At 52.7% G+C, this 115,343-nt stretch carries 100 protein-coding genes, 1 pseudogene and 1 riboswitch (2 of these 102 only partly in view); of the genes and pseudogenes, 49 read left to right on the top strand and 52 right to left on the bottom strand.

Annotated features, from left to right (window positions below):
• Together OH663_RS07040 and OH663_RS07035 are read left to right on the top strand one after the other, a co-directional pair.
• Positions 1–889 carry the 3' portion of a cytochrome-c peroxidase gene (locus tag OH663_RS07040; RefSeq protein ID WP_045448622.1) on the top strand. 506 nt of this gene lie to the left of the window's left edge, so 889 of the gene's 1,395 nt are visible here — the last part of the coding sequence; the start codon falls outside the window, past its left edge; its stop codon occupies positions 887–889.
• Positions 890–1,399: 510 nt separating this feature from the next.
• Complete coding sequence (locus OH663_RS07035) at positions 1,400–1,957, top strand: hypothetical protein (RefSeq protein ID WP_200011335.1); 558 nt, start codon at positions 1,400–1,402, stop codon at positions 1,955–1,957.
• Positions 1,958–2,096: 139 nt separating this feature from the next.
• On the opposite strand, the gene gorA is transcribed toward OH663_RS07035, so the two are convergent.
• Complete coding sequence (gene gorA / locus OH663_RS07030) at positions 2,097–3,449, bottom strand: glutathione-disulfide reductase (protein WP_200011338.1); 1,353 nt, start codon at positions 3,447–3,449, stop codon at positions 2,097–2,099.
• Positions 3,450–3,553: 104 nt separating this feature from the next.
• Positions 3,554–4,396, bottom strand: a complete 843-nt coding sequence (locus OH663_RS07025) for a 23S rRNA (adenine(2030)-N(6))-methyltransferase RlmJ (RefSeq protein ID WP_045448618.1) — start codon at positions 4,394–4,396, stop codon at positions 3,554–3,556.
• A gap of 295 nt (positions 4,397–4,691) precedes the next feature.
• Here OH663_RS07025 and prlC point away from each other — a divergent pair, with 295 nt between their 5' ends.
• Both prlC and rsmJ read left to right on the top strand, forming a co-directional pair.
• Positions 4,692–6,734, top strand: coding sequence for an oligopeptidase A (gene prlC / locus OH663_RS07020; protein WP_200011339.1), 2,043 nt, complete (start codon positions 4,692–4,694; stop codon positions 6,732–6,734).
• On the top strand, positions 6,735–7,496 hold the full coding sequence (rsmJ, locus tag OH663_RS07015) for a 16S rRNA (guanine(1516)-N(2))-methyltransferase RsmJ (protein ID WP_045448613.1): 762 nt from the start codon (positions 6,735–6,737) through the stop codon (positions 7,494–7,496). It abuts the gene before it with no gap.
• Between the two features lie 50 nt (positions 7,497–7,546).
• Here the strand turns inward: rsmJ and OH663_RS07010 are convergent, their stop codons facing one another.
• A complete protein-coding gene (locus tag OH663_RS07010) occupies positions 7,547–8,746 on the bottom strand; it encodes an NAD(P)/FAD-dependent oxidoreductase (RefSeq protein WP_045448611.1) in 1,200 nt (399 codons plus the stop codon).
• A gap of 230 nt (positions 8,747–8,976) precedes the next feature.
• Between OH663_RS07010 and OH663_RS07005 the strand changes: the two genes are divergently transcribed.
• On the top strand, positions 8,977–9,480 hold the full coding sequence (locus tag OH663_RS07005; protein ID WP_048222991.1) for an RrF2 family transcriptional regulator: 504 nt from the start codon (positions 8,977–8,979) through the stop codon (positions 9,478–9,480).
• Between the two features lie 87 nt (positions 9,481–9,567).
• On the opposite strand, the gene dtpB is transcribed toward OH663_RS07005, so the two are convergent.
• Together dtpB and uspA are read right to left on the bottom strand one after the other, a co-directional pair.
• Positions 9,568–11,040, bottom strand: coding sequence for a dipeptide/tripeptide permease DtpB (gene dtpB / locus OH663_RS07000; protein ID WP_136345542.1), 1,473 nt, complete (start codon positions 11,038–11,040; stop codon positions 9,568–9,570).
• A 282-nt stretch (positions 11,041–11,322) separates the two neighbouring features.
• On the bottom strand, positions 11,323–11,760 hold the full coding sequence (uspA, locus tag OH663_RS06995; RefSeq protein ID WP_003023368.1) for a universal stress protein UspA: 438 nt from the start codon (positions 11,758–11,760) through the stop codon (positions 11,323–11,325).
• A 393-nt stretch (positions 11,761–12,153) separates the two neighbouring features.
• Between uspA and uspB the strand changes: the two genes are divergently transcribed.
• On the top strand, positions 12,154–12,489 hold the full coding sequence (gene uspB / locus OH663_RS06990) for a universal stress protein UspB (RefSeq protein WP_003023371.1): 336 nt from the start codon (positions 12,154–12,156) through the stop codon (positions 12,487–12,489).
• A gap of 72 nt (positions 12,490–12,561) precedes the next feature.
• Here the strand turns inward: uspB and pitA are convergent, their stop codons facing one another.
• Positions 12,562–14,061 (bottom strand): inorganic phosphate transporter PitA, encoded by a 1,500-nt coding sequence (gene pitA, locus OH663_RS06985; protein ID WP_045448605.1) that lies wholly within the window; start codon positions 14,059–14,061, stop codon positions 12,562–12,564.
• A gap of 229 nt (positions 14,062–14,290) precedes the next feature.
• Between pitA and OH663_RS06980 the strand changes: the two genes are divergently transcribed.
• Positions 14,291–15,484, top strand: a complete 1,194-nt coding sequence (locus OH663_RS06980) for a BaiN/RdsA family NAD(P)/FAD-dependent oxidoreductase (protein WP_045448603.1) — start codon at positions 14,291–14,293, stop codon at positions 15,482–15,484.
• 37 nt (positions 15,485–15,521) lie between these two features.
• Here OH663_RS06980 and OH663_RS06975 read toward each other — a convergent pair whose 3' ends face one another.
• The gene (locus OH663_RS06975; RefSeq protein WP_263525708.1) at positions 15,522–16,535 is read right to left on the bottom strand and encodes a magnesium transporter; all 1,014 of its coding nucleotides are present in this window, start codon (positions 16,533–16,535) and stop codon (positions 15,522–15,524) included.
• A gap of 55 nt (positions 16,536–16,590) precedes the next feature.
• Positions 16,591–16,774, bottom strand: a riboswitch (M-box (ykoK) riboswitch).
• 411 nt (positions 16,775–17,185) lie between these two features.
• Here OH663_RS06975 and OH663_RS06970 point away from each other — a divergent pair.
• From OH663_RS06970 to OH663_RS06960, 3 genes are read left to right on the top strand one after another with little or no spacing between them, the layout of a single operon-like run.
• Positions 17,186–18,253: an HlyD family secretion protein gene (locus OH663_RS06970; RefSeq protein ID WP_048222983.1), complete on the top strand. Its 1,068-nt coding sequence runs from the start codon at positions 17,186–17,188 to the stop codon at positions 18,251–18,253.
• A complete protein-coding gene (gene rbbA / locus OH663_RS06965; protein ID WP_200013221.1) occupies positions 18,250–20,997 on the top strand; it encodes a ribosome-associated ATPase/putative transporter RbbA in 2,748 nt (915 codons plus the stop codon). Before OH663_RS06970 ends, rbbA begins: the two co-directional genes overlap by 4 nt.
• Positions 20,997–22,121 carry an ABC transporter permease gene (locus OH663_RS06960; RefSeq protein ID WP_200013222.1) on the top strand — a complete coding sequence of 375 codons (1,125 nt, stop codon included), beginning with the start codon at positions 20,997–20,999 and terminating at the stop codon, positions 22,119–22,121. Before rbbA ends, OH663_RS06960 begins: the two co-directional genes overlap by 1 nt.
• A 63-nt stretch (positions 22,122–22,184) precedes the next feature.
• On the opposite strand, the gene nikR is transcribed toward OH663_RS06960, so the two are convergent.
• The 21 genes and pseudogenes from nikR to OH663_RS06855 all read right to left on the bottom strand — a co-directional run bounded on the left by nikR (position 22,185) and on the right by OH663_RS06855 (position 39,748).
• A complete protein-coding gene (gene nikR / locus OH663_RS06955) occupies positions 22,185–22,586 on the bottom strand; it encodes a nickel-responsive transcriptional regulator NikR (RefSeq protein ID WP_005121550.1) in 402 nt (133 codons plus the stop codon).
• A 49-nt stretch (positions 22,587–22,635) separates the two neighbouring features.
• On the bottom strand, positions 22,636–23,214 hold the full coding sequence (gene acpT / locus OH663_RS06950; protein ID WP_048222979.1) for a 4'-phosphopantetheinyl transferase AcpT: 579 nt from the start codon (positions 23,212–23,214) through the stop codon (positions 22,636–22,638).
• A gap of 1 nt (position 23,215) precedes the next feature.
• Positions 23,216–24,445 carry a beta-ketoacyl-ACP synthase gene (locus OH663_RS06945; protein ID WP_045448590.1) on the bottom strand — a complete coding sequence of 410 codons (1,230 nt, stop codon included), beginning with the start codon at positions 24,443–24,445 and terminating at the stop codon, positions 23,216–23,218.
• On the bottom strand, positions 24,442–25,173 hold the full coding sequence (locus tag OH663_RS06940; protein WP_200013223.1) for a 3-ketoacyl-ACP reductase FabG2: 732 nt from the start codon (positions 25,171–25,173) through the stop codon (positions 24,442–24,444). Before OH663_RS06940 ends, OH663_RS06945 begins: the two co-directional genes overlap by 4 nt.
• Complete coding sequence (locus tag OH663_RS06935; protein WP_045448585.1) at positions 25,170–25,646, bottom strand: hotdog family protein; 477 nt, start codon at positions 25,644–25,646, stop codon at positions 25,170–25,172. The genes OH663_RS06940 and OH663_RS06935 overlap by 4 nt, the downstream gene beginning before the upstream one ends.
• Entirely contained in the window at positions 25,643–26,812 is a 1,170-nt protein-coding gene (locus tag OH663_RS06930) for a beta-ketoacyl-[acyl-carrier-protein] synthase family protein (protein WP_263525707.1), read from the bottom strand. Before OH663_RS06930 ends, OH663_RS06935 begins: the two co-directional genes overlap by 4 nt.
• Before the next feature lies 1 nt (position 26,813).
• Positions 26,814–27,398: a DUF3261 domain-containing protein gene (locus OH663_RS06925; protein WP_045448578.1), complete on the bottom strand. Its 585-nt coding sequence runs from the start codon at positions 27,396–27,398 to the stop codon at positions 26,814–26,816.
• Positions 27,395–29,700 (bottom strand): annotated as a pseudogene (locus OH663_RS06920) (MMPL family transporter). Before OH663_RS06920 ends, OH663_RS06925 begins: the two are co-directional and overlap by 4 nt.
• Positions 29,669–30,274: a LolA family protein gene (locus tag OH663_RS06915; protein ID WP_045448572.1), complete on the bottom strand. Its 606-nt coding sequence runs from the start codon at positions 30,272–30,274 to the stop codon at positions 29,669–29,671. Before OH663_RS06915 ends, OH663_RS06920 begins: the two are co-directional and overlap by 32 nt.
• Positions 30,271–30,693: an acyl-CoA thioesterase gene (locus OH663_RS06910; RefSeq protein WP_045448568.1), complete on the bottom strand. Its 423-nt coding sequence runs from the start codon at positions 30,691–30,693 to the stop codon at positions 30,271–30,273. The genes OH663_RS06915 and OH663_RS06910 overlap by 4 nt, the downstream gene beginning before the upstream one ends.
• Positions 30,694–30,696: 3 nt before the next feature.
• Positions 30,697–32,388 carry a glycosyltransferase family 2 protein gene (locus OH663_RS06905; RefSeq protein WP_048222967.1) on the bottom strand — a complete coding sequence of 564 codons (1,692 nt, stop codon included), beginning with the start codon at positions 32,386–32,388 and terminating at the stop codon, positions 30,697–30,699.
• The gene (locus tag OH663_RS06900) at positions 32,379–32,732 is read right to left on the bottom strand and encodes an ApeI family dehydratase (RefSeq protein ID WP_045448564.1); all 354 of its coding nucleotides are present in this window, start codon (positions 32,730–32,732) and stop codon (positions 32,379–32,381) included. Before OH663_RS06900 ends, OH663_RS06905 begins: the two co-directional genes overlap by 10 nt.
• The gene (locus OH663_RS06895; protein ID WP_045448562.1) at positions 32,719–34,080 is read right to left on the bottom strand and encodes an AMP-binding protein; all 1,362 of its coding nucleotides are present in this window, start codon (positions 34,078–34,080) and stop codon (positions 32,719–32,721) included. The genes OH663_RS06900 and OH663_RS06895 overlap by 14 nt, the downstream gene beginning before the upstream one ends.
• Complete coding sequence (locus OH663_RS06890; protein ID WP_045448560.1) at positions 34,077–34,658, bottom strand: COG4648 family protein; 582 nt, start codon at positions 34,656–34,658, stop codon at positions 34,077–34,079. Before OH663_RS06890 ends, OH663_RS06895 begins: the two co-directional genes overlap by 4 nt.
• A gap of 6 nt (positions 34,659–34,664) precedes the next feature.
• Positions 34,665–34,916 carry an acyl carrier protein gene (locus OH663_RS06885; RefSeq protein WP_005121566.1) on the bottom strand — a complete coding sequence of 84 codons (252 nt, stop codon included), beginning with the start codon at positions 34,914–34,916 and terminating at the stop codon, positions 34,665–34,667.
• Between the two features lie 12 nt (positions 34,917–34,928).
• On the bottom strand, positions 34,929–35,186 hold the full coding sequence (locus tag OH663_RS06880; protein WP_016154854.1) for a phosphopantetheine-binding protein: 258 nt from the start codon (positions 35,184–35,186) through the stop codon (positions 34,929–34,931).
• Positions 35,167–35,982: a lysophospholipid acyltransferase family protein gene (locus OH663_RS06875; protein WP_045448556.1), complete on the bottom strand. Its 816-nt coding sequence runs from the start codon at positions 35,980–35,982 to the stop codon at positions 35,167–35,169. The genes OH663_RS06880 and OH663_RS06875 overlap by 20 nt, the downstream gene beginning before the upstream one ends.
• Positions 35,979–36,701, bottom strand: coding sequence for a beta-ketoacyl synthase chain length factor (locus tag OH663_RS06870; RefSeq protein WP_200013225.1), 723 nt, complete (start codon positions 36,699–36,701; stop codon positions 35,979–35,981). The genes OH663_RS06875 and OH663_RS06870 overlap by 4 nt, the downstream gene beginning before the upstream one ends.
• A 40-nt stretch (positions 36,702–36,741) precedes the next feature.
• Positions 36,742–37,803 (bottom strand): class I SAM-dependent methyltransferase, encoded by a 1,062-nt coding sequence (locus tag OH663_RS06865; RefSeq protein ID WP_045448552.1) that lies wholly within the window; start codon positions 37,801–37,803, stop codon positions 36,742–36,744.
• Positions 37,804–37,871: 68 nt separating this feature from the next.
• Positions 37,872–38,249, bottom strand: coding sequence for a hypothetical protein (locus OH663_RS06860; RefSeq protein WP_144243109.1), 378 nt, complete (start codon positions 38,247–38,249; stop codon positions 37,872–37,874).
• A gap of 452 nt (positions 38,250–38,701) precedes the next feature.
• Complete coding sequence (locus OH663_RS06855) at positions 38,702–39,748, bottom strand: AI-2E family transporter (RefSeq protein ID WP_048222960.1); 1,047 nt, start codon at positions 39,746–39,748, stop codon at positions 38,702–38,704.
• A gap of 132 nt (positions 39,749–39,880) precedes the next feature.
• Here OH663_RS06855 and OH663_RS06850 point away from each other — a divergent pair, with 132 nt between their 5' ends.
• Positions 39,881–41,098, top strand: a complete 1,218-nt coding sequence (locus OH663_RS06850) for an MFS transporter (RefSeq protein WP_200013226.1) — start codon at positions 39,881–39,883, stop codon at positions 41,096–41,098.
• A 3-nt stretch (positions 41,099–41,101) separates the two neighbouring features.
• Here the strand turns inward: OH663_RS06850 and OH663_RS06845 are convergent, their stop codons facing one another.
• Both OH663_RS06845 and OH663_RS06840 read right to left on the bottom strand, forming a co-directional pair.
• Complete coding sequence (locus OH663_RS06845) at positions 41,102–41,659, bottom strand: DcrB family lipoprotein (RefSeq protein WP_045448544.1); 558 nt, start codon at positions 41,657–41,659, stop codon at positions 41,102–41,104.
• A gap of 72 nt (positions 41,660–41,731) precedes the next feature.
• Entirely contained in the window at positions 41,732–42,397 is a 666-nt protein-coding gene (locus OH663_RS06840) for a 7-cyano-7-deazaguanine/7-aminomethyl-7-deazaguanine transporter (protein WP_045448542.1), read from the bottom strand.
• A 168-nt stretch (positions 42,398–42,565) separates the two neighbouring features.
• Between OH663_RS06840 and tusA the strand changes: the two genes are divergently transcribed.
• Positions 42,566–42,811, top strand: a complete 246-nt coding sequence (tusA, locus tag OH663_RS06835; RefSeq protein WP_003827551.1) for a sulfurtransferase TusA — start codon at positions 42,566–42,568, stop codon at positions 42,809–42,811.
• Between the two features lie 50 nt (positions 42,812–42,861).
• On the opposite strand, the gene zntA is transcribed toward tusA, so the two are convergent.
• Both zntA and OH663_RS06825 read right to left on the bottom strand, forming a co-directional pair.
• Positions 42,862–45,060, bottom strand: coding sequence for a Zn(II)/Cd(II)/Pb(II) translocating P-type ATPase ZntA (gene zntA, locus OH663_RS06830; protein ID WP_200013227.1), 2,199 nt, complete (start codon positions 45,058–45,060; stop codon positions 42,862–42,864).
• Positions 45,061–45,135: 75 nt separating this feature from the next.
• On the bottom strand, positions 45,136–45,762 hold the full coding sequence (locus OH663_RS06825) for a lysoplasmalogenase (protein ID WP_045448538.1): 627 nt from the start codon (positions 45,760–45,762) through the stop codon (positions 45,136–45,138).
• 141 nt (positions 45,763–45,903) lie between these two features.
• Here OH663_RS06825 and OH663_RS06820 point away from each other — a divergent pair, with 141 nt between their 5' ends.
• Positions 45,904–46,263 (top strand): DUF2500 domain-containing protein, encoded by a 360-nt coding sequence (locus tag OH663_RS06820; RefSeq protein ID WP_048222956.1) that lies wholly within the window; start codon positions 45,904–45,906, stop codon positions 46,261–46,263.
• A gap of 44 nt (positions 46,264–46,307) precedes the next feature.
• Here the strand turns inward: OH663_RS06820 and OH663_RS06815 are convergent, their stop codons facing one another.
• Both OH663_RS06815 and rsmD read right to left on the bottom strand, forming a co-directional pair.
• A complete protein-coding gene (locus OH663_RS06815) occupies positions 46,308–46,583 on the bottom strand; it encodes a DUF1145 family protein (RefSeq protein WP_200013228.1) in 276 nt (91 codons plus the stop codon).
• A complete protein-coding gene (rsmD, locus tag OH663_RS06810) occupies positions 46,573–47,169 on the bottom strand; it encodes a 16S rRNA (guanine(966)-N(2))-methyltransferase (RefSeq protein WP_045448532.1) in 597 nt (198 codons plus the stop codon). Before rsmD ends, OH663_RS06815 begins: the two co-directional genes overlap by 11 nt.
• 151 nt (positions 47,170–47,320) lie before the next feature.
• On the opposite strand from rsmD, the gene ftsY reads away from it, so the two are divergent.
• The 5 genes from ftsY to livJ all read left to right on the top strand — a co-directional run bounded on the left by ftsY (position 47,321) and on the right by livJ (position 53,046).
• Positions 47,321–48,841 carry a signal recognition particle-docking protein FtsY gene (gene ftsY, locus OH663_RS06805; protein WP_200013229.1) on the top strand — a complete coding sequence of 507 codons (1,521 nt, stop codon included), beginning with the start codon at positions 47,321–47,323 and terminating at the stop codon, positions 48,839–48,841.
• A 2-nt stretch (positions 48,842–48,843) separates the two neighbouring features.
• The gene (gene ftsE / locus OH663_RS06800; protein WP_006687468.1) at positions 48,844–49,512 is read left to right on the top strand and encodes a cell division ATP-binding protein FtsE; all 669 of its coding nucleotides are present in this window, start codon (positions 48,844–48,846) and stop codon (positions 49,510–49,512) included.
• Positions 49,505–50,563, top strand: a complete 1,059-nt coding sequence (gene ftsX, locus OH663_RS06795; RefSeq protein ID WP_045448527.1) for a permease-like cell division protein FtsX — start codon at positions 49,505–49,507, stop codon at positions 50,561–50,563. Before ftsE ends, ftsX begins: the two co-directional genes overlap by 8 nt.
• A 254-nt stretch (positions 50,564–50,817) precedes the next feature.
• The gene (gene rpoH / locus OH663_RS06790) at positions 50,818–51,672 is read left to right on the top strand and encodes an RNA polymerase sigma factor RpoH (RefSeq protein WP_045448525.1); all 855 of its coding nucleotides are present in this window, start codon (positions 50,818–50,820) and stop codon (positions 51,670–51,672) included.
• Positions 51,673–51,942: 270 nt separating this feature from the next.
• Entirely contained in the window at positions 51,943–53,046 is a 1,104-nt protein-coding gene (gene livJ, locus OH663_RS06785; protein WP_200013230.1) for a branched chain amino acid ABC transporter substrate-binding protein LivJ, read from the top strand.
• A gap of 211 nt (positions 53,047–53,257) precedes the next feature.
• Here the strand turns inward: livJ and panM are convergent, their stop codons facing one another.
• On the bottom strand, positions 53,258–53,641 hold the full coding sequence (panM, locus tag OH663_RS06780; RefSeq protein WP_045449824.1) for an aspartate 1-decarboxylase autocleavage activator PanM: 384 nt from the start codon (positions 53,639–53,641) through the stop codon (positions 53,258–53,260).
• A 616-nt stretch (positions 53,642–54,257) separates the two neighbouring features.
• Here panM and livK point away from each other — a divergent pair.
• The 10 genes from livK (at position 54,258) to ugpQ (ending at position 64,415) form a co-directional block, all read left to right on the top strand.
• Entirely contained in the window at positions 54,258–55,367 is a 1,110-nt protein-coding gene (livK, locus tag OH663_RS06775; protein WP_200013231.1) for a high-affinity branched-chain amino acid ABC transporter substrate-binding protein LivK, read from the top strand.
• A 104-nt stretch (positions 55,368–55,471) separates the two neighbouring features.
• Positions 55,472–56,398 (top strand): high-affinity branched-chain amino acid ABC transporter permease LivH, encoded by a 927-nt coding sequence (gene livH / locus OH663_RS06770; protein WP_045448521.1) that lies wholly within the window; start codon positions 55,472–55,474, stop codon positions 56,396–56,398.
• Complete coding sequence (gene livM / locus OH663_RS06765) at positions 56,395–57,672, top strand: branched chain amino acid ABC transporter permease LivM (protein WP_200013232.1); 1,278 nt, start codon at positions 56,395–56,397, stop codon at positions 57,670–57,672. Before livH ends, livM begins: the two co-directional genes overlap by 4 nt.
• Positions 57,669–58,436: a high-affinity branched-chain amino acid ABC transporter ATP-binding protein LivG gene (gene livG, locus OH663_RS06760; RefSeq protein ID WP_003023438.1), complete on the top strand. Its 768-nt coding sequence runs from the start codon at positions 57,669–57,671 to the stop codon at positions 58,434–58,436. Before livM ends, livG begins: the two co-directional genes overlap by 4 nt.
• Position 58,437: 1 nt before the next feature.
• Complete coding sequence (livF, locus tag OH663_RS06755; RefSeq protein WP_136345540.1) at positions 58,438–59,151, top strand: high-affinity branched-chain amino acid ABC transporter ATP-binding protein LivF; 714 nt, start codon at positions 58,438–58,440, stop codon at positions 59,149–59,151.
• Between the two features lie 304 nt (positions 59,152–59,455).
• Complete coding sequence (gene ugpB, locus OH663_RS06750) at positions 59,456–60,772, top strand: sn-glycerol-3-phosphate ABC transporter substrate-binding protein UgpB (RefSeq protein ID WP_045448519.1); 1,317 nt, start codon at positions 59,456–59,458, stop codon at positions 60,770–60,772.
• Between the two features lie 100 nt (positions 60,773–60,872).
• The gene (gene ugpA, locus OH663_RS06745; RefSeq protein WP_200013233.1) at positions 60,873–61,760 is read left to right on the top strand and encodes a sn-glycerol-3-phosphate ABC transporter permease UgpA; all 888 of its coding nucleotides are present in this window, start codon (positions 60,873–60,875) and stop codon (positions 61,758–61,760) included.
• Positions 61,757–62,602, top strand: a complete 846-nt coding sequence (gene ugpE, locus OH663_RS06740) for a sn-glycerol-3-phosphate ABC transporter permease UgpE (RefSeq protein ID WP_045448517.1) — start codon at positions 61,757–61,759, stop codon at positions 62,600–62,602. The genes ugpA and ugpE overlap by 4 nt, the downstream gene beginning before the upstream one ends.
• A 2-nt stretch (positions 62,603–62,604) precedes the next feature.
• Complete coding sequence (locus OH663_RS06735) at positions 62,605–63,675, top strand: sn-glycerol-3-phosphate import ATP-binding protein UgpC (RefSeq protein ID WP_200013234.1); 1,071 nt, start codon at positions 62,605–62,607, stop codon at positions 63,673–63,675.
• A complete protein-coding gene (gene ugpQ / locus OH663_RS06730; protein WP_048222942.1) occupies positions 63,672–64,415 on the top strand; it encodes a glycerophosphodiester phosphodiesterase in 744 nt (247 codons plus the stop codon). Before OH663_RS06735 ends, ugpQ begins: the two co-directional genes overlap by 4 nt.
• Here the strand turns inward: ugpQ and OH663_RS06725 are convergent.
• Positions 64,412–64,855: a DUF2756 family protein gene (locus OH663_RS06725; protein WP_200013235.1), complete on the bottom strand. Its 444-nt coding sequence runs from the start codon at positions 64,853–64,855 to the stop codon at positions 64,412–64,414. The two genes, ugpQ and OH663_RS06725, sit on opposite strands and share 4 nt — an antisense overlap.
• A gap of 117 nt (positions 64,856–64,972) precedes the next feature.
• On the opposite strand from OH663_RS06725, the gene ggt reads away from it, so the two are divergent.
• Positions 64,973–66,718: a gamma-glutamyltransferase gene (gene ggt, locus OH663_RS06720; protein ID WP_200013236.1), complete on the top strand. Its 1,746-nt coding sequence runs from the start codon at positions 64,973–64,975 to the stop codon at positions 66,716–66,718.
• A 47-nt stretch (positions 66,719–66,765) separates the two neighbouring features.
• Here ggt and OH663_RS06715 read toward each other — a convergent pair whose 3' ends face one another.
• Both OH663_RS06715 and yhhY read right to left on the bottom strand, forming a co-directional pair.
• Positions 66,766–67,650, bottom strand: coding sequence for a hypothetical protein (locus OH663_RS06715; protein WP_200013237.1), 885 nt, complete (start codon positions 67,648–67,650; stop codon positions 66,766–66,768).
• 45 nt (positions 67,651–67,695) lie between these two features.
• On the bottom strand, positions 67,696–68,184 hold the full coding sequence (gene yhhY / locus OH663_RS06710; protein WP_045448505.1) for an N-acetyltransferase: 489 nt from the start codon (positions 68,182–68,184) through the stop codon (positions 67,696–67,698).
• 459 nt (positions 68,185–68,643) lie between these two features.
• Between yhhY and OH663_RS06705 the strand changes: the two genes are divergently transcribed.
• From OH663_RS06705 to gntU, 5 genes are all read left to right on the top strand, one after another.
• Positions 68,644–69,681 carry an oxidoreductase gene (locus tag OH663_RS06705; RefSeq protein ID WP_200013238.1) on the top strand — a complete coding sequence of 346 codons (1,038 nt, stop codon included), beginning with the start codon at positions 68,644–68,646 and terminating at the stop codon, positions 69,679–69,681.
• Positions 69,682–69,804: 123 nt separating this feature from the next.
• Positions 69,805–70,500: a quercetin 2,3-dioxygenase gene (yhhW, locus tag OH663_RS06700; protein WP_045448501.1), complete on the top strand. Its 696-nt coding sequence runs from the start codon at positions 69,805–69,807 to the stop codon at positions 70,498–70,500.
• A gap of 130 nt (positions 70,501–70,630) precedes the next feature.
• Positions 70,631–71,626 carry a gluconate operon transcriptional repressor GntR gene (gene gntR / locus OH663_RS06695; protein ID WP_045448499.1) on the top strand — a complete coding sequence of 332 codons (996 nt, stop codon included), beginning with the start codon at positions 70,631–70,633 and terminating at the stop codon, positions 71,624–71,626.
• 141 nt (positions 71,627–71,767) lie between these two features.
• A complete protein-coding gene (gene gntK, locus OH663_RS06690; RefSeq protein ID WP_045448497.1) occupies positions 71,768–72,298 on the top strand; it encodes a gluconokinase in 531 nt (176 codons plus the stop codon).
• Positions 72,298–73,638 (top strand): gluconate transporter, encoded by a 1,341-nt coding sequence (gene gntU / locus OH663_RS06685; protein WP_045448495.1) that lies wholly within the window; start codon positions 72,298–72,300, stop codon positions 73,636–73,638. Before gntK ends, gntU begins: the two co-directional genes overlap by 1 nt.
• A gap of 106 nt (positions 73,639–73,744) precedes the next feature.
• Here the strand turns inward: gntU and yhgN are convergent, their stop codons facing one another.
• Positions 73,745–74,338, bottom strand: coding sequence for an NAAT family transporter YhgN (yhgN, locus tag OH663_RS06680; RefSeq protein ID WP_045448493.1), 594 nt, complete (start codon positions 74,336–74,338; stop codon positions 73,745–73,747).
• 190 nt (positions 74,339–74,528) lie between these two features.
• Here yhgN and asd point away from each other — a divergent pair, with 190 nt between their 5' ends.
• From asd to glgP, 6 genes are all read left to right on the top strand, one after another.
• Positions 74,529–75,635, top strand: coding sequence for an aspartate-semialdehyde dehydrogenase (gene asd, locus OH663_RS06675; protein WP_045448491.1), 1,107 nt, complete (start codon positions 74,529–74,531; stop codon positions 75,633–75,635).
• Between the two features lie 361 nt (positions 75,636–75,996).
• Positions 75,997–78,180, top strand: coding sequence for a 1,4-alpha-glucan branching enzyme (gene glgB, locus OH663_RS06670; protein ID WP_048222925.1), 2,184 nt, complete (start codon positions 75,997–75,999; stop codon positions 78,178–78,180).
• Positions 78,180–80,156, top strand: coding sequence for a glycogen debranching protein GlgX (glgX, locus tag OH663_RS06665; protein ID WP_200013239.1), 1,977 nt, complete (start codon positions 78,180–78,182; stop codon positions 80,154–80,156). The genes glgB and glgX overlap by 1 nt, the downstream gene beginning before the upstream one ends.
• 14 nt (positions 80,157–80,170) lie before the next feature.
• Positions 80,171–81,466: a glucose-1-phosphate adenylyltransferase gene (glgC, locus tag OH663_RS06660; RefSeq protein ID WP_263525706.1), complete on the top strand. Its 1,296-nt coding sequence runs from the start codon at positions 80,171–80,173 to the stop codon at positions 81,464–81,466.
• Complete coding sequence (glgA, locus tag OH663_RS06655) at positions 81,466–82,899, top strand: glycogen synthase GlgA (RefSeq protein ID WP_045448482.1); 1,434 nt, start codon at positions 81,466–81,468, stop codon at positions 82,897–82,899. Before glgC ends, glgA begins: the two co-directional genes overlap by 1 nt.
• Before the next feature lie 19 nt (positions 82,900–82,918).
• A complete protein-coding gene (gene glgP, locus OH663_RS06650; protein WP_045448480.1) occupies positions 82,919–85,366 on the top strand; it encodes a glycogen phosphorylase in 2,448 nt (815 codons plus the stop codon).
• Positions 85,367–85,471: 105 nt separating this feature from the next.
• Here the strand turns inward: glgP and glpD are convergent, their stop codons facing one another.
• Positions 85,472–86,980 carry a glycerol-3-phosphate dehydrogenase gene (gene glpD, locus OH663_RS06645; RefSeq protein WP_200013240.1) on the bottom strand — a complete coding sequence of 503 codons (1,509 nt, stop codon included), beginning with the start codon at positions 86,978–86,980 and terminating at the stop codon, positions 85,472–85,474.
• 191 nt (positions 86,981–87,171) lie between these two features.
• Between glpD and glpE the strand changes: the two genes are divergently transcribed.
• The 3 genes from glpE to OH663_RS06630 all read left to right on the top strand — a co-directional run bounded on the left by glpE (position 87,172) and on the right by OH663_RS06630 (position 89,257).
• A complete protein-coding gene (glpE, locus tag OH663_RS06640; protein WP_045448476.1) occupies positions 87,172–87,498 on the top strand; it encodes a thiosulfate sulfurtransferase GlpE in 327 nt (108 codons plus the stop codon).
• A gap of 75 nt (positions 87,499–87,573) precedes the next feature.
• Positions 87,574–88,404 carry a rhomboid family intramembrane serine protease GlpG gene (glpG, locus tag OH663_RS06635; RefSeq protein ID WP_045448474.1) on the top strand — a complete coding sequence of 277 codons (831 nt, stop codon included), beginning with the start codon at positions 87,574–87,576 and terminating at the stop codon, positions 88,402–88,404.
• Between the two features lie 94 nt (positions 88,405–88,498).
• On the top strand, positions 88,499–89,257 hold the full coding sequence (locus tag OH663_RS06630) for a DeoR/GlpR family transcriptional regulator (protein ID WP_045448472.1): 759 nt from the start codon (positions 88,499–88,501) through the stop codon (positions 89,255–89,257).
• A 42-nt stretch (positions 89,258–89,299) separates the two neighbouring features.
• Here the strand turns inward: OH663_RS06630 and malT are convergent, their stop codons facing one another.
• Positions 89,300–92,005 carry an HTH-type transcriptional regulator MalT gene (gene malT, locus OH663_RS06625; RefSeq protein ID WP_045448470.1) on the bottom strand — a complete coding sequence of 902 codons (2,706 nt, stop codon included), beginning with the start codon at positions 92,003–92,005 and terminating at the stop codon, positions 89,300–89,302.
• Positions 92,006–92,640: 635 nt separating this feature from the next.
• On the opposite strand from malT, the gene malP reads away from it, so the two are divergent.
• Together malP and malQ are read left to right on the top strand one after the other, a co-directional pair.
• Positions 92,641–95,034, top strand: coding sequence for a maltodextrin phosphorylase (malP, locus tag OH663_RS06620; RefSeq protein ID WP_200013165.1), 2,394 nt, complete (start codon positions 92,641–92,643; stop codon positions 95,032–95,034).
• 9 nt (positions 95,035–95,043) lie between these two features.
• On the top strand, positions 95,044–97,131 hold the full coding sequence (gene malQ / locus OH663_RS06615; protein ID WP_045448466.1) for a 4-alpha-glucanotransferase: 2,088 nt from the start codon (positions 95,044–95,046) through the stop codon (positions 97,129–97,131).
• Between the two features lie 76 nt (positions 97,132–97,207).
• Here the strand turns inward: malQ and gntT are convergent, their stop codons facing one another.
• From gntT to gntX, 3 genes are all read right to left on the bottom strand, one after another.
• Entirely contained in the window at positions 97,208–98,524 is a 1,317-nt protein-coding gene (gntT, locus tag OH663_RS06610) for a gluconate transporter (protein WP_045448464.1), read from the bottom strand.
• 316 nt (positions 98,525–98,840) lie between these two features.
• Complete coding sequence (gene nfuA, locus OH663_RS06605) at positions 98,841–99,416, bottom strand: Fe-S biogenesis protein NfuA (RefSeq protein ID WP_045448462.1); 576 nt, start codon at positions 99,414–99,416, stop codon at positions 98,841–98,843.
• 58 nt (positions 99,417–99,474) lie between these two features.
• The gene (gene gntX, locus OH663_RS06600; RefSeq protein ID WP_200013166.1) at positions 99,475–100,158 is read right to left on the bottom strand and encodes a DNA utilization protein GntX; all 684 of its coding nucleotides are present in this window, start codon (positions 100,156–100,158) and stop codon (positions 99,475–99,477) included.
• A gap of 61 nt (positions 100,159–100,219) precedes the next feature.
• Between gntX and bioH the strand changes: the two genes are divergently transcribed.
• Positions 100,220–100,990, top strand: coding sequence for a pimeloyl-ACP methyl ester esterase BioH (bioH, locus tag OH663_RS06595; RefSeq protein WP_048222907.1), 771 nt, complete (start codon positions 100,220–100,222; stop codon positions 100,988–100,990).
• A 43-nt stretch (positions 100,991–101,033) separates the two neighbouring features.
• Here the strand turns inward: bioH and OH663_RS06590 are convergent, their stop codons facing one another.
• The 6 genes from OH663_RS06590 to greB all read right to left on the bottom strand — a co-directional run bounded on the left by OH663_RS06590 (position 101,034) and on the right by greB (position 108,328).
• Positions 101,034–101,972, bottom strand: a complete 939-nt coding sequence (locus OH663_RS06590; protein WP_200013167.1) for an Rpn family recombination-promoting nuclease/putative transposase — start codon at positions 101,970–101,972, stop codon at positions 101,034–101,036.
• Between the two features lie 225 nt (positions 101,973–102,197).
• Positions 102,198–102,434: a [Fe-S]-dependent transcriptional repressor FeoC gene (feoC, locus tag OH663_RS06585; protein ID WP_045448454.1), complete on the bottom strand. Its 237-nt coding sequence runs from the start codon at positions 102,432–102,434 to the stop codon at positions 102,198–102,200.
• Between the two features lie 11 nt (positions 102,435–102,445).
• Positions 102,446–104,764, bottom strand: a complete 2,319-nt coding sequence (gene feoB, locus OH663_RS06580; protein ID WP_045448452.1) for a Fe(2+) transporter permease subunit FeoB — start codon at positions 104,762–104,764, stop codon at positions 102,446–102,448.
• Positions 104,765–104,782: 18 nt separating this feature from the next.
• Positions 104,783–105,010: a ferrous iron transporter A gene (gene feoA, locus OH663_RS06575; RefSeq protein ID WP_045448450.1), complete on the bottom strand. Its 228-nt coding sequence runs from the start codon at positions 105,008–105,010 to the stop codon at positions 104,783–104,785.
• A 403-nt stretch (positions 105,011–105,413) separates the two neighbouring features.
• A complete protein-coding gene (locus tag OH663_RS06570; RefSeq protein WP_200013168.1) occupies positions 105,414–107,753 on the bottom strand; it encodes a Tex family protein in 2,340 nt (779 codons plus the stop codon).
• A gap of 101 nt (positions 107,754–107,854) precedes the next feature.
• Positions 107,855–108,328 carry a transcription elongation factor GreB gene (gene greB / locus OH663_RS06565; RefSeq protein WP_045448445.1) on the bottom strand — a complete coding sequence of 158 codons (474 nt, stop codon included), beginning with the start codon at positions 108,326–108,328 and terminating at the stop codon, positions 107,855–107,857.
• 228 nt (positions 108,329–108,556) lie between these two features.
• Between greB and ompR the strand changes: the two genes are divergently transcribed.
• Positions 108,557–109,276 carry an osmolarity response regulator transcription factor OmpR gene (gene ompR, locus OH663_RS06560; RefSeq protein WP_001157751.1) on the top strand — a complete coding sequence of 240 codons (720 nt, stop codon included), beginning with the start codon at positions 108,557–108,559 and terminating at the stop codon, positions 109,274–109,276.
• Positions 109,273–110,625, top strand: coding sequence for a two-component system sensor histidine kinase EnvZ (envZ, locus tag OH663_RS06555; protein WP_045448442.1), 1,353 nt, complete (start codon positions 109,273–109,275; stop codon positions 110,623–110,625). The genes ompR and envZ overlap by 4 nt, the downstream gene beginning before the upstream one ends.
• 91 nt (positions 110,626–110,716) lie before the next feature.
• Here envZ and pckA read toward each other — a convergent pair whose 3' ends face one another.
• Entirely contained in the window at positions 110,717–112,339 is a 1,623-nt protein-coding gene (gene pckA, locus OH663_RS06550; protein WP_045448440.1) for a phosphoenolpyruvate carboxykinase (ATP), read from the bottom strand.
• A 379-nt stretch (positions 112,340–112,718) separates the two neighbouring features.
• On the opposite strand from pckA, the gene OH663_RS06545 reads away from it, so the two are divergent.
• Positions 112,719–114,437, top strand: coding sequence for a DUF4153 domain-containing protein (locus tag OH663_RS06545; protein ID WP_200013169.1), 1,719 nt, complete (start codon positions 112,719–112,721; stop codon positions 114,435–114,437).
• A 45-nt stretch (positions 114,438–114,482) separates the two neighbouring features.
• Here the strand turns inward: OH663_RS06545 and hslO are convergent, their stop codons facing one another.
• On the bottom strand, positions 114,483–115,343 hold the 3' portion of the coding sequence (gene hslO, locus OH663_RS06540; RefSeq protein WP_045449817.1) for an Hsp33 family molecular chaperone HslO. Its footprint extends 18 nt past the window's final position; only the last 861 of its 879 coding nucleotides appear in the window; its start codon lies off the right edge, out of view; the stop codon is at positions 114,483–114,485.

The raw sequence follows: 115,343 nt of genomic DNA, 5'->3' as shown, positions 1-115,343 counted from the left end.
TAATGAACCTGTTCAGCCGATACCGGAAAGCATCCCGACTGACGCCCAAAAAGTGGCCCTTGGATTTACGCTTTATCATGATCCGCGTATATCCGGAGACAGTACGATCTCTTGTGCCCACTGCCATGCCCTGAATGCGGGCGGCGTGGATGGCAGAAAAACGTCAATTGGTGTGGGTGGTGCAGTCGGTCCTATTAATGCGCCGACGGTATTTAACTCGGTCTTTAACGTTGAACAATTCTGGGATGGTCGTGCGCCGACATTGCAGGCTCAGGCGGGCGGTCCACCGTTGAACCCGATTGAAATGGCATCGAAATCCTGGGATGAAATTATCCAGAAACTGGATAAAGATCCGCTACTGAAACAAGAGTTTACCGCGGTCTACCCCCAGGGATTCAGCGGCGATAATATTACCGATGCCATTGCTGAGTTTGAGAAAACGCTGATTACGCCAAATTCGCCATTCGATAAGTGGTTACGCGGTGATGAAGCGGCGTTAACTGCCCAGCAAAAGCATGGTTATCAGTTGTTTAAGGATAACAAGTGCGCGACCTGTCATGGCGGTATTATTCTGGGTGGACGTTCATTTGAACCATTGGGTTTGAAAAAGGACTTTAATTTCGGTGAAGTGACAGCCGCTGATATTGGCCGTATGAATGTTACCAATGAATTACGTGACAAACTGCGCCAGAAAGTACCGGGATTGCGTAACGTTGCACTGACGGCACCTTATTTCCACCGGGGTGATGTTCCAACGCTCGATGGTGCTGTCAAACTGATGCTGCGCTATCAGGTTGGCAAAGAACTCCCGCAGGAAGATATCGACGATATCGTTGCGTTCCTTGAAAGCCTTAACGGGGTTTATACGCCGTATATGCAGAGTAAGTAATCAATACAATGCCGGATGGCGGCTGATGCCCTATCCGGCCTACTGATTGCCGTGACTTTTAGGCCTGGTAAGCGTAACGCCGACGCATGTCACTGTTACTATTCGACGGTCAGTAGGGGAACGAATTCATTTCTGGCGACTGCCAACTCGACGACACTTCAACAAGCCTACCATCTCATACATCAATAAAACTGTATATTTTTCGGTTCATCTTCAATACTCTCGGCCCCGAATTATTTGTAACACTTATTTTAAACGATGAAGACGTACAGAAATAAGAAAAAATACCGCTACGTCGGATTATATGTATTTGTTTATAAATTGTTATTTGTTGTCTTTTTATACCATGACCTGATTATTATATAGCTTATATTTGGGGTGGAAGATATCCTGTAATATATAAAAGCGTTTCATTTTTATTACTTATAATTTTTTATCGTTACCAGATTACGGTAGTTGCGAAATAGTTCTCAAGTCTGTAGTTGACGGCTTTTTTATAGGATGTTCAAAATGAAGGCTGTATATATTATTTCAGATAATCAGTATTTCGCGCTTGGTGCTGCTGCGTTAATAAAGCATCAGCAAGCAATCATTGTTTCTCCTGAGGAACTGCTAAATCAGAACCCAGGGATCAGTAGTGGCGATTGCTATATTTTCGTCCGGAACAGGGTGTTGCATCGCCGTCTGTGCTGTTATTTGAAGCAGACGAACTGCAACCTTATTTTTTTTCTGCCCGGTTTGCGTTACCGCAGTGGAACGAAATTGTTGCCCTGTTTCTGGCCCGCCAGAATATCAGCGAAAAGTTTTCGTGAGCGATCGGCGCAGGTTGCCAGATATTTCAGCAGGAGTTGCCCGGAAAATACTACGCTGTCAGGTCGTGCGCGTATGAGCATGGCTGCGGCGGGGCTGGAGCGTTATATGCGCTGGGTAAGAGCACGCAGTATTTCACACCAGGCCGCTCACAGTCATCACCGGGCTCTTATTAAAACTGTAGGCATCGAGAACGTAAGCATTCACACTTTATTTCTTTCAGAATACATTGCGGCCAGTCATATCGCCTTGTCATGACTGATAGAGAATGGATCTTTCAAATGTGAATGGCCCAATGATTCTGGGGGCTTACATATACACACTATTCAGTAAGGAAAACTGGCCTTTTACAACCAGTTTTCCAGAGCTGAGAACATGTATAGCTGCGTTTTCAATATTAACGCATCGTGACAAACTCTTCCGCTGCGGTCGGGTGTATTGCAACGGTATTGTCGAAGTCTTTCTTGGTTGCGCCCATTTTCAGTGCGACCGCGAAGCCCTGCAACATTTCATCCATACCAAAGCCGATGCCGTGGATACCGACAATCTTCTCTTCCGGCCCTACACAAACCAGCTTCATACGGCACGGCTGACGATGAGTTGTCACCGCGGTGTACATCGCGGTAAACGATGATTTATACACTTTTACCTGGTCATCGCCATGCTGTTCGCGAGCCTGCTGTTCGGTCAAGCCTACAGTACCAATCGGCGGGTGGCTGAAGACCACGGTCGGGATGTTGCTGTAGTCCAGATGTTCGTCCGGTTTGTTGTTAAACAGACGTTCGGACAGACGGCGACCTGCGGCAACGGCAACAGGTGTCAGTTCAACGGCACCCGTGTTATCACCGACAGCGTAAATGCCTTTTACGTTAGTATTCTGGAATTTATCAACGACGATATAACCTTTTTCATTGGTTTTCACGCCTGTTGCCGCCAGGTTTAAATTATCGGTTGCCGGTTCGCGACCGATTGCCCAAATCAGACAATCCACAGTTTCGCTGCGACCATCTTCTAGCTCCAGGGTCAGGCTGCCGTCTGCGTTTTTAACCACTGCTTTCGGGATGGCATGCGTATGCAGAGTCGGGCCTTCGGCGTTCATCACTTCAACCAGGGTTTCAACAATCATCGGGTCAAAACTGCGCAACGGCGCATGTTTACGCACGAACAGGTGTGTTTCTGCACCCAGGCCGTTAATTACGCCAGCCAGCTCAACGGCGATGTAACCCGCACCGACAACCGCAACGCGCTTCGGCAGGGCTGGCAGTTCAAAGAAGCCATCTGAATCAATGCCGTATTCCACACCGGGAATATTCGGGTGGCTCGGGCGACCACCGGTTGCAATCAAAATATGGTCGGCAGTGATGGTTTCACCGTTTACTTCAATGGTTTTAGCATCAACGAAGCGGGCGAAGCCTTTGATCACATCAACGTTATTTTTACCCAGCACGTTGTCGTAAGAGGTGTGAATACGGTCGATATAAGCGGTGCGGCTGGCGATCAGTTTGTCCCAGTCGAATTTGTTGATGGTGGTATCGAAACCGTAGTCCGGGCCATACATATGGATCGCTTCCCGGATTTGAGCAGCATGCCACATCACTTTCTTCGGTACACAGCCAACGTTGACGCAGGTGCCGCCCAGTTCTTTGGCTTCAATCAATGCGCATTTTTGGCCGTACATTGCCGCGCGGTTAATGGAGGCAATTCCGCCGCTGCCGCCGCCGATAGCGATGTAATCATAGTGTTTGGTCATGACCGCTCCTTCATGTTCATTGTAGGGCGGAGAAGCGTTTCGCCATCCGCCAAAATATTCGCGATTGTATACCTGAAATCGAAAGGTTCCACCGATGGCTGCGATTACTCCGGCACGATCCAGCTTACCGAAGTATGCCCGGTTCCTGCCGGAACCAGTTTGCTGTGCAGCCACGGTAGCACGCTGTTCATCTGCTGCTCCAGCTTCCACGGCGGGTTAATCACAATCATGCCGGAAGCCGTCATACCGCGCCGATCGCTGTCCGGGAGAACCGCCAGTTCAATCTGCAGGATGCGGCGGATGCCGGTGGCTTCCAGATCGTGCACCATACGCTTGATTTGCTGGCGCAGGACCACTGGATACCACAGTGCATAGGTGCCGGTTGCGAAACGCTTATAGCCTTCATTGATGCCGGTAACCACGGCCTGATAGTCGGTTTTAATTTCGTACGGTGGATCGATAAGGATCAACCCGCGACGGGAAACCGGCGGTAATTTTGCTTTTAACTGCTGGTAGCCGTCAGCTTTGGCTACGCGGGCACGCTCGTCTTTCTGGAATTCGGAGCGCAGCAGCGGAAAATCACTCGGGTGCAGTTCAGTTAATTGCAGGCTGTCTTGTTCGCGCAGCAACTGGCGGGCAATCAGCGGAGATCCTGGGTAATAGCGCAACTGACCACTACGGTTGAAATGTTGCACGACGGAAATATAGGGTTCGAGTTCAGCCGGGAGGGAGTCCTGTTGCCAGATACGGGCGATGCCTTCCAGATACTCGCCAGTACGCTCGGCATGTTCACCGCTCAGCTGATAACGGCCAGCGCCAGCATGGGTGTCCAGATAGAGAAACGGTTTTTCTTTCTCTTTGAGTGACTCGATGATCAGACTCTGAACCGTGTGTTTAAGGACGTCGGCGTGGTTGCCAGCGTGATAGCTATGGCGATAACTGAGCATGGGTAAACGTATTCCAGGTAATATAATAAACGATTTGCCACAGTTTACAGTAGAACGGTACAGATTACCCGCAGGCCCGATCGCTAAGCGCCAGCGGGCGTTTTTCCGCCACGCCCGGCATTGAAATCCTCTACACTTAACCCCATTCTACTGAGTATTACGCGCCGGAAGGCGGCTGACGCCTTATCCGGTCTACAAATGGTGATACCTGTAGGTCGGATAAGATGCTTTGGCGTCGTCATCCCGCGAAAACGCCTGAGCGTTTCGTTTCCTTTTTTTAACCAGGACTGTGCATATGACAAATCCATTACTGACGCCCTTCGAACTGCCGCCGTTTTCCAAAATTCAGCCTGAGCATGTTGTGCCTGCAGTGACTAAGGCACTGAATGATTGCCGTGAAAACGTTGAGCGAGTGGTTGCGCAGGGTGCACCGTACACCTGGGAAAATCTCTGCCAAAAACTGGCGGAAGTGGACGATGTACTGGGGCGTATCTTCTCTCCGGTAAGCCATCTGAACTCGGTGAAAAACAGCCCGGAACTGCGTGAAGCCTACGAACAGACGCTACCACTGTTGTCCGAATACAGCACCTGGGTTGGGCAACACGAAGGTCTGTACAAAGCGTACCGTGATTTGCGAGATGGTGCTCATTACGCCTCTCTGAATACTGCACAGAAAAAAGCTGTCGACAACGCGCTGCGTGATTTCGAGCTTTCTGGTATCGGTTTACCGAAGGAAAAACAGCAGCGTTATGGCGAAATAGCCACGCGTCTGTCTGAGTTGGGCAACCAGTACAGCAACAACGTTCTCGACGCCACCATGGGCTGGACGAAACTTGTTACCGACGAAACAGCGCTGGCAGGAATGCCTGAAAGTGCGCTGGCTGCCGCGAAAGCGCAGGCAGAAGCCAAAGAGCAGGAAGGATATTTGCTGACGCTGGATATCCCGAGCTACCTGCCGGTGATGACCTACTGTGACAACCAGGGGTTGCGCGAAGAGATGTACCGCGCCTATGTAACCCGCGCTTCTGACCAAGGGCCAAATGCGGGTAAATGGGACAACAGCCCGATCATGGAAGAGATCCTCGCGTTGCGTCACGAGTTGGCTCAACTGTTGGGTTTTGACAGCTACGCCTATAAATCACTCGCCACCAAAATGGCGGAAAACCCGCAGCAGGTGCTCGACTTCCTGACAGATCTCGCGAAACGCGCGCGTCCCCAGGGTGAAAAAGAGCTGGCCCAGTTGCGTGCTTTTGCCAAAGCTGAATTTGGCGTTGATGAGCTGCAACCGTGGGATATCGCGTACTACAGCGAGAAGCAGAAGCAGCACCTTTACAGCATCAGCGATGAGCAACTGCGCCCGTACTTCCCGGAAAACAAAGCCGTTAACGGCCTGTTCGAGGTGGTTAAGCGCATTTACGGCATTACCGCTAAAGAGCGCTCAGACGTCGATGTCTGGCATCCGGAAGTGCGCTTCTTCGAACTGTATGACGAAAACAATGAGCTACGCGGCAGCTTCTATCTTGATCTCTACGCGCGTGAAAACAAACGTGGCGGGGCGTGGATGGACGACTGCGTTGGCCAGATGCGTAAAACCGACGGCACGCTGCAAAAACCGGTCGCTTACCTGACCTGTAACTTCAACCGTCCGGTTAATGGCAAACCGGCGCTGTTTACTCACGATGAAGTGATTACCCTGTTCCACGAGTTCGGTCACGGCTTGCACCATATGCTGACCCGCATCGAAACTGCAGGTGTTTCCGGTATTAACGGTGTGCCGTGGGATGCGGTCGAACTGCCGAGCCAGTTTATGGAAAACTGGTGTTGGGAGCCGGAAGCGCTGGCGTTTATCTCCGGCCATTATGAAACCGGCGAACCGCTGCCGAAAGAGCTGCTGGATAAAATGCTGGCGGCGAAAAACTACCAGGCGGCGTTGTTCATTCTGCGCCAACTGGAGTTCGGTTTGTTCGATTTCCGCCTGCACGCCGAGTTTAATCCGCAGCAAGGGGCGAAAATTCTCGAAACCCTGGCAGAGATCAAAAAGCAGGTTGCCGTTGTTCCGGGGCCTGCCTGGGGTCGTTTCCCGCACGCCTTCAGTCATATTTTCGCGGGTGGTTATGCGGCGGGCTACTACAGCTATCTGTGGGCAGACGTGCTGGCAGCAGATGCTTTCTCTCGTTTTGAAGAGGAGGGGATCTTCAACCGTGAAACCGGTCAGTCGTTCCTCGATAATATTCTGACTCGTGGCGGCTCTGAAGAACCGATGGAGCTGTTCAAACGCTTCCGTGGCCGCGAGCCGGAGCTGGATGCGATGCTTGAACACTATGGTATTAAAGCGTAAGTGAAGATCTGCTTAATTGATGAGACGGGCGCCGGAAACGGCGCCTTATCTGTTCTGGCTACCCGCTGGGGACTGGAGCAGGATGAAGACAATCTGATGGCGCTGGTGATGACGACGTCGCATCTGGAGCTGCGCAAACGTGATGAGCCAAAACTTGGCGGCATCTTCGTGGATTTTGTCGGTGGGGCGATGGCCCATCGGCGCAAATTTGGCGGGGGACGCGGCGAAGCGGTGGCAAAGGCGGTCGGCATTAAAGGTGATTATTTGCCGGATGTGGTGGATGCCACGGCGGGGCTGGGACGTGATGCTTTTGTGCTGGCATCTGTTGGCTGTCGTGTGCGGATGCTGGAGCGCAATCCGGTTGTTGCGGCGCTGCTCGACGATGGTCTAACGCGTGGCTATGCCGATGCCGAGATTGGTCCATGGCTGCAGGAACGGTTGCAGTTGATCCACGCATCCAGTCTGACGGCGCTAACCGATATCACTCCACGTCCGCAGGTGGTGTATCTTGACCCGATGTTCCCGCATAAGCAGAAAAGCGCGCTGGTCAAAAAAGAGATGCGCGTGTTTCAGTCGCTGGTGGGCCCGGATTTAGACGCTGATGGCCTGCTGGAGCCTGCTCGCCAGCTTGCCACCAAACGCGTGGTGGTGAAGCGCCCGGATTACGCCCCACCGCTTGCAGATGTCGCAACTCCCAACGCAGTGGTGACCAAAGGACACCGGTTTGATATTTACGCCGGAACGCCGTCAATTCATGGTTAAGTAGCGTGTAGAGGCCGGATAAGGTTGTTAGCCGCATCCGGCAATTCCGATTACACAAACGGTGCCAGCGGATCGGCAATCTCAAACGCGACCGCTTTATCAGCCTTCGGCGGATAAATCAGCTCGCTGACGATCGACAGTTTTAACTTCTTCGCCTCTGCGCGGGTCAGTTTCACTTGCTGATCCCAACCTTCGGTATACACCGCGCCCCATGCGCCAAGATCCAGGCAGGTGACGTAGTTTTCCTGGCGGTACGGCAGCGGCGGCACGTCGAGCAGGCTTGCTGCGGCATTGTTACCGGCAAATTTGCCCAGCAGAATGGCATGCTGACAGGTCATTAAGGCATGATTGCCTTTGTCATCGGTGGCGGCGTACGCCACATCGCCAGTGGCATAAATATCGTCATGTCCCACCACCTGCAAATTTGCATTTACGTGCAGACGACCCTGGCGATCGCGCGGGGCGTCAATTTGCGCCGTCAAACCGTTTGCCTGCACACCGACCGTCCAGATAACGGTGTGTGAACCGATAGTTTGCCCGTCTTTCAGTGTGACACCAGAAGCATCCACACTTTCGACCTCTGCATTTACCAGCCACTCTACACCCAGCTCAGCGGAGGCTTCAGCAATCACATCGCGCAACGCTTTGCTCCAGCGTGCGCCTGGTTGTGCGCCTCGTTCAACTACGACAACTCTGGTCTTAGCATCGGCACCAAGAATTTCTCGCAGACGGCCAGGTAACTCCAGCGCCATTTCGATGCCGGTAAAACCGCCGCCGCACACTACTACGGTATTGCGTGCCTCACTTTCTGGCTGATGTGCCAGATCATTCAGGTGTTGCTCCAGTACGGCTGCGCTTTCCAGCTGGTCGAGGTCAAAAGCGTGCTGAGCCGCTCCAGCGACCATTGAACGGTTTACCTGGCTGCCACTTGCCAGAATCAATCGGTCGTAGCCGAGCAGTTGCGTGTTGCCAGCCGCATCTGTCCAGCTCACCTCTTTTGATTGCACAAGCAACTGAGATACTGTGCCGCTGAGGAATTTTACGCCAGTTACGTCAAACAGCGGTTGCAGAGGTGCGACCAGCGTCTGGACGTTGTTTTCATAAAAACGGGGGCGAACACGCAGCTCTGGCTGGGGTGCAATAACTGTTATATCAATGGATTGCTGGTGTTTATCTGCCAGGCGCGCGGCACTCAGCGCTGCCCACATACCGGCAAAGCCGGCGCCTACGATCAGAATTTGTTTACGCATTCGGTTTTCTCACTGGTCATCACGATTTATTTACTCGGATTTTATTGGTCGTAGTTATTAAATGCAATGCGATTTGCAAAATATGAAGGGAACAAGGTATTTAAATGCAACTATTTATTTGATATTTATATTATTTATTTTTTAGTTTCAGCGCGTGTGTACGCGGTCTATGGCAAGATTCAGTTGAAAAAGCTACAATAACTCAGATTGATTTTGGCTGAGATAAGATAATGGCATTCTACAGTTCCGGGGTTGAGTACGGCATTCATAGCCTGATGTGTATGGTCGACAGTAGAGGCGACGCGCGGGATATGAGCGTTCGGGAAATTGCTGAATTGCAAAGTGTGCCGTATGACTATCTGGCCAAGATATTTACCCGCCTGTCGAAAGCGGGCCTGGTGCGCAGTATCGAGGGTAAGGGCGGCGGTTTTCAGCTCGCCAAACCAGCTGAACATATTACGGTGCTGGATGTGGTAAACGCGATTGATGGCGATAAGCGCATTTTTGAATGCCGTGAAATACGCCAAAGACTGGCGGTATTTGACGAGCAACCGCCAGAGTGGGCATGTGAAGGGATCTGCGGTGTGCGTTCAGTGATGGATATGGCTCAGCAGCGGATGGAAGAAGCGCTCGGCCAGCACACAATTCTGGATTTGGCCCGCAAGATGTACCGCAAAGCGCCGGACACTTTTGTCATTGAAGTGCAGGAGTGGATTGACGCGCGCAAAGGATAACGGTTGGAAATGCCGGATAGCGAAAGGTGTATCGGGCATGTTGAATACAGGCCGGATCAAGCGATAGCCGCCATCCGGCACTGAGTATTATTGTTCGGTGCTTGGCGTATTAATCATCCGGTTCAACCACGGCACCATAATCGCCATCACCACTGTGACTGCCAGCGTTACCAGACCGATATTACTGAACACGTTGGTGTAGATAGGTAATGTCTGTAACGGGTCGGTGATGTTTTCCGGTACTGCGGTGAACGTCGCAACGTAACCCCCCATCAGGAAGGCTGCTGCCTGCGTCAGGAACCACATCCCAAGAATAAAGCCCATCAGATGCTGCGGCACCAGTGCGGCGACCATTGCCAGTCCCAGGGCGCTAATCAGCAACTCACCCAGGCTCTGGAACAGGTACACCAGTACGATAAACCACGGCGATGTCAGGCCCTGTGCATCAGCAAACCACATGCCGGCGGCGGCGGCGGTCAGGAATCCCAGTGAGCACAAGAACATACCGAGAGTAAACTTCATCGGCATGGTCAGGTCTTTGCCTTTGTTACCCAGACGGGTATAAATCGCTGCCAGTACCGGGCTGGCAAGAACGACCCAGAACGGGTTCAGCGCCTGGAAGCTAACCGGGTTGATGGCGAATCCCAGGATTTCGTGGTGTACGTTATTGATGGCAAAGAAGTTCAGTGACGTCGGCATCTGCGCATACAGAACGTAGAACACCACCGCTTCCAACATCAGAATAAAGGCCACAAACATTTTGTTGCGTCCGGTTTTATCCAGTTTGAATGCCTGGCGGAAGAAGATAATAGTCACAACAATCGACAGAACGATCAGTACCAAGTTAGCGATTTTAACGTTGTGCATCAGCCACGCGCAGATAAACACCATTACCACTGTACCGGCCAGCACACAGAGCAGGTTGCGGAATACCAGCGGCTTATGGTCTGGCTCAGAACCAATGTCTTTCACCATCCCGCGGCAGGCAAAGTAGACCAGCAGCGCGACGATAAGTCCGGCACCACACAGGTTATAGGTAACGGCGTAACCAAACTTATCGGCAATTACCGGTGCCAGCGACAGCGACAGCAACGAACCGATGTTAATCGACATATAAAACAGGGTGAAGGCGCCGTCCAGTCGGGCATCTTTTGGGGGATAGCATTTTGACAGCAAACTTGCCGGGTTAGCTTTAAACAGCCCGTTGCCTACGGCAATAGTACCCAGCGCGATAAAGATCAGATCGGGTTTGAGTAGTGACATCCCGGTCATGAAGTAGCCAATTGCCAGCACAATAGCACCGAGAACCAGCGTGCGTTTTGTCCCTAACAGGTGGTCGCCGACATAGCCGCCAATGGAGATTAGGCCATACACCAATGCGGCAAACGCACCGAAGGTGATAAACGCCTGTTCCTGGGAGAACCCGAGTTGCTTAACAAAAAAAACCGCCAGGATGCCCTGAACGCCGTAATAGCCAAATCGTTCCCATAATTCTACAAAAAAGATCATGAAGAACGGACGAGGTTGCTGCAGCAAGCCCGTAGGTGCACTTGTATTCATATTCCTTCGCCTTTCAAAGCCATCCCGAAAAGTATGAACGCGTATGCTAAAACGCGCCGAAAAAGTCTTATTTTGTTATAGACTGCGGAGATTAGCCGCGAGAGTAGATTATTATAGAGATAGTTTTCGATCCAATTAGTTGATCACACTAATTATGATTTATTTGTTGGGTTGATGTACTGATAAGTGCCGAAGGGATAAAAACAAAAACGCCCGCAGAGGCGGGCGCTTACAGGCGTAAATGTTTGCAGCAGGCCGGGTTACTTCCCGGCGGCAAGCATTTTATGCTTCTTCGTCGTCACGCAGCGGAACAATCAACATGTCGACGTGAACGGTGTTGATCAGTTGACGTGCGGAGGACATCAGCTTGCTCCAGAAATCCTGGTGATGACCACAAACGACCAGGTCCATGTCGTATTTTTTAATGGCATCAACCAGAACCTGACCCAGGTCGCCGCTACCGCTCAGGGTTTCGGTGATAGGGTAGCCAGCATTGGTGGACAGCTCGGTTAACGCGTGATGAGTTTCTTCAGAAATACGTTTCTGCATATCACCCAGATTCACGTCGATTAACCCGGTGTACAGATCGGAATAGTTTACGTCAACGTGGATAAGGGAGACTTTTGCATTGTAAGGCCGCGCCATAGAGACCGCTTTTTCAACCAGAACTTTACTTTCCGGAGAAAGATCAACCGCGATAAGAATGTGTTTATAAGCCATAGTGTTACTCCTTCCATAAGTTGTCGATGACTAGCCTTCTGGCGTTCATTTGCCGCCGCGTCATCCGCGTCCTGCGAACGTTGTGCGCGGGGCTAGCCCAGTCGTAAAGACGTACCATTTAAGGACTATCCTTACATTATAGCGACCGGGATAATCCGTCAATCCGCCTTGATTGCCAATTAGTTAAACAAATTTTTCAGCTAATTGCATTGATAGTGATTAACCTTCTGGCAAAAAAATTAACTAATCTCCTACACTATCTAGAGAGGCGTTCGGATACGAGATACAAACACGAGCGGTTTCGGTAGCACTCTTCACTGAATGGTTTGGCAGGGTATCGGGTAGCGGTAGCCCCGGAGAGGAGTTCCGTGGGCGGGTCGCCGGGGAGGGGATATGATAAGCACCATTGCATTATTCTGGGCTTTATGTGTCGTTTGCATTGTTAATATGGCGCGCTATTTTTCTTCGCTGCGCGCACTGTTAGTCGTACTTCGTGGTTGCGATCCATTGCTCTACCAGTATGTAGATGGAGGCGGCTTTTTTACCTCGCATGGGCAACCCAATAAGCAGATGCGGCTGGTGTGGTATATCTACGCGCAGCGCTACCGTGATCATCATGATGATGAATTTATACGCCGCTGTGAGCGGGTTCGCGGTCAGTTCATTCTCACCAGCGCGTTATGCGGCCTGGTATTAATCAGTATGGTTGCGTTGATAATCTGGCACTAAGCCACGTCACTCTACGGCAGATATAAAAAAAGCGGGTCAGTTTCCTGGCCCGCTTTTTTACTGTGCATTCGCTTAGATAAGCTTCAGGGAGAGCCAGTACAGCACCCCAGAAAGAATAATCGCCGCAGGCAGGGTAAAGACCCAGGCCATCAGAATGCTGGTCACTGTTTTACGCTGTAAGCCGCCACCGTCAACAACCATCGTACCCGCAACAGAAGAGGAGAGAACGTGGGTGGTGGAAACAGGCATACCGGTATAACTGGCGAGACCGATAGAGACAGCAGCGGTCATCTGCGCCGACATCCCCTGAGCATAGGTCATGCCTTTCTTACCAATTTTCTCACCGATAGTGGTCGCCACACGACGCCAGCCAATCATCGTACCGCAGCCCAGAGCCAGAGCAACGGCCATAATGATCCAGATAGGCGCATACTCGATGGTGCTCAGCATGTCGGTTTTCAGTTTCTTCAGCAGACGCTGGTCGTCAGCGCTTACGCCAGGCAGCTTAACCACTTTATCGGTGGTATCGGAGATGCACAGCATAATGCGGCGCAGTTGTCCGCGCTGCTCAACGCTTAACTTGTCGTAAGTTTCCAGATTCGCCAGCATACCTTTTGCACGCTCAAGCGCGTTGATGGTATTTGCCGGGTGGCAATGGAACTCGTTAGCTTGCGTTGGCACGCCAGCTTCCGGCGACGGAATGAGCTGATCTACGCCAGTGGCTTGCTTCAGCAGATCAGGACGCTGCTGGAAGAAGGTTTCGACGTTATTGATAGCATCGCGGGTACGAGTAATTTCGTAACCGGAGGCGTTCATATTCACTACGAAACCTGCAGGCGCTACGCCAATCAGTACCAACATCACCAGACCAATGCCTTTCTGTCCGTCGTTCGCGCCATGAGAGAACGCCACGCCGATAGCAGAGAGGATCAGTGCGATACGCGTCCAGAAAGGTGGTTTTTTCTTACCGTCTTTCTTTTCACGTTCCGCTGGCGTCAGGTGGATACGAGCACGTTTTTTAGTACCGCTCCAGTAACGACGCAGAATGAAAATGAGGCCGCCTGCAACCACCAGACCGACAATCGGCGAGACGATAAGCGAGGCAAAGATACCGATAACTTTCGGGATGTTAAGTGCGTCCACCACCGAAGTGCCGTTCATCAGCGCATTGGTTAAACCAATACCGATGATCGCGCCAATCAGCGTGTGGGAGCTGGATGCTGGCAAACCAAAGTACCAGGTACCGAGGTTCCAGATAATTGCCGCCAGTAGCATAGAGAACACCATGGCGAGGCCATGTGAGGAACCCATGTTGAGCAGCAGATCCGTTGGCAGCATATGCACGATGGCATAAGCTACGCTGAGACCACCCAGCAAAACACCAAAGAAGTTGAATACCGCAGCCATGATAACCGCCAATTGCGAACGCATTGCACGGGTATAGATCACGGTTGCGACAGCATTTGCTGTGTCATGGAAGCCGTTAATTGCTTCGTAGAACAGCACAAAAGCCAGAGCAAGCAATAGTAAAAGCCCGGTATGTAAATCCAGGCCAGCAAACAAATGTAGCATAGGACGTTACGCCATTTTGAGGACATGAACGCGGCGCATTATCAGTGACTTTGGTGGCGCGGGCAAAGTGAAATATAGAGTTTTTTTGATATATCTCCTGCTTTGTTTTACACCACTAAAGAATTATCCTATAGAATTCAGATAAATACCTATTATTGATAGTTTGGTGCTGGTGCGACCACTGAGGAATCTTTACAATTCACGCCCGCTTTTTAGAGAGGATCGCAACGTGGAAAGGTTTGATACCGTTATTATAGGCGCTGGCGCAGCGGGTATGTTCTGTGCCGCGCAGGCAGGACAAGCAGGTAGTCGCGTACTGCTGATTGATAATGGTAAAAAGCCTGGGCGCAAGATCCTCATGTCTGGCGGGGGGCGCTGTAACTTTACCAATCTTTATGTGGAGCCGGCGGCTTATTTGAGTCAAAACCCGCATTTTTGCAAATCAGCGCTGGCTCGCTATACGCAATGGGATTTTATCGATCTGGTCGGCAAACACGGCATTGCCTGGCATGAAAAAACGCTCGGTCAGTTGTTCTGCGACGACTCTGCTCAGCAAATTGTCGATATGCTGGTGACAGAATGCGAAAAAGGTAACGTTACAATGCGGTTACGTAGCGAAGTCCTGAGCGTAGCGCGTGATGATGACGGCTTCCAGATTTTGCTGAACGGCATGACGGTCAGTGCGAAAAAGCTGGTTATTGCGAGCGGAGGGCTATCCATGCCGGGTCTTGGCGCTTCGCCGTTTGGTTATAAAATTGCTGAACAGTTCGGTCTGAACGTGCTGCCGACGCGTGCAGGTTTGGTGCCTTTTACGCTGCACAAGCCGCTATTGGAGCAGCTTCAGGTGCTCTCTGGCGTGTCTGTACCTTCCGTTATCACCGCTGAAGACGGCACTGTGTTTCGTGAAAACCTGCTCTTTACGCACCGTGGCCTTTCAGGTCCGGCGGTTTTACAGATTTCCAGTTTCTGGCAGCCAGGTGAATTTGTCAGCATTAATTTGTTGCCCGATGTAGACCTTGAGGCTTTCCTCGACGAACAGCGTAGCGCACACCCTAATCAGAGCCTGAAGAACACACTGGCGATGCAGTTGCCCAAACGTCTGGTGGAGTGTTTGCAGCAGTTAGGGCAACTTCCGGATGTGACGCTGAAACAGCTTAACGTGCGCGATCAGCAGGCACTGGTGGAAACCCTGACCGAATGGCGCGTGCAGCCAAACGGCACAGAAGGGTATCGCACGGCGGAAGTCACGCTGGGCGGCGTGGATACCAATGAGCTGTCATCACGTACGATGGAAGCGCGTAAAGTACCAGGTCTCTATTTTATCGGTGAAGTGATGGACGTCACTGGTTGGCTGGGCGGGTATAACTTCCAGTGGGCATGGTCGAGCGCCTGGGCGTGTGCGCAGGATTTGGCGTCTGCGTGAATGTGATGCCCGATAACCTGAGTTACCGGGCGCTATATTAGTTCAGGCCAAGAAAATACTGGGCAATTTTAAAGTAGATAATCAACCCGGTACCGTCGATAAGCGTGGCGATAAACGGCGCGGATACGACGGCCGGGTCAATGCCAATACGCTTGAGCAACATTGGGATCACTGATGACACCACGGCGCTCCACAGCGTAATGCAGACCAGTGTCAGGCTGACGATCAGTGTGATTTCCATGCCGATGCCCATCATCCAGGCGCGTATGCAGCCTGCCAGACCTAGTGTCAGGGCGATCAGCAAGGAAGTTGAAACCTCTTTGCGGATCACCCGGCCCATATCCCGTAGCCGCACTTCTCCCAGCGCCATTGAACGTACCAGCGTCGAAGTGATCTGTGTACCGCTGTTTCCGCCGGTACCAATTAGCAACGGAATAAAAAAGGCCAGCGCGATCGCTGATTCCAGCGCCTCTTCGAAGTGCTGAATTACACTACTTGTGTAGGCTTCCGCGATAAACAGCAGCAGGAGCCAGACCGAACGTTTTTTCCACAATGTCCACGGACTAATTTCCAGATAGGGTTTCTCCAGCGGCAGTGTCGCTCCCTGAAGCTGTACGTCTTCGGTAACATCATCCTCCTGTAGATGGGCTATCTCTTTTTCCATCAGACAGCCGACCAGATCGCCTTTCTCAACTACAGCAACCAGATCGAGTTCACGCTCGGCTAGCTCGGCAACGACCATTGCCCGTTCATCATCAGGCTTAACATGGAACAGACAGCTGTCCATAATATGGTTGATGTTCAGCGACGTATCTTTTTCCTGCAGCAGGCGCTTGACGGATAACACCCCGCGTAGCGCTTTCCCTGCAACCACAAAAACCTGACCAGGAATATCATCCGTCGTGAGCTGTGAGACAAAGTATTCGCGGGCACCGTTCACGCTGAGATGATCCGGCAGGGTAATAAAATCGGTACGCATATATTGCGCGATGGCATCGCCATTAAAATCCGGCTCAGGAAGATGGGCGGCGCAGAGTTGCATAGATGACATGGTGTAATTCCCTATAAAAAGCTCTCATAGGGGCGAACAAGACAGGATTAGCACAGGCAGATCCCTACGTCCTGGTTTTAGCACTGAACAACGTATCTGTCCGATGGTGAGATCGTCAGAAGTTACCTTGGCAACACCTTGATTCGATGGATGCCTGTATTTCCCTGAGTGGTCTCTCTCGATACCAGCAGGGCGGTAACTTATATTTGTGCAGGAGCCTCGCCATAACGAGATCGGTAAATGAGCCGCTATTATAGGGATGTCTAATTATTGATTATGTTTATAGTTACGTTTGTTTATCAATCGTTGATATACGGAATAATTTCTGAGTCGGAGCGCGGTAGGGCATAACTGGAAACTACAACCGAATAGACATATCGAATCCAGGTGTTAGTATTCAATATATAGCAGTTATGAGTATGCGTGTTTCATTTCCGGCCAGGAACGCTGATGATGACAACATTACTACCCGATTTCACAGCATCTTCGTCATTCACTTCCTTTGCGGTGAGCGTTGTCGTGACGCCTGTCCACCGTCTGGCCTTTACTTTTCATTCCTTCTCATCCCGGATGGAATCTCCCGCTGAATAGCTGTTCAGTGGTCTTTGTGACACGCATCGTTTGGTAACAGGGATTATAGCGGGTCGAATATGGATAAAATTAAGCGTCATCTGGTGTGGTGGGGGGCAGGCCTCCTGGTGGTGGCCGCCGCGATAGTATGGTGGATGCTACGTCCGGCAGGAGTACCAGAAGGATTTGCTGCCAGTAATGGCAGAATTGAAGCTACCGAAGTAGATATAGCCACCAAGATTGCCGGGCGTATTGACACGATCCTCGTGTCGGAAGGGCAGTTCGTTCGCCAGGGCGAGGTGCTGGCGAAAATGGATACCCGCGTGCTACACGAGCAGCGGCTGGAAGCGGTCGCGCAAATCAAAGAGGCAGAAAGTGCCGTTGCGGCGGCGCGCGCGTTGCTGGAACAGCGGCAAAGTGAAATGCGCGCCGCGCAGTCGGTAGTAAAGCAGCGCGAGGCGGAACTGCAGTCGGTCTCTAAACGTCATATTCGTTCCCGTTCGCTGTCACAACGTGGAGCGGTGTCTGAGCAACAACTGGATGACGATCGTGCCGCTGCCGAAAGCGCGCGGGCTGCGCTGGAATCATCAAAGGCACAGGTCTCTGCGGCGAAAGCGGCTATTGAAGCAGCCCGCACCAGCATTATTCAGGCGCAAACTCGTGTTGAAGCTGCGCAGGCAACCGAACGACGGATTGCGGCAGATATCGATGATAGCGAGCTTAAGGCTCCGCGCGATGGTCGCGTGCAGTACCGCGTAGCTGAACCGGGTGAAGTGCTTTCAGCCGGTGGGCGGGTGCTGAATATGGTCGATCTCAGCGATGTTTACATGACGTTTTTCCTGCCTACTGAACAGGCTGGTCTGCTAAAAATTGGTGGTGAAGCGCGTCTGGTACTGGATGCCGCGCCCGATCTGCGTATTCCGGCAACCATCAGCTTTGTTGCCAGCGTGGCGCAATTTACGCCAAAAACGGTCGAAACCAGCGATGAACGGCTGAAACTCATGTTTCGTGTAAAAGCCCGCATCCCACCGGAGCTGTTACAGCAGCATCTGGAATACGTCAAAACCGGGCTGCCGGGCATGGCCTGGGTACGTCTTGATGAAAGTCGTGCCTGGCCGGATGATCTGGTGGTGAGGTTACCGCAATGACGCAACTGGCGCTGGTTCCCGTTCCTCCCGTGGCGCACCTTGACGGCGTGAGTCAGCATTACGGGGCAACGGTAGCGCTGAACAATATCACGCTGGATATCCCCGCCCGCTGCATGGTGGGGTTGATTGGCCCGGACGGTGTGGGTAAGTCGAGCTTACTGTCCCTCATCTCCGGCGCTCGGGTTATTGAACGCGGCAACGTGATGGTGCTGGGCGGCGACATGCGTGACCCGAAGCACCGCCGCGATGTCTGCCCGCGCATAGCCTGGATGCCTCAGGGGTTGGGGAAAAACTTGTACCACACGCTGTCGGTGTATGAGAACGTCGATTTTTTCGCACGCCTGTTTGGCCATGATAAAGCAGAGCGCGAGGCGCGAATAACAGAGCTGCTGGATAGCACAGGTCTGGCGCCGTTTCGCGATCGTCCTGCCGGGAAACTCTCGGGTGGGATGAAACAAAAGCTGGGGTTGTGCTGTGCGTTGATCCATGACCCGGAATTATTAATCCTTGATGAACCTACCACCGGGGTGGATCCGCTCTCCCGCGCCCAGTTTTGGGAGTTGATTAACAGCATTCGCCAGCGTCAGACCAACATGAGCGTGCTGGTCGCGACTGCCTATATGGAAGAGGCCGAGCGTTTTGACTGGCTGGTAGCGATGAACGCGGGTGAGGTATTAGCCACAGGTAGTGCACAGCACCTGCGTGAAAAAACCAACAGCGACACGCTGGAGCAGGCGTTTATCGCACTGTTACCTGAAGCCCAGCGTCAGGCGCACAAACCGGTCGTGATCCCGCCTTATCACGCAGAACAAGAAGAGATAGCCATCGAAGCGCGGGATCTGACCATGCGCTTCGGTAATTTTGTTGCCGTTGATCACGTTAATTTTCGCATACCACGCGGAGAGATCTTTGGTTTTCTCGGCTCGAACGGCTGCGGTAAATCCACCACTATGAAGATGCTCACCGGGCTGCTACCAGCCAGTGAGGGTGAGGCGTGGTTGTTCGGACAAGCGGTTGATCCGAAGAATATCGACACTCGTCGTCGGGTGGGCTATATGTCGCAGGCTTTTTCGCTCTACAGCGAACTGACCGTGCGGCAAAACCTGGAACTACACGCACGTCTCTTTCACATTCCGGAAGCGGAGATCCCTGAGCGCGTAAAAGAGATGAGTGAGCGCTTTACGCTGGCCGATGTCGAAGATGTACTGCCTGGCGCGTTACCACTGGGGATACGTCAGCGCCTGTCGCTGGCAGTGGCGGTGATTCATCGCCCGGAAATGTTAATTCTTGATGAGCCTACCTCCGGCGTTGACCCGGTGGCTAGGGATATGTTCTGGCAACTGATGGTTGATTTGTCTCGTCAGGATAAAGTAACCATTTTTATTTCCACCCACTTTATGAATGAGGCGGAGCGCTGCGACCGTATGTCGCTGATGCACGCCGGAAAAGTGCTCGCCAGTGGTACGCCTCGGGAACTGGTGAAGCAGCGTGGTGCAGCCAGTCTGGAGGAGGCGTTTATCTCCTGGTTACAGGAAGCAGCAGGGCCGGCCCCTGAAACTCAGTTACCGCCAGCAGATGCTCCGGTTGAGCATGAGAGTAGCTTGCCGCCACGTCAGGGATTTAGCCTGCGGCGTCTGTTCAGTTACAGCCGCCGTGAAGCACTCGAACTACGGCGCGATCCGGTCCGCTCAACACTGGCATTGATGGGTACGGTGATCCTGATGTTGATTATGGGCTACGGCATTAGCATGGATGTGGAAAACCTGCGTTTTGCGGTGCTCGATCGTGACCAAACCGTCAGTAGCCAGGCGTGGTCGCTGAATCTGTCTGGTTCCCGCTATTTTATCGAGCAGCCGCCGCTTACCAGTTATGACGAACTGGACAAACGGATGCGCTCGGGTGAGGTGGCGGTAGCAATAGAAATTCCACCTAATTTTGGTCGTGACATTGCACGCGGCACGCCGGTGCAGCTTGGTGTCTGGGTGGATGGCGCGATGCCCAGCCGTGCCGAAACGGTGAGGGGTTACGTACAGGCGATGCACCAGGCCTGGCTACTAGACGTGATGGCGCGTCAACCAAACGCCAGCGGGCAGAACGGACTGATGACCATTGAAACACGCTATCGCTATAACCCGGATGTGAAGAGCCTGCCTGCGATTGTTCCTGCCGTGATCCCATTACTGTTGATGATGATCCCTTCGATGCTTAGCGCCCTGAGCGTGGTGCGCGAGAAAGAGCTGGGGTCGATTATCAACCTGTATGTCACGCCCACTACCCGCAGTGAGTTTTTACTCGGTAAACAACTGCCTTACATCGTACTGGGGATGCTGAACTTTCTGCTGTTGTGTGCGCTATCGGTATTTGTTTTTGGCGTGCCACATAAGGGGAGTTTTTTGACGCTGACGCTTGCTGCGTTGCTGTATGTCACTATCGCTACCGGTCTGGGATTGCTGATCTCCACGTTTATGAATAGCCAGATTGCGGCCATCTTCGGTACGGCGATTATTACGCTGATCCCGGCAACGCAGTTTTCCGGGATGATCGATCCGGTGGCGTCGCTGGAAGGACCGGGGCGCTGGATCGGTGAAATTTACCCGACCAGCCACTTTCTGACCATTGCGCGCGGCACGTTTTCGAAAGCGCTGGATTTGATGGATCTCTGGCAGTTGTTTATTCCGCTGGTGATCGCTATTCCGGTGGTGATTGGCCTGAGCGTGTTGCTGCTGAAAAAACAGGAGGGGTGATGCGCCGAATACGCAATATTTATAACCTCGGAGTCAAAGAGTTGCGCAGCCTGCTGGGTGATAAGGCGATGCTGGCACTGATTGTCTTCGCCTTCACCATTTCGGTTTACTCTTCTGCAACGGTTCTGCCGGGTTCTCTGCATCTTGCGCCGATTGCTATTGCCGATATGGACCAGTCACAACTGTCGAACCGTATCGTGAACAGTTTTTATCGCCCATGGTTTTTACCGCCGGAAATGATCACCGCGGATGAAATGGATGCTGGCCTTGATGCCGGACGTTATACCTTTGCGGTGAATATTCCCCCCAACTTTCAGCGTGATGTGCTGGCAGGGCGGCAACCAGAGCTACAGGTTAATGTGGATGCCACGCGTATGAGCCAGGCATTTACTGGCAACAGCTATATCCAGAATATTATCAGTGGTGAGGTGAACAGCTTTGTTGCTCGCTATCGTGATAACAGTATGACGCCGGTCGGGCTGGAGATCCGTATGCGCTTCAACCCGAATCTGGAACCCGCGCGTTTCGGGGCGGTAATGGCAATCATCAACAATATCACCATGCTGGCGATTGTACTCACCGGGTCGGCGCTGATCCGCGAGCGCGAACACGGGACCATTGAGCACCTGTTGGTGATGCCGGTGACGCCGTTTGAGATAATGATGGCAAAAATCTGGTCGATGGGGCTGGTGGTGCTGGTGGTTTCTGGCCTGTCGTTGATGCTGATGGTGAAAGGCGTTCTCGGCGTGCCGATTGAAGGCTCCATACCATTGTTTATGCTCGGCGTGGCGCTGAGCCTGTTTGCCACAACGTCCATTGGCATTTTTATGGGCACGCTGGCGCGTTCAATGCCACAACTGGGGTTGCTGATGATTCTGGTGCTGCTGCCATTACAGATGCTCTCTGGAGGTTCTACGCCGCGCGAAAGCATGCCGCAGGCGGTGCAGGATATCATGCTGACCATGCCGACCACCCACTTTGTCAGTCTCGCACAGGCGATACTCTATCGTGGCGCAGGGTTCAGCATCGTCTGGCCGCAATTCCTGACGTTACTGGCGATCGGCTGCGCGTTCTTCCTGATAGCACTGCTGCGTTTCAGAAAGACGATTGGCACAATGGCGTAGTGCCGGAAAACAGAACCGACGTAGGCCGGGCAAGCTAAGCGCCCCCGGCAACGTAACGGGCAATTACTCTTCTTTTGGCAAACACTGCAAATGGCCATGGCGTACGCCGCGCTGGGAAATGACGTCGTCAGCAAAATGCTGGACATCGCCCATGTCGCCTTTCAGAACGGCGATTTCAAGGCAGTCGTCATGGTTGATGTGAACATGTAGCGTGGCGACTGACAAATCATGGTGATGATGTTGGGTTGAAACAATGCGGCTGGCTAAGTCGCGTTTCTCATGTTCGTAAACATAGGACAGCACGGCGAAACCCTGAGTGCCGTGCTCCTGGGTGGTCTCTTGTGCCAGCGCACCGCGCAGAATGTCACGGATCGCTTCGGAGCGGTTGTTGTAGCCACGGCGCTGGCTCAGGCTATCCAGCGTTTCCAGTAAATCGTCATCGAGAGTAATGGTGACTCGTTGCATCTGCAGTTAACCTTTCATATGGTGCGTCGGCGCACAGGGAATGCGGGAGTTACAGCCTCTGAACGGCGTCGGCTGTCAGGGTAAATGGTGTCGGAGTACACACTGCCAGGCTCAGCGTATCGAGCTGACACTGGCTAACAGAGAGCGAGGATGTCAGCGTAGTGCTGTCGACGCTGACAATTTGCCAGGCGCTACCGCCTCGCTGTTTAATGATGGCTTCTTTACGCGTCCAGATACGCCAGAAAGCCGCCAGCTGTTGGTCTGGATGTTCTGCTTCTATTTCGGCATGTTCTCTCAGGCTGAACACCGTATTTGCCAGCGTCTGCCAGTTGTCGCGTGGGCGCACGACTTCAATATCGCAGCCCACTTCCCCTTCGTCGCTGAGCAGCAGAGCGATGTCATCGCCGCTGTGGCTAAGGTTGAACCATAGCGGCGTGTCGGCTGTAAAAGCCGGTTTTCCTTGCTCGCCGTAGATGATGTCAGGCAATGGCGAAAGGGTATGGGAAAGCAGCACGCGGCCCGCCAGCCAGCGTTCACGGCGAGCACCCTGCGGTGCCTGCTCGAAGAGCGCGGGAGGCAATGTGCCAGCGCTTAAAGTAGAAACTTTCCCGAGAACGATCCGGTACATATCAGGGCCAACGTTTGATGATAATGGAAGTGTTGATGCCGCCAAACGCAAAGTTATTGCTCTGCAGGAACTCACAATCAATCTTGCGGGCTTCACCCATAATGTAATCCAGCGCGCCGCAATTGGCATCTGGCTGGCTCAAATTTAGCGTAGGTGCAAACCAGCCTTCACGCATCATTTGCAGACTCATCCAGGCTTCCAGTGCGCCACAGGCGCCAAGGGTATGCCCAAAATAACTTTTAAGCGAGGAGAGCGGTACATTATCACCATAAACTGCGGCGGTTGCCTGGCTTTCTGCAATATCACCACGATCGGTTGCGGTACCATGTGCAGAAATATAACCGATATCCCGGGCACCAATACCGGCCATCTTCAGCGATTTTTCCATGCAAATCTGCATCGTTTCGCGTTGTGGTTGGGTAATATGCGCAGCATCGCAGTTGGTAGCAAAACCGACGATTTCGCCGTAAATAGTGGCCCCGCGCGCTTTAGCGTGTTCCAGTTCTTCCAGCACCAGCGTGCCCGCGCCCTCACCAATCACCAGACCATCGCGTTTTTCATCAAACGGGGAGGGGGTGGTTTTCGGTGCATCGTTGCGCTGGCTGGTGGCGAATAGTGTATCAAACACTGCGGCTTCAGAAGGACACAGTTCTTCTGCGCCACCTGCGACCATCACCGTTTGATAACCGTGTCGAATAGCTTCCCATGCGTAACCAATCGCCTGGCTACCAGAGGTGCAGGCGCTGGAGGTTGGGATTACCCGCCCGCGCAGGCCGAAAAACAGACCGGTGTTAACGGCAGTGGTGTGCGGCATCATCTGCACGTAAGTTGTGCCGGTGATGTTATTGGTGTGCTTCTCGGTCAGCATGGTGGCGAACTCGCTCACCGGGCCGGTACTTCCGGTGGAGGAACCGTACGCGATTCCAGTTTCACCGTTGGTCAGTATCTGATCGCCAATCAGCCCTGCTTGTTCAAGTGCCAGTTCGGATGCGCGCGTGGACATCAGCGACACGCGTCCCATGGCGCGAATACGCTTGCGGGTATAGTGTTCCGGCAGGGTGAAATCGTCGATCGGCGCGCCAAGCAGCGTGTGCAGTCCGTCATAAACCTGCCACTCCGGCATTTTGCGTACCGCATTCTCATACGCCAGTAACCTGGCGGAGACATCCTGCCATTTTTCCCCAAAGGCGGTGACGCCGCCCATGCCTGTAATCACGACACGACGTGTCATAACATCCCTCCATTGATGGAAATCACCTGACGAGTCACATAACCCGCCACATCCGACATTAAATAGCTGGCAAGTCCGGCCACTTCTTCGGCCTGACCTATCCGTTTCATTGGGATCATCGACATGGCCTCTTTCAGCGCGGCTTCCTCCATCTCGATCATTCCGGTATCAATGAGTCCCGGTGCGATGCAATTTACGGTGATTTTGCGTTTTGCCAGCTCAATGGCCAGCGCTTTGGTTGCACCGATAATCCCTGCTTTTGCTGCACTGTAATTGACCTGGCCGCGATTGCCCATTATGCCGGAAACCGAGGACAGCGTGATGATACGTCCGCCCTGGCGTGCGCTAATCATCGGCATAATGCATGGATGAATGACGTTATAGAAACTGTCGAGGTTGGTGTGGATCACCGCATCCCAGTCATTATCGTTGAGCGCAGGGAAAGCGGCATCGCGGGTGACCCCAGCGTTGCTGATGATGCCGTACCATGCGGCATGTGCGTCAATATCCTGCTCCAGTACTTCACGGCACTGTTCGCGATTAGCAACATCAAACGTCAGCAGACGCCCTGCGCCACCAGCGGTGAGGATAGAATCTAGCGTTTCTTGCGCACCTTGCGCATCACGATGATAGTGAACGCCGACCACAAAACCGTCCGCCGCCAACTGTAGGGCGATGGCGCGACCGATACCTTTGCTGGCACCCGTAACTAAAACTGAACGACTCATGTGGACGCTCCTTGTTGAAATAGCGTGTTAATTTCTTCAGATGTCGGCTGGAAGGTGTTGACGCGACCGGTTGCCAGCGTCTCTTCGCCCGCCTGAATGGCGCATTCGAAGCTGCCGAAACGTGCGTCCTGCATCAGCAATTTGACATTGATACTTAGCATCCTGCCTGCAGGCAGAACCCCCGCAGCACAGACTAACTCGCGCGCGCCAAGCACCATGCCTAAAGCAATACTCTCCTGACCTTGTTGCTGACGGTGCCAGCCAGACCAGACGCCGATGGTCTGCGCCATTAATTCCAGGGCGAACCAGCCGGGCAGGTTGCCGTCTGGATCGAGAAAGGGGGCCAGCACGCTGTTTGCTGATATTGTCACGTGGCAGATGGCGGTCTCGTCCGTCACGCTTGCGACCTCTTCGAGTAGCAGCATCGGCGCATCGTGCGGTAAATAGTCGCCAGGCGATAAATAGTGGCTCATGAGATTCTCCCGAGCAGGATACTGGCATTGTTCCCGCCGAAGGCAAACGAATTAGACAAGATTACCGGGCGAGCCAGCGGCTGCGGCTGCTCAATGATGCCGCAGGGCGGCAGCGTTTCATCGCGTGGCGACTGGCTAAAATCCTGCGGCGGCAGCGGCAGGTCGCGTTGTAAAATCAACATACTGATGGCTGCTTCGGTAATCCCGGCCGCGCCCAGCGTGTGCCCGGTCAGGTGTTTAGTCGAACTGCACGGGACATTTTCGCCAAAAATCGCGTTCACGACTTTGGACTCAATCTGATCGTTTAACGGTGTAGCGGTACCGTGCAGATTGATATAGCCCACCTGATCCGGCGTAATCCCCGCGTCGTTAAGCGCCTGGCCTATGGCGCGAATAGCACCTTCCCCCTGTGGATGGGGAGCTGAAATATGGTAAGCGTCGCTGGATTCACCGACGCCCAGTAGCGCAATGGGCTGTGGTTCACGGGTCAATAGCATCAACGCGGCACCTTCGCCGATGGTGATCTCGCTACGGTCGCGGCCAAACGGCTGACACCGCGTCAGGGAGAGAGATTCCAGACTGTGGAAGCCGTTGATTGGCATCCGACTGAGCGTATCAGCACCGCCAACAATCGCGATATCCGCCAGACCGGATTCAATCAGGCGACGTCCGCTCATAATAGCGCGCGCGCTGGATGAACAGGCAGTTGAGAGGGTAAAGGCCGGACCATCCAGCGCCAGCCAGTGGCTGAGAAAGCGCGAGGGATCGCCCAACTCCTGCTGCGGATAGTGCCATTCGGTGCTCTCTTTGCCGTTGAGCGTGAGATCAACGTGAACGTCACCTTCATCCAGTCCGGAGGTACTGGTGCCGAGCACGATAGCAATCCGATCGCGGCCATACCGGGCGATGGCGTCATCCACCTGTGGCTGGAATTGCGCCAGTGCCGCCAGCAGCAGCTGATTATTGCGTGAACGATGGGCGCGAAAATTGTCGGGAATGGTTGGAAGTTCACCGTCAATGCCTGCTAATACGGCGCACGGATGCCCTTGCAGCCAGTCTGTGCGGGCGCGCATTCCGGGTGCTATGCCACGTGTGAGGTTAGCTGCGATTTCATCGGCGTCGTTGCCCAATGCGTTAATCATGCCAACGGCAGAAATGTAGATCATCTCAGTCACCCAGGTATTGAATGGTGATGTGGTATTTAAAAACGTGCTGCTCGATACTGATCGGCTCGCGTTTTCCTTTCCGATTCAGATACGTGATTTCCGTAACCAGTTTGCCGTTGGCGTTGCGCAGTTCGCGTGTGTCACCCATATCAATGAGCGTCCAGCCTTTCGGCAATTGTGGCTGCCAGGCGCTAATTGGCCAATGGCTGAGCATCACGTCAGCCAGCACCTGGCTGGCGGGCGGCAGTTGCGGCACGATGATTGATTGTTCGGTATGTAAGCCTTTTTCATCGTAAGTCACAAGAAACAGACGAATGCCGACCGACGACAGCCCGGCAAGCGTTATTTTCCTGTCGTCGGCGTTAAGCATTACCAACAGTGACTGGGTTTTGCCGTTAAAACTGCCGGTCAGCAACTGTTGTGAATTAACCTGGGGGGTAATCCCCGGGGCAGGCAGCGTCACGCGTGTGCCCGGCTCCAGCCACGCTTGCGGACGGCCTTCCTGTTCCGGCTGTGAGTGGCTGCATCCGGTGAGAATTAACGTAGCGACCAGTGCGGCGGCGCGCCAGAATGTCTGTTTGATCATTTTCTTTTTTTCTCTTTTTTACCAGGCATCGCCAGTGGTGAAAGCAGGAATGCGGTGAAAATACCGCTCACCAGTACAATGCCAAAACTGCTGATGGCTTGAGTGGCGCTGAATACCAGCATGCCGAGCGTCAGGAGCGTGGTCATCATCGCCAGAGTGATAGCCAGCAGCGATGTCAGCGGTGTGCTGCGTGGATTACTGAAAAACAGCGTGTAGTTAATGCCGATTCCCAATACCAGCACCAGGGCCAGCAGTGAGAACAGGTTGAGCGCATGACCACTCAGGGCCAGTACCGCCAGACCACAACCTAAAGACAGCACTGAGGGTACCAGGCTGATAAAACCCTTACGCCAGCCAAGTCGGATGACAGCCCCGCCAGCGCAATGCATAGCAGGCCGGTCAGGATATGGCGATACAGGGCGAAAAGCGTGTCGAAGCTGCTCTTACGGTCCACCCACGCGACGCCGGGATATTTCGCGCTGAGTGTGTTTAATGCCGTACTTTGTTTAACGCCTTCAACGGGAACCAGTACGCTGCTCTCGCCATCAGCCAGTGTCAGCCACAGTAACCGCCAGCCTTCGCTGGCTGAACTGGCAAGCCAGGCTTCGACTGTTACCGGCATGGCGGTAAGGTCGGGATTTACCGTTGCCAGTCCGGCGTGATTCAGGGCTTTCGTTACAGCGGGCGCAGCGTCTTTAAGCAGAGTGAGATCCTGTTGCTGTCGGGCGAGCGAATTTAGCGGAATAGTGCGATATCCGCCGAGTAATCCCTCTTTTTTCGCCTGTTCCAGCGCCGGAATAAAGGTTTCCAGCCGCTCCAGCGTTTGTTGTGCAGATTTGCCGTACACCACAAACCACTTCTGATCGACGCTTTGCCCGGTCAGGGCAGTAATCGCTTTTTCCTGAGCCAGAATATCCTGCGGCAGCGCCTGTAGCTGGGAGATATCATCGTCCACGCGCAGCGTCGCCATGCCTGCCAGCGAGAACAGCGCCAGCGCTACTGGCAGGCCAACGGCAAGTTTTTTATTGCGTCGCCAGGCGGCAAGCCAACGTAACATCAGCACCATCGCCGGAACCGGACGCACCGGCAGACTGCGGCACAGCCATGGGTGCCAGAAAATCACCGTCAGGCAGGAGGCGCTCAGACCCACCGCCGCGAATACCGCCATTTGACGGATTCCGGGGAAGGGGGCCAGCATCATGATCAGGTATGCTGCGACGGTGGTGAGTAAGGCCAGCAGCAGTGCGTTACGCACTTTGGCGAGACTTTGCCATGGCGATGTTTCCGCACCGTGTACCATCCGCTCGGTCAGATAGTAGAGCGTATAGTCAGCGGAAATACCGATGATGCTCATGCTCATGACCAGCGTCATCAGGTGGAGTTCACCGAAAATCAGCAGCGTGACGACAGTACCTGCCAGCGCGCCAACACCAATCGAAATCAGGCATAGCAGCAGCGGGCGCAGCGAGCGAAACACCGCCACAATCAGCAGTATCACCCCGATCACGGTAGCTATACCGAGGGTAGAGATGTCTTGTTTCGCCTGCTGGCTGGCGTAATCGCTATAGAACAGCGTCCCGCGCGACAACAGTTGTGCCTGGGGATATTGTGCTTTGAGTTCATTTTCCAGCGTAGTAAGCGTGGTGACCAGGTGGTGTGTCTGTTGCATATCAAACGATGAACCGGTCAGTTCGCCGTGCAGCAGATACCAGTAGTTGCCTTGTTCATCCTGAGTGACCAGCCAGCCATCCATCAGGCGCAAGCGCTGGCCGTTTTTGGCCATCGCCAGCTGCGAGCCGCGCATCAGCATCAGTGGATCGTTTTGCAGCTCTTTACCACTGACGCCGGAAAAGGCTGAGTAAAGTTGGGAGAGGATCCACTGGGCCTGCGCTTCACCGCCGTTTTGCAGTCTGGCGCGGGTGTCGTTATCTATCAGGCCGTTGCGATTTTGCCAGAAGAATGCACCCCATGCCTGCTGGCTGTCGGCATCCATCGGACCTTTCACCTGTGCCAGCGCGTGTGATTTTTGCAGCAACGTCAGCCAGCCGCGGGCCACCGCTGGGTCTGGCCGTTTACCGGGACTCACCAGCCAGACCAGTTGCCGGTCTAGGCGCTGCATGAAACCTTCGTTCAGGCTCGGTGGTATGGTCCCCAACGTCTGTTTTGGCAACATTGCCAGCACGCTGCTGTTGAGACGCGCCTGAGGTAGCAGCGTCAGCAAAACGCCCAGCAGTATCAGGCAGGCGATTCCCCATAACAGCGCGGGACGTTTACTGGGTTGCAAAGCGTTGGCGTTCGTCATCGGTCAGTTGCGCTGGCGTCAGTTGGTGTTGAGAAAGCGCGATATCGGTGCGATCGCCCTGTTTATCGTTGAGCTGAATACTCTCCAGATAGGTTTTTCCGGCTAAATCAATAGTCGCAAAAATCTTATCCAGCGGTGTGGTAATAGGCGTCAGGCGTAGCGTCCAGCGGCCTTCACCTAAATCTGCAAACTCTACACGGAAGTTCTGCTCCAGCACTTTACGATCCGCCTGGAATAACGCACGCAGCAGATGATTGAACTGGAACATTTGCGGGTTGTTATCGGCGGTGATGGTTTGTGGTGGCTGACCGTTAATCACCTGAACCATCCGTTTGTCATCCAGCAGCAACTGCATCGGGAACGGAGCGGTTTGATCCCACAGTAAGCCCTGGTCGCGTGCGATCAGCATCCGGCCCTGAGATCGCAACGGCTGCGGCAGATCCTTTATCGTCCGGGTTTGATCGAAGTGGGCACGGACTACCGGCTGTTCGGTAAAACGCTGTTGCAGGGAGTCAAGCGTCAGGGCGCTGACGAATGGGCTGATGAGTAGCGCCAGCAGTGGCCATAATTTCATGGTGTGACCCCCATGCGTTCAAACAGAATATCCGGGCTGACGAAGCATAGCTCACGACTTTTTTCGTCCACCGCGACCTGAATGGTGTAGCCCGTGGTGGCGCGTTTCCCTGTTTCAGCATCGAAAATTTCGTAGCCGATACGCAGACGATTTTCGAATTCCTTAATCTGAGCACGTACACGGATACGCTGTTCGAAGGTCAGGGCGTTACGGTATTTCACCCGTGTATCGACCACCGGCCACAGATAGCCAGATTCTTTCATCTGCCGATAGCCGTAATCGAATTGGTTCAGCAGTGCCTCACGGGCAATCTCGAAATAGCGGAAGTAGTTGCCATGCCACGCGACGCCCATCATATCGACGTCATGGAACGGAATAGTCAGCTCGACTTCAGCCGTAAATCGGGGATCGTTAAGCACCCTTTACTCCTTGTCTTTGGTATCCGGCAGTTGCCAGAAATCGAAAAAGTTAAACCAGTCAAGCGGCGACTGAAGCGCATAGTGCTCCAGGCGTTCGGCGTAGCGATCGATAGCATTCTGTAACGCGTGTTGCCGGCTGGCGCGCGGTAAGAGCAACGGGTCGGCAAACGGCTCGCAGTGAATGCGTAGTTTATTCTGCTGGCGTAGGGCAAAAATCAGATCGACCGGGCAGCGTAAAATAGACGCAAGGATAAACGGCCCCTGCGGGAAGGGAGCAGCTTGTCCCATAAAGCGGCTCCAGCAGACGCGCCATTCGCCGCCACGTTGGGTATTTACCGCGATGCGATCGCCGACGATGGCGATCCATTCTCCGCGCTCCAGTTTCTCTTTGAGCAGAATGGCGGTATCCGGGCCGATATCGTTCACCGGAAGCAGGTTTAGTCCGGCCTGTGGGGCCATCTCTTCCATGATTTGCCTGAAGCGCTGGGCGTTCTCGCTGAATACCAGTGCATTGATGGTTTTGCTGCCCTGTAATTGGGCCAGAGCCCTACAGGCTTCGACATCGCCCAGATGTGAAGCCAGCAGTAGTTTTCCCCGCGGATCGCTGACGTTTAACGCCTCTTCTGCGCCTGGCGCGAAAACCACATCGCGACCAAAGTGCAGTTCACCGCGCCAACTGGCAATTTTATCCAGCATTGCGTCGCCAAAACGCAGGAAATGTTGATAGCTGGTCAGGTTTGACGGTACTGCCATCTGACGCGCGGTCAGTTGTGCCCGTACGCGGCTAATCCAGCTCTGAGATGCTTTACGAGCGGCCGAAGCCGTGAGCCAGTACACGCCGACTACCGGATATAGCATCAGGGAAAATACCTTGCGTCCCAGAAAACGCCAGACCAGCACCATCAGACGCATTCCCCACAGCCCTTTGACCTCTTGCTGATGTGCCCAGTGTGTGGATGAGCGGCGAAGAAGCAGGGAAGGGATGCGCGGCAACATGCCAAAGAACAGGCGTGTATGCATCCGTGAAATGCGCAGGTTGTCTTTGAGCGCGTCGAAATGGGACAGTCCATCCAGTGGGTAGGTAACCCTGGTTGGAATAAAATAGCTGGTGTTGCCTTGCCAGTAGAGGCGTACCATCACTTCGGTGTCAAAATCCATTCGCTTGCCAAGCGTCACGCGCTGCGCCAGTTGAAGCGTTGGCGCAACCGGATACACCCGGAAACCGCACATGCTGTCTTTTAACTGCAGCGAAAGCGTTTCTATCCACACCCAGACGTGGGTTACCCAGCGTCCGTACAGGCGCGAGCGGGGAATTGAGCCATCGTAAATCGGTTGTCCGGAAATCAGCGCCGTCGGATGTTCTTTCGCCAGCGCAAGCAGTCTGGGAATATCTTCAATGTCATGCTGTCCGTCGGCATCCACTTGCACCGCATGGCTGAACCCTGCGTCTGCCGCGGCCTGCATTCCCCGGAGCACCGCAGCACCTTTACCCGCGTTTACAGGCAGGCGGATTAATGTCAGATTGCTATTTTCAGCTGCCAGTCGAGCCAGTTCATCCCGTGTGGCGTCATCACTGCCATCGTCGACCACAATGCAGGGGAGGTCAAACGGCTGTAGACGTGCCAGTACGCGCGACATCATCGCGCCATGGTTGTAGCAAGGGATCAGCACGCAAGGGGAAAAGGTTAGTGACATAACCGAATCTTCCCGCTGCTGGCGGTATGACGCGCTTCGCCGTCGTGACGCTGGTAGCTGAAAGAGAGCATCTGACGCTCTTCCTGCCAGCTCAGACTCAGGGTTACGGTTGTTCCCGGCAGGAGCGGTGACTGGAATTTCACGTTCTGAATACTGTGAAAACGCCAGCCGGGGATCAGCAGCGTGGTGGCGTAATGCATCACCCAATCCAGCTGTGCAACGCCAGGCAGCAGCGGCTGCACAGCAAAATGCCCGCTGAACCAGAACAAAGAAGGGTCGAGATGTAAAACGATCTCAGCCTGTTGAGGCTGTGCCTGGTGGCGCTCGATTTCATGGGGTTTCATGAAATAACTCCTGTAATTGCGCATAGACACGCTTGTTCATACTGTTGACCGGGATTTCGTCAATCACGCGCCAGTAGCGAGGAACGGCGACCGGCTCCAGCCACGGCAGCAGCGAGCGCCTCCAGCTCAGCTCTTGCGGTTTACCCCCGCATTCATGCCAGCGTTGACGCGCCTCGTTATCCAGCACTAACAGGACGCCAACTCCCTGACGCCCTCCGCGTGAGACGGGCAATGCCGCGACTTCGCGGATACCGTCCAGAGCCAGTAAGCGTTGCTCCACTTCGCTGAGTGAAATACGCTTCTCTTCAATTTTGACCACGCGACCCCGTCTACCCATCAGACGGAACTGCCCGCTTTCTGTAAAATGCAGAATATCGTCGAGCAACAGGCCATCATCAGCGGCGATAAGTGGAGAAAACACGCGAAATGCCTCGTTTTCTGGCTGGAATCTGACTCCAGGGAAGGGCTGCCATGCCACATCATCCCGCTGGCGATAACGCCAGGCGAGGATACCGGTTTCGGTGCTGCCGTAGATCTCATCGGGCCATACGTTCAGCCAGTCAGCGGCCTGCGTGACATCCTGCCAGGGCAGCATGCCGCCTGCGGAAAGAATCATCTCGACCGGCGGCGGGGTAAGCTGATGGTCGAGGCGTTTCAGAAACGCCGGGCTGCTGATAAACACATAGCGATGTTCATGGCTTAGCGCCGCCAACTGCTCGGCGTACCACAGCATTGCAGCATGTAGCGGTAAACCTAAGGCCATTGGCAAGAAGATACGAAACGTCAGACCATACAGATGCTGTGGCACCACTGACGCGACCACCCGACAACCTGCCAGGCGATCGGCAAAACGCGTCGCGAGCAGCGCGGCTTCGTTATCCAGACGATTGATTGGCTTGATGACCCGTTTCGGCTGGCCGGTGGAGCCGGAGGTGAAGAGTTCCACGAAGGCGTCGCTGGGTATTGCCGGGAAAGTAATATCGTAGGTAGCGGGTTTCATGGCTGAACTGACAACCAGCAGTGCACCTTGCCAGTCCAGCGCTTTATCGCTCAGTACGCCATCAAACAGCGCATGCTGCTCGTTTAATAATGAAACACGGCAATGACCAGGGATCACCGGTATTTTGCCTGCGTGGAGCGTTGCCAGCAGTGCGACGATAAATAAATAACTGTTCTCGAAGCACAATGCCCAGCGTTCACCTTCCTGCTGCTGCAGATGCGTTATCAACCGGGCCACATCATGGCGCAGATGACCAAGTGTCCAGGTGTGCTCTTCCTGCCACGCCACAGGCACTCCGTCCGGACGTGGGGCACTGAGCCATTGAGCAAGAGTGAGGGGCTGCTTCATTGGGTATCTCGTTTTATCATCTGTTGGCGAACTAACCACTCACCCGCCATGAGTGTTCCCATCAGCAGATAGGAGATCATACCGTTCCAGGTCGTCCACAGTGACATATCGCCATACAGTGCGGTAAAAAGCGCAACGCTGCCGTTAAGGATGAAAAAGGCGCACCAGATTTGCGTCACACGGCGAGTGTAGCGCACGCCTGCTTCGGGAAGGTTTGGGTCACGCAGTCGCGCCAGCCGTTCGACAATTGGCATGGCTGACCAGAGTGAGCCGCCAAATACCGCCAGCATGACGCCATTTACCACCACCGGATAAAACAGCAACAGTTGGTGCGTTTTGAGCAGATAGCTGGCAATGCACAGTGTGATGCCAGCGACCGCCACTACCTGTGTCACGACGCGCAACGGCCCCGCCTGTCGCCGGGTCTGGCGAAAGCGTAAAAACAGGAGTAGCGCCATCAACGGCAGCAGCCAGTGCAGGCTGTTATGCGCCAGGCCAAACCAGATTAAAAATGGCCAGGCCAACAGCAGTAAACCTGTTAGCAGTTGTACGACTGGCAGCGAGCGAGTGCCCGACACGGTGAGTTACGCTTCTTTGAGAAGGCGTTCTACCGCATCGACGACATCTTGTACGGTGCGTACTGCTTTGAACTCTTCCGGCTTGATTTTCTTACCGGTTTTCTTTTGCAGATGCACGATCATGTCGACGGCATCAATGCTGTCGAGCTCCAGATCTTCGTACAGGCGTGCCTCAGGCTTGATATCCTGTGGGTCGACTTCGAATAGCTTAACCAGCAGCGAGGAGACTTCTTCGTAAATGGCTTTTTGTTCGGTCATAACGGACTATCCTCAGGCACGTTGCGCGTGAATGAAAGATGCCAGCGTGGCGACGGAGAAGAAGTGCTGGCGCATCTCTTCACTCTCAGCAGAGAGCACCACGCCATACTCGTTTTTCACCGCCAGACCCAGCTCCAGAGCATCGATCGAGTCCAGCCCTAAGCCATCACCAAAGAGTGCCGCTTCGGTTTCAATATCGTCAGCTGTCAGTTCGTCGAGATTCAGTGTCGTTATAATGAGATTTTTGATTTCAAGATAAAGCGCTTGCATCATTAATTCCTGAAAGAGGTAAATTACCTGGTTGTAATTGAAGCAAAAGATGCCGGTTTAACTGCCTTGCGGCCAGCGCCGGTTCTTGTGAATTTGCATCGTAAAATTGATCGATTTTAACTCGTTCGTGTACTGAAATAGTAAATACGGGTTTTACCGATGGGACGTCATACCATTTGCTTTCTTTATCCAGCATTTGTTCGCTGCAGTTAATGGTCACTATGCGTAAATCGCTGCTGCAGCGCACAGCGATATTTGCTGCACCGCGCTGTAGCGTCATTTCCTCTCCGGGGCGTGTGCGAGTACCCTCGGGGAAAATTAAAATTGTATCGCCTTGTTCCAGCCGTTGCTGGCAGGCAGGCAATAGCGCATCGGCCTGACTATTAATCAGGTAATCTGCCGCCCGGACTACGCCGCCGAGGAACGGATTCTTCAAGAGCGCGCTTTTCACCAGGCAGTCCGTTTCCGGCATAACCGAGGCCAGTAACACATAGTCGATTAGCGTCGGATGATTGGCGACCACCAGACACCCTCGCTCTTTGCGCAAGATGTCTCGTCCTTCAATGCGGTAATCCAGTACGCCAAGTCGTTTCGCCACGGTTAAAAAGAGACGAAAACTGGCGGCAATGCTGCGTCTGGCGATGCGCCGACGTCTGGTATTATTCCATATCGCAACTAACAATAAGTTAAACCAGATAGTAGAAAGCAGTAGTCCCCCGAGACCAAACAAGGCAAAGCAAAATCCGGTCATTACCAGCCGCCATCCCCAATTAAGGCGCAGAAGTATCCTGTTCATCCCTGACTCCACTGCCACTGCACGCGTTCACCCGGCAGGGTAAACGTATCGATATCCTGTAGATAGTGCTGTAAAAACAACAAGCTTTGCGGCAACGTGGTCTCACTATGGGCGCTATGCGGACGGGTTTTGCATTGCCAGGTATCACCTGATTCAATTACCAGCGCGACGGCAAATGGCCATGTCGGCATTTCAGGAGGCAGTTGTGGGTGATAAAACTCAGGCAGAAAACCGTCGAAATCGACCATTAACACGCGCTGATATCCCGCCTGCAACAGGCTCATGACTTCGCATAATCCTTGCTGGAATGTATCCCTGCCTGCAGAGAGTGAGGAAGAGACGATCGGTTTTTTCGCAGCGATAGTCAGGTTACCCACGGCGGAGTTATGCACAGAAAGGGCAAAATCGGTCGGTGAGAGTGCCTGCTCTGTTGCCAGGGCGTGCAGGATCCGGTAGTTACGCTCCAGTTCACCGTGGCGGCTGGTATAGAGGATGGCATCGATCTTATGGCGGCGTAGCATCGCCAGCCCGCAATCGACGGCCAGCTTGCTGCCGGAACTGAGGCGGCGAGCCGTCATCATTGGTAACTCACTGAGTTTAGCCAGTGGTGCGGCTGGATCGATAGCGTGCGAAAGCCGTGACCATTCATGCCACTGTGTCCTTTCGCTTAACCCTGGCGCCTTGGCCTGCCAGTCGATAATGTTTAATGCAAATTTCATCAACGCGCGTCCGCGATAAATCGGTAGTTCCGATTGTTTATTATTTTTTCTTCTGACATATCAATAAAGTATGTCCAACACCTAAGTTGTCGTGGCGTTCATCTACCTGAAATCCTGCCTGATTCAGATAGTGATAAAACTTCTCTACGCTGTAGAAACGGCTGTTGCCATTCGCCATACAGGTAAAATAAAGCGAAGACGCATTCAGGCTAAATGAGGCCGCTTCAAATTTTTGGGCATCCCAAAACAGTTCCATAATGCACAACTTTGCGCCGGGTTTCATCACGCGGGCAATATTGCTAAGCATGGTGATAATTTGTTCCGGAGAAAAACAATCCAGGAATTGGCTCATCCACCAGATATCCGCCTCGGCGGGTAAAGGCGAATCGCTAAGCATATCCACAGGATGGAAATTTATGCGATGAGATAATCCTGCATTTTCGATATTTTCACGTGCAAGTGCAATTTGTTGCGGTAAATCTAATAGGGTTACTGCAATATTGTCATCATGTTGACAACAACGTAATGCCCATTTCCCGGTATTTCCGCCAATATCGTACAGGGTTGCAGGGGCGCTGGCGAATACATATGGCAGTGCGGCGTCAAATGCCCCATCTGAATAGTAATGATCGAAAGCAAACCAACTTTCACGCGCAGCCGGCGGTAATTGCGACAGAGCGGGATAGATTGTTGGCCAGTCACCAAAGATTTTTAATCCCGCGGGTTTTCCTTCTTTCAGCGCATTCTCCAGATAGAACAAACCCTGATAACAAACATCCTGGGTGAAATCCATATTCACACGCGTCATCGTGTCATGTAAAAGAAAATGACCGACTTTAGCGAGGTAATAATGCCCCTCTTTATAGGTAATGATTCGCCCGCTTAACCCCATATCCAGCAGTATGCTGGCAGCATATTCGTTGATGGTACTGTTTTCAGTAATTTCATCGAGTGTCGCGCCGCGTTTACCTTGCTTGTCCAGCCAGGCGAGTACTCCCGCATTTCGCAGGCACAACGCGGTTTGAAAAAGCATAGGGGCAAATGCGATTCGTTGTGCTTCAGTAATGGCATCCAGTGCGCTAAGCGAATCCTGTTCGTACATGTGGGAACAACCTGTTAAATGGTAGATAGTTAGAGTATCGGGCCTTATCGGCCCGACTTTAGGCATAATTACAGATTGGCACCGGTTGACAAATTGATCTGGATGTCTTTATCCAGATTGCGCACCCAGCGGTTATAGTTTTTGTGAATTTTCCCGCCTGAAGCCTGCAGATTGAGGCTGCTGTCATATTTGATGTCGTAGCTGGTGGCGGTATAGGTAATACGGACTTCAGCCACATGATCGCGGGTTTGCTGACGTGCTTTGATGACGCCAGGGCTAACTTCAGACATGATCCACTGGCGTTGAACGCCTGCTTTCAGAATTGCGGTTTTAACCTGATCCTGAGTGTGCCCTGCGCTAACGCTGGAGTGTACTTGATCAATCGGCGCGGTACGCGCACAACCTGCCAGCGCACCGACAACAGCAATTGCCGCAAACCATTTAATATACTGCTTCATTAAAACTCCCTATCAAAGTACTGTTTATACGTGTTAAATAATAAGCTGCGAAATAATGATCACCCGCATCACCTTGTGATTTTATTTAAGCTAAATTTGTGGTCTATTTCACAAGACTGATAGCAAGGTGATGGAATTACCTGAGTATAATATTCTATGTTTTTCTGCAACGGAAAGTCTACGTCGCTATTGTCGGTGATAAGTATAGGTTGTCAAGCAAACGATATCAATGGAAATAACCTTTAAATATAGAGGGTTGGTTTGGGTTAAATGACTTTTGAAATTTATTGTTTTGTATATTCAATTCATGAATTTAATGTATTCACTTAAATAAGATAATGAACTCATTTTCATTATCTTATTTATGGCAAATCGGCATATATATCTACGCTTATACCAGTTTAATGGTCGTGTAAGAACTACCCCGGTTGGTAGTTTTTTCAGGGAAGCCGGCTTTTGGGTCTGCCTGGTCCAAGTAAAATAGCCAGTTTGCTGCCGCCTGTGGTGGTTTCCATCCAAATTTTGCACACGCTGGTTAATGGTACGGAGAGCAGCATTCCTACCGGGCCGAGTAGCCATCCCCATACCAGCAAGGAGAGAAATACGATCAGCGTCGACAATCCTAAACGATGTCCCATCATGCGTGGCTCAAGGATGTTACCAATCACCATATGTACTGCCAGAAAAAGTGCGCCAACGAGCACGCATTCGTAGATGCCATTGAACAACAGTGCCTGGATCATCGGTGGTACGGCGGAAATGACGGAACCAATATTGGGTACGTAATTTAACAGGAATGCCAGTACGCCCCACATCAGAGCAAACTGAATACCCATTAGCGCAAGCCCAAGCCAGATGATAGCTCCTGTCCATAGGCTGAGTAGCGTTTTTAGCGCCAGATAGTGAGAGACGCCCTTTAATGCCCGATGAAGACCAGCAATATGGATTTGCGGATTATTCAGCGCAAAACGCATTTTGTAGGGGACATGGCGTACTTCAAACAGCATAAATACCACCGTCATTACCAGCAGGACGACGCTTGCCATCGCACCGGAAACTCCGGTCATCAGCGTGGTTGTAAAGGTCATCAGCTTGTCAGAATCAATGCGTTGTAGCATGCGCTCTGGCGACATATGCAGATTAAGAAAGGGCATCATATCCTGCAGATACAGTACCTTGCGTGTTAGCTCCTTGTTGTACTTTGGCAGCATGCCGATAAACTCATTGACTGAGGAAGCAAGAACACCCACCAGCGCGGTGAGAACGATCAACATCACCATCACTACCAGCGTAATGGCGATCGGTCGACGTACTCCCCGGCGAATAAACCAGGTGACCAGTGGATTCAATACAATGGCAAAAAAGAGGGCCAGCAGTAGTTGCACAATAATATCTGCGGCGGCATGTATGCCTGCGAGGATAACAACCAGAGCGGCAAGTTTGAGCAGAATGTGCAAACCCGTTTTATCGGGCTGAGAGGTTGTCATGTATTCTTCCTTTTTACGTTTTGCATTAAGTGTAGCGGCTGGCTTGCGACAGATATTCCTAATCTGGCTGCTGATTTCTCTTCTGCATCATGGTAGATATGAAACACTGTTGTAAAAATGTGGTGACCCTCCATGCCCGAACCCGTCGCTGAACCAACGTTTAGCGGATTACGTCTCAATCTGCGCATTGTCTCCGTGGTGATGTTTAACTTCGCCAGCTACCTGACTATCGGCTTGCCGCTCGCGGTTCTGCCGGGATATGTCCATGATATTATGGGCTTTAGCGCCTTCTGGGCCGGACTGGTGATTAGCCTGCAGTATTTCGCCACGCTACTGAGTCGTCCCCATGCTGGTCGATATGCCGATCTGCTGGGGCCGAAGAAGATCGTAGTTTTCGGACTGTGTGGCTGCTTTTTAAGTGGTCTGGGCTATTTGCTGGCAGGTTCGACCAGCGGCTGGCCAATGGCGAGTTTGCTGCTGCTGTGTCTGGGACGCGTGATACTGGGAATTGGGCAAAGTTTTGCTGGCACGGGATCCACGTTGTGGGGCGTGGGAGTAGTGGGGTCAATACACATTGGCCGGGTGATTTCGTGGAATGGCATCGTCACCTACGGCGCGATGGCGATAGGCGCACCACTAGGCGTACTGTGCTATGCCTGGGGCGGATTACAAGGACTGGCATTAACCGTCATGGGGGTGGCGCTACTGGCGATACTGCTGGCACTCCCTCGCCCGGCAGTGAAGGCCAGCAAGGGCAAACCGCTGCCGTTTCGCGCGGTACTCGGACGCGTCTGGTTGTATGGCATGGCGCTGGCGCTGGCCTCCGCAGGATTTGGGGTGATCGCCACCTTTATTACGCTGTTTTATGACGCCAAAGGTTGGGACGGTGCTGCATTTGCGCTAACGCTGTTCAGTTGCACGTTTGTCGGTACTCGTTTGTTATTCCCAAATGGTATCAATCGGTTAGGTGGTTTGAATGTGGCGATGATCTGCTTCAGCGTAGAGATCGTTGGGCTGCTGCTGTTAGGGATGGCATCCATGCCGTGGATGGCGAAAATAGGCGTTTTGCTAGCAGGTGCGGGATTCTCGCTGGTCTTCCCTGCGTTGGGTGTAGTGGCGGTAAAAGCTGTACCGCAACAGAATCAGGGTGCTGCGCTGGCAACTTATACGGTGTTTATGGATTTATCGCTAGGGGTCACCGGGCCGCTGGCGGGGTTGGTGATGACATGGGCGGACGTGCCAGTTATCTATCTGGCGGCAGCTGGGCTGGTTGCGGTGGCGTTCCTGCTGACCTGGAGGCTAAAAAAACGGCCCCCGATTGCATCATCGGAGGCCGCATCATCATCTTAACGATTACTGGATAACCAGGGTGTTAATGATATTTTCTGCGGTAGTCTGCGCTTTCTGCTGATCGTCAGCAGGCAACGTGATTTGCAGAGTCAGCAGTTGGTTGTTGACTTTCCCCAGTACCACGGAAGAGTAAGCAGTCTGGCCTTTCGCGGAGATGATGCTGTCTAACTGCTGAAGAGTGTGACCTTTCAGTTCAATCGACTTGTTAGTGACCACCTGTAACTGCGGGTCACGGCTGCGCTGCTGATCTTCCAGACGTTTTGCCAGAACAGCCAGGTCTTCGCTGGTATCGTCGCCGACAATCACAATCACTGCTTTTTGGCCGGTAGCATCAGAGTACACGTGCATGTTGTTGGCCTGAGTACCCAGCTTGCCGCTCTGATCGGTCATGTCTGCTGGCAGGGAAAAACTGAGTTTGCCATCCAGCAGGCTAACCGGTTGTCCGGTAGCGCTACTTTCTGCGGCAGCACCCTCTGCTGGCGCTTTTGAATCGCTATTATCACAGGCCGCAAGCCCCATAACCAGCAGGCCAATACCGACATATTTAACCAGATTGCGCATTGACTTCTTCCTTTCGATAAACGGCCATAACGGCTCATTCGTCCATCTTATCACAACTCGGAAAATGAACCTTTAACTCGTCTGCAATGCCGATATTTCGGATTTATCTGCCAGCCTTTTCAGTAACATATTCAACAGCACGCCGTACATCGGCAGGAAGAAAATAATACTGATCAGCACCTTGAAGCAGTAATCAACAAGCGCGATTTCCATCCAGTGCTCTGCCATAAAGGCATCCGGGCTACGCCAAAAGGCGATAAAGAAGAAGGCCAGCGTATCGCTGATATTGCCAAACAACGTTGAAGCCGTGGGTGCCAGCCACCAGCGACGGTTCTGACGCAGACGGTTGAAGACATGCACGTCCAGAATTTGTCCCAGCGCGTAGGCCATAAAGCTGGCGGCGGCGATACGGGCAACAAACAGGTTAAAGTGCAGCAGCGCGCCGAATCCCTGCCAGGACCCCATATAAAACAGTGCTGAAATAACATATGAGATCAGCAGCGCGGGGACCATCACTGCAAAGATGATGCGTCGTGCCAGCGGTGCGCCAAAAATACGTACGGTCAGGTCGGTTGCGAGGAAAATAAACGGAAAGCTAAAAGCACCCCATGTGGTATGAAAACCAAAGATGGAGATCGGAAGCTGCACCAGATAGTTGCTGGAGGTGATCACCAGCAGATGAAATAGCGATAGCCAGAACAACGCTTTTACGCGCTGAGTTTGTGTAAACGGAGTCATATTGTGACCTTTTTGTTGGATGGGGTGAGGGAACCCAATAAAAAACCGTCGCATGATACTGCTTTAAGAGCACATTGCAATGGTTGTTTTTCACGCAATCGTTAACCTGATTGGCTTACTGACCAACAGAGCGTAAAATAACGCCGTTTTTTATTGAACGAGATAATGATGAGCGATTTGTTTACCTCTCCCGACCATACCCTTGATGCACAGGGACTGCGCTGCCCGGAACCGGTAATGATGGTGCGTAAAACCGTACGCGGCATGCAGGCCGGAGAAACGCTGCTGATTGTCGCGGACGATCCGGCGACAACCCGCGATATTCCCGGCTTCTGCACGTTTATGGAGCATGAGTTGGTGGCAAAAGAGACCGACTCTCTGCCGTACCGTTATTTAGTGCGTAAGGGTCAGTAATCGCTGCCGGATGCCGACGCTAAAGCGTCCCATCCGGCCGACAAAACGCGTTATCCTTTACGTAACAGCCGCAACGCGTTGGCAGTCACAAGAACCGTCGCCCCCGTATCTGCCAGCACCGCCAGCCACAATCCGGTGATCCCGAGCAGTGTGGTAATCAGAAAAATTCCCTTCAGTCCCAGCGCAATCGCAATATTCTGACGAATATTGGCGTGAGTGGCGCGCGCCAGTTGAATCATTTGTACCAGACCACGCAAACGGTTATGGGTCAGGGCGGCGTCTGCCGTTTCCAGCGCGACGTCGGTCCCGCTTCCCATTGCAATGCCGATAGTGGCGGCTTTCATTGCCGGAGCGTCGTTAATTCCGTCACCGACCATTGCCAGCGGCGACTGCTGGTTCAGGCTGGTTACCACCCGAACTTTATCTTCCGGCAGTAGCCCGGCTTTGAACTCCAGACCCAGTTCACTGGCAATCGCTGCTGCCGCTCGTGGATTATCGCCGGTGAGGATCACACCTTTCACACCTAACTGATGAAGCTCGCTGATGGCGGTGCGGGCGTCGTCACGCAACGTATCCTGCAAGGCAATTACACCCAACACGGCATTGTTGCGCAGCACCAGCACTACCGTTTGTCCGGCGCTTTCCAGTTCACTTATCTGCCCGGTAAAGGCTTCGGCAGGTTGTTTACCTGCGGCGCAAATCAGCACGCGTTCGCCATTAACCTGCGCTTCAATGCCTGAACCAACCAGCGCACGCTGTGCTTTGGCCCCTGGGATGGTCAATTCACGGGTTTGTGCTTCGCGAACAATCGCCTGTGCCAGTGGATGCGTGGCGCCTTGTTCTACCGCCGCCGCCAGTGCCAGGAGTTCGGACTCGCTGATATTGCTCGCTGGATGAATGGCTGTTACGCGGGGTTTACCTACAGTCAGCGTTCCGGTTTTATCAAACGCCACCTGAGTGACTCTGCCCAGTTGTTCCAGCGCCGCACCGCCTTTAATGAGCGCCCCACGACGTGCCGCTGCTGCCAGCCCGGAGGTGATCGCTGCAGGCGTAGAGATAACCAATGCGCATGGACAACCAATCAACAACAGCGTCAGCCCTTTATAAATCCACTCCTGCCAGGATGCAGCAAACAGCAGCGGCGGCACGAGGGTGACCAGCAGGGCAACCGCCATAATAGCTGGGGTGTAAATCCGGCTGAAGCGGTCAATAAAACGCTCTATGGGCGCGCGACGCTCGTCGGCTTCTTCAATCAGTTTCAGAATGCGGTCAATGGCGCTGGCACCGGGTTCAGAGAGAACTTCAAGTGTGACCAGACGGTCGACGCTGGTTGCGCCCGCCGGGACTTTTTCGCCGGTTGCGCGTTCAACCGGGATAGATTCGCCGGTGAGTGCGCTTTCATCAAAACTGGCAAAATCGGAGACCAGTTTGCCATCGGCAGGTAAACGTCCACCCGCGGCAACTTCGATAATGTCGCCAGGCTGGAGAGTATTAATGGCGACCTCTTCACGCTTGCCATTATGCAGGCGTGTGGCGGTTTCTGGTTTCAGTGCCATCAGGGCGCTGACGCCTTTACGGGCGCGGCTGGCTGCCCATCCTTCCAGGCGTTCGCCAATTAAGAACAGCAGTAAAACCATCGCGGCTTCAGCCGTGGCACCAATAAACAGCGCGCCAATGGCGGCAACGCTCATCAGTGTTTCAATGGCGAAGTAGCTGCCGGTTTTCATCAGGCGCAGGGCCTGACGGGCAATGGGATACAGACCAACCAGCGTGGTGGCGATAAACGCCATCTGACCAAAGGGGTGATTGAACTGCTCCAGCCCCCAACTAATAGCCATCATGATGACCAGCGTAATCAGCGGCAGGTTCTCTTTAAATCGGGACTCGGGGGCCTCTTGCGGAGTCTGCTCATCGCGCAGGGTATAGCCTGCCTTTTGCACCGCGTTTTCAATTTGTTGGCGGATATCGGCGTCGGTATTGACCACCAGTTTTTCAGTCGCGAACAGCACCTGAACGTGATTGACACCTCTGACCTGACGGACCGCATTTTCAACTTTACGGGCGCAAGCAGCGCAATCCATACCCGCTACTTTCCAGGAATAGCGAGAACCTTCAACGGCATCGGAAACGGGCGGTGGGGTTGAGCAACTCCCTTCACAGCAGCAGTCATCTGCCTTCTGTGGTGCAGGAGCAAGTTTGAATGAAGAAAACTGTGGGGCCTTTTTGCCATTGGCATCTGGTGTCGACATGGCATCCTCCGGTCGATAATCATTTCGTATTAACCGGAGGATACACTCTGGAGTCGACTCCAGAGTCAAGCATTTTTAAAGATACAGCGAACGAACAATCAGGAAATGTCCGGCAAAGTAGCAGGCGGCGGCAATTGCATTATCAGCGCGGAAGCGGCAACGATAATGACTTCCCAGCCAGACAATATTGCCGACAAACAGTAACGCGGCCCCCATAAATGCTGACAGCGCCGGGGCAGTTGGGCGGAAGAACCAGAGCTCACCGGCCATCCATACCATCATCAGGGTGATGCCGATAAAGGTACATATTGCTAAGCGAAGCTCTTCCAGTCGCGTCCAGATCACGGCGATCAGTAAGGCTCCCATCACCAGCAGCACCAACGGCAGTGGCCAGAAGAACGACAGTGTCATTTGGCTGGCGAAATAAATGGTATACAGCAAATGCGACAGGAAAAACGCGCCCACGGCATACAACAGGCGTTGACGTGGCAACAGTGTCAGTGCATCGCCCAGTAGTGAGGCAAACAAGCCGGCCAGCACCAGGTAGCTGACGGCGTTAAACATTGGTGCCTGCCAGGCCAGTAACAGCAGGAGTAATAATGTGAGTGGCTTAAAGACCCAACGTTGCCAGACGGGGCCACGATAAGAGGCATCTACAAACAGCCATGCGGAAAGACAGACAGCGATAAACGACCAAAGCATCTTAGTTCCTTGAATTCGTTATTTTTTCGTAAGCGGGGTGCCTACGGCTCTTCTGACCAGTGTAGAGGCCGATAGCGCCAGATGACAACACCATAACAGGCAGGTTATGCTTATTTCCGCATTTTCTGATGGGTTAATAATATGAGTAAACCACCACTTTTTTTCATTGTTATCATTGTATTAATTGTTATTGCCGCATCGTTTCGCTTTGTTCAGCAGCGACGTGAAAAAGCGGATAATGATGCCGCACCGCTGGTGCAAAAGCAGGTGGTGGTAAGTAATAAACGAGAAAAGCAGCTTAACGACAGGCGTTCACGTCAGCAGGAAGTGACTCCGGCGGGCACCAGCATGCGTTATGAAGCGAGCTTCAAGCCGCAAAATGGAGGTCTGGAGCAGACGTTTCGTCTTGATGCGCAGCAGTATCATGCATTAACGGTCGGGGACAAGGGCACGCTGAGTTACAAAGGCTCGCGCTTTGAGGGGTTTAGCGCACAACCGTAATTGAGCAGGCCGGATAAGGCGTAAACCGCCATCCGGCATTGCGGTTACTTCTTCAACTGAGTCTTAATTTTCTTCTGCCAGACCAGTAGCTCAAACACGCCAAACAGAAAAATGCGGATTTTCTCACCGCTGGTCATCTGCGGGCCATCTTTTGGTAACGTGCTTTTTAACAGCGCTAACTGCATCCCATGCATCAGTGCCATAAACACCAGTGCAACGTTAACGAAGATGTTGAGTGGGCGTGGAAACGGCTGAAAAATATTAAGCAGTAAAAAGGCCCAGACGCACAGCATCAATAAGCGTCCCAGATTAATCAGCATTGTGCTCTCCTTTGGCTTCGCGTTGATACAGGCGATAGGCGACCTGTCCGGCTACCTTTTCGCGATACAACGACCAGTTAACAGGAACCGGAGGCAGACCGTTTTCAACTTCGCTTTCCACGTAAATATACGCCTCGTTTGCCAGCCAGTTGTTTGTTTCCAGAAGAGTTAATGTTTCTTCCAGTAAACCTTTGCGAAAAGGTGGATCAACAAACACCACATTATGCGGCGTACCCGCCTGGGCCAGAAACGCGAGCGTGTTGGTGTTGATGACGCGGGCATGGCTTGCCTTAAGTGTGGCAAGATTCTTTTGTAACTGCTGCGATACCGCACGGTCCATCTCCAGCAGCGTGGCGTCTGCTGCATAGCGGGAGAGGGCTTCCAGCCCCAGCGCGCCGCTTCCGGCGAAGCAGTCGAGGCAGCGCGCGTCGACCATCACCGGGGCCAGCCAGTTAAACAATGTTTCGCGGACTCGGTCGGTCGTCGGTCGTAAACCGGGACTGTCCGGAACCGGGAGTTTACGGCCCCGCCATTGCCCGCCAATAATGCGGATCTGACCGCTGCCTGAGTGATTCGGTTTTTTCATTTCGATTATTGCTCAATCCGCCTATAGCATGTCGTTCCAGGCGGTGATGTGAGTTGAGTTAAGTGATAGACTATTTCATCATTTTTATAGCTGCTATGTACATAGCGTTGACGCTGTGCCATGAAGCAACAGCGGGGGAGTGTAGTCGCAAATGGCGAAAGAGAAAAAACGTGGCTTTTTTTCCTGGCTGGGCTTTGGTCAAAAAGAGCAGGCACCGGAAAACGAGACAGAATTAAAAAACGAAGAACAACAATCGGTTGCCGAAGAAACTGTCGTCGTAGAGGAACAACCTCGCGCGCAGGAAACGCATAGTGAAGCGGAATCAGAAGCTTTTGCTGCTGAAGTTGTTGAAGTCACGGAACAGGTTGCGGAAATCGAAAAGCTGCAGCCTGAAATAGAGCCCGTTGCCGAACATGTTCAACCGGTTGTTGAAGCACCTGAACCGACAATGGCCGCCGTTGAGGTTATTGAACGCGAAGAGTTGCCGCTGCCGGAAGAGGTGAAAGCTGAAGAAACTTCACCTGAGGAGTGGCTGGCCGAAGCGGAAACCGTTGAAATTGTGGAGGCGGTTGAAGAAGAAGCGGATAACGAACCGCAACTGACTGACGAAGAGCTGGAAGCGCAGGCGCTGGCAGCCGTGGCGGTGGAAGAAGCCGAAACTGTTGTACCGGTTGAAGGCACCCCAGCGGAAGAGGGTTTGGTAGAGGAAACGGTAGAAGAAGAGGCCGCGCAGGAGCAGGAAAAGCCGACGAAAGAAGGTTTCTTTGCGCGTCTTAAACGCAGCTTGCTGAAAACAAAAGAAAACCTCGGTTCCGGATTTATCAGTCTGTTCCGTGGTAAAAAGATCGACGATGATCTGTTTGAAGAGCTGGAAGAGCAGTTACTGATCGCTGACGTGGGTGTGGAAACCACCCGCAAGATCATCGCCAATCTGACGGAAGGCGCCAGCCGCAAGCAACTGCGTGATGCAGAAGCGCTGTATGGTCTGCTGAAAGATGAAATGGGCGAGATTCTGGCAAAGGTTGATGAACCGCTGAATGTTGATGGTAAAACGCCATTTGTTATTTTAATGGTGGGTGTGAACGGTGTGGGTAAAACGACCACCATCGGTAAGCTGGCGCGCCAGTTTGAGCAGCAGGGTAAGTCGGTGATGCTGGCAGCCGGGGACACCTTCCGTGCTGCGGCGGTAGAGCAGCTGCAGGTCTGGGGTCAGCGTAACAACATCCCGGTGATTGCTCAGCATACCGGCGCGGATTCCGCATCCGTTATCTTTGATGCTATTCAGGCTGCGAAGGCGCGTAACGTTGACGTGCTGATCGCTGATACTGCGGGTCGCTTGCAGAACAAAGCGCACCTGATGGAAGAATTGAAAAAAATCGTTCGTGTCATGAAGAAGCTGGACGAGGATGCGCCGCATGAAATTATGCTGACCCTTGACGCCAGTACCGGGCAGAATGCAATAAGCCAGGCCAAACTGTTCCATGAAGCGGTGGGATTGACCGGTATTACCCTCACCAAGCTGGACGGTACGGCGAAAGGTGGAGTAATTTTCTCGGTTGCCGACCAGTTTGGCATCCCTATCCGTTATATCGGCGTGGGCGAACGTATCGAGGATTTACGTCCGTTTAAAGCGGACGATTTTATAGAGGCACTTTTTGCCCGAGAGGATTAACAATGATTCGCTTTGAACATGTCAGCAAGGCCTATCTCGGTGGGAGACAAGCGCTGCAGGGAGTCACATTCCATATGCAGCCTGGCGAGATGGCGTTTCTGACCGGCCACTCCGGTGCGGGGAAAAGTACCCTGCTGAAGCTGATCTGTGGAATTGAGCGGCCCAGCGCCGGGAAAATCTACTTCAGCGGGCATGACATTAGCCGTTTAAAAAACCGTGAAGTGCCGTTTCTGCGCCGTCAGATCGGGATGATTTTTCAGGATCACCATCTGTTGATGGACCGAACCGTTTTTGACAACGTAGCAATCCCGCTCATCATTGCGGGTGCCAGCGGGGACGATATCCGTCGCCGCGTGTCGGCGGCACTGGACAAGGTCGGGCTGTTGGACAAAGCGAAGAACTTCCCGATTCAACTCTCCGGCGGCGAACAGCAGCGCGTGGGGATTGCCCGTGCGGTGGTGAATAAGCCTGCGGTACTTCTGGCGGATGAACCTACAGGGAACCTCGACGATGCGCTGTCGGAAGGGATCTTACGCTTGTTTGAAGAGTTTAACCGCGTAGGAGTAACGGTATTAATGGCAACGCACGATATTGGGCTGATCTCCCGACGTTCATATCGTCAGCTTGTCCTGAGCGATGGACATCTGCATGGAGGCCTGGCTCATGAATAGGCGCGACGCTATCAATCAAATTAAACAGTTTGGTGGCCGACTGGACCGCTTCCGTAAATCGGGCGGTGCTCCGGGGGACGGTGGTCGCAACGCGCCAAAGCGTGCAAAATCATCGCCGAAGCCGAACTCGCGTAAAACCAACGTCTTTAACGAGCAGGTGCGCTATGCATTCCAGGGGGCGTTACAGGATCTGAAAAGTAAGCCACTGGCGACATTCCTGACGGTGATGGTAATCGCCATCTCCCTGACGCTGCCAAGCGTCTGCTACATGGTTTATAAGAACGTTAACCAGGCGGCAAGCCAGTATTATCCGTCCCCGCAGATCACTGTTTATCTGCAAAAAACGCTGGATGACGATGCGGCGGCGCGGGTGGTGGGTCAATTGCAGGCAGAGCAGGGCGTGGAGAAAGTGAATTATCTTTCCCGCGATGATGCGCTGGGCGAATTCCGCAACTGGTCCGGTTTTGGTGGTGCGCTAGATATGCTGGAAGAGAACCCGCTTCCGGCTGTGGCGGTGGTGATCCCGAAACTGGATTTCCAGGGCACGGAGTCGCTGAATACGCTGCGTGACCGTATTACGCAAATCAATGGTATTGATGAAGTTCGCATGGATGACAGCTGGTTTGCGCGGCTGGCTGCGCTGACGGGACTGGTTGGGCGTGTGTCAGCGATGATTGGCGTGCTGATGGTGGCAGCGGTCTTCCTGGTCATCGGTAACAGTGTACGTCTGAGTATCTTTGCTCGTCGCGATACCATTAACGTACAGAAACTGATTGGTGCAACGGATGGATTTATCCTGCGACCGTTCCTCTACGGTGGGGCGCTGTTAGGCTTTTCTGGCGCATTTCTTTCACTGATTTTGTCAGAAATTTTGGTGATGCGGCTGTCGTCAGCGGTAACAGAAGTGGCGCAGATTTTTGGAACAAAGTTTGATATCAATGGCTTATCATTTGATGAATGCCTGCTGCTTCTGCTGGTGTGCTCGATGATTGGCTGGGTGGCCGCCTGGCTTGCCACGGTTCAACATTTACGCCACTTTACCCCCGATTAAAAAATCTCTGGTATAATCTTTCCCTGCACTGAGTAGTTCGCTCTGCAGGGAAAGAGTCACTGTTTTCTCTTCCCGGCGCATTCATCGTGATGTCACATTTTGTGCGTAATTTATACACAATACGACATGGAACTTGTGGATAAAATCACTGTCTGATAAAAGATTGAATGATATTCTCGTTGCTCATAAGCTCTGGCATGGTTGTTGCTATTGGTTTTCCATCGCGCCAGATGATACAGATTGAGAGGATTTGAATGACCAAAGAAATGCAAAATTTAGCTTTAGCCCCTGTTGGTAACCTGGAGTCTTACATCCGGGCTGCGAACGCGTGGCCGATGTTGTCGGCTGACGAGGAGCGGGCACTGGCTGAAAAGCTGCATTACCAGGGCGATCTGGAAGCAGCTAAAACGCTGATCCTGTCTCACCTGCGCTTTGTTGTTCATGTTGCTCGTAATTATGCGGGCTATGGCCTGCCGCAGGCGGATCTGATTCAGGAAGGTAATATCGGCCTGATGAAAGCCGTGCGCCGTTTCAACCCGGAAGTGGGTGTGCGCCTGGTTTCCTTCGCCGTGCACTGGATCAAAGCTGAGATCCACGAATACGTTCTGCGTAACTGGCGTATCGTTAAAGTCGCGACCACCAAAGCACAGCGTAAGCTGTTCTTTAACCTGCGTAAAACCAAGCAGCGTCTGGGCTGGTTTAATCAGGATGAAGTTGAAATGGTTGCTCGTGAGCTGGGTGTTTCCAGCAAAGACGTCCGCGAAATGGAATCCCGTATGGCGGCGCAGGACATGACGTTTGATATGTCTTCGGACGACGAGTCCGACAGCCAGCCGATGGCTCCGGTGCTTTATCTGCAGGATAAATCGTCTAACTTTGCTGACGGCATCGAAGATGACAACTGGGAAGAGCAGGCGGCTAACCGACTGACCGACGCAATGCAGGGTCTGGACGAGCGTAGCCAGGACATCATTCGTGCCCGTTGGCTGGACGAAGACAACAAGTCGACGTTGCAGGAACTGGCCGATCGCTACGGCGTCTCCGCTGAACGTGTGCGTCAGCTTGAAAAGAACGCCATGAAAAAACTGCGCGCGGCAATCGAAGCGTAACCTTCCAGTAAACCTGGAAATGCTTATAAACCCTGGATGAAAATCCGGGGTTTTTTGTTTTTATCTCTCCTGCTCTCTCCTGAGGTCTATGCTTTTTGTCATCAAGTTGTTATCTGCATGTCAAATTTAGCTATTCCAAAATAATAAAAATCGGGTATGTTTTAGCAGAGTATGCTGCTAAAGCACGGGTGGCTATCCAATAATTGAAATAAAGTGCTGAACAACAACATCACAACACACGTAATAACCACAATAATGGGGATTGTCAGGATGAATATGAAGGGTAAAGCGTTATTGGCAGGATGTATCGCCCTGTCTTTGAGCAATATGGCGTTTGCTAAGGATATTAAGGTTGCCGTCGTCGGCGCGATGTCGGGCCCGGTGGCGCAGTATGGCGACCAGGAATTTACCGGTGCAGAACAAGCGATTGCGGACATCAACGCAAAAGGTGGCGTTAAGGGTGACAAACTGGTCGTAGTGAAATACGACGACGCCTGTGACCCTAAGCAGGCGGTAGCGGTCGCTAACAAAGTGGTCAACGACGGGATCAAATACGTTATCGGCCACCTTTGCTCATCATCCACTCAGCCAGCGTCAGATATTTATGAAGATGAAGGTATTCTGATGATCACCCCGGCGGCTACGGCACCGGAACTGACTGCGCGTGGCTATAACCTGGTTATGCGTACGACCGGCCTGGACTCCGATCAGGGGCCAACCGCCGCGAAATACATTCTGGAAAAAGTGAAGCCGCAGCGCATCGCTATCATCCACGATAAGCAGCAGTATGGTGAAGGTCTGGCGCGCGCAGTGCAGGACGGTCTGAAAAAAGGCAACGCCAACGTAGTATTCTTTGACGGGATCACCGCCGGTGAGAAAGACTTCTCTACCCTGGTAGCGCGCCTGAAGAAAGAGAACATCGACTTTGTTTACTATGGTGGTTATCACCCGGAAATGGGGCAGATTTTACGTCAATCGCGCGCCGCAGGTCTGAAAACGCAGTTTATGGGGCCGGAAGGAGTTGCGAACGTATCGCTGTCTAACATTGCCGGTGAATCTGCTGAAGGGTTGCTGGTAACCAAGCCGAAGAACTACGATCAGGTTCCTGCGAACAAACCAATCGTAGATGCGATTAAGGCCAAGAAACAGGATCCGAGCGGAGCCTTCGTGTGGACGACCTACGCTGCACTGCAGTCTTTGCAGGCCGGTCTGAACCAGTCTGAAGATCCAGCTGAAATTGCCAAATACCTGAAAGCAAACTCAGTGGAAACCGTCATGGGGCCGCTGTCCTGGGATTCGAAGGGTGATCTGAAAGGCTTCGAGTTTGGCGTGTTCGACTGGCACGCTAACGGTACTGCAACCGACGCCAAATAATTTTCCTGCGCCTTTCGCGCTGCAGGGGCGTTGGCTGCGTTATTCTCCCCCGGGAACTTACTTATGTAAGTTCCCGGGGATTTAATGAGGGACATCCCTGTCCCTCACCGAAGGCAGCCTTTGGCTGTTCAAATTAGTTCCAGACGAATTTGTCACTCCCTTGCCGCCTTCCTGCAACGCGAAATTCTTGGAAAATTGCGAGGCGGTTATTTTATCTTTTCTCCCAGCCATCCGCCTGCGCAGTAAACCCTAACGCATGCATAAACGCGGCCATGGTATTTCGGTCCTCGACGCCAACATCCGCCATCCACCAGCATGAAACGTCCGGGTTATCCCGGAGAACCTCCTCTACTAAATACTGCCCGACGCCTCGACGACGCGTGATTTCACGAACACGTAATGAATCCAGCGCGCCTTGCGTACCGCTCAGTGTCACACGTACCGCTCCCAGCAGACGCTCGTTAAAACGCGCAGCATAGATCCGGTGGGCGTCATCTACGCTTAAGGATGAGGCGGAATATTCAGGCCAGATTTTGCCCAGATCGATGTGATCCTGAGCGCTAAAGTTTTCTAAACGAATGATGGTCAGCTTCATTGACAGCATGTCCAAATCACAAAAGATGAAATCAGTGTACCGAAATAATTCACCCGGACGCTTTCTCTTTTTTATGCGAATAACCAGGTTAATAGTTTTGTAACAACGATAATGACAGTTTGAAACATTAGAGATTGAAAAATAGGCAGGATAATACCCTGGAATGCAGCATTTTATTCCGCTCATTATGCCGTTATTTTATGCTGACAAACGCACTTTTTTTTGTTTATCTATAGTGAAAAGCAGAATATTATCTTTTCTTAATCGACTGAAAAATAGAGATTTTAGCCTGATTATGCTTAAAAAGCTGCGCTAAGCCATTAATGAGACTGGTAAAAATAGCGCAGTTCAAAAAAAGCACAGTCTGCTTTTTAACCATATAAATACAAAATATATACGCAAAATCATTCAAGTTGCATCGAGGCGGCAAGGGAGTGACAAATTCGTCTGGAACGAATTTGAACAGCCAAAGGCTGCCTTCGGTGAGGGACAGGGATGTCCCTCATTAAATCCCCAGGAGCTTACATAAGTAAGTGACTGGGGTGAGCGAAGGTAGCCAACACTGAGGCAGCTTGAAGGATGAAGTGTAAACACATCACGAATGGGGATTCAGTTAATGAAACGGAATGCGAAAACAATCATCGCGGGAGTGATAGCACTGGCAATGTCGCACACTGCCATGGCGGAAGATATTAAGGTCGCTGTTGTCGGAGCGATGTCAGGCCCGGTCGCGCAGTGGGGCGATATGGAATTTAATGGCGCACGTCAGGCAATTAAAGATATCAATGCTAAAGGCGGGATCAAAGGCGACAAGCTGGTGGGCGTGGAATATGACGATGCCTGCGATCCGAAACAGGCTGTGGCTGTGGCGAACAAAATCGTTAACGACGGCATTCAGTATGTTATTGGTCACCTGTGCTCGTCCTCCACTCAGCCAGCCTCCGATATCTACGAAGACGAAGGTATTTTGATGATCTCCCCGGGAGCCACCAACCCGGAACTGACGCAACGCGGCTACGCGCACATCATGCGTACCGCAGGTCTGGACTCCTCCCAGGGACCGACCGCCGCGAAATACATTCTGGAGACGGTGAAGCCCCAGCGTATCGCCATCATCCACGATAAACAGCAGTACGGCGAAGGTCTTGCGCGTTCGGTACAAGACAGCCTGAAAGCGGGCAAAGCCAATATTGTCTTCTTTGATGGGATCACCGCGGGTGAAAAAGATTTTTCTGCGCTGATTGCTCGCCTGAAAAAAGAGAACATCGACTTCGTTTACTACGGTGGCTATTACCCGGAGATGGGACAAATGCTGCGCCAGGCCCGTTCTGTTGGTCTGAAAACTCAGTTTATGGGACCAGAAGGTGTGGGTAATGCCTCACTGTCCAACATTGCAGGTGATGCCGCTGAAGGCATGCTGGTTACGATGCCAAAACGCTATGACCAGGATCCGGCGAATAAAGGTATCGTGGATGCGCTCAAAGCTGACAAGAAAGATCCAACCGGACCTTATGTATGGATCACCTACGCCGCCGTACAGTCGCTGGCGACAGCTATGGATCGTAGCGGTAGCAAAGAACCGCTGGATCTAGTGAAAGATCTGAAAGCTCACGGGGCTGACACCGTGATTGGGCCGCTGAATTGGGACGAAAAAGGCGATTTGAAGGGATTTGAGTTTGGTGTCTTCCAGTGGCACGCGGATGGTTCTTCCACCGCCGCCAAATAAGGCAGCCACTCGTTATACTTCGAATCGCAGGTGCGTTGGCTGCAACTCGAATTATTTAGAGTGGATTCAATATCCCGTCCGGGCGGGTTTGGAAAGGTTATTTTATGTCCGAGCAGTTCCTCTATTTTTTGCAGCAGATGTTTAACGGCGTCACGCTGGGAAGCACCTATGCGCTGATCGCCATCGGTTACACGATGGTGTACGGCATTATCGGCATGATCAACTTCGCCCACGGCGAGGTGTATATGATCGGCAGCTATGTCTCCTTTATGATTATCGCCGCGCTGATGATGATGGGCATTGATACCAGCTGGCTGCTGGTGGCGGCCGGATTTATCGGTGCTATCGTGATTGCCAGCGCCTACGGTTGGAGTATCGAGCGCGTGGCATACCGGCCCGTGCGTAGCTCCAAGCGTCTGATTGCGCTGATTTCTGCGATCGGGATGTCTATCTTCCTGCAAAACTACGTCAGCCTGACGGAAGGCTCGCGTGATGTGGCGCTGCCAAGCCTGTTTAACGGTCAATGGACTATCGGCAGTAGCGAAAACTTTTCTGCCTCCATCACTACCATGCAGTTGGTTATCTGGATAGTTACCTTCATGGCGATGCTGGCGCTGACCATTTTTATCCGTTATTCACGTATGGGACGCGCCTGCCGCGCCTGTGCGGAAGACCTGAAAATGGCCAGTCTGCTGGGTATCAACACTGACCGCGTCATTGCGCTGACCTTTGTGATTGGTGCGGCGATGGCGGCGGTGGCGGGTGTGCTGCTCGGTCAGTTCTACGGCGTAATTAATCCGTATATTGGCTTTATGGCCGGGATGAAAGCCTTTACTGCTGCGGTTCTCGGCGGTATTGGCAGCATTCCTGGTGCGATGATCGGCGGCCTGATTCTGGGCGTAGCTGAAGCGCTTTCCTCTGCTTATCTGAGTACGGAATACAAAGACGTGGTGTCGTTCGCACTGCTGATTCTGGTGCTGCTGGTGATGCCGACCGGTATTCTGGGTCGTCCGGAGGTAGAGAAAGTATGAAACCAATGCATTTTGCGATGGCGCTGCTCTCTGCCGTTATGTTTTTCATCCTGGCGGGTGTCTTTATGGGCGTCCAGCTAGAGCTGGATGGCACTAAGCTGGTTGTTGATGTCGCCAGTGATATTCGCTGGCAGTGGGTGTTTATTGGCACTGGAGTCGTTTTTCTGTTCCAGCTGCTGCGTCCGGTGTTCCAGAAGAGCTTGAAAAGCGTCTCCGGACCGAAGTTTATTCTGCCAGCGATTGACGGCTCAACTGTCAAACAAAAGCTGTTCCTGGTGGCGCTGCTGGTCATTGCCGTGGCATGGCCATTTATGGTGTCACGTGGGACGGTGGATATCGCCACGCTGACGATGATTTATATCATCCTCGGTCTGGGCTTAAACGTCGTGGTTGGTCTTTCCGGTCTGTTAGTGTTGGGCTACGGTGGTTTTTATGCGATTGGCGCTTACACCTTCGCGCTGCTGAACCACTATTACGGTCTTGGTTTCTGGACCTGCCTGCCACTGGCGGGGCTGGTTTCGGCAACTGCAGGCTTTATGCTCGGCTTCCCGGTGCTGCGTTTGCGTGGTGACTACCTGGCGATTGTGACGCTGGGCTTTGGCGAGATCGTTCGTATTCTGTTGCTCAACAATACTGAAGTGACCGGTGGTCCGAACGGTATCAGCCAGATCCCGAAACCAACCTTTTTCGGCCTTGAGTTCAGTCGTAGTGCCCGCGAAGGCGGCTGGGATACCTTCAGCAACTTCTTTGGCGTGAAGTATGATCCGTCTGACCGCGTGATTTTCCTTTATCTGGTGGCGCTGCTGCTGGTGGTCTTCTCGCTTTTCGTCATTAACCGTCTGTTGCGTATGCCGCTGGGTCGCGCATGGGAAGCGTTGCGTGAAGATGAAATTGCCTGTCGTTCGCTGGGCCTAAACCCAACGCGCATCAAGCTGACCGCCTTTACTATCAGCGCTGCGTTTGCTGGTTTTGCCGGAACGTTGTTTGCCGCTCGCCAGGGCTTTGTCAGCCCGGAATCTTTTACCTTTGCCGAATCCGCCTTTGTGCTGGCGATTGTCGTCCTGGGGGGAATGGGGTCGCAGTTTGCGGTGATCCTGGCGGCTGTCCTGCTGGTTGTATCACGCGAGCTGATGCGCGATTTCAATGAATACAGCATGTTGATGCTGGGTGGTTTAATGGTACTGATGATGATCTGGCGTCCACAGGGCTTGCTGCCGATGACCCGTCCACAGTTGAAGCTGAAAAACGGTCAAGCAAAAGGAGAGCAGGCATGAGTCAGCCATTATTATCCGTTAACGGCCTGATGATGCGCTTCGGTGGACTGCTGGCGGTCAACAACGTTGAGCTGGAGCTGAGGCCGCAGGAGATCGTTTCGTTAATCGGGCCAAACGGCGCGGGAAAAACTACGGTCTTCAACTGCCTGACCGGCTTTTATAAGCCGACCGGCGGCACGATCAAGTTGCGTGACCAGCACCTGGAAGGGCTACCGGGCCAGCAAATCGCCCGTATGGGCGTGGTGCGCACCTTCCAGCATGTGCGTCTGTTTCGTGAAATGACGGTGATTGAAAACCTGCTGGTAGCACAACATCAGCAACTGAAAACGGGCGTGTTCTCTGGTTTGCTGAAGACTCCGTCGTTCCGTCGTGCACAGAGTGAAGCGCTGGACCGCGCCGCTACCTGGCTGGAGCGTATTGGTCTGCTGGAGCATGCCAACCGTCAGGCCAGTAACCTGGCGTACGGTGATCAGCGTCGCCTGGAGATAGCCCGTTGTATGGTCACGCAGCCGGAAATCCTGATGCTCGACGAACCCGCTGCGGGTCTCAACCCGAAAGAGACTAAAGAGCTGGACGAGCTGATTGCCGAACTACGTAATCATCACAACACCACCATTTTGCTGATTGAACACGACATGAAACTGGTGATGGGCATTTCTGACCGTATTTATGTGGTGAACCAGGGCACGCCGCTGGCGAACGGGACGCCGGAACAGATTCGTAATAACCCGGACGTGATCCGCGCATACCTTGGTGAGGCGTAAGATGGAAAAAGTCATGTTGTCCTTTGACAAAGTCAGTGCCCACTACGGCAAGATCCAGGCGCTGCACGACGTCAGCCTGTATATTAACCAGGGTGAAATCGTGACGCTGATTGGTGCCAACGGTGCAGGGAAAACGACGCTGCTCGGTACGCTGTGCGGCGATCCGCGTGCGACAAGCGGGCATATTGTCTTTGACGGTAAAGATATTACCGACTGGCAGACGGCGAAAATTATGCGTGAAGCGGTAGCGATTGTTCCGGAAGGACGTCGTGTGTTTTCCCGTATGACGGTGGAAGAGAACCTGGCGATGGGCGGCTTCTTTGCTGAGCGTGACCAGTTTCAGGAACGCATCAAGTGGGTATATGATCTGTTCCCCCGCCTGCATGAGCGCCGTATCCAGCGCGCAGGGACCATGTCCGGCGGCGAGCAGCAGATGCTGGCGATTGGTCGTGCATTGATGAGTCAACCGCGCCTGCTGCTACTTGATGAGCCTTCCCTGGGGCTGGCACCGATCATTATTCAGCAGATTTTTAACACCATCGAGCAGCTACGCGAGCAGGGGATGACAATCTTCCTCGTTGAGCAGAACGCCAACCAGGCGCTGAAGCTCGCCGACCGCGGATACGTGCTGGAAAACGGTCATGTGGTGCTATCCGATACCGGTGACGCCTTGCTTGCCAACGAAGCGGTACGCAGCGCGTATCTCGGCGGTTAGCCCTTTGCGGCACTACAGGATGGCAGCGTAAACGCTTAATCCGGCCTACACGTGATCGTAGGCCGGATTAAACGCACCAGCGTTGTCATCCTGCAGAGTGTTCATAAGCAGCACCGTATCTATACGTGTCTCAGCTCCCACTTTCTCCTCTCATAACCTTCACTGCCTTGCCATCTGTTTGTCGCCTTACTATCTTTTTTTTGTAATAAAAAAGTTATTTTTCTGTCATTCGAGCATGTCATGTTACCCCCGCGAGCATAAAACGCGTGATATCGCGCATCCGGCACAACAAGAGAGATAACCGATGATATCGTTACGACATACAGCTTTAGGACTGGCTCTCAGTCTGGCATTTGCAGGTCAGGCTCTGGCAGTAACTACCATCCCATTCTGGCATTCAATGGAAGGCGAACTGGGTAAAGAAGTTGATTCACTGGCGCAACGTTTTAATGAATCCAACCCCGATTACAAAATTGTTCCGCAGTACAAAGGTAATTACGAGCAGAGTCTGAGCGCAGGTATTGCCGCCTTCCGTACCGGAAACGCGCCTGCGCTGCTGCAGGTGTATGAAGTTGGTACGGCGACGATGATGGCTTCGAAAGCGATTAAGCCAGTTTTCGAAGTGTTTAAAGAGGCCGGAATTAACTTCGATGAGTCCCAGTTTGTGCCGACGGTGTCCGGGTATTACACCGACTCTAAAACCGGGCACTTACTCTCTCAGCCGTTTAACAGCTCCACTCCGGTGCTGTATTACAACAAAGATGCCTTTAAAAAAGCCGGCTTAGATCCCGATCAGCCGCCGAAAACCTGGCAGGATTTGGCCGAATACACCGCGAAGTTGAAAGCCGCAGGCATGAAGTGTGGTTACGCCAGCGGCTGGCAGGGGTGGATCCAGATTGAAAACTTCAGCGCCTGGAACGGCTTACCCGTTGCAACCAAAAATAATGGCTTTGACGGTACCGATGCGGTTCTGGAGTTCAATAAGCCAGAGCAGGTGAAACACATTGCTCTGTTGGAAGAGTTGAACAAGAAAGGGGATTTCAGCTACTTCGGGCGCAAAGATGAATCCACTGAGAAGTTCTACAACGGTGACTGCGCAATTACTACCGCCTCTTCGGGTTCTCTGGCTGATATTCGTCACTACGCTAAATTCAACTACGGTGTAGGCATGATGCCATACGATGCCGACGTGAAAGGCGCGCCGCAGAACGCGATTATTGGCGGTGCGAGCCTGTGGGTGATGCAGGGTAAAGACAAAGCAACCTACCAGGGTGTGGCGCAGTTCCTCAACTTCCTGGCGAAACCTGAAATCGCTGCCGAATGGCACCAGAAAACAGGTTATCTGCCGATTACTACCGCCGCGTACGATCTGACCCGTGAGCAGGGTTTCTATGACAAGAATCCGGGAGCGGATATCGCTACACGTCAGATGCTGAACAAACCGCCGTTGTCGTTTACCAAAGGTCTGCGTCTGGGCAATATGCCTCAGATCCGCACTATCGTGGATGAGGAACTGGAAAGCGTATGGACCGGTAAGAAAACGCCACAGCAGGCGCTGGATTCCGCTGTTGAGCGTGGGAATCAGTTGCTGCGCCGCTTTGAGCAATCGACCAAGTCTTAATGTGAAATGCCGGGTGGCGGCTTCGCCTTACCCGGCCTACAAATGCGCGTAGGCCGGATAAGCGTAGCGCCATCCGGCGCTGTTCAGGAATCAAACCTCAATGTCCTCATCCCGTCCGGTGTTCCGCTCGCGCTGGCTTCCCTACTTATTGGTTGCCCCGCAGTTGGTCATCACCGTTATTTTCTTTATCTGGCCCGCAGGTGAAGCGCTGTGGTATTCACTGCAAAGCGTCGATCCGTTTGGTCTTTCCAGCCAGTTTGTAGGCCTGGATAACTTCGTCGCCCTGTTCCATGACATCTACTACCTCGACTCTTTCTGGACAACGATGAAGTTCAGTACGCTGGTCACGGCAAGCGGCCTGCTGGTTTCGCTGTTTTTTGCCGCACTGGTGGATTATGTGGTGCGTGGTAGCCGTGTTTACCAGACGCTGATGCTATTACCTTACGCCGTGGCCCCCGCCGTCGCTGCCGTGCTGTGGATCTTCCTGTTCAACCCCGGACGTGGGTTGATTACGCATTTTCTCGGTGAGTTTGGCTATGACTGGAACCATGCGCAAAACAGTGGCCAGGCGATGTTCCTGGTGGTGTTCGCGTCCGTCTGGAAGCAGATTAGTTACAACTTCCTGTTCTTCTTTGCTGCCTTGCAGTCTATCCCTCGTTCGCTGATAGAAGCCGCTGCAATTGATGGGGCAGGGCCGATTCGCCGTTTCTTTAAACTGGCGCTGCCGTTAATTGCCCCGGTGAGCTTCTTTTTGCTGGTGGTGAATCTGGTTTATGCCTTCTTTGACACTTTCCCGGTTATCGATGCAGCGACTGCAGGTGGGCCGGTACAGGCGACCACTACGCTGATTTATAAGATCTATCGTGAAGGGTTTGTTGGATTGGATCTCTCAGCTTCCGCCGCACAGTCAGTGGTGCTGATGTTCCTTGTCATTATTTTGACAGTGGTGCAGTTCCGCTATGTCGAAAGTAAGGTGCGTTACCAATGATTGAGAATCGTCGCGGGCTGACAATATTCAGCCATACCATGTTGATTCTGGGGATTATGGTGATCCTTTTTCCACTGTACGTCGCGTTCGTCGCGGCGACGCTGGATAACAAAGCGGTGTTTGAAACGCCGATGACGCTGGTTCCTGGTACGCATCTGCTGGAAAACATGTACACCATCTGGGTCAACGGCGTGGGCGTCAATAGCGCGCCGTTCTGGCTGATGATGCTGAACAGTTTCATCATGGCGTTCAGCATTACGGTGGGGAAAATTACGGTTTCCATGCTCTCTGCGTTTGCCATTGTCTGGTTTCGCTTCCCGCTGCGTAACCTGTTTTTCTGGATGATCTTTATCACGCTGATGCTGCCGGTTGAGGTGCGTATCTTTCCAACGGTGGAGGTTATCGCCAACCTGAAGATGCTTGACAGTTATGCAGGCCTGACGCTACCGCTGATGGCGTCGGCTACCGCCACCTTCCTGTTCCGTCAGTTCTTTATGACTCTGCCGGATGAACTGGTCGAAGCGGCGCGTATTGACGGCGCTTCTCCAATGCGTTTCTTCCGGGACATCGTGCTGCCGTTGTCGAAAACCAACCTGGCGGCGCTGTTTGTCATCACCTTTATCTACGGCTGGAATCAGTACCTTTGGCCGTTGTTAATTATTACCGACGTTAATTTGGGCACGGCCGTGGCAGGCATCAAAGGCATGATCGCCACTGGCGAAGGCACCACGCAGTGGAACCACGTAATGGCAGCCATGCTGCTGACGCTCATCCCCCCGGTAATCATCGTGTTAGCCATGCAGCGCGCATTTGTGCGTGGTTTAGTAGACAGTGAGAAATAAAAATGGCTGGTTTAAAACTACAGGCAGTAACCAAAAGCTGGGACGGTAAAACCCAGGTTATTCAACCGCTGACGCTGGATGTTGCGGACGGGGAATTTATTGTGATGGTCGGCCCGTCGGGCTGCGGTAAGTCCACGCTGCTGCGAATGGTCGCCGGGCTGGAACGGGTGACTAGCGGTGACATCTGGATTGATCGTAAGCGCGTCACTGAGATGGAGCCAAAGGATCGCGGTATTGCCATGGTGTTTCAAAACTACGCGCTCTACCCGCATATGAGCGTGGAAGAAAATATGGCCTGGGGGTTAAAAATCCGCGGGATGGGCAAGGAACATATTGCGGAGAGGGTGAAAGAAGCCGCGCGTATTCTTGAACTGGGTGAACTGCTCAAACGCCGCCCGCGTGAGCTTTCCGGTGGTCAGCGGCAGCGTGTGGCGATGGGGCGGGCGATTGTGCGCGATCCGGCGGTATTCCTGTTCGATGAACCGCTTTCTAACCTTGATGCCAAGCTGCGTGTGCAGATGCGCCTTGAGTTACAACATCTGCACCGCCGACTGAAAACCACCTCGCTATACGTTACGCACGATCAGGTTGAGGCCATGACACTTGCCCAGCGCGTGCTGGTGATGAACAAAGGTGTCGCTGAGCAAATTGGCACCCCGGTCGAGGTATACGAAAAACCCGCCAGCCGCTTTGTGGCGAGTTTTATTGGTAGCCCGGCCATGAACCTGATGAACGGACACATCAGCGCCTCGGGTACCCATTTTGAACTGGAGGGGGGCATGGCGTTGCCTGCCGGTCATGACTATCGTCGCTATAGTGGACGGAAAATGACGTTGGGTATCCGCCCGGAGCATATTGCGCTAAGCTCGCAAGCCGAAGGCGGCGTGCCGTTGGTTGTCGACACGCTGGAAATGCTGGGAGCAGATAACCTGGCACACGGACGTTGGGGTGAGCAAAAGTTGGTGGTGCGACTGGCACATCAGCATCGCCCGACGGCTGGCAGTACGCTATGGCTGCATCTGCCAGAAAATCATTTGCATCTCTTTGATGGCGAAACAGGACAACGCGTATGAGTAACTGGCCTTATCCTCATATTGTCGCCCACCGTGGTGGCGGCAAACTGGCTCCGGAGAACACCCTGGCGGCAATCGACATGGGGGCGCGATACGGGCATACCATGATTGAATTTGACGCTAAATTGTCGAAGGATGGCGAGATCTTTTTACTGCACGACGACAACCTCGAGCGTACCAGCAACGGTTGGGGCGTTGCCGGTGAACTGAACTGGCAGGATTTGCTGCGTGTGGATGCTGGCGGTTGGTTTAGCGGTGAGTTCAAAGGCGAGCCGTTGCCGTTGCTCTCACAGGTGGCTGAGCGCTGTCGCCAGCACGGTATGATGGCGAATATAGAGATTAAACCTACCACGGGTAGCGGAACCATCACGGGGAAAGCCGTCGCGCTCGCCGCGCGTGAATTATGGGCTGAAATGACGCCGCCGCTGCTTTCATCATTCGAGATTGACGCCCTTGAAGCGGCGCAATTGGCTGTTCCTGAACTGCCGCGTGGGCTACTGCTTGACGAGTGGCGTGAAGACTGGCGAGAACTCACCGCGCGCCTGGGCTGCATCTCGATTCATCTTAACCATAAGCTGTTGGATGAGGCGAGAGTGGACGCGTTGCGCGATGCGGGTTTAAGAATTCTGGTGTATACCGTCAACCGGCCCCAGCGCGCTGCTGAGCTGTTGCGCTGGGGAGTGGACTGCATTTGTACTGATGCTATTGATGTGATTGGCCCTGATTTTCAGCCCGATTAAGGCCCAATCGTTTTTAACGGAACGTTAGGCTGCGGCGTGTTGGAGGGGCTCAGCATGTCGCCGTTCTTTTTCTCCGGAAGCATTTGCTGCTGTTTATTCAGCGAGCTGTCCGGATTACGGGCTCCGTTTAACATCCCACCGTTGTTGTTGGGCAGCATTTGCTGTTGGGTGGAATTCAACTCCCCTGGCTGAGACTGACGTACTCGCTGGGAGTTGGTGTTGATTTGATTTTCCATATGCTGCTGTTGCATACGCGTCTGCGATTGCAACTGCTGGTTGAGCATCCCTTTCTGCTGAATTTGCTGTGTCTGCATTTGCGTCTGCATACGCTGCTGACTCGGGATCTGATAACCAGGTTGATTCGGGTTATTCATGGTGTTGATGGGCTGTGCAAAGCCTGCAAACGGCAATAGCATGGCTAATATCAAGAGTCGTTTCATCGCTTTTCTCCTCCCGGGGATCTCTTAAGTTTACTCCTTATTCACCGTTACGATGATTATTTCAGAGTTATGCACCAGGCTTAGTGGGGGCTGACCCCATACATCTGGAGAATAACGATGATAAAACCGACGTTTTTACGCCGGGTAGCCATTGCTGCTCTGCTCTCAGGAAGTTGTTTTAGTGTTGCCGCCGCACCGCCGACACCCTCACCGGTGTCATACGGTGTTGAGGAAGATGTGTTCCATCCTGTGCGCGCGCAGCAGGGGATGGTGGCCTCCGTGGATGCGCTGGCTACGCAGGTTGGCGTTGATATCCTTAAGCAGGGTGGTAATGCTGTAGACGCCGCCGTTGCCGTTGGCTACGCGCTGGCGGTGACGCATCCTCAGGCGGGGAACCTGGGTGGCGGTGGGTTTATGCTGCTGCGCACCAAAGACGGAAAGACTACCGCGATTGATTTCCGTGAAATGGCGCCTGCTGGCGCAACCCGTGATATGTTCCTCGATGAACAGGGCAACGCTGATGCGAAAAAGTCGCTGACTTCACATCTGGCTTCCGGCACGCCTGGCACTGTGGCGGGTTTCTCGCTGGCTCTGGAAAAGTATGGCACCCTGCCGCTGAATAAAGTGGTGCGCCCGGCGATGAAGCTGGCCGAAGAGGGTTTTGTGGTTAACGATGCGCTGGCCGACGATCTAAAGACCTACGGCAGTGAAGTGATCCCAAACCACGAGAGCAGCAAAGCCATTTTCTGGAAAGACGGTGAGCCGCTGAAAAAAGGCGACAAGCTGGTGCAGGCAAACCTGGCGAAAAGCCTGGAAATGATTGCTGAGAACGGCCCGGATGCGTTTTATAAAGGGGCGATTGCCGATCAGATAGCCGCGGAGATGAAGAAGAACGGTGGTCTGATGACCAAAGAGGACTTAGCCACCTATAAAGCTGTGGAGCGTACGCCAATCAGCGGCGACTATCGTGGGTATCAGGTTTTCTCGATGCCGCCTCCATCCTCTGGCGGTATTCACATCGTGCAGATCCTTAATATTCTCGAAAACTTCGATATGAAGAAATACGGATTTGGCAGTGCCGATGCCATGCAGGTGATGGCGGAAGCGGAGAAACATGCCTACGCCGACCGTTCAGAGTATCTCGGCGATCCGGATTTTGTGAAGGTTCCGTGGCAGGCACTCACCGATAAGGCCTATGCCAAATCCCTTGCCGATCAGATTGATATCAATAAGGCCAGGCCTTCAAGCCAGATTAAGCCAGGTAAGCTTGCCCCATATGAAAGTAACCAGACCACCCACTTCTCGGTGGTGGATAAAGACGGTAATGCTGTGGCGGTGACCTACACCCTGAACACCACCTTTGGTACGGGTATTGTGGCGGGTAACACAGGCATTTTGCTCAATAACGAGATGGATGATTTTTCTGCCAAGCCGGGAGTCCCGAATGTCTACGGATTGGTAGGCGGCGATGCCAATGCCGTGGGTCCGAAGAAACGTCCGTTGTCGTCGATGTCACCGACCATCGTGGTCAAAGATGGTAAAACCTGGCTGGTCACTGGCAGCCCAGGCGGTAGCCGAATTATCACCACTGTGCTGCAAATGGTGGTGAACAGTATCGACTTTGGGATGAACGTTGCCGAAGCCACCAATGCGCCGCGCTTCCACCACCAGTGGTTGCCGGATGAACTGCGTGTGGAAAAAGGCTTCAGCCCGGATACTATCAAGCTGCTGGAGCAGAAGGGGCAGAAAGTGGTGCTGAAAGAGGCTATGGGTAGCACCCAGAGCATCATGGTTGGACCGGACGGCGCACTGTATGGTGCTTCCGATCCACGCTCTGTGGATGATTTAACAGCAGGGTTCTAAGGTTAGTGGCCTACATCGTCTAGAACGCTGTAGGCCTTATCTGTCGGTTACGGGAGATACCGTTGCTTCGATTCGGACCAGCGAAATATGTGACTGCTTTTATCCTGTAGATCAACGCGTTCCAGGTCATAAAACCCCTCGGTTTTTGCTGAGCGCATTTTCAGGATGTATTTACTTTCGCTGATGTCGTGCTGTCGCGTTCCATCCTGATTCCAGTCTCCGGCGATATCCTGATATTGGTAAACAAGGTCGGAAAAGACGTTGATTATCCTGTTATCTTTGATCGCGTAGAGCTCCAGCACTTCATAGAAGGCACCGCCGCCGGAATACGCATCAGAGTATCCGCCGCGTACCCCGAATGCCAGGGTATCGGGTGCGATCCGATAAGGGGCCAGATCCAGTTTGGTGTAATAGGCCAGCGGTCTGACCGATTCATCATTGCTCTCTTTCTCGGCAGCGTTATTCCATGTTGAGAGCTGGTCCAGCGGTTTTTCTGAACGTGCGATCGGCTGCAACTGTTGATTCTGCCAGGAAAATACGCCGAGATATAATTTATTGACGCGGCTGGTGCTGTAATTTTCCGGACAGCCGTTATCTGCGCGTTTCCTGGTTTGTTCTGCCTCTGCCTGATTATCTGCAAAACAGGCAACACCAATGTATTTCCCGTTTTTGCCCCAGGCTTTGGCACCGCTCATGATCAGGTTTTTGGGGTCTTCATTCGGCGCAACCCAGGCAATCCATTGGGCCACATCCAACCCTTGCGGAAGTTCGCCAAACCCTTTGGCAGGTGTCGCACCCATCATTTGTTCGGCGAAGATCTGCTTACCTTCCGGATGGTGAATGGCGCTGGGTACGGAGTCCAGATTCTGTACGGTCGTGGCATAGCCGGGGAAGATTGCTGCCAGCAGAACCAGCGAAAAAACCTTTTTCACAATGCGTCCTTTCAAGATAAAGGGCGATATAACTCGCCCAAAAAATTATTTCACCCGCGCCATAAAGTAAGCATCAACGTATTCACCGTTGCGCAGGCCGTATTTCTTGCCTGTGCCTTCGATTGCAAAACCATGCTTCTTATAGACCGCAACAGCAGGTTCATTATCGACAAACACTGTGAGCTCGATACGATCGACGCGCAGCCAGTTGTCGCACATATCGATCATCGTGCGAATTAGCGCGCTGGCAACGCCGCGGTTCTGCCATCGGGCATCTACACAGATACCAAAATCGGCGACGTGGCTACGGCGCGGGCGCTGTGCGACTTCAATGGAAAGATGCCCAACGACAATATCATCAACACAGGCGACCAGTTGTTTAATTCCAGATCGCTCGGCGAGTCTTTCCTGCCACATCTCCAAAGAAGGATGAGGAACCTGTAGCGTGTTGTGGTACACCTCCGGCTGGGCATGGATCTGACGAATTGCGTCGTAATCTTTCGGTTCAGCGTGGCGTATCACTATCTCACTCATTCCTTATCTCCTGCAGGGTTAATTGTGTATTTACACTCGCTGAGATTGAAAATGCCGTCAACTGCATTTTTTTGCAAAAAGAAGTGGACAAGTGCGAATGAGAATGATTATTATTGCTCTGCGTTCAGGGGAACCCTACGGAGAACCTGAAAGCACGACATTGCTCACATTGCTTCCAGTATTACTTTAGCCAGCCTTGCGCTGGCTTTTTTTTTGGCTCGGTTTCGGACTAGTTTGCTTGCCAGCTTAATCCCGGGCTGTGCTCACAATCCTCACATACCCTGTGTACGCTCCTGGCCCTGCGCGCTTGCCGTGAACAAACTGACGGCGACGCCGATGGTCGATCTTTTTGTTTTGTAGGCCGGATAAGGCCGCGCCACATCTGGCAAAGAATCCAATATTCAGTCTCCCCCCACTTTGCGCTATGGTGTAGACAATCACCTTCAAAAGGACTGTCCCATGACCTTACACTGCGCATTCATTGGTTTTGGTAAAAGCACCACGCGCTACCATTTGCCATACGTCCTTAACCGCAAAGAGAGCTGGCATGTTGCTCATATCTTCCGTCGTCATGCTAAACCGGAAGAGCAGGCACCCCAGTATTCACATATTCACTTCACCAGCGACCTCGACGAGATCTTAAACGATCCGCAGGTGAAACTGGTGATCGTTTGCACCCACGCCGATAGCCATTTTGAATACGCCAAACGTGCGCTGGAAGCAGGGAAAAGTGTACTGGTCGAGAAACCTTTCACCCCGACGCTGGCTGAAGCGAAAGTGTTGTTCGAACTGGCGAAAAGTAAGGGACTCACCGTTACTCCGTATCAGAACCGTCGGTTTGACTCCTGCTTCCTTACCGCCAAAAAAGCGATAGAGAGCGGCAAGTTGGGCGAGATTGTTGAGGTTGAAAGCCATTTCGACTACTACCGACCTGTTGCGGAAACCAAACCAGGGTTGCCGCAGGACGGTGCGTTTTATGGTCTGGGCGTGCACACGATGGATCAGATTATTTCGCTGTTTGGCCGCCCCGATCATGTGGCGTATGACATCCGTAGTCTGCGCAACAAAGCGAATCCGGATGATACCTTTGAAGCACAACTGTTCTACGGCGATCTGAAGGCGATTGTCAAAACCAGTCATCTGGTGAAAATCGACTACCCGAAGTTTATCGTCCACGGTACGAACGGCTCGTTTGTGAAGTACGGTATCGACCAACAGGAAACCAGCCTGAAAGCGAATATCATGCCGGGTGAACCCGGTTTTGCCGCCGACGATTCCATTGGGATGCTGGAGTACGTCAATGATGAAGGTGTGACGGTGAAAGAAGAGGTGAAACCGGAAGTGGGAGACTATGGTCGCGTCTATGATGCGCTGTACCAGACACTGACATCCGGTACGCCCAATTACGTCAAGGAATCTGAAGTTCTTACCAACCTGGAAATCCTCGAACGTGCGTTTGAACAGGCATCTCCTGCGACGATAACGCTCGCCAAATAGCGTTTACCGACTCCTCTGGGTTTGTTCATATTTTTTGAACAGAGGAGTCAATTTTCACCCTCTATGATCCCAGACTGATTAAGTCCACACTTACTTCATCGAAAACATCTGGGGATGAACACAATGATCTATTTACGCAAAGCTAACGACCGTGGTCATGCTAATCATGGCTGGCTCGATTCCTGGCATACCTTCTCTTTTGCCAACTACTATGACCCGAATTTTATGGGGTTCTCTGCACTGCGCGTGATTAACGACGACGTTATCGACGCAGGTCAGGGTTTTGGTACTCACCCCCATAAAGATATGGAGATCCTGACCTACGTGCTCGAAGGCGCGGTAGAGCATCAGGACAGCATGGGCAACAAAGAGCAGGTTCCGGCTGGTGAATTCCAGATTATGAGCGCCGGGACGGGGATCCGTCACTCGGAGTACAATCCGAGCGATACTGAGAAGCTGCATCTGTATCAGATTTGGATCATTCCGCAGGAGAACGGTATTACGCCGCGTTACGAGCAACGTCGTTTCGATGCCGCTCAGGGCAAACAACTGGTGCTTTCGCCGGATGCTCGCGATGGTTCGCTTAAGGTTTATCAGGATATGGAGCTGTACCGGTGGGCGCTGGTCAAAGATGAGCAGTCAGTGCATCAGATTGCCGCTGAACGCCGCGTCTGGATCCAGGTGGTAAAAGGCAATGTGACTATTAATGGAACCAAAGCGTCCACCAGTGATGGACTGGCTATCTGGGACGAGCAGGCGATTTCTATCCATGCCGACAGTGATAGTGAAGTGTTACTGTTTGACCTGCCGCCAGTCTAACGTGCTGTAACCCTTTGTAGGCCGGATAAAACGCGAAAGCGTCGACATCCGGCTTTTCATCGTTTGTCATTAATTCCGCGCGTCCGTGGTAAACTGGGGATATCTATCCCCTTTTTAATACTTCAGGACGATGAAAAAGAAAAGACCCGTACTTCAGGATGTAGCCGACCGCGTGGGTGTGACCAAAATGACGGTCAGCCGCTTTTTGCGTAATCCGGAGCAGGTCTCCGTCGCGCTGCGGGGCAAAATTGCCGCTGCACTTGATGAGCTGGGTTATATTCCCAATCGTGCTCCTGATATCCTTTCTAACGCTACCAGCCGCGCTATCGGCGTACTGTTACCATCTCTTACCAACCAGGTTTTTGCTGAAGTATTACGCGGTATTGAGGCCGTTACTGACGCTCACGGTTATCAGACTATGCTGGCGCACTATGGCTATAAACCCGAGATGGAACAAGAGCGTCTGGAATCGATGCTGTCGTGGAATATCGATGGTCTGATCCTCACCGAACGTAGTCATACTCCCCGCACGTTAAAAATGATTGAAGTCGCGGGGATCCCGGTGGTTGAGCTGATGGATAGCCAGACTCCGTGTCTTGATATCGCTGTGGGTTTTGACAACTTCGAGGCTGCTCGCCAGATGACCGCCGCCATCATTGCTCGCGGACATCGCCATATTGCTTATCTTGGCGCGCGTCTTGATGAACGTACTATCATCAAACAAAGAGGCTACGAACAGGCAATGCGGGATGCGAACCTGGTGCCTTACAGCGTGATGGTGGAACAATCCTCTTCTTACTCCTCCGGTATTGAGCTAATCCGCCAGGCGCGACGTGAATATCCGCAACTGGACGGTGTCTTTTGTACCAACGATGACTTGGCTGTCGGGGCGGCATTTGAATGCCAGCGGTTAGGATTGAAAATCCCTGATGATATGGCGATTGCTGGTTTCCACGGTCACGATATCGGGCAGGTGATGGAGCCACGCCTGGCGAGTGTGCTCACGCCGCGTGAACGGATGGGCAGCATTGGCGCAGAACGTCTGCTGGCGCGTATCCGTGGTGAAACAGTTACCCCTAAAATGTTAGATTTAGGTTTCACCTTGTCACCGGGCGGATCTATTTAGCCCAACAAGTTTGAAGTAGCTCACACTTATACACTTCTGGCACGAATGGATATTGCTTCTCCATTTATCCGGTCGGACAATGTTACCGATAACAGTTACCCGTAACAATTTCCTGATTCTTGTACCAGTGGGGGCAACGCTTTGAGCACGACTAATCATGATCACCACGTTTACGTTCTGATGGGCGTATCGGGCAGCGGTAAATCTGCTGTCGCCAGCGAAGTGGCGCATCAACTGCAGGCCGCGTTTCTTGATGGCGATTTTCTCCATCCACGCAGCAACATCATGAAAATGGCTTCCGGTGAGCCGTTAAACGATGATGACCGTAAACCGTGGTTACAGGCGCTGAATGACGCCGCTTTTGCGATGCAGCGTACCAACAAAGTGTCGCTTATCGTCTGTTCTGCCTTGAAAAAACACTATCGTGACCTGCTGCGTGAAGGTAACCCGAATCTCTCTTTCATCTATCTGAAAGGGGAGTTTGACGTTATCGAAAGCCGCCTGAAGGAGCGTAAAGGCCACTTCTTCAAAACGCAGATGCTGGTGACCCAGTTTGAAACGCTGGAAGAACCGGGTGCAAACGAAAGTGATGTTCTGGTGGTGGATATCGATCAGCCGCTGGACGGTGTGGTAGCAAGCACCATTGAGGTCATTAACCAAGGCAGTAAGTAGTGAGTACATTAACGCTTGTTTTAACAGCAGTAGGGTCCGTTTTATTACTGCTGTTTTTAGTGATGAAGGCGCGTATGCACGCCTTCGTTGCTTTGATGGTGGTTTCTATAGGTGCAGGTCTCTTTTCCGGTATGCCGCTCGATAAAATCGCTGCGACTATGGAAAAAGGGATGGGAGGCACACTCGGTTTCCTGGCGATTGTGGTCGCTCTGGGAGCGATGTTCGGTAAGATTTTGCATGAGACCGGGGCGGTCGATCAGATTGCCGTCAAAATGCTGAAGTCCTTCGGCCACAGCCGCGCGCATTATGCGATTGGCCTGGCCGGCCTGATTTGCGCGCTGCCGCTGTTCTTTGAAGTTGCGATTGTGCTGCTGATAAGCGTGGCGTTCTCTATGGCGCGTCATACGGGCACCAACCTCGTGAAGCTGGTTATCCCGCTGTTTGCGGGTGTGGCGGCGGCTGCAGCGTTTCTGCTGCCGGGGCCTGCGCCAATGCTGCTGGCCTCTCAGATGCACGCCGATTTCGGCTGGATGATCCTGATTGGCCTGTGTGCGGCAATTCCTGGCATGATTATCGCCGGACCGTTGTGGGGCAATTTCATCAGTCGTTTCGTTGAACTGCATGTGCCGGACGATATTACCGAGCCGCATCTGGGCGAAGGCAAAATGCCGTCCTTTGGTTTCAGTCTCGCGCTTATCCTGCTGCCGCTGGTATTGGTTGGCCTGAAAACCATTGCTGCTCGCTTTGTGCCGGTCGGTTCTACCGCTTACGAATGGTTTGAGTTTATTGGTCACCCGTTCACCGCGATTCTGGTCGCCTGCCTGGTCGCTATTTATGGTCTGGCAATCCGTCAGGGTATGGCGAAGGACCGCGTGATGGAGATCTGTGGTCACGCGTTGCAACCTGCGGGGATTATTCTGCTGGTGATTGGTGCTGGCGGCGTGTTCAAGCAGGTGCTGGTGGATTCTGGTGTCGGTCCGGCACTGGGTGAAGCGTTAACCGGCATGGGGCTGCCAATTGCCATTACCTGCTTTGTGCTGGCGGCTGCGGTTCGTATCATCCAGGGTTCCGCGACGGTGGCCTGCTTAACGGCGGTCGGTCTGGTGATGCCAGTGATTGAACAGCTGAACTTCTCCGGGGCGCAGATGGCGGCGCTGTCTATTTGCATCGCGGGTGGTTCTATCGTGGTCAGCCACGTCAATGACGCTGGTTTCTGGCTGTTCGGTAAATTCACCGGTGCGACTGAAGCACAAACGCTGAAGACCTGGACGATGATGGAAACTATCCTCGGAACGGTCGGTGCAATTGTCGGTATGATTGCCTTTCAGCTCCTGAGCTGAGTTAGAAAGCCCGGTGGCGCTTGCGCTTACCGGGCCTACAAACTGGCACATATCCACACCGTAGGCCGGGTAAGGCGAAGCCGCCTCCCGGCGTAAAACGAGTACATCACCCCTTCATCCACATCCGCACACCATCCAGGAACATCTGGGTCGCCATCATCACCAGAATCAGCCCCATCAGGCGTTCCAGCGCATTAACACCTTTCTCGCCCAGCAGACGCAAAAACAGCGATGACTGTAGCAAGATCACAAATGTACCGCCCCAGGCGATCAGCAGTGCAATCACCAGATGTCCCATCTGATTCGGGTATTGATGCGATAACAGCATCAACGATGCCAGGATAGTCGGTCCTGCAACCAGTGGAATGGCCAACGGCACGATAAAGGGCTCTTCACCCGCCGGAAGTCCGGTGCTATTGCCGGTTGCGCTGGGGAAAATCATCTTGATGGCAATCAGGAACAAAATGATGCCCCCGGAGATGGAGACGGTTTCCGCTCGCAGGTTAAGAAATGCCAGAATTTTCTCGCCCGCGAACAGGAATATCAGCATCACCAACAGCGCAATAAACAGCTCGCGAACCATAATCGCGCGACGACGTTTAGGTTCGGTATGTTTCAATACGGACATGAAAATGGGCAGATTTCCGAGCGGGTCCATAATCAGGATCAATAAAACTGCCGCAGAAATGATTTCATTCATAAGTCAAATTCCCTGATAATTACAGCGGACTTTCTGCTTGCTTGCGCAGCGGGATAAGTCGCATTACTGATGGCTTCGCTATCATTGATTAATTTCACTTGCGACTTTGGCTGCTTTTTGTATGGTGAAGGATAGGCCAGTAGGATACTGGTTAGCATACACAGCACACATCTCTGCAGGAAAAAACGCTATGAAAAATGTTGGTTTTATCGGCTGGCGCGGTATGGTCGGCTCTGTACTCATGCAACGCATGGTAGAAGAACGTGACTTCGACGCCATTCGCCCTGTTTTCTTTTCTACTTCCCAGCTCGGACAGGCGGCACCGACGTTTGGTACGACCTCCACTGGCATGCTTCAGGATGCATTTGATCTGGAAGCGCTGAAGGCGCTCGACATCATTGTGACCTGTCAGGGCGGCGATTATACCAACGAAATCTATCCAAAGCTTCGTGAAAGCGGTTGGCAAGGGTACTGGATTGATGCGGCATCTTCGCTGCGTATGAAAGACGATGCCATCATTATCCTCGATCCGGTTAACCAGGATGTGATTACCGACGGTCTGAACAAAGGCGTTAAGACCTTTGTCGGCGGTAACTGCACCGTTAGTCTGATGCTGATGTCACTCGGCGGCCTGTTTGCCAACGATCTGGTGGACTGGGTATCCGTAGCAACCTACCAGGCGGCTTCCGGCGGCGGTGCGCGTCATATGCGTGAACTCCTCTCCCAGATGGGCCATCTGTATAGCCATGTGGCCGATGAACTGGCGACCCCTTCTTCTGCTATTCTCGATATCGAACGTAAAGTGACAACCCTGTCCCGCAGCGGTGACCTGCCGGTTGATAACTTTGGCGTACCGCTGGCCGGGAGCCTGATTCCGTGGATCGACAAACAGCTCGATAACGGTCAGAGCCGCGAAGAGTGGAAAGGGCAGGCAGAAACCAACAAAATTCTCAACACGTCTTCCGTGATCCCGGTGGATGGTCTTTGCGTGCGCGTAGGCGCACTGCGCTGCCACAGCCAGGCGTTCACCATTAAACTGAAAAAAGATGTGTCAATTCCGACCGTGGAAGAACTGCTGGCAGCTCACAATCCATGGGCGAAAGTGGTGCCTAACGATCGGGATATCACTATGCGTGAGTTAACCCCTGCGGCCGTAACCGGTACGCTTTCCACGCCAGTAGGCCGTCTGCGTAAGCTGAATATGGGACCGGAGTTCCTGTCAGCCTTTACCGTTGGCGACCAACTGCTCTGGGGTGCTGCTGAGCCACTGCGCCGGATGCTGCGTCAACTGGCGTAATGATGACTGCCTGACGGCACTCTATTTATCTGGCCTGCACATGACGTGAGTCAGTAGGCCAGGTTAGACGAGTTCGTCATCAGGCAGATGATAATCATGTGTAAACAATGGGTGCTGAGTCGCCCTTTTTTTTGCGTAATACAGGAGTAAGCGCAGATGTTTCATTTTTTACCGGGAGTAAGATAAAGCATTGGCTATTCTTTAAGGGTGGCTTAGTACCGGAGGTATTAAGTTGTTGCCTGAAGGTGGGACGACGCAGAGAGGATGCACAATTGTGCTGCGCCGTTCAGGTCAAAAAAATGTCACTACCTGATGTCGAAAATCAGTTGGAAGGGGTGACTCATAAAACAGGATGACAACCATGTCCGTTCGTGTTGATAGAGACGTGATTAATGCGCTAATTGCAGGCCATTTTGCGGATCCTTTTTCCGTACTCGGTATGCACCAAACTGAAGCGGGACTTGAAGTCCGTGCCCTATTGCCTGACGCCACCGAAGTGTGGGTGATCGAACCTAAAACCGGACGCAAAGTCGGCAAACTGGACTGTCTCGACTCTCGCGGTTTTTTCTGTGCTGTACTTCCCCGACGTAAAAATTTCTTTCGCTATCAACTGGCTGTTGTCTGGCATGGACAGCAGAATCTGATTGATGACCCTTACCGTTTTGGCCCACTAATACAAGATATGGATGCCTGGCTGCTGTCTGAAGGGACGCATCTGCGCCCCTACGAAACGCTGGGCGCACATGCGGATACCATGGACGGCGTAACAGGTACTCGTTTCTCCGTCTGGGCGCCGAATGCACAACGTGTCTCGGTAGTCGGGCAGTTCAATTACTGGGATGGACGCCGACACCCGATGCGTCTGCGTAAAGAGAGCGGCATCTGGGAGCTGTTTATCCCCGGTGCACAGCATGGTCAGCTATATAAGTACGAGATGATCGATGCTAACGGCAAGCTACGCATCAAAGCTGATCCTTACGCTTTTGAAGCGCAAATGCGTCCTGAAACAGCATCGCTGATCTGTGGTTTGCCGGAAAAAGTCGTGCAAACTGAGGAGCGTAAAAAAGCTAACCAGTTTGATGCTCCGATCTCTATCTATGAAGTCCATCTGGGCTCATGGCGTCGCCATACGGACAACAATTTTTGGTTGAGCTACCGCGAACTTGCGGATCAGCTAATCCCCTACGTGAAGTGGATGGGGTTTACCCACCTTGAGTTGCTGCCAATTAACGAACATCCGTTCGATGGTAGCTGGGGTTACCAGCCGACTGGCATGTACGCACCGACCCGTCGTTTCGGCACGCGCGATGACTTCCGCTATTTTGTGAATGCCGCGCATCAGGCCGGGCTGAATGTCATCCTTGACTGGGTACCGGGCCATTTTCCGTCGGACGATTTTGGGCTGGCAGAGTTTGATGGCACCAATTTGTATGAACACAGCGATCCGCGCGAAGGGTATCACCAGGACTGGAACACGCTGATATACAACTACGGTCGCCGTGAAGTCAGCAACTATCTGGTGGGCAACGCCCTGTACTGGATTGAACGATTTGGCATTGACGCGCTGCGGGTCGATGCCGTGGCGTCGATGATCTATCGCGATTACAGTCGTAAGGAAGGGGAATGGGTTCCTAACGAATTCGGCGGGCGCGAAAACCTCGAAGCCATTGAGTTTTTGCGTAATACCAACCGTATTCTTGGTGAACAGGTACCTGGTGCTGTGAGCATGGCGGAGGAATCCACCGACTTTGCCGGAGTATCGAGACCGCAGGATATGGGCGGCTTGGGTTTCTGGTACAAGTGGAACCTGGGCTGGATGCATGACACGCTGGACTACATGAAGCTGGATCCGATTTATCGTCAGCATCATCACGATAAGCTGACTTTCGGCATGCTCTACAACTATACCGAAAACTTTGTTCTGCCGTTGTCCCACGATGAAGTGGTGCACGGTAAGAAATCGATCCTTGATCGCATGCCAGGCGACGCATGGCAGAAGTTTGCCAATCTACGTGCCTACTATGGCTGGATGTGGGCCTTCCCCGGCAAGAAACTGCTGTTTATGGGTAACGAATTTGCCCAGGGACGAGAATGGAACCACGATGCCAGCCTCGACTGGCATTTGCTGGAAGGGGGCGATAACTGGCATCACGGCGTACAACGCCTGGTACGTGATTTGAACCACACCTACCGTCACCACAAGGCGTTGCATGAGCTCGACTTTGACGGGTATGGGTTCGAATGGCTGGTGGTGGACGACAACGAGCGTTCGGTGCTGATTTTTGTCCGTCGTGACAAAGCTGGCAACGAAATTATTGTCGCCAGCAACTTTACGCCAGTGCCACGTTACGGCTATCGCTTTGGCATCAATCAACCGGGTAAATGGCGTGAGATCCTTAATACTGACTCGATGCATTACCACGGCAGCAATACCGGTAATGGCGGCGTGGTACACAGCGATGAAATCGCCAGCCATGGTCGTCAGCACTCGTTGAGTCTCACCTTGCCTCCGCTGGCCACGATTTGGCTGGTTCGGGAGGGGTGATGACACAACTGGCAATCGGTAACGCCACCCCCCACGGTGCCATGTATGACGGTCATGGCGTCAATTTTACACTCTTCTCGGCCCACGCTGAGCGCGTTGAGCTATGCGTCTTCGATGAGCAAGGCTGCGAGCACCGCTATGACCTGCCTGGACGTAGCGGTGATGTCTGGCACGGTTATCTGGCCGGTGCCAAACCGGGTTTGCGTTATGGTTATCGTGTACATGGGCCGTGGCAACCTGGGCAAGGTCATCGTTTTAACCCGGCGAAACTGCTGATTGACCCCTGTGCACGCCGCGTGGAAGGCGAGTTAAAAGATAACCCGCTGCTACACGGTGGGGTGGATGAGCCGGATCATCGTGACAATGCGGAGATTGCGCTCAAGTGCGTGGTGGTATCAGACCGATATGACTGGGAGGATGATGCCCCGCCGCGTACACCGTGGGGCAACACCGTCATTTACGAAGCACACGTCAAAGGACTGACGTATCTGCACCCCGATATCCCGGAGGATATTCGCGGCACGTACAAAGCGCTCGGTCATCCGGTGATGATTGACTATTTCAGGCACCTTGGCATTACCGCGCTGGAGCTGCTGCCGGTGGCGCATTTCGCCAGCGAACCCCGTCTTCAACGGCTGGGATTATCTAACTACTGGGGTTACAACCCGTTGGCGATGTTTGCGCTGCATCCGGCTTATGCCTGCTCGCCAGAGAGCGCTCTTGATGAGTTTCGTGACGCGGTGAAAGCGCTGCACAAAGCGGGTATAGAGGTCATTCTCGATATCGTTTTAAACCACAGCGCCGAGTTGGATCTTGAGGGGCCGCTCTTCTCGCTGCGCGGAATTGATAACCGTAGCTATTATTGGATTAGGGAAGATGGTGATTACTACAACTGGACCGGCTGTGGGAACACCATCAATCTGAGCCATCCCGGTGTGGTGGAGTATGCGTGTGAATGCCTGCGTTATTGGGTTGAAACCTGCCACGTGGATGGTTTTCGTTTCGATTTAGCTTCCGTTATGGGGCGCATGCCTGCGTTTCGTCAGGATGCACCGCTGTTTACCGCCATCCAAAACTGTCCGTTGCTCTCACGCGTTAAGCTGATTGCAGAGCCGTGGGATATTGGTGAAGGCGGTTATCAGGTGGGTAATTTCCCACCACCGTTTGTCGAATGGAATGACCATTTCCGCGACGCAATCCGACGCTTCTGGCTACAGCGTAATCTGTCGCTGGGGGAGTTTGCTGGACGTTTTGCAGCATCCAGCGATGTGTTTAAACGCAATGGTCGTAAACCCAGCGCCACGGTTAATCTGGTTACTGCGCATGACGGTTTTACGCTGCGCGACTGTGTATGCTTCACAAATAAGCACAATGAAGCGAACGGTGAGGAAAATCGGGACGGCACTAGCAATAACTACAGTGATAATCATGGTAAAGAAGGGTTAGGCGGCACGCTGGACCTGATTGAAAGGCGGCGCGACAGCATTCATGCCCTGTTAACGACGCTGTTGCTCTCTCAGGGGACGCCGATGTTGTTGGCGGGCGATGAGCATGGTCATAGCCAGCACGGCAACAATAACGCTTACTGCCAGGATAACGCTTTAACCTGGCTGGACTGGCAGCAGGCAAACAGTGGGCTAACCGCATTTACCGCCGCCTTGATTCATCTTCGCCGGCAGATCCCCGCGTTAACAAACGATCGCTGGTGGGAAGAGGGTGACGGCAATGTCCGTTGGCTGAACAAGTATGCACAACCCTTAAGTGCGGATGAGTGGCAAAACGGCCTGAAGCAGATGCAAATCCTGCTTTCAGAGCGTTTTTTGATTGCGATAAACGCTTCGCTTGAGGTGACAGATATCGTTTTACCTGAAGGGGAATGGCACGCCATCCCCCCATTTGCCGGAGAGGATAATCCGGTGCTTACGGCTGTCTGGCAGGGACCTGCGCACGGACTGTGTGTGTTCCAGAGAAGATAAAAAAGGAGTTAGTCATGGTGAGTTTAGATAAGAACGATCGTGTAATGTTGGCGCGCCAGCTGCCATTGAAATCTGTTGCCCTAATCCTGGCCGGTGGCCGCGGGACACGCCTGAAAGATTTAACCAACAAACGCGCCAAGCCAGCCGTACACTTTGGCGGTAAGTTCCGCATTATCGATTTTGCTTTATCCAACTGTCTTAACTCCGGGATCCGCCGTATTGGCGTGATCACGCAGTACCAGTCGCACACGCTGGTACAGCATATCCAGCGCGGTTGGTCGTTCTTCAGCGAAGAGATGAACGAGTTTGTCGACCTGCTTCCTGCTCAGCAAAGAATGCAGGGGGAAAACTGGTATCGCGGAACGGCAGATGCGGTAACGCAAAACCTGGACATCATTCGACGCTATAAAGCGGAGTATGTGGTGATACTCGCGGGGGATCATATTTATAAACAGGATTACTCGCGCATGCTGATCGACCACGTTGAGAAGGGCGCTCGCTGCACCGTTGCCTGTATGCCGGTACCGATTGAAGAGGCCAGCGCATTTGGCGTAATGGATGTGGACGAAAACGACAAAATTATCGAATTCGTTGAAAAACCGGCAAATCCGCCAGCCATGCCAAATGATCCAACAAAATCCCTCGCCAGTATGGGGATCTACGTATTTGACGCCGATTATCTCTATGAACTGTTGGCGGAAGATGACCTGGACGAAAACTCAAGCCATGACTTCGGCAAAGATATCATCCCGAAAATCACCGAAGCGGGTATGGCGTTTGCACATCCTTTCCCGTTGTCCTGCGTACAGTCCGACCCGGAATCCGAGCCGTACTGGCGTGATGTTGGAACATTGGAGGCCTACTGGAAGGCGAACCTCGATCTGGCTTCGGTAACGCCTGAACTGGACATGTATGAACAGGACTGGCCAATTCGTACACATATGGAATCACTGCCACCAGCGAAGTTCGTGCAGGACCGTTCCGGTAGCCACGGAATGACGCTGAACTCGCTGGTTTCCGGTGGGTGTATTATTTCCGGTTCGGTGGTGGTGCAGTCCGTGCTGTTCCCGCGGGTGCGGGTGAATTCATTCTGTAACATTGATTCGGCAGTGTTGTTACCTGAAGTGTGGGTAGGGCGTTCGTGCCGGTTACGTCGCTGTATCATCGACCGCGCCTGCGTTATCCCTGAAGGTATGGTCATTGGTGAAAATGCGGAAGAAGATGCACGTCGCTTCTACCGTTCAGAGGAAGGCATTGTGCTGGTCACGCGTGAAATGCTACGCAAACTGCAGATCAAACAGGAGCGATAATGCAGGTTTTACACGTATGTTCAGAGATGTTTCCCCTGTTAAAAACCGGGGGACTGGCGGATGTGATTGGGGCATTGCCCGCTGCGCAAATTGCGGACGGAGTGGATGCCCGCGTGCTGCTCCCGGCGTTTCCCGATATTCGCCGTGGTATCCCTGATGCGCAGGTTGTAACGCGCCGGGATACCTTTGCTGGCAGAATCACCTTGCTGTTCGGACATTACAACGGTGTCGGCATTTACCTGATTGATGCGCCGCATCTCTATGACCGCCCCGGCAGCCCGTATCACGACACAAATCTGTTTGCTTATACCGATAACGTCCTGCGCTTTGCACTGCTCGGCTGGGTCGGATGTGAAATGGCCTGTGGTCTTGATCCATTCTGGCGCCCGGATGTGGTGCACGCGCACGACTGGCATGCCGGGTTGGCCCCGGCGTATCTGGCGGCGCGCGGCCATCCGGCGAAGTCTGTGTTCACTGTGCACAATCTGGCGTATCAAGGCATGTTTTATGCAAAGCATATGGATGACATCCAATTGCCATGGTCGTTCTTTAATGTGCATGGTCTGGAGTTCAATGGGCAGATTTCATTCCTGAAGGCCGGTTTGTACTACGCCGACCACATTACGGCGGTCAGCCCGACCTATGCGCGGGAAATCACTGAGCCGCAGTTTGCCTACGGGATGGAAGGTTTGTTGCAGCAGCGCCATCGCGAGGGGCGTCTTTCCGGCGTACTGAACGGTGTCGATGAAAACATCTGGAGTCCGGAAACGGACTTGCTGCTGGCATCGCGCTATACCCGCGATACGTTGGAGGATAAAGCAGAGAACAAGCGTCAGTTGCAGATTGCAATGGGGCTTAAGGTTAACGATAAAGTGCCGCTCTTTGCAGTGGTAAGTCGCCTGACCAGCCAGAAAGGTTTGGACCTGGTGCTGGAAGCGCTGCCGGGTTTGTTAGAGCAGGGTGGACAGCTGGCGTTACTCGGCGCGGGCGATCCTGTGTTGCAGGAGGGGTTCCTGGCCGCTGCAGCAGAGCATCCAGGGCAGGTGGGGGTGCAGATTGGTTATCACGAGGCCTTCTCTCATCGCATCATGGGTGGGGCCGATGTCATTCTGGTTCCCAGCCGCTTTGAGCCATGTGGCTTAACGCAATTGTATGGACTGAAGTACGGCACGCTGCCGCTGGTGCGGCGCACCGGTGGGCTGGCTGATACGGTGTCTGATAGTTCGCTGGAAAACCTGGCGGACGGTATCGCCAGTGGGTTTGTATTTGAAGATAGTAATGCCTGGTCGCTGTTGCGGGCGATTCGGCGTGCTTTCGTATTGTGGTCCCGGCCTTCGCTTTGGCGGTTTGTACAACGTCAGGCCATGACCATGGATTTTAGCTGGCAAGTCGCGGCGAAGTCTTACCGTGAGCTTTACTATCGCTTGAAATAGATATCCAGGAATCACCTATATGAATGCTCCATTTACTTATGCATCGCCCACACTCAGCGTAGAGGCACTTAAGCATTCTATTGCCTATAAGCTGATGTTCACTATTGGTAAAGATCCGGTCATTGCCAATAAACATGAGTGGCTGAACGCCACATTATTCGCGGTGCGGGATCGTCTCGTGGAGCGCTGGCTGCGTTCTAACCGTGCGCAATTGTCTCAGGAAACTCGCCAGGTCTATTATCTGTCAATGGAGTTTCTGATTGGCCGCACACTTTCTAATGCACTGTTATCGTTGGGAATCTACGACGATGTAAAAAATGCACTGGAAGGTATGGGGTTAGATCTCGAAGATCTGATCGACGAAGAAAATGACCCCGGCCTCGGAAACGGTGGTCTCGGGCGTCTGGCAGCCTGTTTCCTGGATTCTTTGGCGACGCTGGGCCTGCCGGGACGTGGTTACGGTATTCGTTATGACTATGGCATGTTCAAACAGAACATTGTTGATGGCCGACAGAAAGAATCCCCGGACTACTGGCTGGAATATGGTAACCCGTGGGAGTTTAAACGCCACAATACCCGCTACAAAGTACGTTTCGGCGGTCGTATTCAGCAGGAAGGCAAGAAAACGCGCTGGATTGAAACTGAAGAGATCCTCGCGGTGGCTTACGACCAGATTATCCCGGGTTACGATACCGACGCCACCAACACGCTGCGCCTGTGGAACGCCCAGGCCAGTAGCGAAATCAACCTTGGTAAATTTAACCAGGGGGATTACTTCGCGGCGGTGGAAGATAAAAACCACTCCGAGAACGTATCTCGTGTGCTATATCCGGATGACTCCACCTATTCAGGGCGCGAGCTGCGTTTGCGTCAGGAGTACTTTCTGGTCTCCTCCACGGTGCAGGACATCCTGAGTCGTCATTATCAGTTGCACAAAACCTACGACAATCTGGCGGATAAAATCGCCATTCACCTCAACGATACCCATCCGGTGCTGTCTATTCCGGAGCTGATGCGCCTGCTTATTGATGAGCACAAATTTAGCTGGGATGACGCGTTTGAAGTGTGCTGTCAGGTCTTCTCTTACACCAACCACACGTTAATGAGTGAAGCGCTGGAAACCTGGCCGGTCGATATGCTGGGTAAAATTTTGCCGCGCCATCTGCAAATCATCTTTGAGATTAACGATTACTTCCTGAAAACGTTACAGGAGCAGTATCCGAATGATACCGGCCTGTTGGGGCGGACATCGATCATTGATGAATCCAACGGTCGTCGTGTGCGTATGGCATGGCTGGCGGTAGTGGTGAGCCATAAAGTGAACGGCGTTTCTGAGCTGCACTCCAACCTGATGGTGCAGTCGTTGTTTGCGGATTTTGCGAAGATTTTCCCGACGCGCTTCTGTAATGTGACCAACGGTGTGACTCCTCGTCGCTGGCTGGCGCTGGCGAACCCGCCGCTCTCCGATGTGCTGGATGAGAATATTGGCCGTACCTGGCGTACCGATCTCAGCCAGCTCAGCGAGCTTGAGCAGCACTGTGATTATCCGCTGGTGAATCACGCAGTGCGCCAGGCAAAGCTGGAGAATAAAAAGCGTCTGGCTGCGCTCATTGCCCAACAGCTTAACGTGGTAGTGAACCCGAAATCGCTGTTTGACGTGCAGATCAAACGTATTCATGAGTACAAACGGCAGTTGATGAATGTGCTGCATGTGATCACCCGCTACAACCGCATTAAGGACGATCCTGAAGCCGAGTGGGTACCACGCGTAAATATCTTCGCCGGTAAGGCTGCTTCGGCCTATTACATGGCGAAGCACATTATTCATCTTATCAACGATGTCGCTAAAGTGATCAATAACGATCCGCAGATTGGCGACAAGCTGAAGGTGGTGTTTATTCCCAATTACAGTGTCAGCCTGGCGCAGGTGATCATCCCTGCAGCCGACCTGTCTGAACAGATTTCTCTGGCAGGGACGGAAGCTTCCGGTACCAGCAATATGAAGTTTGCTCTGAACGGAGCACTGACTATTGGCACGCTGGACGGAGCAAACGTCGAGATGCTGGAGCATGTGGGTGCGGAAAATATCTTTATCTTCGGTAATACAGCGGAAGAAGTCGAAGCATTACGCAGTAAAGGCTACAAACCGCGTGAATATTACGAGAAAGATGAAGAATTACATCAGGTGCTGACGCAAATCGGCAGCGGCGTATTCAGCCCTGAGGAGCCGGGACGCTATCGTGATCTGGTGGACTCGTTAATCAACTTTGGCGACCACTACCAGGTGCTGGCGGATTATCGCAGCTATGTCGATTGCCAGGATAAGGTAGACGAACTGTATCGCCGTCCGGAAGAGTGGACCACGAAGTCGATGATCAATATCGCCAATATGGGGTACTTCTCATCAGACAGGACGATCAAAGAGTATGCCGAAAACATCTGGCATATTGATTCGGTGCGGTTGTAACAAGGGATAGGATGACCTGTAGGCCGGATAAGGCGTTAGCCGCCATCCGGCAAAAGGCCCGGTGGCTCTGACGCTTACCGGGCCTACAGTTTTATAGCGTGTGTCTTAAGACGCTAGCGACAACTGGTGTTTTTCCACATATTCCACCAGCCACTGGGTCATGCGCGACTGCTGTTCGGCATTCAGCCACATACCTTCTTTCGTACGACGCCACAGGGCATCGTCTGCGCGACGCACCCATTCGTGATCGACCAGATACTTCAGCTCTGCTTCGTAGAATTCATGACCGAAGTCTTCGCCCAGCTCAGCAACCGAGGTCGCGTCACCGAGGATCCATTCCGTGTTGCTACCGTAGGTGCGCGAGTAGTGGCGTGCCAGAGACTCGGTCAGGAACGGATAGCGGCGGCGCAGTTTTGCCGCGTAGTCTTCACGATCGCCGCCAATATCACCGCCGGGCAGGATGCACTCTTTGGTCCATGCCGGGCCAATGCCCTGATAGTAAGACGACAGTTTTTCCATCGCGTGTTCTGCCAGCTTACGGTAGGTCGTCAGTTTGCCGCCAAAGACGGAAAGCAGCGGCGCTTTGCCGTTTTCATCGTGGATATCCAGCGTGTAATCACGGGTGATAGCCTGCGGTGAATCGGACTCGTCATCGCACAGCGGGCGGACGCCAGAATAGGTCCAGACGATATCATCACGGCCCAGCTGTTTCTTAAAGTGTGCGTTGTAGACCTTCAGCAGGTAATTGATTTCGCTTTCATCAATCTTCACCGCTTTCGGGTCGCCCTGATACTCAACGTCAGTGGTGCCGATAATTGAGAATTCATCCATCCAGGGGATAACGAAAACAATACGCTTATCTTCGTTTTGCAGGATATAAGCCTGCTTCTGGGTATGCACGCGTGGTACCACGATGTGGCTGCCTTTAATCAGGCGAATACCATACGGTGATGGCAGGTGCATTCCGTCATCGAAGAACTCTTTTACCCACGGGCCAGTGGCGTTTACCAGGCCGCGAGCCTGCCAGGTGTGTTTTTTACCGGTATCGATATCTTCTGCTTCGACAATCCACAGACCGTTTTCGCGACGAGCGGAAGTGGCGCGAGTGCGGGTCAAGACTTCGCCACCTTTACGTACCACCATTTGGGCGTTTGCCAGAACCAGACGCGCATCGTCTACCCAGCAGTCAGAATATTCGAAACCGCGCACGATCTCAGGCTTCATCACCGAGTCTGCGCCAAAACGCAAACCAATTGAACCTGGTAAACTGGTGCGTTTGCCCAGGTGATCGTACATAAACAGACCAATGCGAATCATCCATGCCGGGCGCAGGTGTGGGCGATGGGGCAGACGAAAACGCATCGGGAAAGCAATATGCGGTGCCATTTTCAACAGCACTTCACGTTCAGCCAGCGCTTCACTGACCAGACGAAATTCATAGTGTTCCAGGTAGCGCAGGCCACCGTGGATGAGTTTAGAGCTGGCGGAAGAGGTCGCACAGGCTAAATCCTGCGCTTCCAGCATCAGCACGGATAAACCGCGTCCAGCGGCATCTGCCGCGATACCGGCACCGTTGATGCCTCCACCTATCACAATCAGATCTTTGGTTTCCATGCTGGCCTCTCGCACTTTCGTTATAGCTCATTAATGTTCGTTATCGAGCATAATAGCAAAGAATAGCGCCATTGGTAACATCGGATAAACAATTTACAGTGATACATATAACATTATGGCGTTTACCTGTGCAGGCAACGTACACTGGACGGTAATATTGAACACCTGCAGAGAAAGAAAAAGAGAACACCATGGATCAGTTTGAATGTATTAATGTCGAAGAAGCCCATCAAAAGTTGCTGCATGGAATGGCGGTGCTGGTGGATATCCGCGATCCGCAAAGTTATGCAATGGGTCATGCGCCACAGGCGTTTCATTTGACTAACGATACGCTGGGTTCATTTATGCGCGACCATGATTTCGATACCGCAGTGATGGTGATGTGTTACCACGGCAACAGCAGTAAGGGCGCGGCGCAATATCTGCTTCAACAGGGATATGACGCGGTATACAGCGTTGACGGCGGCTTTGATGCGTGGCATCGACATTTTCCTGCAGAAGTGGCTTTTGGTTCGTAAGCTAACAAAGATGCAGCCTGAAATGAGCAGGGTATATATACTGTCCCCTTTTGTGTGGAATAAGCGACAGCAACAATGTTGATGATTACCTCTTTTGCTAACCCCCGCGTGGCGCAGGCATTTGTTGATTATATGGCGACACAGGGCGTTATTCTGACAATTCAACAACATCAGCAAACCGATGTCTGGCTGGCGGATGAGTCCCAGGCTGAGCGCGTGCGGGCTGAACTGGCGCGTTTTCTGGAAAATCCAGGGGACCCGCGTTATTTGGCTGCCAGCTGGCAGTCTGGCCAGACAGACAGTGGGCTGCGCTATCAACGTTTTCCGTTTCTTGCCACGCTGCGCGAACGGGCTGGTCCGGTGACCTGGGCTGTGATGGCGGCGTGCGTGTTGGTGTATATCGCGATGAACGTCGTGGGCGACCAGACGGTCATGCTATGGCTGGCGTGGCCGTTTGACCCGACGCTGAAGTTTGAGTTCTGGCGTTATTTCACCCACGCTTTTATGCACTTTTCGCTGATGCACATTCTTTTTAACCTGCTGTGGTGGTGGTATCTCGGCGGGGCGGTAGAAAAACGTCTGGGCAGCGGCAAACTCATTGTCATTACCGTTATCAGCGCGCTGCTGAGCGGCTATGTTCAACAAAAATTTAGTGGCCCGTGGTTTGGTGGATTGTCTGGCGTGGTTTATGCGTTGATGGGGTACGTGTGGTTGCGCGGCGAGCGCGATCCGCAAAGCGGTATTTTCCTGCAACGCGGTTTGATTATCTTTGCCTTGATCTGGATTGTTGCCGGCTGGTTTGATCTGTTCGGCATGTCTATGGCGAACGGAGCACATATTGCCGGGCTGGCCGTCGGTCTGGCAATGGCATTTGCAGATACTATTCATGTACGAAAACGAACGTGAATGAGATTGAGCGGGATGGTAATGCGAATTGCAGGCCGGATAAGGCCGCAGCTGCCATCCGGCACAAGATCTTTGTTAATTCCAGGGACTTATAATGAAACAAACACAACGACATGACGCGATCATTGAACTGGTAAAAAAACAGGGATACGTCAGCACCGAGGAACTGGTGGAGCATTTCTCCGTCAGCCCACAAACGATTCGCCGGGATCTTAACGATCTGGCCGATCAGAATATGATTTTGCGCCACCACGGTGGCGCGGCATTACCATCCAGCTCAGTGAATACCCCGTGGCATGACCGTAAGGCGACGCAGACGGCGGAAAAAGAGCGTATTGCTCGTAAAGTTGCCACGCAGATCCCTAACGGCTCCACGCTGTTTATAGACATCGGTACCACGCCGGAAGCGGTGGCTCACGCATTGCTGAATCACAGCAACTTACGCATTGTGACCAACAACCTCAATGTGGCAAACACGCTGATGGCGAAAGAGGATTTCCGTATCATTCTGGCCGGTGGCGAACTGCGCAGCCGTGATGGCGGCATTATGGGTGAAGCGACCCTCGACTTTATTTCACAGTTCCGTCTGGACTTCGGTATTTTGGGTATTAGCGGCATCGACAGCGATGGTTCATTGCTGGAGTTTGATTATCACGAAGTTCGCACCAAACGTGCCATTATTGAAAATTCACGTCATGTGATGTTGGTGGTGGATCACTCGAAGTTTGGACGTAACGCGATGGTGAATATGGGGAGTATCAGCATGGTGGATGCCGTCTATACCGATATCTTGCCGCCAGCGGGCGTGATGCAGGTGATTGCGGATAATCACATTCAGTTAGAGCTGTGCTAGGTCATCTGTGGGCCCGGTAAGCTTCAATGCCACCGGGCAAAATTAAACGCCGTACCCCATCATCTTCAGCAGTTTCTGCGCATGCTGCACCGCATCCTGGCGGTGTGCCACGCCAAGTTTTTGGTACAAGTTGCGAATATGCGTTTTGATGGTTGTCGCCGCTACCGCCAGTTCTCCGGCGATTTGTTCGTTGCTGTAACCGGAATAAATCAGGCCTAAAACCTGCCACTCACGCTGGGTTAGTGGGCTGGTACGGATCAGTTCCGGCACTTCCGGGTGAGTCAGCAGACGTTCAACGAATCCTTCATCAAAGTGGGCGAATTTGTGGCGATGGTGTTGGTTAATCTCACGCAAAATACGCTGGGCACGATGCTGATCGAGTTCCGGCAGCGTATTAAGCTGAATCAACTGACGCAACTGCTGCGCCATGGCCTCACCTTCGATGACAAAGTGGCTGATAAACCCGGTACGGTTAGCCAGTTGCAGCGCATCAAGCAATACGCGTTGGGCATCATTTTTGCGTCCTGCCTGCCAGTAAAGCTGATTGAGCAGCAGCAGGTTGCGGTTCAGATCGCTCATCAGGCGCAGGTTGCGCGCATTTTCGTTTAATTCTTCCAGCACAATCTCTGCCGGCTCGAATTCACCCAACAGGATCTGCGCACGGGCGATGTTACGCCACTGACTTTGCAGGAAATGGTTGTTGGCGAATTCCGGTTTTGGCGTGTGGCGCAGCCAGTTGGCAGCCGAGTTTTTGTCCCCGGTCATTTGCCAGTAAATTACCCGGACCTTATCGGCATTGGAAATCCAGTCGCTGTGATAACGTCCGTTACCCAGCAGGTTTTCCAGGCGATTAAGCAGACTGCGAGCGTTGTCCAGGTCACCCCGCGCCAGTGAGCACTGAACCAGCAGAGCCAGGCATTGAAGCTGCTGCTGGGGTTGAAAAGTAGAAAGGAGTTCAATACCGCTGCGGGCAGAGGCTTCGGATTCATCCAGACGTGCCCAGGCCCATAGTAACTGTGCCCGGATACGAACCAGAAACTCGTGCATCGGCAGTTGCTCCAGATGCTGCTCTTTAATCAACTGGAACGCTTTTTCCTGAGTCTCCCAGGCGGCCTGCAAAAAGCCCTGAGCGAATAAAATTTCACTTTGCTGGATCAGGCTCCAGAGCGCGTAATGCCAGACGTCATGATGACGTGCCATTTGCTCTGTTTGTTGCATCAACGACAACGAACGAGTGAGATCGCCTTTGCAGTGCAGGACTTCACCGTGTACCGACATGGCGACAATGCGGCTATAGAACCAGGCGATAGGTAATTCATCCAGCGCCAGTTTTGCCAGACGTTCTGCTTCGTCAGGATTACCGTCGTTAATCGCCACCTGTGCACGCAGAGCATTAAATTCCGCATGCAGGGTTGTTTCCATATCGCCTTTCATTTCCTGCTCGGCACGCGCCAGCAGGGTGTTAACCTCACTGTAGCGATGCTGACTCTGCATCAGCCAGGCCTGCAACAGCACCAGACGTGGGTTTTCCAGCAGACTTTCCCACGGCAGGGCTTTCAGTGACTCTTCCAGTAACGCCAGCTCGCTGTGGTTAAACAGCCCCCATGCATGATTGAGCAGGATATCGCGCAGCATATGGGCATCGCCCGCGGCCAGTGCATGATGAATCGCTTCGCTGGGGAAACCTTGTGCCATCCAGCTTTCTGCGGCGGCACGGTGTATTTCGGGAAGCTCGGTCGCCAGTTCCCACTGGCAGCGCTGGCGTAAAAAGTTGCCAAACAGAGGGTGATAGCTAAACCATTCGCCAACGTCATCCATCCGTTGCAGGAATAAACCCTGACGCTCAATTTCTTCCAGCCGCATTTGGCCGTTTTCTTCACCGGTTACCCGGGTAATCAACGTGTCGTTCATTGAACGCAGGATGGCGCTTTTCAGCAGGAAGTGACGAGTACCCTGATCAACGCTATCCAGAACTTCATCGACCAGATAGTCGGACAAATGACTGGCGTTGATACCCGCCAGACGGCGCGCTGATTGGTGCGCAGAATTGTTATTCTGGCGAGCGGAAAGGGCTATCAGTTGTAACGCGGTTGCCCAGCCAGCGACGTCATCACACATGCGGCTGCTTTCAGCCGCCTCAATGGGGGATGAAAGACGACGGTCAAAGAATTGTTTGGCTTCCTGATGGTTAAAGGCTAATTGTTGGCTGCCTATCTCCAGCAGTTGATCGCGCACACGCAGGTTAGCGATACCCAGTTGCGGTAAGTTACGTGACAGTACGACCAGCGTGAGATTCTCAGGCTGGTGGCGCAGGAAAAAGCGCATCGCTTCGTGGATAGCCGGATTCGAGATCAGATGATAATCATCTACGACCAGATAAAGCGGACGATGCCACTCTGCCAGCTCAATAAATAGCTGAGCAAAGAGAGAAGTCAGGCTGGCGTACTGGCGTTTTTGCACCATCGTTTCGCTGGTCGTACAGTGCCCACCAGTTGCCTGCTGGATAGCGGCAATCAAATAGCTGGCAAATCGCTCCTGCTGATTATCACCTTCATCAAGAGAGTACCAGCCTAATTCATTTTTCCCCGCAGCCCACTGCGAAATAAGCGTCGTTTTTCCGTAGCCAGCAGGACTTGTTATCAGAGCGAGCCTGAAATTGTTCGCGCCGGAAAGTTTAGCCAGCAGGCGCTCACGAACCACCGTATGGTCGAGTCGAACCGGACGACTTAATTTAGACGGAATCAACATAAGTTAGTCACTTCACTGTGTGAAAATGGGGAAAAATGATTTTTTTTGCGCTTCGTAATTAATGGTTATAAGGTCGGCCAGAAAGTCATTTTATGCAAGCTAAGTGGACTTTTTGTGTGTCTGATTTTGCACTATGTCACAATTTTATACATCTATTGCAATAATTATCTCAAAGAGCCGCAACAGGCGTGGCGACTGGATCCAACGTTATTTTTACCGTATTGAAAAATACCTTACTATGCGTGCGCCTACCGGGGTGTTTAATGAAATCGGCAAATTTTGCGATCGGCATATAACTTTCGCGTGAAATATCTTAATTATTATATGTATTTCAGACTGGAAATTATTTCTCTGTTTACATATTTTTTCTCAACATCATCTCCCTGTTTGGTATTGTCTGGTTAAGAGCCTGGCCCAACAGGCTAATGCGAAATGTGTGGTGCATTTCGGGGATGATGTACGGGTATTCTGTATCGGTACGAGCCATCACATCCCCTTTAAGTGGCCGCGATCACATTTTTATGCTCATCCCCACTCCTCCTCCCTGCCTAATCCTCGCCAGGATGAGGAAGGTCAACAACGAGCCTGGCAAACTAGCGATAACGTTGTTTATTACCTAAGGATCTGGAATCTCTATGTCACAGCCTACCTTCAACAAAGATCACTTTCAGGCTGCACTGACGCGTCAGTGGCAGCGCTTCGGTTTATTGTCGGCTTCAGAAATGACGTCACGCCAGTGGTGGCAGGCGGTGAGCGGAGCTTTAGCTGAGTTGCTCAGCGCCCAGCCTGCGGCGAAACCGGCAAAAAATCAGCGTCATGTTAACTACATTTCAATGGAGTTTTTGATTGGTCGTCTGACGGGCAATAACTTGCTTAACCTGGGCTGGTATCAGGGCGTGAGCGATGAGCTGAAAGCGCATGACATCAATCTGACCGACCTGCTGGAAGAAGAAATCGATCCGGCGTTGGGTAACGGCGGCCTGGGGCGTCTGGCGGCATGTTTCCTCGATTCGATGGCGACAGTTGGCCAGTCCGCTACGGGCTATGGCCTGAACTACCAGTACGGTCTGTTCCGTCAATCTTTTGCCGACGGTCAGCAGATGGAAGCCCCGGATGACTGGCATCGCGCAAGCTATCCGTGGTTCCGCCATAATGAGGCGCTGGATGTACAGGTCGGTATTGGCGGTAAAGTTAGCAAAGAGGGGCTCTGGGAGCCTGGGTTTACCATCACCGGACAGGCCTGGGATCTGCCGGTACTGGGCTACCGTAACGGCGTGGCGCAACCGCTACGTCTGTGGCAGGCCAGCCATGCACATCCGTTTAACCTGACTAAATTTAACGACGGCGATTTCCTGCGCGCAGAGCAGCAGGGTATTGACGCCGAAAAACTGACTAAAGTGCTGTACCCGAACGACAACCATACGGCAGGTAAAAAACTGCGCCTGATGCAGCAATATTTCCAGTGTGCCTGCTCCGTTGCCGATATTCTGCGCCGTCATCATCTGGCGGGACGTAAATTGCATGAACTGGCTGATTATGAAGTCATTCAACTGAACGATACCCACCCGACCATCGCCATTCCAGAACTGTTGCGCGTGCTGATTGATGAGCACCAGATGAGCTGGGACGACGCATGGGCGATTACCAGTAAGACCTTTGCCTACACCAACCACACGTTGATGCCGGAGGCGCTGGAGTGCTGGGATGAGAAGCTGGTGAAAGCACTGCTGCCGCGTCATATGCAGATTATCAAAGAGATAAACGACAGATTTAAGAAGCTGGTCGATAAAACCTGGCCGGGCGATGCCGCCGTCTGGGCGAAGCTGGCGGTAGTTCACAATAAACAGGTGCGCATGGCGAACATGTGCGTGGTCAGCGGCTTTGCGGTCAATGGTGTGGCAGCGCTGCACTCCTCCCTGGTCGTGAAAGACCTGTTCCCGGAATACCACCAGCTGTGGCCGAATAAATTCCATAACGTCACCAACGGGATTACGCCGCGTCGCTGGATCAAACAGTGCAACCCGGCGCTTGCTGCCTTACTGGATAAATCGCTGAAGAAAGAGTGGGCGAACGATCTCGATCAGTTGATCAATCTGGAAAAATACGCTGACGATGCGACGTTCCGTCAGCAGTATCGCGATATCAAGCTGGCGAACAAAGAGCGGCTGGTGAAGTTTATCAAAGCGCGTACCGGTATTGAGATTACGACCAACGCGATATTTGATATTCAGATCAAACGCCTGCATGAGTACAAACGTCAGCACCTGAACCTGCTGCATATTCTGGCGTTGTACAAAGAAATCCGTGAAAACCCACAGGCGGATCGCGTACCGCGCGTATTCCTGTTTGGCGCGAAAGCGGCACCAGGTTACTACCTGGCAAAAAATATTATCTTCGCCATTAACAAGGTGGCAGAAACCATCAATAACGACCCGAAAGTCGGTGACAAGCTGAAAGTTGTGTTCCTGCCTGATTATTGTGTCTCGGCGGCGGAAATGTTGATTCCGGCGGCGGATATCTCAGAGCAGATCTCGACTGCTGGGAAAGAGGCTTCCGGCACCGGTAACATGAAACTGGCGCTGAACGGGGCGTTAACGGTCGGTACGCTGGACGGTGCGAACGTCGAAATCGCAGAGAAAGTGGGAGACGAGAACATCTTTATCTTTGGTCACACCGTGGAGGAGGTTCAGCGGCTTAAAGCGAAAGGCTATGATCCGGTGAAATGGCGCAAGAAAGACAAAGTGTTGGATGCGGTACTCAAAGAGCTGGAAAGCGGCAAATACAGCGATGGCGATAAGCATGCCTTCGACCAGATGCTGCACAGTATCGGTAAGCAGGGCGGCGATCCGTATCTGGTAATGGCAGATTTCACAGCTTACGTTGAGGCGCAGAAGCAGGTCGACGTATTGTACCGTGACCAGGATGCCTGGACCCGGGCTGCCATTCTGAATACTGCTCGCTGCGGTATGTTCAGTTCGGATCGCTCCATCCGCGATTATCAGGCTCGTATCTGGCAGGCGAAACGCTAAGGAATCGCGATGGAAAGCAAACGTCTGGATAATGCCGCACTGGCGGCGGGGATCAGCCCCAATTACATCAATGCCCACGGTAAACCGCAGTCTATTGGCGCCGAAACCAAGCGGCGTTTGCTTGATGCCATGCATCGCACTACCTCCGCCACGAAAGTGGCGGTAACACCGGTGCCAAACGTCATGGTTTATACAGTGGGGAAAAAAATGCCGCTGGCGGTGGAGGGTAACGGTGAGTTTAGCTGGCTGCTCACCACCGAAGATGGCGTGCAGCACAAAGGTCATGTCTTCGGCGGTAAATCTTTTCACCTTCCGGCGAAGTTGCCGGAGGGGTATCACGCGCTCACCCTGACACAGGGAGAATTGCGTACCCATTGTCGTATTATCGTCGCCCCTAAACGCTGCTATGAGCCGCCGGCTTTGCTGGCCGGGAAAAAGCTGTGGGGCGCATGCGTGCAACTTTACACTCTGCGTTCAGAGAACAACTGGGGGATTGGCGACTTTGGTGATCTCCGCGCCATGCTGGCAGACGTAGCAAAACGTGGCGGGGCGTTTATCGGTCTGAACCCGATTCATGCGCTGTATCCGGCAAATCCGGAGAGTGCCAGCCCGTACAGCCCGTCTTCACGCCGCTGGCTGAACGTTATTTATATTGATGTGAATGCGGTAGACGATTTCCGTCTGAGTAAAGAGGCGCAGGACTGGTGGCAGATGCCATCTACTCAGCAAATTCTGCAACGTGCGCGGGATGCTGAGTGGGTTGATTACTCCACCGTGACCGCGTTGAAGATGACGGCGCTGCGCATGGCGTGGAAAGGTTTCTCTGCCCGTGATGATGAACAGATGGCGGCATTCCGTCGTTTTGTGACTCAGGAGGGCGATAGCCTGTACTGGCAGGCGGCGTTTGACGCGCTGCATGCGCATCAGGTGAAAGAAGATGAATTGCGCTGGGGTTGGCCAGTATGGCCGGAGGGGTTCCAGTCGGTGGACTCACCGCAGGTGAAGCAGTTCTGCGAAGAGTATCGTGATGAAGTGGATTTCTACCTCTGGTTACAGTGGCTGGCATATACCCAGTTTGCCGCCTGCTGGGAAACCAGCCAAGGCTTTGATATGCCAATCGGTCTGTACCGCGACCTGGCGGTCGGCGTCGCAGAAGGCGGAGCGGAAACCTGGTGTGACCGTGAGCTGTATTGCCTGAAAGCTTCCGTTGGCGCACCGCCGGATATCCTCGGCCCGCTCGGCCAAAACTGGGGGCTGCCGCCGATGGATCCGCACATCATCACGGCGCGCGCTTACGAGCCATTTATTGAACTGCTGCGCGCCAATATGCAGAACTGTGGTGCGCTGCGCATTGATCATGTCATGTCGATGCTGCGCTTGTGGTGGATCCCTTACGGTGAGACAGCAGATCACGGTGCGTATGTGCATTATCCGGTAGACGACCTGCTCTCTATTCTGGCGCTGGAAAGTAAACGTCATCACTGCATGGTGATTGGCGAAGACCTGGGTACTGTCCCGGTTGAAATTGTCAGCAAGCTGCGCGACAGCGGCGTGTATTCATACAAAGTGCTCTATTTTGAGAATGACCATGAGAAGAATTTCCGTGCGCCGCAAGCGTACCCGGAACAATCAATGGCAGTCGCGGCGACGCATGACCTTCCAACGCTTAAAGGTTATTGGGACAGCGGTGATTTGACGCTGGGTAAAACGCTGGGGCTGTACCCGGATGAGGTCGTACTGCGCGGCTTGTATCAGGACAGGGAGCTGGCGAAGCAGGGCCTGCTGGATGCGCTGCATAAATATGGCTGTCTGCCGAAACGAGCCGGGCACAAGGCGTCGCTGATGTCGATGACGCCGATCCTCAATCGTGGGATGCAACGCTACATTGCCGACAGTAACAGCGCCCTGCTGGGGCTGCAGCCGGAAGACTGGCTTGATATGGCTGAGCCGGTCAACATCCCTGGGACCAGCTATCAGTATAAAAACTGGCGACGTAAGCTCTCCACTACGCTTGAGAAGATGTTTGCTGATGATGAGGTGAACAAGCTGATTAAGGATTTAGATAAACGGCGAAAAGCAGCCGCCAGGAAGAGGTAAAAAAGAACCCGCCAGATGGCGGGTTCTTTATATTTATGTTGGCCGGGTAAGCATTAGCGAACCCGGCTTTTTTACATCAGATTGCCATATTTAACAGCAGGCACCCTACCAGGCCGCATACCGAAATAATGGTTTCCAGCATTGACCATGACTTGATCGTTTCGCCGATGGTCAGGTTGAAGTATTCCTTGAACAGCCAGAAGCCCGGATCGTTCACGTGGGAGAAAATCACGGAACCCGAACCTACCGCGATAACCATCAGTTCTGGGCTAACGCCGGTGGTCGCAATCAGCGGTGCCACAATCCCACCTGCGGTGATTGCCGCAACGGTGGCAGAACCCAGCGCGATACGCAGTACGGCGGCAATGGACCATGCCATCAGCAGCGGAGATACGTTGGTTTCATGCATCATCGAGGCGATGTATTTGTCGACGCCGCTATCAACCAGAACCTGTTTGAAGGCACCGCCACCACCGATAATCAGCAGCATCATGGCGATGATTTTGATTGAGGAAACCAGCGTGTCGTTAATCTGATCCATCGAACGTCCACGGTTCAGACCAAATGTGAACATCGCAATCAACACCGCAATAAGCGTAGCCATGACCGGGTCGCCGAGGAATTCCGCAACTGGCAGGAAGGCATGTCCTTTCGGCAGGATCATCTCTGCGATAGCACGCATCGCCATCAATACCACCGGAACAAGAGAGGTCCAAACGCTGACGCCAAAGCCAGGCATCTCTTCTTCAGTGAAGGTTTTGGCGCTGTACAGACCTTCCGGGATCGGCTTATCAATACCTTTCAGGAAACGTGCATAAACCGGACCGGCGAGAATAACGGTCGGGATAGCCAGAATCGTACCAAACAGCAGCGTTTTGCCCATATCTGCGTGGAAAATGGTCGCAATAGCGGTCGGGCCCGGGTGCGGTGGTAAGAAACCGTGGGTTACAGACAGCGCAGCGGCCATCGGAACACCAACGTACAGCAGCGGGATATTCGCGGCGGCGGCAATGGTGAATACCAGCGGCAGCATCAGTACGAAGCCAACTTCGTAGAACAGTGCAAAGCCCACGGTGAAGCCGGTTAATACTACCGCCCACTGAATGTGCTTTTTACCGAATTTAGCAATCAGTGTGGTCGCAATACGTTGCGCACCACCGCAGTCTGCCAGCATTTTACCCAGCATGGCGCCAAAACCCATAATCAGGGCAAGGCTGCCAAGGGTTCCGCCGACGCCGGCTTTAATAGAACCGATGACTTTATCCAGTGGCATCCCTTGCATCAATCCGACAGCAAGCGCCACCAGGACGAGAGCGATGAAACCGTTCATTTTGAAACGGATCATCAGGAGGAGTAACAAGATTACACCGATAGCAACGATGACTAATGGCATGATTTACCTGGCCTTTACTTTGTTATGGGTAACGTCAGTGTTTAGATGACAAATTCTGATTGTCCCGACCGGGAACAGAGTATTTACAGCACCAATGCTGATTGCCTTCAAAACTAATCAGTTCAGCTGGCTATTATGGAGTAGTTAGGTGCCCATAAGAATGATACGGGTAACATATGGTGGTTGAAAATCACCTGGGACAGCAAAATTTAAATTATGAGAGGCAGGTCAAATTATGGTGGGGTAATTGCAAGATGGTAGCAGAAGAACGTAGGCCCGGATCGCTGCGCGTCACCGGGCGAATACAGATGGGGACTTAGTAGTAAGAGTGCTCGCCGCGCTGGTGTTCGGTCAAATCGCGAACGCCTTTCAGTTCAGGGAATTCCCCCAGCAGCTGTTTCTCGATGCCTTCTTTCAGCGTGACATCTACCATTGAACAACCGTTACAGCCGCCACCAAACTGCAGAATAGCGTAGCCTTCATCGGTGATCTCCATCAGAGTGACGCGTCCACCGTGGCCAGCCAGTTGCGGGTTGATCTGCGACTGCAGCATGTATTCAACGCGTTCCATCAGCGGCGCATCATCGGATACTTTACGCATTTTCGCATTAGGCGCTTTCAGGGTCAGCTGGGAGCCTAACTGATCGGTAACGAAATCGATTTCAGCATCTTCCAGATAGGGTGCACTCAGTTCATCAACATATGCGGTCAGCAGGGAAAATTTGATGGCGGTGTCGGTTGCTTCCACGGCGTCCGGTGGACAATAAGAAACGCCGCATTCAGCGTTAGGCGTGCCGGGATTAATCACAAATACGCGGATTTGTGTCCCTTCTTCCTGATTTGCCAGCAGTTTGGCAAAGTGCGCTTGTGCAGCATCGGAAATATGGATCATAGTAATGGCCTAATAGTTGACTATTTTACTTGGTTATAATACGCCCATCATCGAGGCTCTACAAGGTTCGACACAGGCACCATACCTGGACAGTCGCCGCGCCGTTGCGCAAAAGTAGTTGCGCGATTTCCGCGACGGTACTTCCGGTAGTGACGACATCATCCACAACAACCATATGGAGTCCCTGTACCGGCAATTCAAGGCGAAAAGCATTTTTCAGGTTGCGTTTGCGTAATCGGGCGCTGAGATGATGCTGCGTGGCGGTCGCCCGAACCCGTGTTATTGCCTGACTGTCCCAGTCACAACCCAGCCAGTGCGCCAAAGGACGGCACAATAAATCGCTCTGGTTAAACCCTCTTCGCCAGTGTCGGCGTTGCCAGAGTGGGACGCTGACGATCCTGTCCGGCAGAGGAAGCCCGCTGGTACGGCGAGCCTGCAACACGTCCAGTAGCAGCAGGCGTGAAAGTGCAGTGGCAATCTCGCTACGGCGCGAAAATTTCAGTTGGTGGATAAGGTTACTCAGCGGCGGAACATAGTCATTGACCGTAACCAACCGCTGCCACGGCGGCGGTTTTTGCAGACACCGGCCGCAGGGAATGGCGGTGTGGGCGGCTGGCATCCCGCACTGGGGGCACAAATTGATATGACGGCGTGTCGCCCGTGTACAAACGGAACAAATTCCCCAATGTCCCAGCGTCAGTGGCATTCGGCATAGCCAGCACAATCCCGGTACTGTTAGCATAGGTTTATCCTTAACAATGTATGCCTACAGGGCTAGGCTCCAAAAAAGAGAACAGTAACTGATGAATGACATCTGGTGGCAGACCCGAGGTTCGGGAAATTGCCATCTTGTGCTGCTGCACGGATGGGGATTGAATGCGGAAGTATGGCATTGCATAAGTGAGGAACTGAGTTCGCATTTCACGCTACATCTTGTCGACTTACCGGGATTTGGCCGTAGTCAGGGTTTCGGCGCGATGCCGCTGGAGGAGATGGCGGAACGTGTTTTACAACAGGCACCAGAGAAAGCCATCTGGCTGGGCTGGAGCCTGGGCGGGCTGGTAGCAAGTCAGGTAGCGTTGACCCATCCTGCTCGTGTTCAGGCGCTGGTTACTGTGGCTTCTTCGCCATGTTTTAGCGCTCGTGATGAGTGGCCGGGTATTAAGCCGGACGTGCTGGCGGGATTCCAGCAACAGCTTAGCGAAGACTTCCAGCGTACGGTAGAGCGTTTTCTGGCGCTACAAACGATGGGAACGGAAACCGCACGTCAGGATGCGCGAACTTTGAAGAAAACGGTGCTGGCATTACCGATGCCGGAAGTGGCAGTACTGAATGGTGGGCTGGAGATCCTGAAAACGGTTGATCTGCGTGAATCTCTCTGCGCATTGCGCATGCCGTTCCTGCGGTTGTATGGATATCTTGATGGGCTGGTACCGCGCAAAGTTGTACCGATGCTGGATGCACTGTGGCCGGAGAGCGAATCTCTGGTGTTTGCCAAAGCGGCACATGCGCCGTTTATCTCGCATCCTGGTGAGTTCTGTGCCGCGCTGATGGCGTTGAAACAGCGGTTATAGCGCCTTTGACTTGCCCGGTGACGCGATGCTTACCGGGCCGACATTAATGCCTTTTTGCCATCAACTCCTCAGCAGAAAGGCCAGTGATTCTGAGAATGGTCAGTCTGTCGATACCGTCGGCTAGCATGGTGGCAGCAATGCGTCGTGCTTCGTCTCGTTTACCTTGTTGTAAGCCCTCCTGTAACCCTTCCTTTAATCCTTCCTGTAACCCATTCATATGCCCTTCCTGGCGTAATCTCTCTGCGATAGTCATCAGTCTCTCCTTGTGTTGAGGTAGGCGTCCGGTTACTTCGTCCATAAATTCTTTGAAATGCGCTGTGTCGCCAGCCTGAATCATGTAATTAAACAGGGCTTTCAACTGGTTGTCATTAGCGTTTCCTTTAACAAGCAGGACGACCAGTTTTTCCACTAATCCCATCAAATCTCGTTTCCGGATATGTTTTTGAATCAGCTCCAGTAGTGCTATACGGCGATGCTGCATGATCTCGTCATCAGCCATTACCGTGATATCTATTAATGGAAAAGTGTTCGCATAAAGTTGTCTGGCTGTCTCCGGATCGTCAAACTTATCCAGCCAGCACAAGGAGTAGGGATATGGGCTGACGGTGCCGTGATAAAAAAGCATGGGGATCACCAGTGGCAGCTTTTTGTGGCCCGCATCCAGATGTCGCTGCATGACTGCAATAGCATAACGCATAAGACGAAACGCCATATGTGCATCCGCGGTGCTCTGATGTTCAATAACCGTGTAGATGTAGCCATCGCCTTCACGAGTTTTTAGTGACCACAACACATCGCAATAGTGCGCACGCAAATCGTCCTCAATAAAACTGCCCGGTTCCAGTTTCAGTGTCTTTAGGTCACAAAGAATACGTAAAGAGTCTGGAAGATGAAGTTGAAGAAAGTCGCGAGCGGTAGCTGGATGGCCCATAAAAGTCTTGAAAATTGCGTCATGCGGCGTAGCTGTAGCGTCAGTATTCATGGCGGTCCGTCACCTGAAGAACAAGATGATGAGACTCTACTTGCCGTAGAAAAGGGAAGCATCCCCGTAATGTTAACGATGTGCAGAGGGTTGGAGGATAAATCTGTTTTGCTGAAAGAGTGACATTCTTATGGAATTCGTTTCGCAAAATCCCGGACAGCATGGATATTAGGTGCCGTTTGTAGGCCGGACAAACGTAGCGTCATCCGGCAAATAGCATTACGTTTAACGCAAAGCCCACCATTCGCGCAGGCAGGCTTTGCCTTCCGGGCAGCTTTTGCAGCTTCCGGAAAGACACCCCTCGGCATCTTCCTGAATTCGCTTCGCTTTGCCCATTTTCTCTAACTGATTCAGCATGGCGTCAATCATTGGCTGCGGGGTATGCAGCGTGTGGCTAATTTGCTTAGCCTCCATACGTCCCCGCAGAGCCAGTAAATCACGAACCTGTATAAGCGATGCCATGATCCACAACCTTAGTGGCAATCGCCAGTCGTGCTGGCACAGCACGAGCTTACCGTTTTGTTGGTTGCCAGCAGCGCAATATCCACACGGCTACGGGCGCGGCGTAGCAGACCCAGCAATACGATGTTAAACAGGATGACGGCTAAAATGCAGACCAGACTGTAGGTCGGGTGCTGACTGTAGCTGACTGCCTGATAGAACAGCGTCGACAGTGAGTAGGCGATATTCAGGCCCCACAGAACGGAGAAGCCCATCCAGCCACGGCTGGATTCACGCGCGATAGCCCCCATAACTGAAATGCACGGAACATACAGCAGTACGAAAATCAGGTAGCTGTAAGCGGCTGCGGCGCTGCCAAATTTTTCGCCCATCACGCCCATGGCACCAGTTGCCATCTCACCGTCACCTTTACTGGCTTCGATAGGGTTAGCCAGGACGCTCAGGCTGAAGGTGTCTTTCAGGCTTTGCCAGGTTTCATCCAGTGCGCCGACTAACTCATCACCGAGGTGGAAATCTGCCGGGTTGAACTCTTCTTCCTGAATATTTTCAGCTGTATAGAGCGTATTCAGTGTACCGACAACCACTTCTTTGGCCATCGCACCGGTGAACAGACCCACGGTGGCCTGCCAGTTATCTTCGTGTACGCCAATCGGTTTAAAGACCGGGGTAATAACGCGGCTGACGGAAGCAAGGGCTGAGTCGTTGATGTTATCGACGATTTTCCCGCTCAGGGAGAAACTGTTAAACGCGCTAAGGAAAATACTGACAATGATAATGACTTTACCGGCACGGAGAACGAAGCCTTTCAGGCGCTGCCAGGTCTGGATGATCAGGCTTTTAATATGCGGGACGTGATAAACCGGCAGTTCCATCACGAACGGCGTTGCTTCGCCACGCATGATGGTGTGCTTGAGCATCAGGCCAGTCAGCACTGCCATGACGATACCTAACACATATAGCGAGAAGACCGCCAGCGCACCGTTCTGACCAAAGAATGCCGCTGCAAACACAGCGAAAATCGCCAGACGTGCTCCGCAGGACATAAACGGTGCCATCATGATGGTCATCAGACGTTCACGCGGCGCATCCAGTGTACGTGCGCCCATCACCGACGGTACGTTACAGCCGAAACCAACAATCAGCGGGACAAACGATTTACCCGGTAGCCCCAGTGCCTGCATCAGACGGTCCATTACAAACGCGGCTCGCGCCATGTAGCCGGAGTCTTCGAGGAAGGAGAGAAACAGGTACATCATACCGATTTGAGGGACCAGTGGCAGAACGGTGTTAATCCCGCCGCCAAGACCCTGCGCCAGGAAGATGGTCAGCCAGTCCGGGAAGTGCAGCGTGTAACCAATCCATTGAATACCATGGATAAAGAGTGCCACTGAACCGACGTCAAATAACGGCTGCAGCGCGCCACCGATGTTAATGGCGAGCAGGAACATCAGGTACATCACGAACAGGAATATTGGCAGACCGAGGAAGCGGTTGAGGACGATTTTATCGACAGCGGTGGTGAAGCGGCTTGGCTCGGCGGTCAGCGTGTTGCTGACGGTATCGCAGATCGCGGCAATGCACTGGTATCGCGCATCGGCAATGTGCAGCGCGGGATCGTCCATCGTTTCACTCAGACGGGCAATTGCACCATCCAGATTTTGAGCAGCATCGCCCGCGTAGGCGCGGCTGTAGATATCGCCTTCCAGCATTTGCAGGCCAAGCCAGCGACGTTGTTGTAGCGGCATCTCTTCGGTCATTGCGTCAGCCAGAGAATCTGCTTCACGTAGCAGTGGCTGAGCATAATGGACCAACTCGACGGCGTCGTTCTCTTTATAGCGATCGATAGCCAGCTTCAGCGCTTCAATCCCACGTCCACGCGTAGAAACCAGTGGAACCACTGGGCAGCCAAGACGGGCGGAAAGCGCGTCGATATCAATACGGATTTGCTGCTTCTCAGCAATGTCCAGCATGTTAAGCGCGACGATACAGGGGATACCCAGTTCAAGCAGTTGCAGCGTCAGGTAGAGGTTGCGCTCAAGGTTTGAGGCATCGACGACGTTGATAAGCAAGTCGGCGTCGCCGCTTAAAATATAGTGACAGGCAATTTGCTCATCGAGGGAGGTCTGGGATGAGATCGTCGTCAGTGAATACGTACCTGGTAAGTCCACCAGCGTGACCTGATGGTCCGTCGTCGCAAAATGACCTTCTTTACGCTCAACGGTGACTCCAGCCCAGTTGCCTACACGCTGACGCGCGCCGGTGAGCTGATTGAATAAAGTTGTCTTGCCGGAATTAGGATTACCAATTAAACCAATGGTTAGTTTTTTCATTTTTATTGACTCACTGTATTAACAGGAAACCGCTTCCACTTCTAATAACGCCAGATCTTTTTTACGCAATACCAGACTTACGCGGCGAGTTTCAATGTGGATAGGATCACCCAAAGGTGCGACACGTACCACGTTGAATGATGAGCCTGGTAGCATGCCGAGTGACAATAACTTCTGACGGTACGCCGGACTGATTTCACGAGAAAAACCGGTAATTTTCCACGCAGTGTCTGGAGTGAATTGCATAGGGACCTACTTATATCTCGCTAACTGGATGATTACCTCATGGGGCTGCAGGGCGGCATGAGACCAGATGATTAGCTAACGGAGGAAAGAGTAAATAATCAACAATGCAATGATAATGAGAATGGTTTTTATCATCAATAGAATAAGTGTGACGGAATGTAGAATTGGATAATAATTTGAGTCAATTTTGATATGCCTCAACATTTAATCTGGTTTGAGACCGTTAATTTAATTCGGCAATTATTGATTTTTTAATGTTTAATTAAGGTTTCATCTGTTAACGATGTGAAAATTAATTGTGCGGTTAGTCCTTGGCTAATTAAATAACCGCTTCAATTTGTATTATTTAATTGTTAATCGAAGTGATATAGCCGGGGGAGCACAAGTGCCCCCCGGCATTCTGTCAGCGTTTCTTACCCATCGCCGCCGCCAGTGCATCCATCATGGCGCTGTTGCCGGCAGGCTGTGTATCACGCCCGCGCGGTTTTGCCGCTTTAGCTGCCGCTGCCGGGCGATTGCCCTGAGCGCGATCATTGCTACCGCCGCCGCGACGGGCGTTGGTTTCACCTGGCTGTTCGTCCAGACGCATGGTCAGGGCGATACGCTTGCGTGGTAGATCCACTTCCAGCACTTTCACCTTCACAATGTCTCCCGCTTTCACCACGGTGTGTGGATCTTCGACGAACTTATTCGACAGAGAGGAGATATGTACCAGACCGTCCTGGTGAACGCCAATATCAACAAATGCACCGAAGTTAGTGACGTTGGTGACTGCGCCTTCCAGAATCATTCCTGGCAGCAGGTCATTCATGGTTTCCACGCCATCAGCAAACTGTGCGGTTTTGAACTCCGGACGCGGATCTCGGCCCGGTTTTTCCAGCTCTTTGATGATGTCGGTGACGGTCGGCACCCCGAAACGTTCGTCGGTAAAGTCAGATGCCTTCAGGTTACGCAGTTCATTGCTGTTGCCCATCAGGTCACGCAGTGACTGCTCGGTCGCAGCCAGAATACGTTCTACGATCGGATAGGCTTCCGGGTGCACGGTCGAGGCATCCAGCGGGTTATCGCCGTGGTTGATGCGCAGAAAGCCCGCACACTGTTCAAACGCTTTTGGCCCCAGTCGGCTGACTTTTAGTAGCTGCTGACGATTCTGGAACTGACCGTTCTCATCACGCCAGGCAACAATATTTTGCGCCATCATCCGGGTCAGGCCCGCGACACGCGTTAACAGCGGGACGGAGGCGGTGTTCAGGTCTACGCCGACGGCGTTTACGCAGTCTTCCACCACCGCATCCAGCTTACGGGCAAGCTGTGTCTGGCTAACGTCGTGTTGATACTGACCGACACCGATCGATTTCGGATCAATTTTCACCAATTCAGCCAGTGGATCCTGCAGACGACGGGCGATAGAGACCGCACCGCGCAGTGAGACGTCGAGATCAGGAAACTCCTGTGCGGCCAGTTCGGAAGCGGAGTAGACCGATGCCCCGGCTTCGCTGACGATCACTTTTTGCGCGGTGACTTTCGGGAACTGTTTTTGCACATCCAGGAAGAAGCGTTCGGTTTCGCGGGACGCGGTGCCGTTACCAATCGCTACCAGTTCAACGTTGTATTTTTCACACAGCGCAGCAACGGCAACGGCGGCTTTGGCTGCCTGACCGGTATGTGGATAAATGGTGTCGGTAGCAACCAGTTTGCCGGTGCCGTCGACAACCGCAACCTTAACGCCGGTACGCAGGCCGGGATCGAGACCCATCGTAGCACGCAGGCCTGCCGGAGCAGCCATCAACAGATCGTGCAGGTTTCGGGCAAAGACGTTAATCGCCTCATCTTCCGCACGCTCGCGCACGGTCCCCATAAGTTCAGTCTCAAGATGCATCAGCACTTTGATGCGCCATGTCCAACTGACGACGCCTTTTCGCCAGCTGTCTGCTGGTGCGTTGTTCAGTCGCAGGCCAAGGTGATCCTGAATTATCTGCTCACCGTGACTCTCTTTTGGCGGCTCATCGAATTGCGGATCGGCATTCAATGAAAGCTGTAGCACGCCTTCGTTACGGCCACGGAACATTGCCAGTGCGCGGTGAGAAGGGACGCTGGAAATCGGTTCATGGTGATCGAAGTAATCACGGAATTTTGCGCCTTCCTCTTCTTTACCGCTCACTACGGTGGAAACCAGATGCGCATTCTTCCACAGGTAATCACGCACTTTTGCCAGCAGCGCAGCGTCTTCAGCAAAACGTTCCATCAGGATGTAACGTGCGCCGTCGAGTGCGGCTTTAGTATCCGCTACGCCATTGTCGGCGTTGATGTATTGTGCCGCTGTGGTTTCTGGATCGTGGGAAGGTTCGTTCCACAGCAGATCAGCCAACGGCTCAAGTCCGGCTTCAATGGCGATTTGTCCGCGGGTGCGGCGTTTTGGTTTGTACGGCAGATAGAGGTCTTCGAGTTCGGTCTTACTTAACGTGCCGTTGATCGCTTTCGCCAGGTCGTCGGTCAGTTTGCCTTGCTCGCTGATAGATTTGAGAATGGCCTGACGGCGGTCTTCCAGTTCACGTAAATAACCCAGACGGCTTTCCAGGTTACGCAACTGCGTGTCATCCAGACCGCCGGTGATTTCCTTACGATAACGTGCGATAAACGGCACGGTGTTCCCTTCGTCAAGCAGGCGAACGGCAGCTTCTACCTGTTCGGCGCGAGCCTGAATTTCACCCGCGATAATGCGGCAGAACGAATCATTCATCATGGATTTAGTTTCATCTTTAGGATCAAAAATCAGGGGATAGTTATACGGACTGACACGCCAAAATGCCAGCCGAGACCCGATTCTCTCGGAATGTTCCAGGCTTATTTAACGTATTCAATCTCGTTAACGTACCAGCTGGCTTCCCCGGCAGGTGTGTTCACCACCGCGAGATCGCCCACCTCTTTTTTTAGCAGTGCTCGTGCCATCGGTGAGTCGATAGAGATGTAATCCTTACGACCAAAAATTTCATCGTATCCGACAATGCGGAATTTGCGGGTATCGCCATCATCATTTTCAATCTCAACCCACGCGCCAAAGAATACTTTGCCCTCCTGCTGTGGGGAGTAATCGACTATTTTCAGATTCTCCATGCACTTCGTCAAATAACGGACACGCCTGTCAATCTCTCGCAGGCGCTTTTTATTATACTGGTAGTCAGCATTTTCGCTGCGGTCGCCCAGACTTGCGGCCCAGGTGACTTTTTTGGTGACTTCCGGGCGCTCTTCACGCCAGAGATAATTCAGCTCTTGTTTGAGTTTTTCATACCCTTCACGGGTTATCAGGGGCGTTTTCATCTTATTGTTTTACCTTCGACTCTGTGATGATGCGCACAATTAGTATTACGTGAGCATATCAACAGAATAAATAATGTATTGCGAGAAACATTGTATACTTAAGCTGCTGTTTAATATGCTTTGTAACAATTTAGCCTGGAATTCATACCAGAATTCACTGGTTACTCTCGTAAGCTTTCTTAAGAATACACACTTACAATTGTTGCGAACCTTTGGGAGTATAAAACAATGCAAGAGAACTATAAGATTCTGGTGGTCGATGACGACATGCGCCTGCGTGCGCTGCTGGAGCGTTATCTGACTGAGCAGGGCTTCCAGGTTCGAAGCGTCGCAAACGCTGAGCAGATGGATCGTCTGCTAACCCGTGAATCCTTCCACCTTATGGTACTGGATCTAATGCTTCCTGGTGAAGATGGCCTGTCAATTTGCCGCCGCCTGCGCAGTCAGAGTAACCCGATGCCCATCATTATGGTGACGGCGAAGGGCGAAGAAGTTGACCGTATCGTCGGGCTGGAAATCGGTGCTGACGACTACATCCCTAAACCGTTTAACCCGCGTGAACTGCTGGCGCGTATTCGCGCTGTGCTGCGTCGTCAGGCGAATGAGCTACCGGGCGCGCCTTCTCAGGAAGAAGCGGTAATTGCTTTCGGTAAGTTCAAACTGAACCTCGGTACTCGCGAAATGTTCCGCGAAGATGAGCCTATGCCGCTGACCAGCGGTGAATTTGCGGTGCTGAAAGCGCTGGTCAGTCACCCGCGTGAACCGCTGTCTCGCGATAAGCTGATGAATCTTGCCCGTGGTCGCGAGTATTCCGCGATGGAACGTTCCATTGACGTGCAGATTTCTCGTCTGCGTCGCATGGTGGAAGAGGATCCAGCACATCCGCGTTACATTCAGACCGTATGGGGTCTGGGCTACGTCTTTGTCCCGGACGGTTCTAAAGCATGAGGCGAATGCGCTTCTCGCCACGAAGTTCGTTTGCTCGCACATTATTGCTCATCGTCACCTTGCTTTTTGCAAGCCTGGTGACGACTTATCTGGTGGTGCTGAACTTCGCGATCCTGCCGAGCCTCCAGCAGTTTAATAAGGTCCTGGCCTACGAAGTTCGTATGCTGATGACCGATAAACTGCAACTGGAGGACGGTACACAGCTGGTTGTGCCTCCCGCATTCCGCCGGGAAATTTACCGTGAGCTGGGAATTTCCCTCTATTCCAACGAAGCCGCTGAAGAAGCTGGACTGCGTTGGGCGCAACACTATGAATTCTTAAGCCATCAGATGGCGCAACAGCTCGGTGGCCCGACGGAAGTTCGCGTTGAGGTCAACAAAAGCTCGCCTGTTGTCTGGCTGAAAACCTGGCTGTCGCCTAATATCTGGGTGCGCGTACCACTGACGGAAATCCATCAAGGCGATTTCTCACCGCTGTTCCGCTATACGTTGGCGATTATGCTGCTGGCTATCGGGGGGGCGTGGCTGTTTATTCGTATCCAGAACCGACCGCTGGTAGATCTTGAGCATGCGGCATTGCAGGTGGGGAAAGGTATTATCCCACCGCCGCTGCGAGAGTATGGCGCTTCAGAGGTGCGTTCTGTTACCCGTGCTTTCAACCATATGGCGGCGGGCGTTAAGCAACTCGCCGATGACCGAACCCTGCTGATGGCGGGAGTCAGCCACGATCTGCGTACGCCGCTGACGCGTATTCGTCTGGCGACGGAAATGATGGGCGAAGAAGATGGTTATCTTGCGGAGTCCATCAATAAGGATATTGAAGAGTGTAACGCCATTATCGAGCAGTTCATCGATTACCTGCGGACGGGTCAGGAGATGCCAATGGAGATGGCGGATCTGAACTCCGTGCTGGGGGAAGTGGTTGCGGCGGAAAGTGGTTATGAGCGTGAAATTGACACCGCACTGCAGCCTGGCGTTATTCAGGTGAAGATGCATCCACTGTCGATTAAACGTGCGGTCGCCAATATGGTGGTTAACGCAGCCCGCTATGGTAATGGCTGGATTAAGGTCAGCAGCGGAACGGAGCCTCATCGCGCCTGGTTCCAGGTGGAAGATGATGGTCCGGGTATCAAGCCGGAGCAACGCAAACATCTGTTCCAGCCGTTTGTCCGCGGCGACAGCGCGCGTAGCACCAGTGGTACCGGTCTGGGTCTGGCTATCGTACAGCGTATTATTGATAACCATAACGGTATGCTGGAAATTGGTACCAGTGAGCGCGGGGGATTGTCGATTCGCGCCTGGCTTCCGGTTCCTTTCACCCGCGTACAGGGTGCAACTAAAGACGTATAAAAAAGGGAGGCGCGATGCCTCCCTTTTTGTCTCGGTCATTTCTGTGTCATTTCTGTTGACCGGAAGGATACCCACCTTCCGGCACGTCAATTTACAGTTTCGGACCTGCGCTAACCAATGCAGCACCAGCTGGTGTATCGGTGTACTTCTCAAAGTTCTCGATAAACAGTTTCGCCAATGCATTGGCTTTTTCCTGCCATTGCTCTGGTGATGCGTAGGTATTACGCGGATCGAGAATACGCGTATCCACGCCCGGCAGTTCCGTTGGGATCGCCAGGTCAAACATCGGCAGACTGAACGTTTCTGCATCATCCAGCGAACCGTTCAGAATGGCGTCGATAATGGCGCGAGTATCTTTAATTGAGATACGCTTGCCGGTACCGTTCCAGCCGGTATTCACCAGATAAGCCTGTGCGCCTGCGGCCTGCATACGTTTCACCAGAACTTCTGCATACTGGGTTGGGTGCAGTGACAGGAATGCCGCACCGAAGCAGGCAGAGAAGGTTGGGGTCGGCTCAGTCACACCACGCTCGGTACCGGCCAGTTTAGCGGTAAAGCCTGAGAGGAAGTGGTACTGAGTTTGATCTGCTGTCAGGCGAGAGACTGGCGGCAGAACACCAAAAGCATCGGCGGTCAGGAAGATTACCTTGGTGGCATGGCCCGCTTTTGACACCGGCTTAACGATATTGTCGATGTGATAAATCGGGTAGGAAACACGGGTATTCTCGGTTTTAGAACCGTCGTCGAAATCGATAGAACCGTCTTCACGAACGGTGACGTTTTCCAGCAGCGCATCACGGCGGATTGCATTGTAGATTTCCGGCTCGGCATCTTTAGACAGCTTGATAGTCTTCGCGTAGCAGCCGCCTTCAAAGTTAAATACACCATCGTCATCCCAACCGTGCTCATCGTCGCCAATCAGGCGGCGTTTCGGGTCGGTGGACAGGGTGGTTTTACCGGTACCTGAGAGGCCAAAGAAGACCGCCACATCACCTTTTTCGCCTACGTTCGCAGAGCAGTGCATGGATGCAATACCCTTCAGCGGCAGCAGGTAGTTCATGACGGAGAACATACCTTTCTTCATCTCGCCGCCGTACCAGGTGCCACCGATCAACTGAATACGTTCAGTCAGGTTGAATGCAACGAAGTTTTCAGAGTTCAGACCCTGCTCTTTCCATTGTGGGTTGGTGCATTTTGCGCCGTTCATTACGATAAAATCAGGTTTAAAATCAACCAGTTCCTCATCGCTCGGACGGATGAACATATTTTTGACAAAATGCGCCTGCCAGGCGACTTCGGTAATGAAGCGCACGGAAAGACGGGTATCTGCGTTGGCACCGCAGAACGCATCAACGATAAACAGGCGCTTGCCAGAAAGTTGTTGGGTGACTAACCCTTTCAGATGCTGCCAGGTTTCCTGGGAGAGCGGTTTGTTGTCGTTCTTGCCTTTACCTTTGTCGGACCACCACAGCGTGTCACGCGTGGTGTCATCGCGGACAATGTACTTATCCTTCGGCGAACGCCCGGTAAAGATACCGGTATCAACTGCAACGGCGCCCAGGTTAGTTAATACGCCACGCTCGTAACCTTCCAGGTTTGGATCAAGTTCTTCCTGGTACAACAGGTCGTAGCTTGGATTGTAAACGATATCCTGAACGTCATTGATACCATAAGCCTTGAGATCTTGCGGGGTTAAACTGGTGTTCACACGCATTTCACTGCTCCTTAGCCAATATGTATTACCTGGAATAGTAAGGTTTTTTAGGGGTTGCTAACCGCGACAAGGCTCATAGATTTACGTATCCGGGCAAAATCACGGGCGACCGAATACGCTGCGACTCCTGTCACAAAGAGGCGGATATTATGGCAGGAAACCCTTTTTTGTTGTGGAAAATGTTCTTAAAACGTTAATGGAGAGTGTATTTGGCGGGAATGTTGTGAGTGTAATCGCATTCATGTAAGAAAATAACGTAACTAAAACATGAGAAATATCGATTCACTTCGCGCAGTTGTGGACTGAAAGCGGCATGTTGGTGCAACGAATTGTGAAGATGATGCGATAATTAGCCTTTCTCTCCAGTCAGGATAACGATATGGATAGTGTTGAACTTTCACCTACGACTCGTTGGGGCATGATGTTAGTCGGCCTGCTGCAAGGCGTGTTGTGTTATCTGCTGATGACATACCTCATACCTCATAACAGCGACTGGCTGTTCTATGGGATGCCCGTAACGGTTGCGCTGACTTCGGCACTTCTGCTTACCGTCGTTTCTTTTAGTCAGCGTGCGCTGTGGTACTGGATGGCACTGATCTTCGTTGTTGTGCTGGCGATGAGCGTTTGGCTGAAATGGAACGTCGGGGGCAGTAATCGGTGGAGGCAGGAAGACGTTTTTTTCGTTTACGGCTGGCGCTTACTTCTCATGGCAATGCTGGCACTGCCCTGGATTCAATACCAACTCCACGCGCGTACCGATCAGTCTCGCTATTCTCAGTTTTATACCTGCTTTTGGCTTAACACGCTGACGCTGCTGATTATGTTTGTCACTAACGGCTTGTTCTGGCTGGTGCTCCTGCTGTGGAGTGAGATGTTTAAGCTCGTCGATATTACCTTCTTTAAGACGCTTTTCTTTGAGACCGATTGGTTCGGTTATGTGGCATTTAGCTTGATTACCGCACTGGCGGTAGTTCTGGCGCGTACGCAGTCGCGTTTGGTGGCTGCCGTTCAAAAGTTACTGACATTTATCGCTACGGGTCTTTTACCGCTGGTTGCGCTGTTAGCGCTGATGTTTATGCTGACCGTGCCTTTCACCGGGCTGGAGGCGATTTCACAGCGGGTGTCGGCGGCTGGCTTGATGTCCACGTTGACGCTGATCCTCCTGCTGTTGATGGCCATTGTGCGTGAGCCGCAAAAAGAGGCGTTACCCTATCCTGGCGCGTTACGCTATCTGATCAAATTCTCACTCGTTGTCGCCCCCATTTATATGCTGATTGCCGGTTGGGCACTATGGGTGCGCATTCACCAATATGGCTGGACGCCTGAGCGCTTGCATGGTGTGCTGGTTGTCGTTGTGCTGCTGACCTGGTCGCTTGGCTATCTGGCGAGCATATTATGTCGTGGCCGTAACCCACTTGAAATTCAGGGAAAGGTTATCCTTGGTGTTTCATTACTGGCCCTGGGGCTGTTGATTCTGTTGACGTCGCCCGTACTCGACGCATGGCGCATTAGCGTCAACAGTCATATGGCACGCTACTACAGTGGTAAAAATACGCCGGATCAGGTCAGTCTGTATATGCTGGATCGTAGCGGAAAACCGGGACGGGCAGCGTTGGAGGCATTACGCAATGATGAGGCGTTCAACAAGGATAGTAAGCGCAGGCGTGACTTAAACTCACTTCTACAGGGAGAGCACGATCCGATTAAGACTCTGACCGCGACACAGCTAGCTCCAAAGGTGATGATCGCGCCGGGCAGCAAGAAGCCAGACGAGGCGTTCTGGGTGTTTGTCAAAGGGCAGAGCTACCGTATTAGCTCCTGTTTTGAACAGGACGCATGTGTGCTCGTTGATCAGGATCTCAACGCTGATGGCAAGCCTGAACAGGTGCTGTATGCATTTGCTGAGGGAGAAAGTCTGGTCATTGGTATGAAAGGGGAACAATGGGATCTGGTCGCCGTTGCTCAGTTACCGGAGGGATTCAATAAGGACCAACTTCTGCAGGCGCTGGTGAATCATAAACTGGATTCAGCCCCCAGAGTCTGGCGGGATATCACCATTAATGGCGAACGGCTAAAAATGAATTATTACGCTGAGTAAGCGAGCGTTAGCCCGGCAGGATGAACAGCCCGCCGGGCTAAGAACTTAATGCACCTGCGGGTCAGCAGGGGACGCGTTACTACGGATCTCAGCAATATCCATAGCGTTAAACAGATAGTGGCTACCGCAGTAATCGCAGTGCATATCGATTTCGCCTTCTTCTGCCAGAATGCTGTCCACTTCTTCGTCCGGCAGCGTTTTCAGTGCGCCAGCACAACGTTCGCGTGAACAGGTACATTTGAACTCAACATCCTGCGGATCGTAAAGCGTCACTTCTTCTTCGTGGTACAAACGCCACAGTACTTCGTTGGCAGGCAGCGTTAGCAGTTCTTCAGCTTTAATGGTTTCTGTCAGCGCAGCAAGGTGATCAAAATCATCCGCCTGCGCATTTTGTGCTGGCATCACCTGCAGCAGCATACCGCCAGCTGCTGGTTTGCCATCAACGTCGCCAGTACGGATAAAGAGACGCGTTGGCAGCTGTTCTGAACGCAGGAAGTAGTCTTCCAGACAGGCCGCCAGAGTATCTCCTTCCAGACCGACCACGCCCTGATAGCGCTCGCCTTCTTCCGGGGTAATGGTGATCACCAGATAGCCGTTGCCGACCAGAGTTTTCAGGTCGGCATTTTCAGGGATATCGCCCTGTATGCGAGCGACTCCGCGCATTTGCTGATTGTTGTTGCCATTAATTACCGCCAGGCTGAGCGGGCCATCGCCTTGCAACTGTACGGTGATATCACCGGCAAATTTCAGTGTAGCGGTCAGCAGGCTGGTAGCAACCAGCAGCTCGGCCAGCACGGTTTTGACCGGCTGCGGGTAAGTATGGTTTTCGAGGATCTGTTGCAGGGTTTCCGAAACGGTTACCAGCTCGCCGCGCACGGCAAAGTTTTCAAACAGATAACGATGTAA

This window comes from Citrobacter sp. Marseille-Q5395 (assembly GCF_947057495.1).
GTDB classification, from domain to species: Bacteria; Pseudomonadota; Gammaproteobacteria; order Enterobacterales; family Enterobacteriaceae; genus Citrobacter; species Citrobacter murliniae.
This window is presented reverse-complemented; position numbering and strand designations above follow the sequence as displayed.

What these genes read in the sequence shown, in the direction of transcription:
- bioH (WP_048222907.1), top strand. Translation starts at nt 100,220, where the DNA reads ATGAATGACATCTGGTGGCAGACCCGAGGTTCGGGAAATTGCCATCTT.
- ftsY (WP_200013229.1), top strand. Translation starts at nt 47,321, where the DNA reads ATGGCGAAAGAGAAAAAACGTGGCTTTTTTTCCTGGCTGGGCTTTGGT.
- rbbA (WP_200013221.1), top strand. Translation starts at nt 18,250, where the DNA reads ATGACGCAACTGGCGCTGGTTCCCGTTCCTCCCGTGGCGCACCTTGAC.
- OH663_RS06855 (WP_048222960.1), bottom strand. Translation starts at nt 39,748, where the DNA reads ATGACAACCTCTCAGCCCGATAAAACGGGTTTGCACATTCTGCTCAAA.
- OH663_RS07025 (WP_045448618.1), bottom strand. Translation starts at nt 4,396, where the DNA reads ATGCTCAGTTATCGCCATAGCTATCACGCTGGCAACCACGCCGACGTC.
- ftsX (WP_045448527.1), top strand. Translation starts at nt 49,505, where the DNA reads ATGAATAGGCGCGACGCTATCAATCAAATTAAACAGTTTGGTGGCCGA.
- livM (WP_200013232.1), top strand. Translation starts at nt 56,395, where the DNA reads ATGAAACCAATGCATTTTGCGATGGCGCTGCTCTCTGCCGTTATGTTT.
- OH663_RS06825 (WP_045448538.1), bottom strand. Translation starts at nt 45,762, where the DNA reads ATGCTTTGGTCGTTTATCGCTGTCTGTCTTTCCGCATGGCTGTTTGTA.
- OH663_RS07005 (WP_048222991.1), top strand. Translation starts at nt 8,977, where the DNA reads ATGGCATTCTACAGTTCCGGGGTTGAGTACGGCATTCATAGCCTGATG.
- OH663_RS06865 (WP_045448552.1), bottom strand. Translation starts at nt 37,803, where the DNA reads ATGTACGAACAGGATTCGCTTAGCGCACTGGATGCCATTACTGAAGCA.
- OH663_RS06725 (WP_200013235.1), bottom strand. Translation starts at nt 64,855, where the DNA reads ATGAAACGACTCTTGATATTAGCCATGCTATTGCCGTTTGCAGGCTTT.
- gntR (WP_045448499.1), top strand. Translation starts at nt 70,631, where the DNA reads ATGAAAAAGAAAAGACCCGTACTTCAGGATGTAGCCGACCGCGTGGGT.
- glgP (WP_045448480.1), top strand. Translation starts at nt 82,919, where the DNA reads ATGAATGCTCCATTTACTTATGCATCGCCCACACTCAGCGTAGAGGCA.
- glgC (WP_263525706.1), top strand. Translation starts at nt 80,171, where the DNA reads ATGGTGAGTTTAGATAAGAACGATCGTGTAATGTTGGCGCGCCAGCTG.
- yhhW (WP_045448501.1), top strand. Translation starts at nt 69,805, where the DNA reads ATGATCTATTTACGCAAAGCTAACGACCGTGGTCATGCTAATCATGGC.
- OH663_RS06870 (WP_200013225.1), bottom strand. Translation starts at nt 36,701, where the DNA reads ATGAAATTTGCATTAAACATTATCGACTGGCAGGCCAAGGCGCCAGGG.
- zntA (WP_200013227.1), bottom strand. Translation starts at nt 45,060, where the DNA reads ATGTCGACACCAGATGCCAATGGCAAAAAGGCCCCACAGTTTTCTTCA.
- uspB (WP_003023371.1), top strand. Translation starts at nt 12,154, where the DNA reads ATGATAAGCACCATTGCATTATTCTGGGCTTTATGTGTCGTTTGCATT.
- OH663_RS06940 (WP_200013223.1), bottom strand. Translation starts at nt 25,173, where the DNA reads ATGAGTCGTTCAGTTTTAGTTACGGGTGCCAGCAAAGGTATCGGTCGC.
- pitA (WP_045448605.1), bottom strand. Translation starts at nt 14,061, where the DNA reads ATGCTACATTTGTTTGCTGGCCTGGATTTACATACCGGGCTTTTACTA.
- OH663_RS06850 (WP_200013226.1), top strand. Translation starts at nt 39,881, where the DNA reads ATGCCCGAACCCGTCGCTGAACCAACGTTTAGCGGATTACGTCTCAAT.
- envZ (WP_045448442.1), top strand. Translation starts at nt 109,273, where the DNA reads ATGAGGCGAATGCGCTTCTCGCCACGAAGTTCGTTTGCTCGCACATTA.
- dtpB (WP_136345542.1), bottom strand. Translation starts at nt 11,040, where the DNA reads ATGAATACAAGTGCACCTACGGGCTTGCTGCAGCAACCTCGTCCGTTC.
- OH663_RS06925 (WP_045448578.1), bottom strand. Translation starts at nt 27,398, where the DNA reads ATGATCAAACAGACATTCTGGCGCGCCGCCGCACTGGTCGCTACGTTA.
- OH663_RS06880 (WP_016154854.1), bottom strand. Translation starts at nt 35,186, where the DNA reads ATGCAAGCGCTTTATCTTGAAATCAAAAATCTCATTATAACGACACTG.
- ompR (WP_001157751.1), top strand. Translation starts at nt 108,557, where the DNA reads ATGCAAGAGAACTATAAGATTCTGGTGGTCGATGACGACATGCGCCTG.
- feoB (WP_045448452.1), bottom strand. Translation starts at nt 104,764, where the DNA reads ATGAAAAAACTAACCATTGGTTTAATTGGTAATCCTAATTCCGGCAAG.
- OH663_RS06705 (WP_200013238.1), top strand. Translation starts at nt 68,644, where the DNA reads ATGACCTTACACTGCGCATTCATTGGTTTTGGTAAAAGCACCACGCGC.
- nfuA (WP_045448462.1), bottom strand. Translation starts at nt 99,416, where the DNA reads ATGATCCATATTTCCGATGCTGCACAAGCGCACTTTGCCAAACTGCTG.
- livJ (WP_200013230.1), top strand. Translation starts at nt 51,943, where the DNA reads ATGAATATGAAGGGTAAAGCGTTATTGGCAGGATGTATCGCCCTGTCT.
- gntX (WP_200013166.1), bottom strand. Translation starts at nt 100,158, where the DNA reads ATGCTAACAGTACCGGGATTGTGCTGGCTATGCCGAATGCCACTGACG.
- OH663_RS06970 (WP_048222983.1), top strand. Translation starts at nt 17,186, where the DNA reads ATGGATAAAATTAAGCGTCATCTGGTGTGGTGGGGGGCAGGCCTCCTG.
- rpoH (WP_045448525.1), top strand. Translation starts at nt 50,818, where the DNA reads ATGACCAAAGAAATGCAAAATTTAGCTTTAGCCCCTGTTGGTAACCTG.
- livG (WP_003023438.1), top strand. Translation starts at nt 57,669, where the DNA reads ATGAGTCAGCCATTATTATCCGTTAACGGCCTGATGATGCGCTTCGGT.
- OH663_RS07010 (WP_045448611.1), bottom strand. Translation starts at nt 8,746, where the DNA reads ATGCGTAAACAAATTCTGATCGTAGGCGCCGGCTTTGCCGGTATGTGG.
- OH663_RS06840 (WP_045448542.1), bottom strand. Translation starts at nt 42,397, where the DNA reads ATGACTCCGTTTACACAAACTCAGCGCGTAAAAGCGTTGTTCTGGCTA.
- OH663_RS06960 (WP_200013222.1), top strand. Translation starts at nt 20,997, where the DNA reads ATGCGCCGAATACGCAATATTTATAACCTCGGAGTCAAAGAGTTGCGC.
- glgA (WP_045448482.1), top strand. Translation starts at nt 81,466, where the DNA reads ATGCAGGTTTTACACGTATGTTCAGAGATGTTTCCCCTGTTAAAAACC.
- livK (WP_200013231.1), top strand. Translation starts at nt 54,258, where the DNA reads ATGAAACGGAATGCGAAAACAATCATCGCGGGAGTGATAGCACTGGCA.
- OH663_RS06820 (WP_048222956.1), top strand. Translation starts at nt 45,904, where the DNA reads ATGAGTAAACCACCACTTTTTTTCATTGTTATCATTGTATTAATTGTT.
- OH663_RS06945 (WP_045448590.1), bottom strand. Translation starts at nt 24,445, where the DNA reads ATGACACGTCGTGTCGTGATTACAGGCATGGGCGGCGTCACCGCCTTT.
- OH663_RS06935 (WP_045448585.1), bottom strand. Translation starts at nt 25,646, where the DNA reads ATGAGCCACTATTTATCGCCTGGCGACTATTTACCGCACGATGCGCCG.
- OH663_RS06875 (WP_045448556.1), bottom strand. Translation starts at nt 35,982, where the DNA reads ATGAACAGGATACTTCTGCGCCTTAATTGGGGATGGCGGCTGGTAATG.
- OH663_RS06630 (WP_045448472.1), top strand. Translation starts at nt 88,499, where the DNA reads ATGAAACAAACACAACGACATGACGCGATCATTGAACTGGTAAAAAAA.
- OH663_RS06915 (WP_045448572.1), bottom strand. Translation starts at nt 30,274, where the DNA reads ATGAAATTATGGCCACTGCTGGCGCTACTCATCAGCCCATTCGTCAGC.
- livF (WP_136345540.1), top strand. Translation starts at nt 58,438, where the DNA reads ATGGAAAAAGTCATGTTGTCCTTTGACAAAGTCAGTGCCCACTACGGC.
- gntT (WP_045448464.1), bottom strand. Translation starts at nt 98,524, where the DNA reads ATGCCATTAGTCATCGTTGCTATCGGTGTAATCTTGTTACTCCTCCTG.
- livH (WP_045448521.1), top strand. Translation starts at nt 55,472, where the DNA reads ATGTCCGAGCAGTTCCTCTATTTTTTGCAGCAGATGTTTAACGGCGTC.
- ftsE (WP_006687468.1), top strand. Translation starts at nt 48,844, where the DNA reads ATGATTCGCTTTGAACATGTCAGCAAGGCCTATCTCGGTGGGAGACAA.
- malT (WP_045448470.1), bottom strand. Translation starts at nt 92,005, where the DNA reads ATGTTGATTCCGTCTAAATTAAGTCGTCCGGTTCGACTCGACCATACG.
- OH663_RS06590 (WP_200013167.1), bottom strand. Translation starts at nt 101,972, where the DNA reads ATGAATACTGACGCTACAGCTACGCCGCATGACGCAATTTTCAAGACT.
- OH663_RS06815 (WP_200013228.1), bottom strand. Translation starts at nt 46,583, where the DNA reads ATGCTGATTAATCTGGGACGCTTATTGATGCTGTGCGTCTGGGCCTTT.
- ugpQ (WP_048222942.1), top strand. Translation starts at nt 63,672, where the DNA reads ATGAGTAACTGGCCTTATCCTCATATTGTCGCCCACCGTGGTGGCGGC.
- yhhY (WP_045448505.1), bottom strand. Translation starts at nt 68,184, where the DNA reads ATGAGTGAGATAGTGATACGCCACGCTGAACCGAAAGATTACGACGCA.
- feoC (WP_045448454.1), bottom strand. Translation starts at nt 102,434, where the DNA reads ATGGCATCGCTTATACAGGTTCGTGATTTACTGGCTCTGCGGGGACGT.
- asd (WP_045448491.1), top strand. Translation starts at nt 74,529, where the DNA reads ATGAAAAATGTTGGTTTTATCGGCTGGCGCGGTATGGTCGGCTCTGTA.
- ggt (WP_200013236.1), top strand. Translation starts at nt 64,973, where the DNA reads ATGATAAAACCGACGTTTTTACGCCGGGTAGCCATTGCTGCTCTGCTC.
- ugpB (WP_045448519.1), top strand. Translation starts at nt 59,456, where the DNA reads ATGATATCGTTACGACATACAGCTTTAGGACTGGCTCTCAGTCTGGCA.
- glgX (WP_200013239.1), top strand. Translation starts at nt 78,180, where the DNA reads ATGACACAACTGGCAATCGGTAACGCCACCCCCCACGGTGCCATGTAT.
- OH663_RS06885 (WP_005121566.1), bottom strand. Translation starts at nt 34,916, where the DNA reads ATGACCGAACAAAAAGCCATTTACGAAGAAGTCTCCTCGCTGCTGGTT.
- glpG (WP_045448474.1), top strand. Translation starts at nt 87,574, where the DNA reads ATGTTGATGATTACCTCTTTTGCTAACCCCCGCGTGGCGCAGGCATTT.
- OH663_RS06735 (WP_200013234.1), top strand. Translation starts at nt 62,605, where the DNA reads ATGGCTGGTTTAAAACTACAGGCAGTAACCAAAAGCTGGGACGGTAAA.
- ugpA (WP_200013233.1), top strand. Translation starts at nt 60,873, where the DNA reads ATGTCCTCATCCCGTCCGGTGTTCCGCTCGCGCTGGCTTCCCTACTTA.
- OH663_RS06570 (WP_200013168.1), bottom strand. Translation starts at nt 107,753, where the DNA reads ATGATGAATGATTCGTTCTGCCGCATTATCGCGGGTGAAATTCAGGCT.
- OH663_RS06930 (WP_263525707.1), bottom strand. Translation starts at nt 26,812, where the DNA reads ATGATCTACATTTCTGCCGTTGGCATGATTAACGCATTGGGCAACGAC.
- OH663_RS06900 (WP_045448564.1), bottom strand. Translation starts at nt 32,732, where the DNA reads ATGAAACCCCATGAAATCGAGCGCCACCAGGCACAGCCTCAACAGGCT.
- malP (WP_200013165.1), top strand. Translation starts at nt 92,641, where the DNA reads ATGTCACAGCCTACCTTCAACAAAGATCACTTTCAGGCTGCACTGACG.
- OH663_RS06975 (WP_263525708.1), bottom strand. Translation starts at nt 16,535, where the DNA reads ATGTCATCTATGCAACTCTGCGCCGCCCATCTTCCTGAGCCGGATTTT.
- OH663_RS06905 (WP_048222967.1), bottom strand. Translation starts at nt 32,388, where the DNA reads ATGTCACTAACCTTTTCCCCTTGCGTGCTGATCCCTTGCTACAACCAT.
- uspA (WP_003023368.1), bottom strand. Translation starts at nt 11,760, where the DNA reads ATGGCTTATAAACACATTCTTATCGCGGTTGATCTTTCTCCGGAAAGT.
- gorA (WP_200011338.1), bottom strand. Translation starts at nt 3,449, where the DNA reads ATGACCAAACACTATGATTACATCGCTATCGGCGGCGGCAGCGGCGGA.
- prlC (WP_200011339.1), top strand. Translation starts at nt 4,692, where the DNA reads ATGACAAATCCATTACTGACGCCCTTCGAACTGCCGCCGTTTTCCAAA.
- rsmD (WP_045448532.1), bottom strand. Translation starts at nt 47,169, where the DNA reads ATGAAAAAACCGAATCACTCAGGCAGCGGTCAGATCCGCATTATTGGC.
- panM (WP_045449824.1), bottom strand. Translation starts at nt 53,641, where the DNA reads ATGAAGCTGACCATCATTCGTTTAGAAAACTTTAGCGCTCAGGATCAC.
- ugpE (WP_045448517.1), top strand. Translation starts at nt 61,757, where the DNA reads ATGATTGAGAATCGTCGCGGGCTGACAATATTCAGCCATACCATGTTG.
- acpT (WP_048222979.1), bottom strand. Translation starts at nt 23,214, where the DNA reads ATGTACCGGATCGTTCTCGGGAAAGTTTCTACTTTAAGCGCTGGCACA.
- malQ (WP_045448466.1), top strand. Translation starts at nt 95,044, where the DNA reads ATGGAAAGCAAACGTCTGGATAATGCCGCACTGGCGGCGGGGATCAGC.
- OH663_RS06845 (WP_045448544.1), bottom strand. Translation starts at nt 41,659, where the DNA reads ATGCGCAATCTGGTTAAATATGTCGGTATTGGCCTGCTGGTTATGGGG.
- pckA (WP_045448440.1), bottom strand. Translation starts at nt 112,339, where the DNA reads ATGCGTGTGAACACCAGTTTAACCCCGCAAGATCTCAAGGCTTATGGT.
- OH663_RS06545 (WP_200013169.1), top strand. Translation starts at nt 112,719, where the DNA reads ATGGATAGTGTTGAACTTTCACCTACGACTCGTTGGGGCATGATGTTA.
- yhgN (WP_045448493.1), bottom strand. Translation starts at nt 74,338, where the DNA reads ATGAATGAAATCATTTCTGCGGCAGTTTTATTGATCCTGATTATGGAC.
- feoA (WP_045448450.1), bottom strand. Translation starts at nt 105,010, where the DNA reads ATGCAATTCACTCCAGACACTGCGTGGAAAATTACCGGTTTTTCTCGT.
- glpD (WP_200013240.1), bottom strand. Translation starts at nt 86,980, where the DNA reads ATGGAAACCAAAGATCTGATTGTGATAGGTGGAGGCATCAACGGTGCC.
- nikR (WP_005121550.1), bottom strand. Translation starts at nt 22,586, where the DNA reads ATGCAACGAGTCACCATTACTCTCGATGACGATTTACTGGAAACGCTG.
- OH663_RS06895 (WP_045448562.1), bottom strand. Translation starts at nt 34,080, where the DNA reads ATGAAGCAGCCCCTCACTCTTGCTCAATGGCTCAGTGCCCCACGTCCG.
- greB (WP_045448445.1), bottom strand. Translation starts at nt 108,328, where the DNA reads ATGAAAACGCCCCTGATAACCCGTGAAGGGTATGAAAAACTCAAACAA.
- tusA (WP_003827551.1), top strand. Translation starts at nt 42,566, where the DNA reads ATGAGCGATTTGTTTACCTCTCCCGACCATACCCTTGATGCACAGGGA.
- glgB (WP_048222925.1), top strand. Translation starts at nt 75,997, where the DNA reads ATGTCCGTTCGTGTTGATAGAGACGTGATTAATGCGCTAATTGCAGGC.
- OH663_RS07035 (WP_200011335.1), top strand. Translation starts at nt 1,400, where the DNA reads ATGAAGGCTGTATATATTATTTCAGATAATCAGTATTTCGCGCTTGGT.
- glpE (WP_045448476.1), top strand. Translation starts at nt 87,172, where the DNA reads ATGGATCAGTTTGAATGTATTAATGTCGAAGAAGCCCATCAAAAGTTG.